Below are 109,260 nucleotides of genomic sequence, written 5' to 3' on the forward strand. Positions count from 1 at the left end.
TTGCGGGACGCGGCGGCGCGGTTGTTCAGGATCAGCGCCCACACCCCGCCGACGATCAGCGCCGCCACCCACGCGAAGCCGGCGTGGAACGGGCTCAGGAGCACCAGGACGGCGAGCACGATCCCACCCGGCAGCAGGGCCTGCCGCCGCCAGGGGAAGGCGAGCGAGTCGATGAACGGCCGGGCGTGCCCGTCCCAGTGCGCGATCAAAGACGCCTCCAGCGTCTCCAGCGGGGTGGTGAACGAACCCGACCACGGCGGCAGCGCGAAGGTCGCCGCCCCCACGCCGTGCGAGGTGGCGAAGTGCGCCCCCACGTCCGCCGGGATGGCCGCCCGGTAGTCCCGGCTGAAGGAGGCGTGCGCCCGCTTGAACCAGCTGTGGCAGGCGGCCACCGAGAGCCGCTGGGTGGCCGGGGAAGCGCCGATGGCCCCCGGGTTGAGCGCCGAGGTGGTCTGGACGGTGAGGTAGTCGAGGGTCTCCTCCAGCGACGCCGAGTCGATGTCGACGGCCTGCTTCGCGGCGTCCAGATCGCCGCCGCTGTCGATGACGGCGTGATGGAAGGCCAGATCGCGGCGGAGCGGCAGCTCCTCGTTGTCGTACTCCCCGACCAGCCGGTCCAGGATGTCGTCGACCGCGTCCTCGATACGGTCCGAGGGCCCGGACTCGCGCGCCATCATCGCCGTGTACTTGTCGAGTACGTTCTGCTGGGCACGGGCCGAGGAGAGCACGGCGTCGAGCTGCGCCCACTGCGGGGACACCGCGGCCAGCCGGGGGAAGTCGGCCGTGGCGGACGGCGCCCGCAGCGAGTCGATCTCCGCCCGCCAGCGGGTCACCTGGGCGGTCTCGGTCGCCTCGTCGGCGAGCAGCGTCTCGCGCCAGGTGGCGAGGGTGTCGCGCAGCAGCTCGCGCCCCGCCGCGCCGAACGCGCCCTGCGAGATCGATTCGAGGATCACCGCGAACTCCCGGCCGAGCGCCGCCGGGTCCTGGACGTTGAGGTAGTGGCGCAGCCAGCGCACCGCGCCGGCGTGCCGGCCCTGGCGGCGCAGCACGAGCGCGAAGAACAGCGAGGTCCGGTCGGGGGAGCGGCGGAACGCCTCCTCCACGGCGCGCTCGCACAGCGACCGGTCGTCCGCCGCCCAGCTGGAGAGCCCGATCAGCGCGGGGGCCAGCCAGTAGCGCGGCGTCTGGATCATGAGCTGCTCGCCCACGTTCCGTACGGTCTCCTCGGAGACCAGTCCGGTGTCGAAGGCCTGGAGCATGCCGACCGCCGAGCGCCTGACCACCTTGTGATGGCCGAACTCGTGGTCCACCTTGTCCTGGATCACCCCGACCCGGGTCTCGGCGCGCTGGATGTTGGCCGTCAGCTCGGCCTGCCGTACGTACGTCATGAAGTCGGCCCGGAGCTGCTGGAGTTCGGTGCGGGTCTCCTGCTGGGCCTGGCCGACGGCCGACACCTGGCCGGAGACCGCCCCCACCTGTTCGCCCAGCCGCACCACCAGGCTGTTCACCCGATCGACCTGGCGCCGCAGGTGGTAGTCCACCTCGGACATGGTTCCTCCGTCGTTGTCTGTGGCTCTGAGGTTCTGCCGGCCGGCGCGCGCGTGGGCTCTACGGACGTACGACCGAGCCGTCGTCCAGGACCGGAAGCACCGTCCCGCCGGCGTAGACCTCGACGTACTCATAGGCACCGGACCGCACCAGCATCCGGGCCGCCGCGAAGGGTTCCGGCATCGGATCGCCCGGCGCGAAGTGGTCGATGATCGTGTGGAAGAGGCTGAGCCGGTGGTCCACGAAGGGCGGCCCCAGCCGGCACACGGCCACGAAGCCCACCGGGACATCGCCGTACGACACGGCGTACTGCTCGCGGATCCAGCCGGACAGCTCCCGCACCGCCGCCTCGTTCAGCCCGGCGTCCAACCGGCGTACGGAGTGCATCAGTTCGCGCGTACGGTCCCGGTAGCGGTCCCGCGAGAGCGCCGGGCGGCCCGTCGGCGACGCGGATACGGCGCCTCCGCCCAGTGCGGCGCCCGGTCCCGCGGCGGGGCGTACCACCCGGCGTGGCCCTTCCATGAATCCCATGGATCCCCCAAGATCCCCGTGTGCCATGCGTCCGTCCGGCACGGTCTGAACCGCGCGGGCTCAGAACAATAGCGACGGCACCTCCATACTGCTAAGCGTCTGGCTGCCGCGACAGCGGATAACCGAAGTACGCCCGTGAAGCGCCCAGTTCACGACCGGCGTGGGCGCGCCACCCCCGTCCGTGCCCTGACAGACTTCTCCCATGGGGACCGTGTTCGTACTTCTGGTGGGGATCAATGACTACGCGGCCTTGCGGCCGGCCGACGGCCCGCCGGGGGCGCCCGGGGCGCCGGCTTCGCTGACCGGCTGCGTCAATGACATCCGGGCCGCGCGGGGCTGGCTGGAGGGGCGGCTCGACGGCCCGCCGCCCCGGATCCTCGAACTGACCGACGGCGAGGCGACGGTGGCCGCCGTCACCGACGCCCTCCGTACGCATCTGGGCCAGGCGGGCCCCGGGGACACCGCGCTGTTCTGGTACGCGGGCCACGGCACCCAGTTCGCCGCCATCGAACGCGCCCATCTGTATATCGAGCCGACCGGCTTCTGCCAGGCCCTGGTCTGCGCCGACGGCATCCTGATCGACAAGGATCTCGGCGCGCTCCTCGACGGTGTCGCCTCGACGGGCGCGCACACCGCCGCCGTCCTCGACTCGTGCTTCTCCGGTGGCGCCACCCGGCTGGGCGACGACCTCGTCAAGCGCTCGCTGCCGCACGACCCGTCATGGCCCGCGTACGGGGACCCCGGACCAGGGGCGGCCGGCCCGCGGGCTAGCGGCCCCCGGTCGAGCGGCCCCCGGGCCCGCGATGTCCCGGCCCCCGCCGAAGGGGCGCGGCATGTGCTGCTGGCGGCGTGCCGCGTCAACGAGCGGTCGTTCGAGGACGGGCACGGCACGGATCGGCATGGGCTGTTCACCCGCGCCCTGCTCGGCGCACTGCGCGACATGGGGCCCGGCGCGACCTACCGGCAGGTGCTGGCCGCGGCCGGTTCCCGGGTGCGGTCCGCGACCGAGCACCAGAACCCGGTGCTGTACCCGGCGGAGCCCGGGGGCATCGCCGACGGGGCGGTCCTCGGGGGCGCGGCGGACCGCCCGCTCAGCCCGCATCTGCTGCTGCACGGCCCGGACGGCTGGCAGGTCGACTGCGGGAGCACGCATGGGCTGTCGAGGGGTCCTGAAGGTACGCCGGGTGGGCGGGGTACGGAGTTCGGCGGTACGGAGTCCAGCGGTAGGGAGCGCGGCGGTACGGAGTTCAGCGTCGTCGGCGCGGATCGCGAGGGGGACGTCGTACACGTACGGGCCGTCGAGCCGCTGCGCGCGCTGGTCACCCCGGTGGGCTGGACCCCGGATCCGGCGCGGATCTATCCCGTCGCGGTGTCCGCGCTTGCCCTGCCGCCGACCACGGTGGTGGTGGACGGCGGCGACCGTACGCTCCTCGACGCCATCGACGCGGCACCGCTTCTGCGCCTCGCGGACGGTGGCTCAGGTCCGGGTTCCGGCCAGGTCTTCAAGGTCGTCGTCCGGGACGACGGACGGGCCCGTGTCCTGCGCAGGGACGGGACCGAGGCGACCGCTCCGCTCCCCGTCCACCGTGTGCCGGACTGCCTGGTCCATCTCACCCGCTGGCACCAGCTGCTGGATCTCGCCAACCCGGCGTCGTCCCTCGCCTCGCTGGTGGATGTCGACGTGTCCGTCTGGAACGGCGAGCGGATTCTGCCGGACGGCCACGGCGAGATCCGCTGCGCGTTCGACAACGGGCGCGAGCCGCTGCTCTCCGTACGGATACACAACCGCTCCCACGACCGCACGCTCTGGTGCGTGCTCCTCGACCTCACCGACAGCTACGCCGGCCATTCGGCCCTCTTTCCCGGCGACTTCATCGGCCCGGGGCGCACCGGTTACGCCCTCGGCAACGCTCCCGTACACCTCTCGCTGCCGGCGTCGCGCAAGGCCGAGCCCGGCGCGTATGCCCGCGACTGGCTCAAACTCATCGTGGCCGAGGGCGAGTTCGGCACCGTTCCGTTCCAGCTCGGGCCGTGGAGCGCGGACGCGCCCCCGGCCGCCCGCGACCCGGAGGAGGACCATGTCCTGCGTTTCACCCGCCCTCCGCACGCGGGCCGTGACGCGGGCCCGGGTCCTGGCGGCGGGAGGGCGCCCGGCCAGTGGTACGCCCTCACGATCCCCCTGCGGACGGTGGTGCCGGAGTGACGCCTGTCCGATGCCGGGGGGTCAGCGCCCGAGGTGTGTGAAGCCGGCCCACGCGGTGAGGTCGTCCGGGCTGAGGGCCCCGGCGCGCAGCGCCAGCGTTCCGGGCATGGCGGGCGGGAGTACGCGCGCGGGGTCGAGCATCCACAGCTGGGCGCGGCGCAGGGCGGCACCGGGGGACAGGCGCTCATCGCGCAGATAGTGGTGGGTCATGAACATGAGCAGTGAGGTCGCGTCGTCCGGCACCGGCCAGAGCGAGCCCACGACCGACCTGGCCCCGGCCACGAGGAAGGCCGTGGCCAGGCTGTAGGCCTCGTTGTGGCCACGTCCCGAGACATGGCTGCGGCAGGCCGCCAGCACGACGAGTTCCAGCTCGCCGCGCCCGGCGCCCGCGGCGGCCTCGGTCAGTTCCTCGGCGGCCAGCTCGCCGCCGTACAAGGAGAGATACGCGCTGTGCCGCCGGTTCGCCGCGACCGTTCCGTGGCAGGCCAGATGGAGTACGCCGCCGGTGTTCGCGGGGTCGCGCAGCCAGGCGGTGACCTCGTCGGGGCCGGCCGGGCCGCGCCCGAGGGAGCGCCCGGCCGGGTAGAAGGCGTGGCGTACCGCGTCGGCCTCCTCGCCCGCGTACCGCAGGTCCCCGGTCGGGTCGCCGACGATCAGGGCGGCGCCCTGGTGCGGGACCGCGGGCCGCTCCGCGACCTCGCAGAACAGCCGCGCGGAGGCGGCGTACGAGATCCCGGCCGCCTCGACGGCGTACCGCCGGCCGCCCGCCGCGAGGGATTCCCAGGCGGCGTGCCAGGGGACCACACCCAGCACGCCCATCGGGACGAGGACGAAGGTGGGCGGGGGTTCGCCGGGCGCCTCGCCCACCCCGAGCCCCTCCAGGAGCGGCTTCATCGCGGCGTACCACGCCCAGCCGCACAGCCGGTCGAGCCGCTTGCGCGGGGTCGACGCGGCCGTCGCGTACGGGGCGCCGCTGCCCGGCACCGGGCCCATGTCACGGGTGGCCGGGGGCGCCGCGTCGTAGGCGCGCACGGGCCCCGCGTCCTCGCGGAGCAGGGGCAGCGGGAGCGAGCCCACCCGCCCGGCCGCGGTGACGACGACGGCCGCGCCGGGGCCGGTCTCGTAGCCGGGGACGAGATAGACCAGATAGTCGGCGCCCACGGCGGTGAGCGCCGCGCCGATCCGGGCGGGCTCCGGCGGTTCGAGGAGCAGGTCACGCGGCTGTCCCGTCCCGTCGGGTCCGGTCAGTACGGCCAGGACGCGCCGGCGCAGCTCGCTGGGGACGGCCTGCGCCGCGTCGGCCGGCGGGCCGGTGTCCACCCCCGGCAGCGGACCGTTGCCCGCCCCCGGTACCGCGTCCGTGCCGCCCGCCGCCCGCCACTCGTCGGCCAGGTCCTGGCGCCCGGCGGCGGCCAGTCGCTCGGGGACGGATCTCGACGTGATCGCGGTGTGCAGAACCAGCCCGCGACAGGAGTCCAGTGCCTGGACCGCCTCGTCGGGGGCGTTGTCCTCCAGACACCACGAGGCCACTTCGAGGGCCGCCTGTGTGGCGTTCGCGGCGACCTCTGCGGCATGCGAGGTGCCGGACTGGAGCAGCGCGGCCCAGGTCCAGCCGCGCAGCGCCTTGAGTCCGGTGCGGCGGCCGGTGCGCCGTTCGTCCCGGCCGGGGGCGGCGCGCAGCCGGTACGCGCGGCCGAGGTTGAGCCCCATCGCCCCGTACAGCCGGTGCTCCGGTCCGCCGGTCCGGTGTGTGGCGCGCTCCAGCCAGTCGATACCGGTGTCGAGCTCACGGGGGTCGCGCCCCTCGGCGGCGACCGCGCAGAGGGAGAGGCCGATGATGCTCGCGTACCGCAGCCAGTCGTCGCTGCCCTCGTCGACGAGCGCGAGCGCCTCTTCCACCAGCGTGAGGGACTCCCGTACGCCCCGCGCGTCACTCCGCGCGCCCGCGCGCACGTTGCGCGCGATGCCGTTGTCGCCGAGCACCCAGGCGCGGTGGTCACGCGGCAGCCTGGCCGCCAGCCGCCGCAGCTCGGCCGTACTCGGCTGACCGGACGGCGGCGGGAGCGGTGGTGAGCCGAGCCTGTCCGCGAGATGGTCGCGCTCCGAGTGGACGTTCACCAGCATCGTCCACACCTCGACGCGCGAGGGGTCCTCGGGGTCCAGCTCCGCGTAGAGCGCCGCCAGCTTCGCGCGGCCCCGGTCGACGCCGGCCAGATCGCCGCTGAGAGCGGCCCGGTGCGCCTGGAGACCCGCCTGCTGGCCTTCCAGGAGCCGGCGCATGTACGGGGTGAAGGTGGGGCTGTCCTTCAGCCGCTGCCAGGCGTCCTCCGCGGCGTCCAGGTCGTCCATGGCGCCGCGCAGTTGGCCGCGCTGGTTCGTGGCGAACAACCGCAGAAGGCTGACACCGTCGAGGTGATCGCGCTCGGTGTCGCCCGACTCCGGTACGGTCCCGGCGCCCGGCCCGCCGGACGCGCCCCCCTCGGACCCGCCCAATGTGGTCCTGGCCTGGTCGAACTCGGCGATGACCTCGTCCAGTCCCGTGCCCGCGCCGGCCAGCTCGTCCTGGAGCCCGACGTAGCCGGCGACCCCGTGCACCCTGCTCTGCCAGGTGGCGTTCTCCGGTCTGCTCGCTCTGGCGGCCTCGAAGAGGGCGGTCTTCCGCTCCTCGCCGATGCGGTCGCCGTGCGGGTCGAGCATCGGCGCCATGTTGAGGAGATGGCCGGCGGCGATCCCGTACTCCTCACTCTCCGGATCCAGGGCGCGCCACTTCTCATAGAGGTGATCGAACGTGTGGGTGAGCCGGTCGGTGCTCGCCACGTCATGGAACGTGGCGCCGTACGTGTCGCTGTCGAAATCGCCGAAGTCGAGGAAGCTCCGGCCGTGGGTGAAGTCCTCCATGAACTCCTCGACCGCTTTCCGGCCCTCTTCGAGCACCCCGTCGGGGTCGTCCTCCACCCGCCCGAACGGTGCCGGCGCCGCCGTGTGGAACCGTGCCAGGGCGAGCAGCATCTTCGCGTGACGCCGCAGCTCCGGGTGGGCGTCCTCGATCGCGAGCACGCGCCGCGCGCAGTCCTCGATGTCCGACAGCCGGGCCGGGTCCTCGTCGACCAGGTAGCGCGTCAACTGGATGGAGGCGAGGAGCATCGCGCCGGGCACCGGGTCACCGTCGCGTGCGGGCAGCCACTCCCGTACGGCCCGCCTGAGCAGGGGGATGGCCAGCTCGCGTGCGGAGTCGTCGTCCTGTGCGGCGGCGTGGTCGTAGAGCAGCCGGCCGAACATGTCAGCGAAGACCGGCGAGAGGCCGTCCTCGGCGCCCGGTTCGGCGAGCAGGGCGTGCAGTTCGGCGACGGCGGGGGCCAGTTGTTCCCGCTCGTGCCAGTTGAAGTGCAGACAGGCGCGGACGAAGACGCTTCTGGCCCGTGCCTGCCAGGCCCACCAGGGCTCTTGCGCGCCGGTCGCGCCCTGCCCGTGTCCCTGTCCCTGTCCCTGTTGCTCTTGCTCTTCCGCTTGCTGTGACTGTGGCCGCGGCTGTGGCTGTCGCCGCTCGCGGGCTTCGGCGAGCGCGCGGACGAATTCGTTCCGGGCCTCCCGCAGTAGCTCACGGTCGCCGGCGGCCCGGCCGCTCGCCAGCAGCCCGGTCGCGAGTCCGTACCGGAGCAGTGGGACGTCGGAGCCGGGTGCCGCCCCGGTGAGGGCGGCCCGGAAGTGCTCCACCGAGGCGCTGAAGTCGCCCTGTTCGAGGGTGAGCTCGCCCAGACACGCGTACAGCTCGGTGGCCTCCTCGGAACCGGCGGCGTGGTCGCCCAGCGCGTCCCGCTGCCGGCCCACGGCCGAGGCGAGGAGGTCCGCGCGGCCGGGGTCGTCCGCCGGGGCGCCGCTGTACCGGGCGGTGGAGATACGGGCCAGCAGGAGGCGGGCCAGTGGCACGTTCCCCGCGGCGAACGGTGAGCTGTCGGGCAGCCCCGCGAGGCCGGCGGTCAGCCGCTCCTCCGCCTGGTCGAGAAGGGCGGGGGCCGGCTCCTGGCCGTACTGGTACAGCAGCACCTGGCCGTGCAGCACCCGCCAGGCGTACCAGATCTCCTCGTCGTCCTCGTCCCGCGCCGCGAACGCGCGCGGCAGCGCGTCGGTGGCGCGGCTCAGGTCGTCGTCCCGGCCCTGCCGCAGATGCAGCTGGAAACTCCACTCCCCGGCCCACGCCCACATGTACGGGCGTTCGGGATCGTCGTCCGGTGTCCGGTCCAGCATCGCCAGCAACTCGTCCCGGGACGCCCGTAGTTCTTCGTCGGACAGTTGGGAGACGTCGGGCAGCTCGTCCTCGGACACGAAGGTGCTCCTATGGTGCGATCTGTGCGATCTGTGTGATCGGCGCGATCTGTGCGAGATACGGCGCGAGTACGGAGTTGAGCCAGCGTTCGCCCTCGGGCGTCGCGAAGTCGATGGGCGGCTCGTCGGTCTCCTCGACGATCTCCGTGAGCCCCCGGTCCAGGCAACGGTCCTGGAAGAGGATCAGCGCGTGCGCGGCGGGCTCGCGCTTCGACGGCCAGACGAACCCCTGGGCCCAGGGGGCGGTCCCGCCCCTGATCCAGTGCCCCCAGTGCCGGGTGTACGCGTACTCGTCGGGCTCGCACTGGACCAGCCACGCGTCCTGCGCGACGGAGGCGAGATCCGCCCCGGACACCAGCGAGACGACGTCCACGTCGGCGGTCAGCCGCAGGAAGGAGAGCCGCTTGCCGCGTACGGAGGCGCGCGGCAGCAGCCGTACCCCGCCGCCCGGATCGAAGGGGACGGACCGCAGCAGCGACTCGCAGACCGCGGCGGGCGCGGTACGCCCGGCGTAGAGAAAGGGGTAGTCGTCGCAGTGCGTCGCGTCGAACCGGCCCCCGTCATAGAGGCAGTCGGACGGTACGGGGTTGAACGCGGTGCCCGGACGTTTGGACGCGTGGACCCGGAAGAGCGGCGTACCGGCGGGCAGCGGCACCTTCGTGGGCGTGCGCGGGAGCGCGGTGGGCGGTCGGCTGTTCGGCACGGAGTTACTCCCCCTCCACCAAGTAGCGTGCGGTACCGACGAGCTGGCCGTCCCGGCCGCTGCCGAGCAGTTCCACGGGGGCGACGCCGAGGTAGCCGTTCGCCGACAGCCACCAGTCGGCCGCTCCCCACGGATCGCGCGCGGAGTCCAGCAGCCCGTTCACCGCCACGACGACCGGCCAGGGGGTGACGGCGTCGCCGAACTGGAAGGACGGGATACGGTCCACGCCCCGCGCACCGGACTCGCCGCGCAGCCGGATCAGACCGTGGGTGCGCGCGTGCGCCTCGGCGGCCCAGTCGTCCAGCATCGGATACGAGAGCAGGCGCTCCCGTACGGGGCCGAGCAGCGGGCCGACCATGGGGTTGTCGTCCAGCAGCAGGAAGGCGAGGTCGGCGGCGCTGAATCCGGCGTACGTCTCCTCCTCCAGCGTCCCGGCGAGGCGGTCCGGATGGCCGGCGACGAGCCGTTCGGCCTCGGCGGGAGGCAGCAGGGCGAGGAGGAAGCGCGCGGTCTCGCCGGCCGCCGCCGTACGGCCGGGGGCCTGGCGCTCCATGGACCGCAGCGAACGCAACGCGGACGACAGTCCGTTCGCGGCCCCCGCCGCGTCACCCGTGCCGGTCGTGGCTCCCGTACTCGATCGCAAGTAGGGGCCGAGCCGGCCCCAGTCGGCGGCCACCGCCGCCAGCACACGATACGGATTCACCCGCGCCCCCTCCCCGTGGTGAGCGCCCCGCTCCACCACGTCCGTCCCGGGGCCTCGGCGGCATGCCCGAAGGATCGCACTGCCGGGCACACCGCTTCAACCGCATCCCCCACCCCCATTCAACCGACCCCGCTGGTCGGTTCCCGGTCGCGAACGGGGCGACTGCTGGAGCGGGGCCGGTTTGTCCACCGTGGGTTCGAGGTGAAGATCGCACTTTTCCCCCCGTACCGTCATGTGGTGTGATGGCGCGCTCGCGCATTCTTCTGCGCCGCGTCAACAGGGGGAGGGACGGCGTGACTTCGCGTCGGATCTGGATCACGGCCGGTATCACGGCTGTCGGTGTCTCGGGGGTACTCGCCTTTCAGGGCATGTCCGGAGGGCTCGGGTTTCCCGGGTCCTCGGACGCGTCCGGCGGCGGCGAGCGCTCGGGGCCGGTGCGTACGGACGTCCGGGCGGCGGAGCTGCGGCCCCAGGACGACGGCCGGGGCGCCACGCTTCCGCGACGGGACACCGATCGGTTCAGCATGCTGGGTGTCACCTGGGACGACCCGAGTGCCCGGGTGTCCGCCAAGGTCGAGGCACGTACCCGCGCCGTGGGCTCCGGCACCTGGTCCCGCTGGCTGGTGCTCGACGGTGACAGCGGCCAGGGCGAGAGCGCTGCCGAGCGCGGTGGGACCGAGCCCGCGTGGGTGGGGCCCTCCGACGGTGTCGAGGTACGTGTCACCAGCGGCGGGAACACCTCGGCGCGACTGCCCGCCGGCCTCAGCCTGGCCATGATCGACACGGACAGCGGCAGCGGCAGCGGCGGTGACAGCGGCAGTGACGGCGGTAAGGACCTGGCGATGGCGCCCGCCGGCTTCGCCGCCGACGATCCCGTCGTCCCGCCGCCGGGCGGGCCTTCGGACGCCCCCGCCTCCACCGACGGGCCCGGCACCGTTCCCACGGACGGTACGGACCCCTCGACCCCGCCGGCCCCGGACGGGACGCCGAACGGGACCCCGAGCGACGACCCCTCGATCACTCCGCCGCCCTCCTCGGAGCCGCCGGTCACCACAGAGCCCTCGACACCCCCGGCGTCCACTCCCACCCCGACCCCGACGGTCAGCATCCCCACCGCGCCGCCGTCGACCGCACCGCGCCCGCTGATCACCTCACGGGCCGGCTGGGGAGCCGACGAGTCGATCAGCCCCGAGGAGCCCGGCTATCTGGCGGACGGCCGGATCAAGGCGGTCACCGTGCACCACACCGCCGAGAGCAACACCTACACCTGCGCCCAGGCCCCGGCCGTGGTGCGCGGCGTGTACGCGTACCACGTGAAGGAACTGGGCTGGAAGGACATCGGCTACAACTTCCTGGTCGACAAGTGCGGCACGGTCTACGAGGGCCGCAAGGGCGGCGTCGACCGGCCCGTGCAGGGCGCGCACGCCTATGGCTTCAACTCCGAGACGACCGGTATCTCCGTCCTCGGCACCTACACCGACGCCGCGCCGTCGCAGGCCGCCATGGTCTCGGTCGCCCGTATCGCCGCCTGGAAGCTGGGCCAGTACGGGGTGGACCCGGCCGGCACCGCCACTCTCACCGCCGGTGACAGCGGACGCGCCTACAGCGGCAAGACCTGGGCCAAGGGCGCGCGGATCTCCTTCCCGGCCATCCACGGACACCGCGACGGCTACAACACGCAGTGCCCCGGTGACGCCTTCTACGGCAAGCTGGCCACCATCCGGTCCTGGGCCGCGGGGCCCGCCGCCGGCCCGGCCGTCACGTCCGTCACCGGCGCGGGCCTCGCGGGAACGACGTACTACACCAAGGCCGCCGTCACCCTGAACTGGTCGACGACCACGCCCTCGGCGCTGATCACCAAGAACGAACTGCTGGTCGACGGCAAGGTGGCCGCGAGCGTGTCCGGCGCCACGACCTCCGCGAAGGTGACGCTCGCGGCCGGCACCCACAAGGTCGCCGTGCGCGCCGTCCATCAGTCGGGTAGGACCGCCACCAGCGCCACGGCGACCGTCGTCGCGGAGACCACGGCCCCGGCCTTCACCACCAAGCCCGCGCTCGCCCTGCGCGCCGGCCTGGTCAACACCACCGCCGTTCCGCTGACCCTGAACTGGAAGGCGTCCGACAGCGCGGCGCTCAAGGAAGTCCGGCTGACCGCGCCGGTCGCCAAGACATACGGCCCGACCACCACGAGCGCGGCGCACACCGCCAAGTCCGGTGCGGCGACGACCTGGTCGATGACCGCGTACGACCAGGCGGGCAACACCGCCGCCGCGTCGGTGGCCGGTACCCCGGTGATCGTCCAGGAGAGCTCGGCGGCCAGGACCGGTTCCTGGACCACCAAGTCGTCGACCAGCTACCTGGGCGGCAAGTCCCTCACCGGCTCGGCCAAGAACGCCTCCCTCAGCTGGACCTTCACCGGCCGCTCGGTGGCATGGGTGGTCTCCCGGGCGTCGACCTCCGGCCAGGCGTACGTCTACCTCGACGGAACGAAGGTGGCGACCGTCGACCTCAAGTCGGCCACCACCAAGTACCGGGACGCGATCTTCACCAAGACCTGGACGTCCAGCGCCAAGCACACGATCAAGATCGTCGTGGTCGGCACCGGCGGCCGTCCCACCATCACGACCGACGGCATCGTCTACCTCAAGTGACACCCGGCATTCCGGCCGGCGCCGCTCGTCGGCCGGGACGCGTTTTTTCCCAAGTCCGGTGAAACATTTCCGCGGGGCCGCCGCGTCAGTGGAGTGGGGGGCGGGCGGGGGAGCCGGGCGCCATGGGGATACGGGGGACCTGGGGGCCATGAGACGCACGGTGTGGACGGGGCGTACGGGCGGTGGCGAGCGGACACGGACCTCCCGGGTCGATGACTTCAGGGAGTTCGCCGGGGCCCGTACGAACCAGCTCTTCCGCTCCGCCTCCCTGCTGACCGGCGGCGACACCCATCTCGCCGAGGATCTGGTGCAGGAGACCCTCGGCCGGATGTACGCGCTGTGGGGGCGCGTCGCCCGGATCGACAACCCGGCCGGGTACGCGCAGACCGTCCTCGTCCGTACCTTCCTCACGCATCAGCGGCGTCGCTCGGCGACCGAACGGCCCTGCGGGGAGATCCCCGAGCCGGCCCAGGTCCCCGGCGACGACGTCGACCTGCGGATCGCGCTGCTCGACGCACTGGGGCGGCTGCCGGCCAAGGACCGCGCGGTGGTGGTGCTCCGGTACTGGGAGGACCGCAGCGTCGAGGAGACCGCCGACGCCATGCATGTCAGCTCCGCCGCCGTACGCACCAGATCGGTGCGGGCGCTCGCGAAGTTACGCGATCAACTGGGCGGCAGATTCGCCGAGTTGGCCAACCGCTGAGCATCCACCCCACGGGGCTCGATTCTGATTCTGTCCGGTACATGAGCAAGGAGTGGGGTTGACCATGCCCTCTGAAAAGCCATTCGAAGAGCCCTTCGAGGACGGATTCGGCGAGGCGCTGCGCCGCACCGGCGAGACATTCGCGCCCACGGACCGGGCCGCCCTGGTGGACGCCGGGCTGACCCGGGGCCGCCGCCGGGTGGCCGGGCGGCGCGCCGCGGTGGTGACCGGCAGCGCGCTCGCGCTGGCCGCCGTGGGGATCGGCGGCGCGTACGGCGGCGGACTGCTGGGCGGCGGACAGGGGGAAGGCCGGCCCGACGAGACATCCGTGGCCGCGCCGGACCCCACGCCCACCGGCCCCGCGCCGAGCACGGACGCGGACCTCGTAGCGATTCTCGCCGGGCTGCTTCCCGCCGGAGAGCTGAAGAACCCGACGACGAACACGTCCGACACCCCGGGCTTCCGGAGCGTGCGCGGAGTCTTCGACGACGGGAAGGGCGACGCCGAGATCTCGGTCGCTCTCACCCGCGCCGACGGCCCCCAAGCGGACCAGCGGGTGGCCTGCCCCGACAAGGTGTTCACCACCTACGACAACTGCGTCGAATCCGAACTGGCCGACGGCGCCCGGCTCATGGTCATCCAGGGCTACGAGTACCCGGACCGCCGCGAGGACACCAAGAACTGGCGGGCCGTCCTGCACACCTCCGACGGCTTCCTGGTCGACGCGAGCGAGTACAACGCCCCGGCACAGAAGGGGGCCGAGATCTCCCGCGCCGATCCGCCGCTGAACCCCGCGGAGTTGAAGGCGCTGGTCATCTCGGACGATTGGCGCGGTCCGCTGAACGAACTGCCCACCGTGCCGGCCTCGCGACCGCCGGCCGGCGGGGGTCCCGAAGCCCCGGCCGACCCGGACGGCGCGGACATCCGTAAGACGCTCTCCTCGCTGCTCCCCGCCGGGCTGCGGGTGAGAGGCGAGGGCGGCCAGGAGGGATTCGCGTATCTGGTGGTGGACGACGGCAAGGGCCGGAGTTACATCCAGATCAATGTGCAGCCCAACATGGGGGACGTCGTGGGCGAACTGTTCCCCGGCGCGACCGAACTGCCGGACGGCACGCTGCTCAAGACCTCGAAGACGGACGGCGAGAAGGGCATCGACGGCATCAAGATGTGGACCGCCGACACCATCCGGCCCGACGGGCTCCGTGTCGTCGTCTCCGCCTTGAACGCGGCCGACCAGAAAAGCCCGGCCACCCGCGAGAACCCCGCGCTCACCATGAAGCAGCTCACGGCGATCGCGACCAGCGAGAAGTGGCTGACGCGGCGCTAGGGCGTGTTGCGAAAGTCCCGCCTGGCCCGCGACGCCCGGCACGCACGCTCGCTGCGTTGTCGGGATCACCCCAGTACGTCCAGTACTGGGGAGACCCTCCGCCTTGCGATCGCACGCACCGGACGCCGCAGGCCCCGCCCTGCGGGCGGACGGCGCTACTTTCGCAACACGCCCTAGACGCCGTGCCCCCGAGGCCGCGGCCCGCGCCGTGCCCTCACTTCGCGTCGGAGTACCGCTCCACCGTCGCCGTCGTGAACGTGAACCGCACCGGCGTCTCCCCGAAGGCGATCCGCCCGGCCAGCTCCCCGGCCGCGCGGATCGCCTCGGCCACTTCCGCGGCCTCCTCCTCCGGGCAGTGCACGATCACCTCGTCGTGCTGGAAGAAGACCAGCTCCGCCCGCATTCCGGCGGTCGCCCGCCGCAGCGCGGCCAGCATCAGCAGGGCCCATTCGGCCGCGCTGCCCTGGACGACGAAGTTACGGGTGAAGCGACCGCGCGCCCGTCCGTTCGACGACGCGTAGCCCGGGGTGAACTCGCCGCCGGACGAGGCCGATCCATCCCCGTCCGTCCCCGGCGCCGGGGATATCTCCTGCGGGATCCCCGCCTCGCCGTCATCCTCCTCGGCCCCGGCCGCCCGCGGACTCGTCCGCCCCAGCCAGGTCCGTACGAGCCTGCCCTCCTCACCGGCCCGCGCCGCGTCGTCCACATACGCCACGGCCAGCGGGAACCTCCGGCGCAGCGCCGCCAGGTTCTTCAGTCCGTCGCCGGACGTCTGGCCGTAGATCGCGCCGAGCAGCGCCAGCTTCGCGTGGGCGCGGTCCCCCGAGAACGCACGGGCGGAGAGCGCAGTGTAGAGATCGCCCTCGTGCCCGGCCACCTCCATCAGCCCCGGGTCCCGGGAGATCGCGGCCAATACCCGCGGCTCCATCTGGTCGGCGTCCGCCACCACCAGCCGCCAGCCCTCGTCGGCGACGACCGCCCGCCGGATGACCTTGGGGATCTGCAGCGCCCCGCCGCCATTGGTCGTCCACCGGCCCGAGACCGTACCGCCCGGCAGATACTCGGGCCTGAACCGGCCGTCCCGTATCCAGTCCTGGAGCCAGCTCCAGCCGTGCGCCGTCCAGATCCGGTACAGCTTCTTGTACTCGATCAGCGGCTCCACCGCCGGATGGCCGATCTCCGCCAGCTCCCAGCGCCGGGTGGACTTCACCTTGATCCCGGCCTGCCCGAAGGCCCGCACCACATCCGCCGGCAGATCCGGCCGCACCCGCCGTCCGAACGCCACCGACACCTCGTCCGCCAGCTCCGCGAGCCGCCGGGGCTCGCCGCCGCCCGCGTACCGCTCACCGAGCAGATCCCCCAGCACCTCACGGTGCACATCCGCGCGCCAGGGCAGCCCCGCGCGGTGCATCTCGGCGGCCACCAGCATCCCCGCCGACTCCGACGCGGTGAGCAGTCGCATCCGCCCGGGATGCTCGGCGGCCGTGTGGCGTCGCTGCTGCTCCACGTACACATCGAGCAGCCCCTCGAACGGCACCTCCACCCCCGCGTGCGGCTCGAACAGCGAGGACTGCGACCCGGGCGCCGCCGACCGGGGCGGCGGGTCGGGCGGCACCGGTGCGTTCCGCAGCCTGGCCCAGGCAGCCGCGGCCGACCGGGCCTCCCCGAGCCGCCCCTCATGGCCGAGCAGCAGCAGCTCGGCCGCCTCGATGTCATAGCACCGCTCGACCCGCACCCCCGCCGCGAGCAGCCGCGGATACACCTCGGCGGTGGAGCGCCACACCCAGCGCTCGACCTCAGGCAGCCGGGACCTGACCGCCGCGACAAGATCGGGCTCCCGCGCCACGGGCCCGGCCGGACGGCCGTCCGCGCCCAGCGGAACGAGCAGCGCGCCGCCGCCGTCCGCCGGGGCGAGAGCCCATCGTTCGGTCATACCGCCGAGTCTCGCAGGAGGGTCTGACAACGACGGGGGATCCGTCCGGCGGGCGAGCCGGGCCCGACGACGGGAGGATCGATTCCGGAACCAGCACGTCCGCACCGTATGGAGGCTGAGATGCAAGCGATCGTTTTCGAGGAGTTCGGCGGCCCGGACGTCCTGCACGTCAAGGAGATCACCGAGCCGCACGCGGGCCCCGGTGAGATCCGGGTGGCCGTGAAGGCCGCGGGCGTCAACCCGATGGACTACAAGATCCGCCACGGATGGATGGAAGGGGCCTTCGCCACCTCGCTGCCCGCCGTACCCGGTCTGGAGATCGCCGGGGTCGTGGACGAGGTCGGCGCCGGGGTCACGGACGTCGCCGTCGGCGATGGCGTGCTGGGGTGGTCCACCACCGGTGCCTACGCGCAGTACGCCCTGGCCGGGACGGCCGTACCCAAACCCGACTCGCTGGGGTGGGCCGAGGCCGCGGCGATCCCGGTCGCCGGGGAGACCGCCGCGCGGGTGCTCGACGAACTGGCCCTGCGCGAGGGCGAGACCCTGCTGCTGCACGGGGCGGCCGGAGCCGTCGGGTCGATGGCGGCCCAGCTCGCGACGGCCCGTGGAGCGATCGTGATCGGCACGGCGTCCCCGGCCAACCACGAGTACGTGCGCTCGCTGGGCGCCATCCCCGTGACCTACGGCGACGGGCTGGTCGAACGCGTCCGCTCGGTCGCGCCGCAGGGCGTGGACGCGGTCTTCGACACGGCGGGCAAGGGCGCGCTGCCCGACTCGATCGAGCTGCGCGGCGGGACGACCGACCGGATCGTCACCATCGCCGACCCGGCCGCCGCCGAACTCGGCGTCGCCTTCTCGTCCGGCGGGTCCGGCAGCTCGACGCCCGAGCGCAAGCGCGCGGGCCTCGCGGAGAACGCCCGTCTGGCGGCGGAGGGGGCGCTGCGGCTGCGGATCGCCGGTACGTTCCCGCTCGCGGAAGCGGCACAGGCGCAGCAGACGAGCGAGGACGGTCACGCGAACGGGAAACTCGTCATCACGCCCTGAGCCGGCACGCCCTGAAACGGCACGCCCTGAAACGGCGGGTGCGACCTCGTATGGGTGATGTGGCATGGCGGCACTCCTCTCGGGCAACATAGGTTGCTTTCGGTGACCTATTGATGTCCGAGAGTAACGATGCTCACTGACAGTGGACTTGTGCACGACGTCTACGACCAGGGTCCGCCCTGGCTGCCCCTCGCGAGGATCCCGCTTCCGCACAGGCCGGAGGCGGCTCCCAAGGCCCGCCGTCACGCCCGTGAGGTCCTCGCGCTGCGCCGGGTGGACAGTGAACTGATCGCCACTGTCGAGCTGGCGGTCAGTGAACTCGTCACCAACGCGGTGCGGCACGGCATCTGCCTCTGCGGCTGCACCCGTGGCACGGTCTCCCTCACCCTGCTGCGAACGGGTGGCCGCCTCCGGGTCGAGGTCGCCGATCCGTCCCGTACGCCCCCGAGGTGGCCCACGGGGATCGAGTCGGTCGACGCGGAGGCGGCGGAGGGGCGGGGGTTGCTGCTGGTCACGGCCCTGGCGGCGGACTGGGGCGATCAGGCGGGCCCTACCCGGGGGAAGGTGGTGTGGTGCGAGTTCGCCCCCGCCGCCCCCGCCACTCGTGCGGCTGCCGGCGCCCCTCGCGCCGCCCCCGCCGCGGGCCCGTCCGCGAAGGAGCGGTAGCCCCCGGCTCAGTCCTCCAACTCGCGGATCACCCGTGCGGGATTGCCCACCGCCAGCACTCCCGCCGGGAGATCCTTCGTCACCACCGACCCCGCGCCGACCACCGTGTTCTCGCCGATCGTCACTCCCGGGCAGACGATCACCCCGCCGCCCAGCCAGACGTTGTCACCGATCGTCACCGGTGACGCCCTCTCCCAGCCCGCGCGGCGCCGTGCCGCGCCGAGTTCATGGGTCGGGGTGAGGAGTTGGACATTCGGCCCTATCTGGACGTCCGATCCGACGGTGATCGGCGCCGCGTCGAGGAAGACCGCGTTGAAGTTGATGAACGTACGGGCGCCGATACTGATGTACGTCCCGTAGTCGCACTGGAAGGGCGGCCGGATGCGGACATCCTCCCCCACCGAACCGAGCAGTTCCGTGAGGATCCCGGTGCGATCGGCCGGCGCGGCGCCGCCGTTCGCGTTGTACGCCGCGCAGAGCGCGAAGCGCCGTTCGGTGTCCGCGCCCAGTTCCTCGTCGTCGGGGACGTACCACTCCCCGGCCAGCATGCGCCGCTTGTTCTCGCCCATGGATGCCCTCCCTGTCATCGGTCGAAGGCGTCCACGGTAGTGCGGCGTACGAAACGGCGATGAGATATCCACAGCCTGTGGACAAGGGTCGGGCAAGGGGTACGGACAGGGACCTGCGACCATCGGAACGCGGCAAGGAGCAGTTCCGAGGAGGCACCCCGCATGATCATGGAACACACCGAGGCCGCGGCATGAGCGACAAGGACACCGCCGGCGCGGCGGCCCGCACGGTCGAGCGCGCCCTCGCGGCCGTACTCTCCGCACGGTCCGTGGACGGTGGTGGCGCCGACGGCATCGACACCGGCGCCTCCCTCCTCGCCGCGGATCCGGCGGCGGACGCGGAACTGCGGCGGCGCGGCGAGCGGTTCGTACGGCTGGCCTGGGAGCGTGGCTGGCAGCCCGCCGATGTCGGGCGCCTCGTACGCCGCGACCTCGACGGCCCGCACCTGCGGATCCTCGCCGAGCTGACGGCGGCGGAGGTACGGCGCTACGAGCGGCTGCCGCCGCGCTGGGCCGCCCAGCTCACGGAACTCGACGAGGAGCGGGAAGCGCGCCCCTACCGGGCCGACCGCTTCTCGTACGCCACCGCCGTACTGGAGTTGTATCTGCTGCTCGTCCGGCTGCCCGCGATCGAACCGGTCGGTCCCGTGCCCGGTACGCCCCTCCATCTGACCGCCCCCGCGGACGGCGAGCCGCGCATGCTCACCCGGATCCGCGCCCTGCTCGCCAAGGCGGAGGCGACCGGATACCCGCAGGAGGCGGAGGCGCTCACCGCCAAGGCGCAGGAGCTGATGGCGCGGCACAGCATCGACGAGGCGCTGCTCGCCGACCGTACCCACCGGGGCGATGTGCCCGGCGCCTGCCGGATCGGGGTGGACGCTCCGTACGAGACGGCGAAGGCGATCCTGCTCGACGCCGTGGCCTCGGCGAACCGCTGCCGCGCCGTCTGGAACAGCGCGTACGGCTTCTCGACGGTCGTCGGCTTCGAGCCGGACCTGGAGGCGGTCGAACTGCTCCATACCTCACTGCTGGTTCAGGGCACGGCCGCGATGACCCGTGCGGAGGCCGCCCAGCGCGCGGCCGGACGCAAGCGGACGAAGACATTCCGGCAGTCGTTCCTGCTGGCGTACGCCCACCGCATCGGCGAACGCCTCGCCCTGGCCACGGAACAGGTGACGGAGAGGGCGACGGCGGAGGGGTTGACCGAAGAACGAGCTGACCGGCCGGACAAGGGCGTTGGCGGGCTGCTGCCCGTACTCGCCGCCCGCGAGGTGGCGGTGGCCGACCGTACGGACCGGATGTTCCCGGAGACGGTGGCCACGCGCGTGCGCGGGGCGACGGACGCCGAGGGCTGGACCCATGGCACCTCCGCGGCGGACGCGGCGCGGGTGCCGGGCGGGCGGGGCCCGGCCGGCGGGCCGGGCGGAACGGACCGGCGTGGCCGTATCCGCCCCGCCCGCTGACCGCGTCATGGCGCGGTCACCATGGCATCACGGCATCACGACGTCGGCGGGTCCGTCGGCAGATCGCTCGGCAGTCCGTCCGGCAGCTTGTTGTCCCCGGCCTTCGTCAAGGTGTCCTTGACGCCCTTGCCCCAGGAGATCACCAGGGTCTTGCCGTCATTCGACTCGATCGTCCCCATCGTGCGGTCGGCGTTGCCGTCGGCGCACTTGAGGGAGAACATCGGCTCGCCCATGTCCTCCACCGCGCCCTGGCAGACATGCTGGTCCGCGACGAGCGCGACCTTGCCGGACTTGACCGACAGCGCGACGGTCTTGCCGTCGCTCAGTCCGGCCCAGGTGCCCTCGACGCCCGCCGCGGCGGCGTCCGCGCCGGAGCCGGAGTCAGCGGTCGAACCGGACCCCTCGCCGCCGGTCCCGCTCGGTGCCGTCGCACCGCCCTTGTTCTTGGCCGAGTCGTCGCCGCTGCCCCCGCCGCAGCCCGTGAGCGCGAGTGCGAAGGCCACGACGAGCCCGGTCGTGGCCGCGCTGGTCCGTACGAGATTCCGCACGTTCAAGTCTCCCTGAGGTCGGTGCCGGGACCGCGCAAAACTACCAGGAGGACTTGCGCACTCCCGGAAGGAATCCGGCGTGCGCCTGCTCCCGCACACGCACCCTGGACAGGCCGAACTTCCTGAGATGGCCGCGTGGCCGGCCGTCCACGCTGTCGCGGTTCCGCACCCGCGTGGCGCTCGCGTCGCGCGGCTGACGTCGCAATTCCTCCTGTGCGGCCTGCCGTTGCCCCTCGGGCGTGCCGGGGTGCCGGATCAACTCCTTCAACTCGGCGCGGCGTTCGGCGTACCGCTCCACGACCTCTTCGCGCCGCTCATTGCGGACGATCTTGCTCTTCTTCGCCATCAGACGTTTACCCCCCGGGCACGGATCCGGGCGACGGCGGCCTCGATGCCGATGGCGTCGACGGTCTTGATCGCCCTGGCGCTGAGGGTGAGCCTGACATGCCTGCCCTCGCTCGGCAGCCAGTAGCGCTTGCGCTGGATGTTGGGGTCGAAGCGGCGCGAGGTGCGCCGGTGCGAGTGGGAGATCCGGTTGCCGAAGCCGGGCTTGGCCCCGGTCAGCTGGCAGTGGGCGGACAAGGTCACACATCCTTCTTTTTGGAAATGGAAACCATTTCCATATACTAACCCCATGGCACGCAACGAACTGCGCCCGATCATCAAGCTCCGCTCCACCGCGGGGACCGGCTACACGTACGTCACGCGCAAGAACCGCCGTAACAACCCGGACCGCCTGACGCTGCGCAAGTACGACCCGCTCCTCCGCCGGCACACCGACTTCCGTGAAGAACGCTGACGACAGAGCGCTCGCGAGAGAACGCAGACCAGAGAACGAAGACGCCGAGAACGAAGAGGCCGACATGAAGCCCGGAATCCACCCCGCGTACCAGCCCGTCGTCTTCCGCGACAAGGCCGCCGACTACGCCTTCCTCACCCGCTCGACCGCGACCGCCGAGAAGACGGTCGTCTGGGAGGACGGCCACACCTACCCCGTCATCGATGTCGAGATCTCCTCGGCGAGCCACCCCTTCTATACGGGTACCGCGCGCGTCCTCGACACCGCCGGCCGCGTGGAGCGCTTCGAGCGCCGCTACGGCCGCCGCCCCGAGGCCCATTGATGGGCGACATCGACAGCAGACTGCCCGTCGCGATCGTCTGCGGGCTGCACTCCACGGGCTCCCCGCGTTCGGATCGCGCGGGGAGTCTTCCTGTCTTCGCGGGGTACCCGAACAACCAGTCGGTCGGGGAAGGGATCCGGAAGGCCCTGAAACGCGTCTCTATGGAGAAGCGGGGTAACCGGGGTCGGGGGCGGCGGCTGTAACCAAAGGAACACCCCGCGTGCACGTGCATTTGCTCATGCATCAGCACATGAAACACAGCTATGATCCGAGAAAGTTGACGACTGCACCTTGCAACTCGGGGAGCGACCTGTGCACCACGTGTACAACGGCATTACGGCCACAGAGCTTCACGGAGTCGTCTGGCAGAAGAGCAGGCACAGCAACTCCCAAGGATCGTGCGTGGAGTTCGCCAAGCTGCCCGGCGGCGAGGTGGCGGTACGCAACTCACGCCACCCCGACGGTCCCGCGCTGGTCTACACGATCGCCGAGATCGAGGCCATGCTGCTGGGCGTCAAGGATGGGGAGTTCGACCATCTGACGGCGGGCGGCTGAGCACGCCCGCCGGTACCAGTACGTAGCAGACGTACCAGACGTACCAGACGTACCAGACGTACCAGTGCCGGTACGTACCGGCGCCGGCCGGTCAGTCGGCCGTCCGTAGCTGGAACAGCGCCCAGACCACCTTGCCGTGCAGCGATCCCGCCAGCGGATGCCAGCCCCAGGTGTCGCTGAACGACTCGACCAGGAACAGCCCCCGGCCCGACTCCGCCGCGCAGTCCTCCTCGGTCTTCCGCGCCTCGGGGCTCGCGTGACTGGGGTCCCGTACCGCGCATACCAGCCGCGACGACCACCGCATCAGGTGCAGCCGTACGGAAGCGTCCTGGGGCTCGCGCGGGGTGTCGGCCGGCAGGGCGTGCCGCAGCGCGTTGGTGACGAGTTCGGAGACGACCAGCGCGACGTCGTCGAAGCGGTCGCTCAGCTCCCACTGGGTCAGGGTGTTCCTGGTGAACTGCCGCGCCCCGCGCACCGCTTCATAGCGGGCGGGCAGTGCGCACGACACCGAACCCGCGGCCGCCGAGGGGTCGATGGGGGGAAGCCCCTGCCTTAACGGCTCAAGCATGGTCGATCCATTCGTCCCCATGCGAAGCACTCCCGGGATTCGCGGCCGTAGCGTTACTGCGGTGGTCCAGCGTCAACATCACGTCAATCACGAACGAGCACGCAGGTGCGCGGGGACCATGGTTCCGAATGCGTACGGCAGATGCAAGGGCAGATGCACGTGCACGCGCCGGACTTCGCCCGTCCCGTGCCGTTTCTGGAGTATTTCTTCCCGTGACCAGTTTTACTCTCTCCGCAAAGCCTTCTTATTTCCGTAATCGAATGAGTACGGGCTGAAGCGTTTTGATGGCAGAATCCGGCACTTGGAGTTCGGGGGTGCTCCGGGGAGATCCACATGTGATGGGGAGGGTTGGAGACGTGACCGCAGCCGAATCGGGCGGTTCCGTGGTGCGGCGCATCCTGCTGGGCTCACAGCTGAGGCGGCTGCGCGAGACGCGCGGCATCACACGTGAGGCCGCCGGCTACTCGATCCGTGCATCCGAGTCCAAGATCAGCCGTATGGAGTTGGGACGGGTGAGCTTCAAGGCCAGAGACATCGAGGACCTGCTGACCCTCTACGGGGTCGCCGACGAGGGCGAGCGCGCTGCCCTTCTCGGCCTTGCCCGGGAGGCCAATGTCGCGGGGTGGTGGCACAGCTTCGGCGATGTGCTGCCCGGCTGGTTCCAGACATATATCGGTCTCGAAGGTGCCGCCTCACTGATCCGTATCTATGAAGTGCAGTTCGTGCACGGTCTGTTGCAGACCGAGGCGTACGCGCACGCCGTCGTCACCCGCGGCCAGCCCGAGGCGCCCCGCGCCGAGGTGGATCGCCGTGTCGCGCTCCGGCTGGAGCGGCAGAAGGTCCTCGTGTCCGAGCGGGCACCGCGCTTTCACGCCATCCTCGACGAGGCGGCGCTGCGCCGCCCGTACGGCGAGCGCTCCGTGATGCAGGGGCAGTTGAGGCATCTGATCGAGATCTCCGAGCAGCCCAACATCACGCTCCAGGTGATGCCCTTCAGCTTCGGCGGCCACGCGGGCGAGAGCGGCGCCTTCACCATGCTGAGCTTCCCCGAGTCCGATCTCTCCGATGTCGTCTTCCTGGAGCAGCTGACCAGTGCGCTGTATCTGGACAAGCGCGAGGAGGTCGCCCAGTACGAACGGGTGATGGGGCGACTACAGAAGGACAGCCCGGGACCCGAGGAGAGCCGAGATGTCCTGCGCGGACTACTCCAACTGATCTGAGACATCAGTACGATGGCGTCATATCAGGAGTTTGCACCTGCAGCACCTGCAGTAAGGGATCGCATGTCCTACTTCACCGACCTGGCCCACCAGTACATCGACGGCGAGTGGCGGACCGGCAGCGGCTCGTGGGACATAATCGACTTCAACCCGTACAACGGCGAGAAGCTCGCGGCCATCACGATCGCCACGGTCCGGGAGATCGACGAGGCGTACCGCGCCGCCGAACGCGCCCAGCGCGACTGGGCCGCGACCAATCCGTACACCCGTCGCCGGGTCTTCGAGCGTGTCCTCAGGCTGGTCGAGGAGCGCACGGACGACATCGTCGAGGCGATCATCGACGAGCTGGGCGGTACGCGGCTCAAGGCGGTGTACGAGGTCACTCTCGCGCAGGAGTTCCTGCGCGAGGCGATCCAGCTGTCGGTGCGGCCCGAGGGCCGGATCCTGCCGTCCCCGGTGGACGGCAAGGAGAACCGCGTCTACCGGTTGCCGGTCGGTGTCATCGGCGTGATCAGCCCCTTCAACTTCCCCTTCCTGGTGACGATCAAGTCGGTGGCGCCCGCGCTGGCGCTCGGCAACGCCGTCGTGATCAAACCCAACCAGAACGCGCCCGTCGTCGGGGGCGGACTCATAGCCAAGCTCTTCGAGGACGCGGAGCTGCCGGCCGGACTGCTCAATGTCGTGGTGACGGACATCGCGGAGGTCGGGGACGCGCTCATCGAGCACCCCGTACCGAAGGTGATCTCGTTCGCCGGCTCGGACCGGGTCGGCCGTCATGTCGGCGCCGTGGCGGGCGGCAACTTCAAACGGGCCATTCTCGAACTGAGCGGCAACAGCGCCCTGGTCGTCCTCGACGATCTCGATGAGGCGGGGCTCGACTACGCGGTGGACGCGGCGGTCGTGAGCCGTTTCGTCTACCAGGGCCAGGTATGTATGGCGGCCAACCGGATCTTCGTGGACCGCGGCGTCGAGAAGCGGTTCACCGAGAAGTTCGTGGCGAAGGTGGCCTCGCTCAGGACCGGTGATCCGCGCGACCCCGAGACCCAGATCGGCCCGGTCATCAACACCTTCCAGGCGGACGCCCTGACGGCGCTGGTGGACCAGGCGCTGACGGAGGGCGCGACCGCGCTCGTCCGTGGGCGTACGCGCGGCAATCTCGTGGAGCCGACGGTGCTGGCGGGCCTGGACGAGAACTCCCCGCTGATGCAGCAGGAGATCTTCGGCCCCGTGGTGCTGCTGATCCCGTTCGACGGGGAGGACGAGGCGGTACGGCTCGCCAACAACACGCCGTACGGGCTGAGCGGGGCCGTGCACACCGCGAACGTGGAGCGTGGCGTCGCCTTCGCCAAGCGGATCGTGACCGGCATGATGCACGTCAACGACTCGACCGTGCAGGACGAGCCGCTGGTGGCCTTCGGCGGCGAGAAGTTCTCGGGGCTCGGCCGGCTCAACGGCGACGCGACGGTGGAGGCGTTCACGACACAGAAGTGGATCTCGGTGCAGCACGGCCGCACCACGTTCCCCTTCTGAGTCCCCAGGGCCGAGTCCCCGGGTCCGAGTCCCCGGGCCGGCCGGTGCCGGTCCGGGCCCCGCGGGGGTGTCCGGCTCAGGCGTCATAACCTGGAGCAATGTCACCGATCCGTCTCCTCGTGCTCTGCGCGGTCCGCCAGCATGGCCGGGCCCACGGCTATCAGGTGCGCAATGACCTGGAGTACTGGGGCGCCCACGAGTGGTCCAACGCCAAGCCCGGCTCGATCTATCACGCGCTCAAGCAGATGGCGAAGCAGGGCCTGCTGCTGGCGCACGAGGTCGCGCCGAGCACGGTGGGCGGGCCGCCGCGTACCGAGTACGAGATGACGGAAGCGGGCCGCGAGGAGTATCTGCGGCTCGTGCGTGAGGCGCTGACCGTCTACGACCAGAAGATGGACGTGCTGTCGGCGGGGATCGGCGCCATCGTCGATCTGCCGCGCGCCGAGGTCGTGGAGCTGCTCAAGGAGCGCGTGGCCGCGATCGAGGCCTGGCGGGCCGCGGTGACCGAGCACTATGTGCCCGAGGACGGCCCGGAACAGCTCGGGCACATCGGCGAGATCATGAACCTGTGGGTGCATTCGGCGGACTCGGGCGCGGAGTGGACGCGGGGTCTGATCAAGCGCATCGAGGGCGGCGCGTACTCCTTCGCGGGTGAGGGCGAGCCCTTTGTGGCGGTGCTCGGCGAGGACGAGGAGAACCCGTACGCGACGGGCGTTCCCCATGACGGAGATCTTCGCTAATCAAGTTTGACCAATCGGGAGGCCGGGGTTACCCTTCCGGCTCGGTAGTCAAGTTTGATTACTGGGTGGGAGGCGAAGACATTGACCGATGTGACCGACGTGATCGATGTGGCCGACGTGATCGTGGTGGCGGGAGCGCGGAAGCGGTACGGCGAGAAGCGGGCCCTCGACGGGTTCGATCTGACCGTGGAACGCGGCACGGTGCACGCCGTGCTCGGGCCGAACGGCGCGGGCAAGACCACGGCCGTACGGATCCTGACCACGCTGCTGTGGCCCGACGAGGGGCTGGTGCGGGTGGCCGGGCTCGATGTGCGGACCCACGCGCGTGAAGTACGGCGAAGGATCGGGCTGCTGGGGCAGCACGCGGCGCTCGACGAGGAGCTGGGCGGCCGGCAGAACCTGGAGATGTTCGGACGGCTCTACCACCTCGGCGCCCGGCGCGCGGGGGAGCGGGCCGACGAACTGCTGGAGCGGTTCGGGCTGGCGGACACCGGGCGCAAGGCCGTCAAGCAGTACAGCGGCGGTATGCGGCGGCGGCTCGATCTGGCCGCGTCCCTGATCACCGACCCGGAGGTGCTCTTCCTGGACGAACCGACGACCGGACTCGATCCGCGCGGCCGGGCGGAGGTGTGGAGCGCGGTGCGCTCGCTGGTCGGCGGCGGTACGACCGTCCTGCTGACGACGCAGTATCTGGAGGAGGCCGACCAACTCGCCGACCGTATCTCGGTGGTGGACAGCGGACGGGTCATCGCGGAGGGCACGGCGGACGAACTCAAGGCGCGGATCGGCGGCGACCGCATCGATGTCGTCCTGCGGGACGCGGACCGGCTCGCGGACGGCGCGCGGGCGCTGGCGCGCACAACGGGTACGTACGCCGTCAGTACGGACGTGGACCGGCGGCTGCTGAGCGCGCCGGTGGCGGACCGGATGGCGGCGCTGACGGAGACCGTAAGGGCCCTGCACGCGGAGGGGATCGAGGCGGAGGACATCGCTCTGCGCCGGCCGACGCTGGACGAGGTCTTCCTCCATCTCACGGGCAAGGACGCCGGCACGGAAGCCGCCGGTGGGGACGGGGACGACGGCGCCCCACAGGACCGGCGCGAGCGGCGCGAGCAGCGGGAGGTGACGGCGTGACGACGGTGAACGCCACGGCATCGGCGTCCACGGGCGCGGACACGACCCCGGAAGGCAGCGGGCTCGGCTGGGCGCTCGCCGACTCCTGGACCATGACCCGGCGCGAACTCGCCCACTGGGCACGGCAGCCGGTCCAGGTCGTGGTCGGGCTGGTCTTCCCGGTGATGCTGCTGCTGATGTTCGGCTATCTCATCGGCGGCGGACGGGAGATCGAGGGGGCGTACGTCGAGTTCCTCGTCCCCGGCATGCTCGCACTGACCATGGCCTTCGGTCTGGAGTCCACGATGCTCGCCGTCACCCAGGACCTGAACAAGGGGGTGGTGGACCGATTCCGTTCGATGCCCATGGCGTCCTCCGCGGTCCTGGTGGGGCGGAGCGTGGCGGACATGCTCCAGTCGGCGGTCAGCCTGATCGTGATGACCGGCGTCGGCTACGCGATCGGCTGGCGCTGGCACGGCGGCGCCGCGGCGTTCCTGGGCGCTCTCGGACTGCTGCTGCTGTTCCGGTTCGCGATGCTCTGGCTCGGGATCCAGCTGGCGATGGTGGCGGGGCGGCCCGAGATGGTGCAGGCGGTGCAGATCCTGGTCTGGCCGATCGGCTTCCTCTCCAACGCGTTCGCGACACCGCAGTCCATGCCGGGCTGGCTGGGCGCGGTCGTCGAGTGGAACCCGATGTCGGCGACGGCGACGGCGGTACGCGATCTGTTCGGCAACCCGGGCGGGCCGGGCGGTTCCTGGGCGGCGGAGCACGCCGGGACGCTGGCGGTCCTCTGGCCGGTGGCGCTGCTCGCGCTCTTCTTCCCGCTGGCGGTACGGCGGTTCGGCAGGCTCAGCCGCTGACCTCGCGGGGCGTCGGTCCCGCCCCCGGAGAACGGTTCCGGGGGCGGGACCTCGCGGCATGAGATCGACTGGACAGGACCTAGTGATGGAACGCCGTCGCCCTCGCCTTGTCCCGGCCCAAGGGGTGCGGCTGGCCGCGCAGTTCCGGAAGTACCCGCTCCAGGTCGGCCACCAGCAGCGCGCCCAGATCGGCCGAGAAGCCATTGCGGCAGACCACCCGCAGGACGGACAGATCCTGGCGGTTGGCGGGGAAGGTGTACGCGGGCACGAGCCAGCCGTGCTCGCGCAGCCGGCGCGAGACGTCGAAGACATCGAAGGACGTCACGCCGGGGGCGGTGGTGAACGCGAACACGGGCAGTTCGTTCCCCCGCGTGAGCAGCCGGAAGTCGCCCATCTCCTCGATCCGTCCGGCCAGTTTCCCGGCGATGTCCCGCGCCGTCTGCTGGACGGCGCGGTAACCGTCCCTGCCGAGCCGCAGGAAGGTGTAGTACTGCGCCACCACCTGCGCGCCCGGCCGGGAGAAGTTCAGCGCGAACGTGGGCATGTCACCCCCCAGGTAGTTGACGCGAAAGACCAGTTCCTCGGGGAGTTCGGCGGGCGAGCGCCACAGCGCCCAGCCGACGCCCGGGTAGACCAGCCCGTACTTGTGCCCGGAGGTGTTGATGGAGGCGACGCGCGGCAGCCGGAAGTCCCAGACCAGGTCCTCGTCGAGGAAGGGCGCCACCATGGCCCCCGACGCCCCGTCGACATGGACGGGGATGTCGAGCCCCGTACGCTCCTGGAGCGCGTCCAGCGCCGCGCACAGCTCGGCGACGGGTTCGTACGAACCGTCGAAGGTGGAGCCCAGGACGGCGACCACCCCGATGGTGTTCTCGTCGCAGAGTTCGGCCGCGGCCAGCGGGTCGAGATGGAAGCGCTCGCCCTCCATGGGCACCTGCCGCGCCTCGACCTCCCAGAAGTTGCAGAACTTGTCCCAGCAGACCTGCACGTTGATGCCCATGACGAGATTGGGCCGGGCCGTCGCCGGATAGCGCGAGGCGTTGCGGGCGGCCCAGCGGCGCTTGAGCGCCAGCCCGGCCAGCATGCAGGCCTCGCTGGACCCCGTCGTCGAGCAGCCGACGGTCGTCGCCGGATCGGGGGCGTTCCAGAGGTCGGCGAGCATCGCCACACAGCGCCGTTCCAGCTCGGCGGTGCGCGGGTACTCATCCTTGTCGATCATGTTCTTGTCCCGGCACTCCGTCATCAGGGTCGTGGCCTGCGGCTCCATCCAGGTGGTGACGAAGGTGGCGAGATTGAGCCGCGAGTTCCCGTCGAGCATCAGCTCGTCGTGGACCAGCTGGTACGCCGTGTCCGGTGGGGTCGGGACATCGGGAAGCCGCTGGGTGGCCGGCGCCGAGGTCATCTCGCTGGTGGGATCGGCCTCCCCGTAGAAGGGGTTGATCGAGAGCCTGAGCATCTCCTCGCGTTCGCTCCGGGGCACTCCGGCCGCCTTGTCCGCGCCTCGGTGCAGTGGCATCGGCGAATCTCCTCGCGTGGGTACGGTTCCCACCGCGAGAATACGGACGAACGGTACGAACCGCCCGTCGGGGCCGGGCCGGTCAGTGGAGAGGTGTGCCGTCCTCGCGAAGCTGCATCTGGGGGCGGCCCGTCACCAGCAGCCAGGCCACCGGCGCGGCGACGCACAGCAGCGGCAGCACATTCAGGTCGGCGACCAGCACCGCCGCGGTGAACAGGCTGAGCCAGCCCTGCCGGGTGATCGCGAGCAGAATGCCGAGCACCCCGCAGACCACCCCCAGGCTGGGCTGTACGGCCGGGACCAGCGCGTGGGCGCAGAGACCGAGCGCGACCCCGACGAAGACGGCGGGGAAGATCCGCCCGCCGCGGAAGCCGCAGGCGGCGGCGGTGAGCAGCGCGGCCATCTTGACCACCGTCATCAGCGCGAACGAGCCGGCCGACCAGCCCTCGGGGTCGGCGGCCAGGGTCTTCACCTCGTGCAGCCCCTTGAACAGCGTCAGCGGCCCGCCGAGCGCCCCCAGCAGACCGAGGACCAGTCCGCCCGCGGTGACCGCCAGGACGGGGTGGCCGAGGCGCCGGAAGAAGGCGTGGACGTACGGGAACGCGTAGACGGCCGCCAGCCCCAGCGCCGCCGCGAGCGGGGTGATCACGAGTGCCACCAGTAGATCGCTCCAGTGGGTGCCGGTGTACGCGGGCAGCGCGAGGTCGAAGGTCGGATGGGCGACCAGGACGGTGATGAGCGCGCCCGCGCCGGCCGCGAGCAGCGGGCCGAACAGCGCGTCCCAGAGCGAGTCGGGGCCCGGCCGCGCGGCGAGCGTCTCGGTGAGGATCAGCGCGGCTGCCACGGGCGTACCGAACAGCGCCCCGATCGTGCCCGCGGCGGCGAGCGAGAGCCAGAGAGCCCCCGGCGTGCTGGGCGCCGCCTTGCGGCCGAGCCAGTAGGCGAGCGCCATATTGACGGCCGTGATCGGATTCTCCGGGCCGAGGCTCACCCCGCCGGCCAGCGCCAGCACCGTGACCACCAGCAGCCCCGGCACCACCCCGGGCGGCATCGGATCGTCGACCAGTCCTGTGGTGGCCGGGTCGGGTCCGGCGTGCCCGTGCACCAGGCGTACGACGATCCCCACCGCGAGCCCGGTGGCCGTGAGCATCACGACGATCCAGAGCGTGGAGTAGCGGCCGATCCCGAGAGCGTCCGGCAGCGTCTCCCAGAGCACGTCCTTCAGCCGGTCCGCGAGCGCGCTCACGCCCAGCAGCACGAGCGCCGAGGCCGCGCCGACCACCAGGGCGGGCACGGCCAGCGGCAGCAGGGTACGGGCCGAGGGGGACGGGGCGGGAGACGGGGCGGCGGGCGGGGAGTCAGGAGGCACGCGCTCACCGTAACCACTCGTCACCTTCCGTAATGGCCCCCACGGCGCGACCGCGCCCGGGAAGGGAACCGGGGCCCTCGGCTTTGGGAGGGTCTGCCCCGGCTGCGTCCGGTGTGGGCCCCCGGCCGGATCCGGAGTGCGTCGGTAAGGGGCCGGGTGGAACCTGGAAGGGCAGGTAGGCGTTGATAGCTTGTGCGCGGCCGACCACGCCGAATTGACGATCGACCGACTAATGACACAGGAGTCCGGAACCCGTGACCACCCTTGCGCTCGGACCCAGCTGGCTGGATCCGGATTATCTGATCGGGACCTTCGGACTGATCGGTGTTCTGGTCATCGTCTTCGCCGAATCCGGCCTGCTCATCGGCTTCTTCCTGCCGGGTGACTCGCTGCTCTTCACCACCGGCCTGCTGGTGACGGCCGGCACCCTCAAGACCCCGCTCTGGCTGGTCTGTCTGCTGATCGTGCTCGCCGCGATCATCGGTGACCAGGTCGGTTATCTCTTCGGCCGGAAGGTGGGTCCCGCGCTGTTCAAGCGCCCGGACTCCAAGTTCTTCAAGCAGGAGAACGTCGAGAAGGCGCACGAGTTCTTCGAGAAGTACGGCCCCAAGTCGCTGGTCCTGGCGCGCTTCGTGCCCGTCGTCCGTACGTTCACGCCGATCATCGCCGGTGTGAGCCAGATGAATTACCGCTCGTTCATCACGTACAACATCGTCGGCGGCACCCTGTGGGGCGCGGGCGTCACGCTGCTGGGAGCCGCGCTCGGCAAGATCGAGTTCGTGACCAAGAACATCGAGATGATCCTGATCGGCATCGTGGTGCTCTCGGTGCTGCCGATCGTGATCGAGTTCCTGCGGGCGCGCTCCAGGTCCAAGAAGGAAGCCGCGCGGCAGCCGGGCGTCGATGACGGTCTGGTCGGTCCGGGTACGGCCGCGACGGACGGGCGCGCCCCGATGACGCCGCCGGGCGCTCCGGGTACGCCGGGCGCCCCGGGTGGCGGTGGCCGCGGCCGGCACGCCAAGCGCTGACTCCACCGGACCCCTCGGAGACCCCCTCCGCGGCGGAGAGACCCCTCAGAAGCCGCGCGTCCGTTTGGCCGCGCGGCGGCTCGACGCCCGGCCCGCTCCCGGCACCGTGAGGAACAGCCGGGCGATCTCCCCACCGAGGTTCACCCCGACCGCGATCGCCAGCGCCAGCGCCACCGCCTGGGAGAGCGAGGTGAGCCCGCTGGCGGGCTCGTTCTGCGCGAAGCCCAGCAGTCCGAAGTAGGTCGCCGAGCCGGGCAGCAGCGGTCCGATCGCCGCCGTGATGTAGGGCAGCGCGGAAGCGAACTGGTAGCGCGAGAAGAGCTGTCCGAACAGCCCCACCAGACCGGCGGCGACCGCCGTCGAGGCCACCGGCGAGATACCGCCCACGTCATGCATCGCCGCGTAGACGATCCAGGCCACACCGCCGTTGAGCGAGACCATCAGCACGGTCGAGCGGTCCTGCTGGAGCAGGATCGCGAAGGCGAAGCTCAGCGTCACCGCCGCCAGGGTCTGGGCCACCGGCCGTACCTCGCTGTGCAGCGCCGCTTCCGGGGTCAGCTGCGCGTGCAGCTGAACGCCCAGATAGAGCACGAGCAGCACACCGACGACGATCGCGATGAAGAAGTACATGACTTCCAGGAGCCGGGCGGCGGCGGTGATGTAATAGCCCGTCAGCCCGTCCTGCACCCCCGCCACCAGCGCCCGCCCCGGCAGCAGCGCGAAGAGACCACCGGTGATCACGGCCGAGGGCCGGCCCTCCCACGACACATGCGGGCCGAGCAGCGTCAGCGCCACCCCCATCGCGGCGGGCGGCATCGCGGCCACCACGAACTGATAGAACTCCGGCAGCCCGCGCCCGGCGCACAGCCACGCCAGCCGGTCGCCGAGCATCGCGCCGAGCGCCGCCGCCGCGAACACCACCACGCCACCACCGACCAGCACGGACGCCGCCCCGGCCAGCAGTCCGCTGGACACGGTCAGCGCCCAGCCGGGGTACGGGTGCCGGTTACGGCGGATCTCCGCGAGCCGGCGGTACGCCTCCTCCAGCGTGACGTCCGTGTCCTCGGTGGTGATGTCGTCGATGAGCGTGTAGACGGCGGACAGCCGGGTGTAGTCGGTGCCCCGTCTGCGTACGGTCCTGCTGGCCGTCACCGGGTCGTCCACCAGCGACGGCTGATGAGAGATGGACAGCAGGGTGAAGGTGACGGTCGGTTCGCAGCGGTCGAGGCCGTACGCGCGGCTGACCGCGAACATGGCGGCCTCGACATCCTCGGCGCCCTCACCGCCGGCCAGCAGCAGCTCACCGATACGCAGTGTCAGGTCGAGCACCCGGGGGACGGCGGGCCCCTGGTCGTCGTGGCGCTGGACCCGCTCCGGTACCGGGCGCTCGCCGGACGGCATCCGCAGCAGGGTGCGCATCCGGTCCTGCCAGGGCGCTTCCTTGCTCAACTGGATCATCGGGACGCCCCGGGCGGGGGTGTACGCGTGGGGCGACGGCCGCCCACCCGTCGGCGTACCGCCCGGCAGATCGAAGGCCGAGCCCTCCGACTCGGTCGGCTGCTCCGCGCGCAGCCCCTCGGGAAGGGCGAACTCCGAGGTCGGGTGGTCGTCCTCGGGAAGCGGCGGCTGCTCCAGTCCGGGCGGCGGAGCGAAGGCGCTGTGCGCCTCGTCCGTCTGAGGCTTCCGGTCCTCCTGACCGCCGGACTCCGCCACCACCCTCTGCTCCCTCGCTCCTGGGGCCGGATCTCGTCCTGTCCGGTCGCCGCGCAGTCACACGTCTGCCCAGTATGGGCATGGACATGGACAGTCACACACGCGGACGAGTCACACACGCGGACGGGCGGCGTACCCCACGCGGGGTACGCCGCCCGTCAACCGCCTGTCATTCGTCCGGCGGCCGGTGCCCGGTCAGCGCCTGGTCAGCGCCAGGTCAGTGCGCGCCGCCCTGGGCCTCAAGTCGCTTGTACGAGGCCTCGATCTCGGCCTCGGCCTCGGCGCGGCCGACCCAGTCGGCGCCCTCGACGGACTTGCCGGGCTCCAGGTCCTTGTAGACCTCGAAGAAGTGCTGGATCTCCAGGCGGTCGAACTCCGAGACGTGATGGATGTCGCGCAGGTGCTCCACCCGGGGGTCGGACGCCGGGACGCACAGCAGCTTGTCGTCGCCGCCGGCTTCGTCCGTCATCCGGAACATGCCGATGGCACGGCACTTGATGAGGCAGCCAGGGAAGGTCGGCTCGTCCAGGATGACCAGCGCGTCCAGCGGGTCGCCGTCCTCGCCGAGGGTGTTCTCGACGAACCCGTAGTCGGCCGGGTAGCTGGTCGAGGTGAAGAGACGACGGTCAAGACGGATCCGACCGGTCTCGTGGTCCACCTCGTACTTGTTCCGCGAACCCTTAGGGATCTCGATGGTGACGTCGAACTCCACGGGTGGCTCCTCCATGATCAACACATTTGTCGGTGGTGCTGCGACTTCACGCAGGAGACCCCCCGTCCGGGAGCGGACAGCGGGCCCACTCCTGGCCGGGGTGCCATGCTCGTGGCAAGGCGCAGTGATTAAGTGTCCCCCACGCAGCAGTGTGATCGCGAAAGGGGCTGGTCAACCGTGGTCGAGCCGAAAGTGTGGCAGCTCACGGCGGGTTCCGTCGTGGTCGGCATGGCGCTCGCCGCCGCGGCGGTGGCCGCGGCCGGCCCCTGGGACTCCGGTCAGCGTAAGGCCGAGCGCGAGTGGGCGGTCGCGCAGAGCCGTACGGGTGGCGCACATCACGACCCGTCCGCCCCCCGTACGCCCGCGCCCGCCCCCAGCGCCGCCGGCGTGCTCTCCGCGCTTTCCGCACCCGGTACCGAGCCCCCGAATGCCGGAGCCGTTTCCGTGGATCTCAGGAAGAAGCTCGGACCGCTCCTCGACGACCCCGCGCTCGGTGAGGCCCGCTCGGCCTCCGTCGTCGACGCCACGACCGGTGAACCGCTGTACGGGAAGGCGGCCGGCACCCCGATGACCCCGGCCTCCACGGTCAAGATCGCGACGGTGGCCGCCGCGCTCTCCGCGCTCGGTCCCGACCACCGCATCGCCACCACGGTGACCTCCACCGCCGACGCCCGGCGGATCACCCTGGTCGGCGGCGGTGACGCCACCCTCGGCAGGGCCGGGCTCAGCGCCCTCGCCGACGACACCGCCCGTGCGCTGCGCGACCGGGGCATCACCAAGGTCGAGCTGCGCTACGACACCTCCCTCTACTCCGGCCGCCGGGAGCACCCGATCGGCCCCAACGACAACATCGCCCCCGTCGTCGCCCTGATGGCCGATCAGGGCCGGCTCGACACATCCCGCAGCGGACCCGCCCCCCGCAGCGGCAATCCGGCGGGCGACGCCGCCCGGGTCTTCGCCGCACTGCTGCGCGAGCGCGGCGTCCGTACCTCCGCGGCGCCCGAGCCCGGCAAGACCCCCAAGGGCTCGAAGACCGTCGCCAGGACCTACTCCCGCCCGCTCTCCGATCTCGTCGAACGCGCGCTGACCGACAGCGACAACGACATCGCCGAGTCCCTGGCCCGGCAGACCGCCCTCGCGGCGGGCGAACCCGCCAGCTTCGAGGGCGCGGGCCGCGCCGTCGGCGCCGAGCTCAAGAAGCTCGGACTGCCGGTCAGCGGCGCGCGCTTCGCCGACGGCAGCGGCCTCAACCGCCAGGACAGGGTCAGCGCCACCCTGCTCACCGCGCTGCTGGCCCGCGCGGCGGACCCCGCACGCCCGGAGCTGCGCCCCGTACTCACGGGACTGCCGGTCGCCGGGTTCAACGGCACCCTCCGGAGCCGGTACGCGGACGCCGGGCCCGCCGCCGGACTCGTCCGCGCCAAGACCGGCACGCTCACCGGCGTGAACGCCCTGGCGGGCACGGTCGTCGACGCCCGGGGCCGGCTGCTGGCCTTCGCCTTCATGGCGGGCGCCACCCCCGCCCCCGACACCGCCCAGAAGGCCCTGGACCGGCTCTCCGCGGCCCTGGTCCCGTAAAGCAGGCGGCCTCCTCCCGTAAAGCAGGCGGCCTCCTCCCATGAACAGGCGGCCTCCTCCCATAAACAGACGGGCTCCTCGCGTGAACAGGCGCCCGCGCGTCGGCCCTCCGCCGGCCCGCTTCGGCCCCTCCCCGACCGTCTCCGGCGCCCCTGAGGGGACCCGTAGGGGAAGAACCGGGCCACCCACACCCCACCGCACCCCGGGCCGAGCACGTACGGTTGACGCATGACGAGCATCGGTGGTGCCCAGATGGTCGACTGGAATCTCGCGGTGGCGACCGCGACCCGCCTCGTGCGGCCGGGACCGGAAGTGACCCGCGACGAGGCGCGAGAGATCGTCGCCGAGCTGCGGCGGCACGCGAAGTCCTCGGAGGAGCACGTCCGCGCGTACACGCGCATGGTTCCCGACGGCCATGAGCCGCCCGACACCCCGGTCCTGGTCGTGGACCGGGCCGGCTGGGTCAAGGCGAACGTGGCCGGATTCCGTGAGCTGCTCAAGCCCCTCCTGTCGAAGATGCAGGAACGCCGCCCCGGCGGTCCCGGCGGCGCCGTGCTCGGCGCGGTCGGCGGCAAGGTGACCGGCGTGGAGCTGGGCATGCTGCTGTCCTTCATGTCGTCCCGTGTCCTCGGCCAGTACGAGACGTTTGCCCCCGCCACCCGCGATCTCCCCGCCGCCGCGAACGGCGGCGGCCGACTGCTGCTCGTGGCCCCCAACATCGTCCACGTCGAACGCGAACTGGACGTCCAGCCGCACGACTTCAGGCTCTGGGTCGCCCTCCACGAGGAGACCCACCGCACCCAGTTCACCGGCGTGCCCTGGCTGCGCGACCACCTCCAGGGCGAGATCCAGTCATTCCTCGACCAGACCGAGGTCGACCCGATGACCCTCGTCGAACGGCTCCGCGAGGCCGCGCAGTCGCTCGCCGGCGGTCGCCCGGAAGGCGAGGACAATGACGACGGCCGCAGCATCGTCGAGCTGGTGCAGACCCCCGGTCAGCGCGAGATCCTCGGCCGGCTCACCGCCGTGATGTCCCTGCTCGAAGGGCACGCCGACTATGTGATGGACGGCGTGGGACCGGCCGTCGTGCCGTCGGTCGCCGAGATCCGCGAGAAGTTCCAGCAGCGCAGGGCCCGGGGCGCGGGCCGCCTCGACCAGGCGCTGCGCAAACTGCTCGGCCTCGACGCCAAACTGCGCCAGTACCGGGACGGGGAGCGGTTCGTACGGGCCGTGGTCGAGGAGACCGGCATGGACGGCTTCAACCGGGTCTGGACCTCGCCGAACACCCTCCCCACGAAGGCTGAGATCGCTAAACCGGCGGACTGGATCGCACGGGTGCACCGCAAGGCGGACTCCTGAGACGGGCGCGGCCCACGGCAGAAGTACGCCTCAGGTATCACCCATCCGAGGGACCGTGGGTGAGGGATAGGCGTGCAATGCTCGGGTAATGGCTCGGTTCTGTCACCATCGACGCACTCTGAGTGACGCTCTCCGTCCTTACTCCGACCGAGGCACCCCCCAAATAACATCACGAAGGGCACCGGATATGGGTCCCCATCCTGCGGTCGCGGCGATACGCCTGGCGGTCCGCCGCGTACTCCACGACGTCCTCACCGACCGGCCGGACAACTTCTCCGCCGTCTCCGTCCCCGCCGGCGAGCCGCCTCTCGTGCTCGTCGCCTGCTCCGGCGGCGCCGACTCCATGGCGCTCGCCTCCGCCCTCGCCTTCGAGGCCCCCAAGCTCTCCGTCCGCGCCGGAGCCGTCACCGTCGACCACGGCCTCCAGGCCGGTTCCGCCCTCCGCGCCGCCGAAGTCGTCACCCGACTCCGCGCCATGCGCCTGGATCCCGTCGAATCCGTCGCCGTGACCGTCGGCCGGGAGGGCGGGCCTGAGGCCGCCGCGCGCGACGCCCGCTACGCCGCACTCGACGCCGCCGCGGAGCGCCACCGCGCCGCCGCCGTCCTGCTCGGCCACACCCGCGACGACCAGGCCGAGACCGTGCTGCTCGGGCTCGCCCGCGGCTCAGGCACCCGCTCGCTGTCCGGGATGGCCGCCGTCTCGGGGGCGGCCGGCCGCTACCGGCGCCCCTTCCTCCAGCTCGACCGGCAGACCGCGCGCAAGGCCTGTCTGGTCCAGTCGATCCCCGTCTGGGACGACCCGCACAACACCGACCCCGCGTACACCCGTTCACGACTGCGCCACGAAGGGCTGCCGGCCCTGGAGAAGGCGCTCGGCAAGGGCGTCGTCGAGGCCCTTGCCCGTACGGCACAGCTCTCCCGCGACGACGCCGACGCCCTGGACACCTGGGCCGCCACCGTCGAGGAGTCCGTACGGGACGATTCCGGGCAATTGCAGTGCGCCAAGCTGTACGTCCTCCCGGCCGCCGTCCGCCGTCGCGTGCTGCGCCGGGCGGTCATCGCCGCGGGCGCCCCCGCGGGTTCGCTGTTCGCCCGTCACATCGAAGAGGTCGACCGCCTGATCACCGGCTGGCGCGGCCAGGGAGCCATCAACCTGCCCGGCCGCGTGGAGGCCCGGAGGCAGGGTGGCAGACTGGTCATCCGGCAGGGCTGAAGCGCTGATGCACTTACGGCTGTGTCTCCCGGGCCGCCAGTGCCTTGGCCCCGGACCCATGGCCGACGACGAAAGTGATGCGGGTGGACGACAAGGACATGGGCAGCGACCTCCAGTCGGTGCTCATTACCAAGGAAGAGATCGACGCGAAGCTGGCCGAACTGGCCGCGAAGATCGACGCGGAGTACGCGGGCAAGGACCTGCTTCTCGTCGGAGTCCTCAAGGGCGCCGTGATGGTCATGGCGGACCTGGCGCGGGCGCTGTCCACCCCCGTGACGATGGACTGGATGGCCGTCTCCTCGTACGGGGCGGGCACGCAGTCCTCCGGTGTGGTCCGGATCCTCAAGGATCTGGACACCGACATCAAGGGCAAGCACGTACTGATCGTCGAGGACATCATCGACTCGGGTCTGACCCTGTCGTGGCTGCTCTCCAACCTCGGTTCGAGGGAGCCGGCCTCGCTCGAAGTCTGCACCCTGCTCCGTAAGCCGGATGCCGCAAAGGTCGCGATCGACGTCAAATGGATCGGCTTTGACATTCCCAATGAGTTTGTCGTGGGATATGGCCTGGATTACTCGGAAAAGTACCGCAACATGCCTTTCGTCGGGACGCTCGCTCCACATGTGTACGGCGGTTAGAGCGCACCTCGGCGCACCTGAGCGCTCCGAAGAGCGGCGAAGTTCCAGGGAAAGGCTTCGCCGCGGCCGGGAACCCCAGACCCCCTCGCGCCGTTGGAGCATGGGAAGACGGGTTTGCCAGCCGTCCCGTGCGGTCGCGGGCCACAATGCTGGGGTACCGTCCGAAGAACAGTCTTTTCTCACAGCAGCATTTACCTACGGGCAGGAGGGACGGGGCGACTTCGCTCCGTATGGATGGACGTGAAGCGATACTTCCGTGGGCCGGTCATGTGGATCGTGCTGGCCGTCCTCGCCGTGGTCGTGTTGATGCAGGTCGTCGGCTCGTCGGGCGGCTACAAGACAGTGGACACCGGTCAGGTCGTCCAGGCGATCGACAAGAACCAGGCCGAGCAGGTCAGACTGACCACCGGCGACGAACAGATCATCAAGGTCGACCTCAAAAACGGCCAGAAGATCAACGGCAGCGACAAGATCCAGGCGAGCTATATCGGCAGCCAGGGCGCGACGCTGGCCAAGACGCTCCAGACCAAGTTCCAGAACGGCGACATCAGCAAGGGCTATACGGTCTCGCCGTCGAAGCAGAGCCCGTTCGTCTCGGTGCTGCTCTCGCTGCTTCCCTTTGTCCTGATCGTCGTGGTCTTCCTGTTCCTGATGAATCAGATGCAGGGCGGCGGCTCCCGTGTCATGCAGTTCGGGAAGTCCAAGGCCAAGCTGATCACCAAGGACACCCCGAAGACGACCTTCGCCGATGTGGCCGGGTCCGACGAGGCGGTCGAGGAGCTCCACGAGATCAAGGAGTTCCTCCAGGAGCCGGCGAAGTTCCAGGCCGTCGGCGCCAAGATCCCGAAGGGCGTGCTGCTCTACGGCCCGCCCGGTACGGGCAAGACGCTGCTCGCCCGCGCGGTCGCGGGCGAGGCCGGGGTGCCGTTCTACTCGATCTCCGGTTCCGACTTCGTCGAGATGTTCGTCGGTGTCGGCGCCTCGCGTGTGCGTGACCTCTTCGAGCAGGCCAAGGCGAACGCCCCGGCGATCGTCTTCGTTGACGAGATCGACGCCGTCGGCCGGCACCGCGGTGCGGGTCTCGGCGGTGGCCACGACGAGCGCGAGCAGACGCTGAACCAGCTGCTCGTGGAGATGGACGGCTTCGACGTGAAGGGCGGCGTCATCCTGATCGCCGCCACGAACCGGCCCGACATCCTCGACCCGGCGCTGCTGCGCCCGGGCCGCTTCGACCGGCAGATCGCCGTCGACCGCCCGGACATGCAGGGCCGGCTGGAGATCCTGAAGGTCCACCAGAAGGGCAAGCCGGTCGCCCCGGACGTCGATCTGGGCGCTGTCGCCCGTCGTACGCCCGGCTTCACCGGCGCGGATCTGGCGAACGTGCTGAACGAAGCGGCGCTCCTGACGGCGCGCAGCGACAAGAAGCTGGTCGACAACCACTCCCTGGACGAGGCGATCGACCGCGTCGTGGCGGGCCCGCAGAAGCGGACCCGGATCATGTCCGAGAAGGAAAAGAAGATCACCGCGTACCACGAGGGCGGTCACGCCTTGGTCGCCGCGGCGTCTCCGAACTCCGACCCGGTGCACAAGATCACGATCCTGTCGCGCGGCCGGGCCCTGGGCTACACCATGGTCCTGCCCGACGAGGACAAGTACTCGACCACGCGCAACGAGATGCTGGACCAGCTCGCCTACATGATGGGCGGGCGCGCGGCCGAGGAACTGGTCTTCCACGACCCGACGACGGGCGCGGCCAACGACATCGAGAAGGCCACGGCCACGGCTCGGGCGATGGTCACGCAGTACGGCATGACCGAGCGGCTCGGCGCGATCAAGTTCGGCGGCGACAACACCGAACCGTTCCTCGGCCGGGAGATGGCGCATCAGCGCGATTACTCGGAAGAGGTCGCGGCGCTGGTCGACGAAGAGGTCAAGAAGCTCATCGAGACCGCGCACAACGAGGCGTGGGAGATTCTCGTCGAGAACCGCGACGTCCTCGACAATCTGGTCCTGGCGCTCCTGGAGAAGGAGACGCTGAACAAGGAACAGATCGCCGAGATCTTCTCGACCATCGTGAAGCGCCCGTCCCGTCCGGCGTGGACCGGCTCCTCGCGTCGTACCCCCTCGACGCGTCCGCCGGTGCTCTCGCCCAAGGAACTGGCGCTGACCAATGGCGCCTCCGGTTCGAACGGCGGGATGCCCGCGGTGACGAGCGGCGAGACGCCCAACGAGGCGGTCCCCGAGGAGCGCCCCGAGAGCTGATCCCGGCGCCTCACCTGGCCCGGAATGGATGCCGCGCCCCCCAGGTTTTAGCCTGTGGGGGCGCGGCATTCGTTTGCCCGCCCACAGAACGGCACAGGAACGAGGCACACATGACCGACCCGGTGATGCTGGACGGGGAGAACCCCATCCGCGAATTCGATGAGAAGCGGGCCGAGAATGCGGTGCGCGAGCTGCTGATCGCGGTGGGGGAGGACCCGGACCGGGAGGGCCTACGGGCGACTCCCGGCCGGGTGGCGCGGGCGTACAGGGAGATATTCGCAGGGCTCTGGCAGACGCCCGAAGAGGTGCTGACCACGACGTTCGATCTCGGCCACGATGAAATGATCATGGTGAAGGACATCGAAGTCACCAGTACCTGTGAGCATCATCTGGTCCCGTTCGTCGGGGTGGCCCATGTCGGCTATATCCCGTCGCCCGACGGGAAGATCACCGGGCTCTCGAAGCTCGCCAGACTGGTGGATGTCTTCGCCCGGCGGCCTCAGGTCCAGGAGCGGCTGACGACGCAGATCGCCGAGTCCGTGATGCGGATCCTTGAGCCGCGAGGGGTGATCGTGGTCATCGAGTGTGAGCACATGTGCATGACCATGCGAGGCGTACGGAAGCCGGGTGCGAAGACGATCACGTCGGCGGTGCGCGGGCAGCTGCGGGACTCGACCACGCGCGCCGAGGCGATGAGTCTGATACTGGCGCGATAGGGCCGATTGTCAGTGGTGCCCGATAGCGTCCTTGATCGACGGAAATCTACGCTGATCAAGGGGGCGCGATGGGGTACGGACTGCCGAGCAAGCAGACGGTGAACGCGGTCGGCGGGCGGGAGCAGGCGCGGAACGTACGGGTCGGAGCCAGACTCTGGGCCCTGGACGGGACACGCACGGTCCAGACGACCGTGACCGGGGTGGTGGCCGTCAAGGCTCGGCAGGTAGTCGAGGTCACCACCGAACACTCGACCTTCACCACCGCGCCGGATCAGTTGCTGAGAAGTCCCGACGGCTGGGTCCACGCCAGAGACGCCGGCGGAACGGTGCTCGCCTGGACGCATGCCCGGAAGCTCCGCCGTGAGCGACTCACGATCCGGCCGGGCTACGACCTCGGCTATGTGATCGGTGCGACGTGCTCGGACGGCACGGTCGGCACGAACTACGTGTCGTTGGTGGTCAACGACGAAGCGTTCGCGACGAAGTTCGCGGAGTGCCTGACCGACGCGGTCGGCCTGACCGCCCGGCTCGAACCTGTCACGCGCCCCTCCGGCTATCTGAAGCGCGAGGTGCCGGGGTTCCGCGTCCGCGCGGTGTCCTCATATCTGGCGGACTTGATGCGGCAGTACGTGGGCGGCGACGCCCATCACATGCGGCAGCAGTTCCCTCGCGTGGTGCTGCGCGACAGGAGGATGTTCGAGGGCTTTCTCGACGGCTACGCGGACGGAGACGGGTTTCGGCTCAAGCGCTGGCCCGCACGAGTCCTGGTCAGTGCGAACGTGCCCTTTCTCGCGACGCTCGCACGGATCGTCGGAGCGAGGTTCACACCTCGGGCCGATGGGACGGCGGCGCGTCTCGTCGTCGCCGACAGCTGGCCGTCACGCGGCACCTTCAGACCTGAGCAGCACCGTCTGGAACTCGTCGAGTCGACGTGGAGCGAGGTGCGCTGCGTACGGGTACGGATCGCCGGGGACAAGCCGTTCACGCTGTACACGTTCACGCTGGAACCGTGCGCCAGGTTTCTGGTGAACGGGCATCTGGCCCGGCAGCCCTGGTGACCGCTGAGCGGAGCCGTCGGGGGCGTGTCCGTTCAGGCGGTGGGGCCCGCCGGGGCTGTGCCGTTCTTGTCGTGGTCTTCCGGGAGTTTGCAGACCCGCTCCAGGAAGAACGCCGCGACGATCACCGCGATGCCCGCCAGCACGGAGAAGGCCGCGTAGATCGCCTGGTCGCGGCGGGCGGGGATGTCGAGGGAGCCGAGCAGGAAGACGCCCGTGCCGCCGTACATGCCGGAGACGAGGGCCGCGACCAGGGCGCTGGCCTGGCCGAAGACGACCGCGCGGGCAGCCATCAGTGGGTTCACGCCCTGCGCGCCGGGGCGGCGTTCCCGCTGGGCCTTCAGCCGCGCGCGCAGTGAGAGGGCCGTCGCTGCCAGGACCACGGCGATCACCGCGAGCACGATCGGCGCCGCGAGGGGGACGCTCGGCAGCGTGCCGAAGGAGTCCCACAGGCGGGCGGCGCCCCAGGAGAGCACGCCCGCCACCACGAACAGGCCGGCGAGGACGCCGATCCGCAACTGCTTCACCGAGAAAGCCCTTCGCCTCGCTGTACCGATCCTCGCCGTACCGACCCGCTGAGCCTAACCACTACTCGGGCAGGCGGAGTTCCAGATCGGTCCGGGTCTGGACACCGCCGCGGTCGACGTCCGCCAGCAGATCGGCGACCGGGCCACGGCCGGGGACCTGTGCTTCCGGCTCCACGTCGTGCCAGGGGGCGAGGACGAAGGCGCGCTCGTGGGCCCTGGGGTGGGGAAGGGTGAGCAGCGGGTCGTCCGAGACGACGTCCGCGTACGCCACGATGTCCACATCGATGGTGCGCGCCCCCCAGCGCTCCTCGCGGACCCGGTCGAAGGCCTCCTCGATGGCCTGGCCGCGCTCCAGCAGTGACGACGGCGGCAGCGTTGTCTTGATCACGACGACCGCGTTGAAGTAGGACGGCTGGGAGCCGGGCTCGACGCCCCAGGGCTCGGTCTCGTACACCGGCGAGACCGCCTTGACCCGCAGTCCCGGGGTGTCCTCCAGGGCGTCGATGGCGCCCTGGATCGTCTCCAGGCGGTTGCCGAGATTGGAGCCGAGGGAGACCACGGCGCGTTTCGGATTGGACAGCGTGGTGTCGGCGGCGTCGACCTGGGCGACCACGGAGGCGGGCACCGGCTGTACGGTCGGGTCGCCCTGGGGACCGTTGGCGGAAAACACACTCATACTCGGCTCCGGGTGATGGTGATGGTCACATCGTCGAAGGGGACGGTGATCGGGGCGTCCGGTTTGTGTACGACCACCTCGACCTCCTGGACGCCGTCGTGTTTCAGGCACTGCTGGGCGATCCGTTCCGCCAGCGTCTCGATCAGGTCGACCGGCTCTCCCTGAACGACCTCCACGACCTCTTCGGCCACGATGCCGTAGTGCACGGTCTTCGCCAGGTCGTCGTCGGCAGCCGCGGGGCGGGTGTCGAGGCCGAGCATCAGGTCCACGATGAAGGTCTGGCCCTCCTCGCGCTCCCGGGGGAAGACGCCATGATGCCCGCGGGCCTTGAGGCCGCGCAGCGCGACACGATCCACGCGAATCACTCCTGCTGTCGTTGGTCGTCGGGGCACCCGGCCGGGTGCGGGCGGCTGGGTCCCCACATTTGAATCTACCCGCGGGCACGGACAGTGCTCTCGTGCGGGGGTGAGGGACAGGTGTGGGGTTTGCCCGGTGGCCGCCCCTGCCCGGACCCGCCGACCGGTCCGCAGGAGCTGCCTACCCACTCACGCGGGTGTCTCGTCGTCCGTTTCCTCATCGGTCTCGGCCAGAACCGGTGAGCCATGATGTGACCAGATTTTCCACCCTTCGGGTGTGCGGCGGAAGACGTTGGTGGCGACGACCAGCTGGCCGACGAGCGGTCCGAGCTCTCCGCTCTCCTCGGCCGGGCCGCCGCTGAGGATGTTCTCCGTGCAGGTCACCAGCGCCGTGTCGGCGCAGACCGACACCACGACATCGGTCAGGAAGAACTGGATGTACTCGGTGTTCGCCATGATCAGCGCGTACGAGCGGAGCACCTCTCCGCGGCCGGTGAGCACGGGCCAGCCCGGGTGGACGCAGGAGATCCCGTCGTCGTCGCCGTCCAGCCAGAGCGCGGACAGCGCGTCGAAGTCGCCGCGCTCCATGGCCTCGTAGAACGTGGTGTTGGCCACCTCGACCTGTTCGTTGTCCGTACGCGCGGTCACTGGGCTCCCTCGACGGCGCGGGCCACCCGTACCGCGTCGGCGGTGGCCCGTACCTCGTGGACGCGGACCGCCCAGGCGCCCTGGTGGGCGGCGATCGCGGAGACGGCGGCGCTGGCCGCGTCGCGCTCGCGGGCGGGCGGCGGGGAGCCCTCGCCGTCGGCGAGGACATGTCCGAGGAAGCGTTTACGGGAGGCCGCGACCAGAAGCGGCCGGCCCAGGGCGCGCAGCTCGGTGAGGTGGGCGAGGAGCGCGAGGTCGTGCTCGGCCCGTTTGGCGAAGCCGAGGCCGGGATCGATGACGAGCCGTTCGGGGGCGACGCCTCCGGCCACCACCGCGTCCATCCGGGCGCGCAGTTCTGCGACGACCTCCGCGACGACGTCCGTATAGGTGGCGCGGCTGTTCATCCGCTCGCTGAAGCCGCGCCAGTGCATCACCACGAAGGGCACCCCCGCGGCGGCGACCGCGGGCACCATGGCGGGGTCCGCGAGTCCGCCGCTGACGTCGTTGACCAGCGCGGCGCCGGCCGCGACGGCCTGCTCGGCGACGGAGGCGCGCATGGTGTCGACGGAGACGGTGACGCCTTCGGCCGCCAGGCCCCGTACGACGGGGATCACGCGCCTGAGCTCCTCGTCCTCGTCGACGCGGGTGGCGCCGGGCCTGGTCGACTCACCGCCGACGTCCACCAGGTCCGCGCCCTCGGCGACAAGATCGAGGCCGTGCTTGACGGCGGCGGTGGTGTCGAAGTAGCGGCCTCCGTCGGAGAAGGAGTCGGGCGTCACATTGATGACGCCCATCACCGCACAGCGGTCCCACTCCGGCAGCCCCTCGACTGTGCCCCGTCCGCGCAACGTACTCATACGCCCACCCTAGACGAGTAAGTCCGAAGTCCCGTCTGCCCGGGAACGCCTGGCACGCACGCTCGCCGCGTTGCCGAAATGCTCTAGTAGCTCCGCTGCGAGGGCACTCCGGCGCCTTGCGATCGCACACGCCAGACGCCCCCGGGCCCGCCCTCCGGGCGGACGACGCCACTTCGGACTTACTCGTCCAGGGGTCCGCACGAGGGCGGGCGGCCCGGCCGGATCCGTGCGACGGGCGCGGGGCACGTCCTTGGGCGGGCCGGATACACCCTCAGGCGGTACGGACCTCGTGGTCGGGCGGGCCCGCGATGTCGTGGGCGCAGGGGCGGGGGTGCCGGTCGCGGGCGAGGCGGCGCAGGGGGCGGGGCAGCGAGAGGGTGACGAAGCCTTCGGCCCGCATCGCGGCGAGGCCGATCCTGGGCAGTTCGCCGGTGCTGCGGAAAACCACGAAGCGAGGCTCCCAGCGCGGCTGGAACTTGGCGTTGAAGCGGTACAGCGACTCGATCTGGAACCAGCGGGAGAGAAAGACCAGCAGCCTCCGCCAGCCGCGCAGGACCGGTCCCGCGCCCAGCCGTTCGCCGCGCGCGAGCGCCGAGCGGAACATCGCGAAGTTGAGGGAGACCCGTTCCACCCCGAGCGCGGGGGCGGCGTGCAGGGCGGCGACGATCAGCAGTTCGTTCATGCCGGGGTCGGCGGAGCGGTCGCGGCGCATCAGGTCGAGGGACATCCCGTCCGTACCCCACGGGACGAAGTGGAGTACGGCCTTCAGGTCGCCGTACGGGCCGGTCGTGTCCTCGCCCGGCCTGTGGGCCGTGGCGATCACGGATTCGCCGTCCGCGGGGTCGCCGATCCGGCCGAGGGCCATGGAGAAGCCGCGTTCCGTGTCGGTGCCGCGCCAGTCGGCGGCGGCGCCGCGGATCCTGGCCAGCTCGCCGTCGGAGAGATCACGGACGCGCCGTACCCGCGTTTCGTAGCCGGCGCGCTCGATGCGCCTCACCATCTGGCGTACGTTCCGCATGGCGCGTCCGTGCAGGGAGAAATCCGGCACGTCCACCACCGCCTCGTCGCCCAGCTCCAGCGCGTCGAGTCCGGTCTCGCGGGTCCAGACCTCGCCGCCCGTCTCGCCGCAGCCCATGACGGCGGGGGTCCAGGAGTGGGCCTTGGCCTCGTCCATGAAGCGTTCGATGGCGCCGGGCCAGGCCTCGACGTCGCCGATCGGGTCGCCGCTGGCGAGCATCACCCCGGAGACGACGCGGTAGCAGACGGCGGCCTTGCCGCTGGGGGAGAAGACCACGCCCTTGTCGCGGCGCAGGGCGAAGTGGCCGAGGGAGTCACGGCCGCCGTGCTGGGCGAGCAGGGCGCGCAGCCGCCGCTCGTCGTCCTCGGTGAGGCGGGCGGCGGGGTGTTCGGGCCGGAAGGCGAGATAGCCGGTGGTGAGGGCGGTGAGCAGGCCGAGCGCGCCGAGGGAGTCGCCGACGGTGCCGCTCACGACGCCGCTGTAGTCGATGGGTCCGTCGAGGCCGAACAGGCCGTACAGCACATGTTCGAGCCGTTCGGCGAGGCTGGGGTTGCCGATGGTCCGGTGCGGATGGACGCTCACGATGATCAGCCCGAGGCCGATGGAGCCCGCGCCCATGAGGAAGAAGTTGGCGAGCGCCTTCCAGCGGCTGCGCGGGTCGGGCAGGGCGGCGAACTCCCGGCGGTGGCGCAGCAGCAGGGCGAGCAGTGCCAGCGGGAGCAGGGTGCCGACGAGCGAGTGCCGGTAGCCGAACTGGGCCACGGCGCCCACCGGCAGCAGGACGACGGCGGCTCGCCAGGCGCGGCGTTTACGGCGTTTCAGACCGTGCGCGAGCAGCAGCAGGAGTACGCCGGCGCTGATGGAGAGCGCGGCGGAGAGGGGGCCGAGCGCCCCCGGCAGCACCTCGGCGAAGGCGTGCATCCGGCTGTGGCGGAAGCGGGGGAAGACGCCGGTGGCGATATCCATCAGCCCGACGAGGGTGCAGGCGGTGCCGACCAGCGCGGGGACGGATTCGGGGCGCGGGCCGCGGAACAGACGGCGGGTCCAGCGGAACAGACGTCGGGTCCGCCGGAACAGACGGCGTGTCAGTGGCTTGGGAGGTATGCCCGTGTTGTGCTGTGACCGACCCGGAACCGATCCTGATTTATCCGCATCCAGAGTCACAGACATCGCTTCCCGTGGTTCCGCGAGAGAGTGTGGTGCCCGTCTCCGCCTCTTCTTCGCGGGCCGGACATTTTGCGACCTCTAGGACGGGGCTTTCGGGGGTCGGGTTCCTCAGCGTTTCGGAAAATCTCACAGGAGAAAGCTCGGTCGATATGGGTCTTACCAGCCGCAAAGTCCTGATCTTGGCCGTCCTGCTGGCTGTTGGGCTGTTCGTTGTGACCATCTGGCTCTGGCCGCGCCTGTCGCGCGGTACACCCCGTGTGGTGCTCGGCCGGATCGGACTGCTGTTCGCCACGCAGGTGGCGGTGTTCGTGGCGGTCGGTCTCGTCGCCAACAACTCCTTCCTCTTCTACGGTTCGTGGTCCGACCTGTTCGGGCGCAAGCAGGACCTGGGGTCGTTCGTCGACCACTCGGCCGGCGGCACTCACGTGACGGTGATGGACACACAGCGGACGCCCACCCCCGGCGGTTCGGTGCCCTCGGTGGCCGGCCAGGTCCAGAGGATCGTCGTCAGCGGCCCGAAATCCGGGATCGACAGCACCGCGTACGTCTATCTGCCACCGGAGTACTTCCGGCCGGGATTCGTGCACCGGACCTTCCCGGTCGCCGTGGTGCTCACCGGCTACCCGGGGATGGCGGAGAATCTGATCAAGGGGCTGAACTATCCGAAGACCGCCTGGCAGCTGGCCAAGGACGGCAAGATGCAGCCGATGGTGCTGGTGATGCTGCGGCCCACCGTGGCGCCGCCGAGGGACACCGAGTGCGTGGACATCCCGCGCGGGCCGCAGACGGAGACGTTCTTCGCCAAGGATCTGCCGCTGGCGGTGTCCCGGACGTACCGGGTCGGGCGCGAGCCGAAGAGCTGGGGAATCATCGGCAACTCCACCGGCGGCTACTGCGCGCTGAAGATCGCCATGCACCATCCGGAGCGGTACTCCGTGGGCGTCGGGCTGTCGGCGTACTACAAGGCGCCCGTCGACCCGACGACCGGTGATCTCTTCCGGGGCGACAAGCAGCTGCGGAACCGCTCCGATCTGCTGTGGAGCCTGGACAACCGGCCGCAGGGCCCGGTGTCCCTCCTGGTCACCTCGTCCAAGAAGGGCGAGGGAAATCTCAGGGCCACGCGGACGTTCATCAGCAAGGTCAAGGCGCCCTCGCATGTGTCGTCGATCATCCTCGACAGCGGCGGGCACAACTTCAACACCTGGCGCCGGGAGATCCCGCCGGCCCTGGAGTGGATGAGCGGGCGGCTCTATTCGAACTGAGCGCCCTGACGCCCTGCCGTCGTCGTGACGGCGGCCCTCAGACGGCGGCCCTCAGACGGAGGCGACCTTGCTGACCGTCTCCAGCTCCACCTCCGTACGGGGGATGGCCTGCGCGTCCGCGTCGATCGACCGGCGCAGCGCCTCGTGCAGCCTGGCCGGTGTGAGGACCCCGAGGAAGCGTCCCGTCGCCTCCTCGTCGATCACCGCGATCCACCCCGCGTCGTGCTGGAGCATCGTGGCGAACGCCTGCTTCAGGGAGGCGCCGACCGGCAGCCACGCCTCCATCCGGCGCGCGTGCTCCCGTACGGTCCCGGAGGCGCCGGTCTGCTCGCTGGAGATCCAGCCGTGCAGATTGTCGGCCGAGTCCAGGACGACGGCCCAGCGCGCGCCCTCCTTGGCGAGCTTCGCCGCGGCGCGCCCCAGCGGGTCGTCGAGATGGACGACGGGCGGCTGTTCGAGGTCGCCCTCCTCGATGGAGGTCACGGAGAGCCGCTTCAGACCCCGGTCCGCGCCGACGAAATCGGCGACATACGGGGTGGCGGGGGTGCCGAGCACGGCGGCGGGGGCGTCGAACTGTTCGATCCTGCCCTGTCCGTAGACGGCGATACGGTCACCGAGCCGGACCGCTTCCTCGATGTCGTGCGTGACAAACAGCACAGTTTTCCGGACCGCCGCCTGGAGCTTGAGGAACTCGCTCTGCAGATGGTCGCGTACGACGGGGTCGACCGCGCCGAACGGTTCGTCCATCAGCAGGACGGGCGGGTCGGCCGCCAGGGCGCGGGCCACGCCGACGCGCTGGCGCTGGCCGCCGGAGAGCTGCTCGGGGTAGCGGTCGCCGTAGACGGACGGGTCGAGACCGACCAGATCGAGGAGTTCGGCGGCGCGCTCACGGCCCTTGCCTCGCTGCCAGCCCAGCAGATGCGGGACGGTCGCGGTGTTCTCCAGGACCGTCTTGTGCGGGAAGAGACCGACCTGCTGGATCACATAGCCGATACGGCGCCTGAGCTGCACCGGGTCGATGGCGGATATGTCGTCCCCGTCGAGGAATATCCGTCCCTCGGTCGGCTCGATGAGACGGTTGACCATTTTCATCGTGGTGGTCTTGCCACAGCCGGAAGGCCCGACGAGCGTGACTAGTTCGCCCTGGGGGACCTCGAAGGAGAGGTCGTCGACAGCGGTCGTACCGTCCGGGTACCGCTTGGTGACGTGCTCGAATCGGATCATGGTTCCCCATTGTGCGGCGTGTTGTGTGAAGGCCATGTTGCTGGAATGTGGCGGGCTTCCGCGAATGTCAGTGGTCGGGGTTAGGGTCGCCAGGGCATAGAGCCAGACATACGTTCGGGAAGACGGGGGAGGCGGGGATGGATGAGTACGCAAGGGTGCCTGGCGGCGAACGACTGGATCTGCGGGGAATTTCTCCGCTCCCGTAGCCAGGAGCTGATCGACGCCACGGTCCAGCATGTGTGGATCACCGCGGTCTCGGTCGTCATAGGGCTGCTGGTGGCATTTCCGCTGGCCCTGCTGGCGCGGAGCAGGCCGTCATTCGCCGGGCCGGTGCTGGGGCTGACGACACTGCTCTACACGATTCCGTCGCTGGCGATGTTCTCGCTGCTGCTGCCGCTCTTCGGGCTCTCCGCCGGTCTGGTGATCACCGGCCTGGTGCTCTATTCACTGACGATTCTCGTGCGGAACATCATCGCGGGGCTCGAATCGGTGCCGGAAGAGGCACGGGAGGCGGCTCGCGGGATGGGGTACGGACCGGGGCGGCTGCTCTGGGAGGTCGAGCTGCCCCTGGCGCTGCCCGCGCTGATGGCCGGCCTGCGGATAGCGACGGTGTCGACGGTCGCGCTGACCACGGTCGGGTCGATCGTCGGCCGGGGCGGGCTCGGCAATCTCATCGAGGACGCGCTGCCGAGCTTCTTCAAGGCGCAGGTGCTGACGGCCTCGGTGCTGTGTGTGCTGCTCGCGGTCGTCGCCGATCTGCTGCTGCTCGGAGTGCAGCGGCTGCTGACGCCCTGGACGCGCATACGTCCGGCGCGTACGTCAGGCCGTAGAGCCGCGCGGACCGCGCCGGCCGATGCCGTGAAGGCGGTGGGCTGACCATGGGAGTTCTGGGAGACGCGTTCGGCTGGCTGACGACCGGTGCCAACTGGTCCGGCGACAGCGGGGTGTGGCGGCGGCTTGAGGAGCACATATTCGTCAGCGGGGTCGCGCTCGCCCTGGCGTGTGTCATCGCCCTGCCCATAGCGCTCCATCTGGGGCATATCGGCAAGGGCGGCGCACTCGCGATCAATATCTCCAATGTGGGCCGCGCGGTACCGGTGTTCGCCGTGCTCGCCCTGTTCATGGTCTCGCCGCTGCGCAACTCGGGCTCGGTGCCGACGATCATCGCGCTGGTGCTCTTCGCCGTGCCGCCGCTGCTCACCAACGCCTACGTCGGGATGCGGGAGGTGGACAGCGCGGTCGTGGAGGCCGCCCGGGGGATGGGCATGTCCGGGCGCCAGCTCTTCGTACGGGTCGAGCTGCCCCTCGCGTACCCGCTGATCATGACCGGGCTCCGCTCGGCCTCCGTACAGGTGGTGGCCACCGCCACCATCGCGGCGATGGTGGGACAGGGCGGCCTCGGCCGCATCATCACCGCCGGCTTCAACACGTACAACACCCCGCAGGTGGTCGCGGGCGCGCTGCTCGTCGCGCTGCTCGCGCTGCTCGTCGAAGGCGTGCTGGTGGCGCTGGACCGGGTCATCGACCCGGCGCCCTCGCTCGCCGCCCGGCCCTCCCGCACGACCGTGTGACGACCGACCTTATGGCTTCTTGGAGATGGTGAACCTCATGAGCAAGACCTCGCGCCTCGCGGGTGCCGTACTGGGAGTGGTGGCCCTGACCACCTCGCTCGCCGCGTGCGGCGGCGACAGCCTGGAGAAGGACAAGAGCGGCGCCGCCGACTCCGGTTCCGGCTCCGGCTCGGGGGAGAAGGGCTCGCTCGTCATCGGCGCGGCGGCCTTCACGGAGTCCAAGGTGCTGGCGGAGCTGTACGCCCAGATCCTGGGCGACGCCGGCTACTCCACGTCCGTCACCACGGTGAAGAACCGTGAGCTGTACGAACCGTCCCTGGAGAAGGGCGAGATCGACGTGGTGCCCGAATACGCCGCGACGATCACGGAATTCCTCAACGCCAAAGTGAACGGCGCCAAGGCGGCCCAGGCGAAGCCGCTCGCCTCCAGCGACTCCGCCGCGACGGTCGCCGAGCTGAAGAAGCTCGCCGAGCCGCGTGGACTGAAGGTGCTGCCCCCCGGTCAGGCGGTCGATCAGAATGCCTTCGCGGTGACCAAGGAATTCGCCGAGAAGAACAAGCTGAAGACGCTTTCCGATCTTGGAAAGTCGAAGATCAAGGTGAAGATCGCGGCGGGCGACGAGTGCGAGGTACGGCCCTTCTGCGCACCGGGTCTGAAGAAGACGTACGGCATCGATGTGACGGGCATCGACCCCAAGGGCGTCGGCACCCCGCAGTCCAAGCAGGCCGTCAAGGACGGGGTTGACCAGCTGGTCCTGAGCACCACCACCGACGGCACGCTCGACAGCTTCGGACTCGTTGTGCTTGAGGACGACAAGAAGCTCCAGAACGCCGACAACGTACTGCCGGTGGTCAATGCGAAGGACGCCGGTTCGGCGGAGATAGCCGATGTGCTGGGCAAGCTGACCGACGCGCTGACCACGGACGATCTGGCGAAGTTGAACCTCAAGGTCGATGCCGAGCGTGCCAAGCCGGAGGATGTCGCCAAGGAGTACCTGGAGTCCAAAGGTCTGGTCAAGAAGTAGCGGCCGGACGGCGTCCGCGCGGTAACCGGCGCCAGGCAAAACGGAGTTCTGTAGAGGAAACAGGAGTGGATGGGGAGGAAGGCCGGCAACGGGCCGGGAAAGATTGTCCGACCGGCCCCCCATTCGCTCTCCACGCACGGTAAATTTCAGGCCATGCCACGTGGACGCCACCGCCATTCCCCACCCCTCCACAAGCTTCTGCCGCCGACGGCGGTCGCCGGAGCCGCGGTTCTCTGTGCCGCGGGCGCCTGGTTGCTCGCGGAGCCCGTGGTGCTCCGCGGTCTGGTCGCGGTGACGGCCGCCGCGGCGGTCACCGGCGCGGTCTTCATGCGGGGCTGGGACCGCGCCGCCGGTCGCCGGGTCGCCGAGCTGACGCGCGCGCGGGAGAGCGACGGCTGGAAGGCCGAGGAGCGCATAGCCGAACTGGAAGCCGACGTCGAGGAGTCGCGCGAGCTGCGCCTCAAGCTGGAGGCCAAGCTGCGCTCCAAGCGGATCGAGCTGGCCGGGCTGCGCGGTGAGCACGCCGCGCTGCTGCGCCGGTACGCCACCGCGGAGACCGAGCGCGCCACCGCGCTGGAGGGGCGGCGTCAGCTCGCCCTGGAGGCGGCGGCCGTACCCAAGGCGCTGCCCGCCGCGGGCAGCACGCCCACCAAGGCGGCGTTCGTCAGCGCCGCCCGTGCCCTGGACGAACTGCCGCGCAACGCCGCGGTCCAGCAGGCCAGGCGTACGGTCGAGGCGGCCCGTACACGCGATCTCGCGGAGCGGGCCACGGAGGCGGGGGAGTCGCGGGGGAAGCACGCGGCGGGCGCCGGGGCCGAGCAGCACCACCGCCCGTCGTCCGCCCTCCCCGCCACGCGCGTGTCCACGGCGTCCGCGATCGTCCCGTACGCCCCGCAGGACCGTCCCGCGCGGCGGCCCGAGGGCGGCTTCGACTTCTTCGGTGCGCAGCCCGCCGGGCAGAACGCGCGCGGCGGGCTCAAGAAGGCGGACGCGGAGGACACCGAGGGGTCCGCACCGGCCGCCGAACTGGCGCGCGTCGAGCGCGAGGACCTCGCGGACGTGGTGGGCGAGGAGGCTCTCGCCGAGCGGCGCAGGGCCGAGGAGCGCGGTATCGGGCAGGTCATCGATCTGACCGTGCACGACGAGACCGAGCCGCTCGAACTGGAAGACCTGCGCGACGCGATCAGCGGCTAGTGCTGTGGCCGGCAAACTTTTCCGGCCACAGCACCAGCGGCTTCGAACGGCCGCCCGGAACGCGTTACTTGTCGATGTCCCCGACGACGAAGAACAGCGAGCCCAGGATCGCCACCATGTCGGCGACCTGCGTCCCGGGCAGCAACTCGGTCAGCGCCTGGATGTTGTTGAACGAGGCGGAGCGCAGCTTCAGCCGGTACGGCGTCTTCTCGCCCTTGGACACCAGGTAGTAGCCGTTGATACCGAGAGGGTTCTCGGTCCACGCGTACGTATGTCCCTCGGGCGCCTTCAGCACCTTGGGCAGCCGCTGATTGATCGGCCCGGGTGGCAGCTCCGCGATCCGGTCCAGACAGGCGTCCGCCAGGGCCAGCGCGTTGTGCGTCTGCTCCAGCAGGCATTCGAACCGCGCCAGACAGTCGCCCTCCTCGCGGGTCACGACCCTGAGCGTGTCGCGCAGTTCGCCGTACGCGAGATACGGCTCGTCGCGGCGCAGATCGAAGTCGACCCCGGAGGCGCGGGCGATCGGCCCGGACACCCCGTACGCGTGGACCGTCTCCCGCGACAGCACCCCGACCCCGCGGGTACGACCCCGGAAGATCTCGTTGCCGAGGACCAGCCGGTCGTACACGTCCATCCGCGAGCGCACCGACGCGATCGCGGACCTGGCGCGCCCCTGCCAGCCCGCGGGAAGGTCCTCCTTGAGGCCGCCGACCCGGTTGAACATGTAGTGCATCCGGCCGCCGGAGATCTCCTCCATCACACCCTGGAGCTCCTCGCGCTCCCGGAACGCGTAGAACACCGGGGTGATACCGCCCAGTTCGAGGGGGTATGAGCCGAGGAACATCAGATGGTTGAGCACCCGGTTCAGCTCGGCGAGCAGCGTTCTGGTCCATACGGCGCGCTCGGGCACCTCCATGCCGAGCATCCGCTCGACGGCCATCACCACACCCAGCTCGTTGGAGAACGCCGAGAGCCAGTCGTGGCGGTTGGCGAGGACCAGGACCTGCCGGTAGTCGCGCGCCTCGAAGAGCTTCTCCGCGCCCCGGTGCATATAGCCGATGACCGGCTCCGCCTGCCGGATCACCTCGCCGTCGAGCACGAGCCGGAGCCGGAGCACCCCGTGGGTGGAGGGGTGCTGCGGGCCAATATTGAGCACCATGTCCGTGCTCTCGGCCGCGCCGCCGATTCCGACCGTCGTCCGGGTGGTCTCCGTCATGGGCGACAGTCTCTCAGAGCGCCGGTGGTGCCTCAGATGATGCCTCCGATCGTCTCGCCGATCGCCTCTCCGCCCGTGCCTCCGCCTGTGCCTCTGCTCGTGCCTCTGCTCGTGCCTCTGCTCGTGCTTCCGAGGCCGACGGGCTGGATGAGCCAGCCGAAGTCCCCGAGGCCGCCCCTGGCCGTCAGCTCCGCCGCCTCCCCGGCCGCCGCGAGCGCCCGCACGTAGGCCGCCGGATCCGTGGTGGCGAGGGACAGCGGCGGCCGTCGGCCGCTCACCCCCAGCCGGTGCAGGGCCTCGCGCTGGTCAAGCAGTTCCGCGCCGGGCAGGGCGCAGGCGTCCAGCGCCACATGGGCCGTGAGATCGCGGGCGCCGTCCGGTACGGGGGGCACCTCCCGGCCCGCCCGGAAGCCCGTCAGCGTGCCGAAGGGCGGCCGGGCGTCCCGTACATGCGCGTAGTCGACCGCGACCGCGAGCCCCCGCTCCAGGGTGGCGACGGCCGCCGCCCACGCCTCGTCGCGCGGCCGGCCGATCTCCGCGCGGGTGCCGGGACCGGCCGGCGGCCACCAGCGGGCGAGCCATTCGGCGTCGGGCCCCTCGACCGGGGCGCCCGGTTCCTCGGAGCCGTCGGGCCGGACGAGGACGTACCGTGCGACCCCGTCGGGGCCGGTCTCGGCGATGTCGACGGGGACGTTGTCGAGCCACTCGTTCGCGAAGAGCAGCCCGCTGACCCCGGGCGGGGGCTCCGTGCACCACTCGATACGGGGATCCAGGCCCGCGGGGCGCGGGGCGCGCTCGACGGCGTACGGCCGGACCGCGAGCCCGTCCGGGACCGCGGCCAGGACTCCGGAAAGCAACTCGCCGCGGCCCGCGCCGACGTCGACGAGCGCCACCTCGTCCCTGTCCAGCCGCTCGGCGGTCCTGGCCAGCAGCCGCGCGACCGCGGCGGCGAAGAGCGGCGAGGCGTGGACCGACGTACGGAAGTGCCCGGCCGGTCCCTCGGGGCGCAGATAGAAGCCGTCCGGGCCGTACAGCGCGCGTTCGGCGGCCGTACGCCACCGGAGCGGTCCGGTGCCGCGCCCGCCGTCCGTCGCGCCTCGCGCCGTACCCGGAGCCCCGGGCGACTTACACGTCTCATCCGTCACGGCGTCAAGTCTCCACCTTGGGGAGTACGATTCCGCCGATTGGATCGGCCCTCCGGCTGACCCCTCCCCTTGTCCGCCTCACTACGCTGGGTTACGTGCAGCGCTTCTACGACTTTCTCCGCGGACACCCGACGGGCGTCGACAGCTTCTGGGCTGTCCTGCTCTTCGGGCTGTCCCTGTTGTGGGTGGTCCAGGAGAACCAGGGCGTCGCCACGAGGCTGGCGGCCATCCTGCTGGTCCTGCTGCTGAGCCTGTCCGTCGCGGTGCGCCGCCGCGCGCCGGAGAAGGTGCTGCTGCTCGTGTTGGGCCTTGGCCTCTTCCAGCTCGCGCTGGGCGTGCGGCCCAACCCGGCCGACTTCGCGATGCTGGTGATCATCTACACCGTCGTCGCGCAGGGCGGGCCGCGCTGGGCCTCGCTGCTCGCGCTGATCGGTGGACTGCTCGCCACCCCCGTGGCGCAGGTGCGCTGGCCCGACGCGACCGCCGACGGTGTCCTGGGCCTGGTCGTCGCCACCATCGTCATCAGCGTGCCGTTCGTCCTCGCCTGGGTGCTCGGCGACTCCGTCCGTACCCGCCGGGCCTATCTCGACCAGCTGGAGGAGCGCGCCACCCGGCTGGAGAAGGAGCGCGAGGCGCAGGCCAAGGTGGCGGTCGCCGCGGAGCGGGCCAGGATCGCCCGTGAGCTGCACGATGTCGTCGCGCACAACGTCTCGGTGATGGTGGTCCAGGCCGACGGCGCCGCCTATGTGCTGGACGCCGCACCCGACCAGGCCAAACAGGCCCTGGAGACCATTTCGAGCACCGGCAGACAGGCGCTCGCCGAGATGCGCAGACTGCTGGGCGTGCTGCGTACTGGTGACGCCAAGGAGAGCGGCGAGTATGTGCCGCAGCCCGATGTCGGACAGATCGAGGAACTGATCGAGAACGTCCGGGGCGCCGGGCTGACCGTGGACTTCCGGATCGAGGGCACCCCGCGACCGCTGCCCAGCGGCGTGGAGCTGACCGCGTACCGCATCGTGCAGGAAGCCCTCACCAACAGCCGCAAGCACGGCGGACCCGATGTGGGCGCCAGCGTGCGTCTGGTCTACTTCGACGACGGGCTCGGGCTGCTCGTCGAGGACGACGGGCGGGGCGCGGCCCACGAGCTGTACGAGGACGGCGGGGCCGACGGGCGCGGTCATGGGCTCATCGGCATGCGGGAGCGGGTCGGCATGGTCGGCGGCACACTGGACGCCGGGCCGCGCCCCGGCGGCGGCTTCCGGATCAGCGCGCTGCTGCCGTTGAAACCCGCGCACTGAGACAGCGCCGACTTCCTCCTGGCCGACTTCCTCCTACCGGACAAGGACCCCGCAGATGTCGATCCGCGTCATGCTCGTCGACGACCAGGTGCTGCTGCGCACCGGATTCCGTATGGTGCTGGCCGCGCAGCCCGACATGGAGGTCGTCGCGGAGGCCGGGGACGGCGCGGAGGCGATCGAGAATCTCCGCGCCACCGCCGTGGACGTCGTCCTGATGGACGTCCGTATGCCCCGGCTGGACGGTGTCGAGGCCACCCGCCGGATCTGTGCGGAGCCCAACGCTCCGAAAGTGCTCATCCTGACCACCTTCGACCTGGACGAGTACGCGTTCTCCGGGCTCAAGGCCGGGGCGAGCGGCTTCATGCTGAAGGATGTGCCGCCCGGCGAGCTGCTCAACGCGATCCGCTCGGTGCACAGCGGTGACGCGGTCGTCGCCCCGTCCACCACCCGGCGGCTGCTGGACCGCTTCGCCCCGATGCTGCCCAGTCCGGGCAAGCCGCGGCACAAGGAGCTGGACCGGCTGACCGACCGCGAGCGCGAGGTCATGCTGCTGGTCGCGCAGGGGCTGTCGAACGGGGAGATCGCCGGCCGGCTGGTGCTCTCCGACGCGACCGTGAAGACGCATGTCGGCCGGATCCTCACCAAGCTCGGACTGCGCGACCGCGTGCAGGTGGTCGTCCTCGCCTATGAGACGGGACTGGTGCGGGCCGGCGGCGGGGGAGGCTGAGCCGGTGCTTCTGTGGATCAACGGCCCCTTCGGGGGCGGCAAGACCCGGACCGCGACCGGCTGACCGTCCCTCAGGTCGCCGAGAAGGGCGTGCCGTCAGCGCAGCACCCCCTCCAGGAAGTCGCTCCCGAGCCGGGCCACCACGGCGACATCCAGCTGATGCAGCACATAGCGCCCGCGCCGCTGGGTCGTCAGCAGCCCCGCCTTCCGCAGCACCGCCAGATGCCGGGAGACCTCGGGCGCGGTGATCCCGTACGTATCGGCCAGCTCGCTCGTCGAGTACGAGCCGCGGGCCAGGCTCCGGCACAGCCGCATCCGCATGGGGTGGGCGACCGCTTCCAGGCGCAGCTTGACCGTGTCGACGGAGGTGGCGTCCGTCAGCTCCCGCGTGGAGACCGGGTACTGCACGACCGGCCGCCAGCCGGGCGTGTGCAGCGCCACCAGATGGGGCCAGCCGAAGGCGGTGGGCAGGAACGTCAGCCCCCGGCCCGTCGCGGCCGTACGGCCATGGGCCAGCTTGTCCATCACGATCCTGGTACGAGGCCCGTCCTCCTCCAGCGTGATGGCGGGGGAGACCGCGGCGACGGCCTCCGCGAGGCCCTTGCGGCGCAGCACCTCGGTCTTGTGCCGGGCGTCGGCGGCGAGCTGGACCCGGACGCGCCGCCAGGTGTCCGCGAAGAACGCCTCCTCGCAGTCTTCGAGCAGCCGCCGTATCCAGGCCCTGACCCCGGGTGGATCGGCCAGCATCTGCCGTACGAACGCGGCCTGGTGTGGACCGCGGGCCGCCGTCAGCTCCAGCACGCGCCGCCGTACGTCCGCGTCGACGAGCGGCGAGGGCAGACCCTCGCCGTACTGGCTGGCGCAGGAGATCTCCAGCGCCGCCGCCACATACGTCTCGTCGTCCACGAGATCGAGGTCGTCCAGCTCCTCCGCGAGCGTCTCCCGGGGTACGGCGGGCAGCAGGATGTCGGCGCGGGCCGACCGCCACAGGAAGTCCGCTTCGTGCAGCCGGTCGGCCAGCTCGGGCTTGAGCGCGGCGCTGGTGGTGGTGAGCCAGCCGTGCAGCCCGGCGTGGTGGGCGGGCTCGGCGAGCGCGTGCAGGGCGGCACCCAGCTCCGCCAGCGGGGACGGGCCGAAGACGATCCGCTCCCGGGGCAGTCCGGTGATGTCGATGAACACGCTCATGAAGCCATGGTGCACGCCGCCACTGACAACGGGTCCGTCGATTGACTGCCCGCGTCAAATGGGGCGATCGCGGGTGGGGCGACCGCGGGGGCGGCAGGTCCGGAGGGGCACCCCTCCGGACCTGCCCTCAGATCTGCCCTCAGACCTGCCCTCCGGACCCGCCCTCCGGACCAGTCAGCCCCTCAGGGCCGTGCCTCCAGCACCCGGGTCACGAACTCCTCGACCGCCGCCCGTACCTCCTCCGCCGTCCACTCCAGCCCCGGCTCCCCCACCGTGACCTCCGTGTAGGAGAGACCGCGGAGGGCGGCGGGCGGCGGCGACCAGACCCGGAACAGCGCCGTCTTCGTCTCCTCCGCCTGCCGTACCGCCGCCTCGTTCAGCACATCCGGTGTGTACGGCAGCCACACCTGGAACTGATGGGTGTGCGGCGGCTCCGGGTGTACGCGGAACCACGGGACGGCGGACGCCGCCAGGCCCTCCGCCAGCGCCGCGGCCACCACGCGCGCGTGCGCCACGTACGAGGGCAGCTTGGGCAGTTCGCGCTCCAGGCCCAGGAGGGCCGTCAGCGCCGCCGGGTACTGCTCGAAGACCTGGCCCCCATAGCGGTGCCGCCAGACCCGCGCCTCCTCCACCAGCTCCGGGGGACCGGCGAGCACCGCACCTGACAGCCCGCCGAGCGACTTGTAGAAGGACACGTACACGCTGTCCGCGAGCCCCGCGATCTCGGCGAGCGGACGCCCGAAGTGCGAGGCGCACTCCCACAGCCGCGCGCCGTCGACGTGCACCACCGCGTCCCGCTCCCGCGCCGCGGCCACGGTCGCCACCAGCTCGTCCCAGGACGGCAGGACGAACCCGGCGTCACGCAGCGGCAGTTCCAGCATCAGCGTGCCGAAGGGCTCGGCCAGGTCATGGATCTCCTCGGCGGTCGGCAGCCGCGGCTCCTTGGTCGGATGGACCGTACGCACCCCGCTGACCACTGACAGCGCACCGGCCTCGTGGACCTCGGGGTGGGCGAGCGGATGCAGCGCCACCGTGCTGTTGCCCGTACGCCCCGCCCAGCAGCGCAGCGCCACCTGCTGCGCCATCGTGCCCGTCGGGAAGAAGGCCGCGGCCGGGTGTCCGAGCAGCGCGGCCACCCGCCGCTCCAGCTCCGCGACGATCCCGTCGCCGTACAGGTCCGGATGCTCGTCCATGTCGTACACGGACCCCGCGTCCGCGGCCAGGGCGGTCAGCCGTTCGCCCATCGGCCGGTCCATCGGCGCCCGGAGCATCACCCGCTCCGACGCCCGCCACGCGGCCAGCCGGCGCCGACGCGCGGTCTGTGCGGTCTGCTCGCTGTCCGGCGGCCCGGCCTCCTGGACCCGGTCGGCCCGATCCGCCCGGTCGGCCCGATCGCCTCCACCGGCCTGCTCAGTTGTCTCTCCCATGAACCGATCATCGCCCACGCGCGGCGCCCTGCCCACAGCCTGTGGACAGTCAAGTGACGGGGCGCGAGGCTGGCGTAGCATGGCGAGAAATCGTCCGGTACCCACCGCGGACTGGAACGGAAGGCCCCACCGCGTGAACCCAACAGCACAGGAACCCTTCGATCCCCGGGACCGCCCCGCGCGGCTCACGGTCGGTGTCGTCGGAGCGGGCCGGGTCGGCCCGGCCCTGGCCGCGTCCCTCCAGCTCGCCGGCCACCGTCCGGTCGCCGTCTCGGGCGTATCGGACGCCTCCGTGCGGAGGGCCGCCGCGCTGCTGCCCGACATCCCGATCGTCACCCCCGCCGAAGTCCTCGCCCGCGCCGATCTGGTGCTGCTGACCGTTCCCGACGACGCTCTGCCCGGACTGGTCGACGGGCTCGCGGAGACCGGTGCCGTACGGCCGGGACAGCTCCTCGTGCACACCTCGGGGCGGTACGGCGCCAAGGTGCTCGACCCGGCCCTGCGCGCCGGCGCCCTGCCGCTGGCGCTCCACCCCGCGATGACCTTCACCGGCAGCTCCGTGGATGTCCAGCGGCTGGCCGGCTGCTCCTTCGGCGTCACCGCTCCCGAGGAGCTGCGACTGGCGGCCGAGGCGCTGGTCATCGAGATGGGCGGCGAGCCCGAGTGGATCGCGGAGGAGTCGCGTCCGCTCTACCACGCGGCTCTCGCGCTGGGCGCGAACCACCTGGTCACGCTGGTCGCCCAGTCGATGGAGCTGCTGCGCACCGCCGGGGTCGAGGCGCCCGACCGGATGCTCGGCCCGCTGCTTGGCGCCGCGCTGGACAACGCGCTGCGCTCCGGGGACGCCGCGCTCACCGGGCCCGTCGCGCGCGGGGACGCGGGTACGGTCGCCGCGCATGTCGCGGAGTTGCGCGCGCACGCGCCGGGCGCCGTGGCGGGGTATCTCGCGATGGCCCGTACGACCGCGGACCGGGCGCTGGCACATGGCCTGCTCAAGCCCGAGCTGGCGGAGGATCTTCTCGATGTCCTCGCCGGCGGCGACGCCCTCGGGGACGGCCGCGGGGACGGCGCCGGGGGCACCCGATGACCACGCGCACGCATCTCGACGCGCATCCTGAAGAGGACCGCCAAGAGGACCGCGAAGAGCGCCGTGACGCGGACCGCGAAGAGCGCCGTGACGCGGACCGCGAAGACCACCGCGCACGCGCATCCTGGAGACGTGGAGACCATCCGATGAGCCTCGAACTCGCCCTCACGCGCGCGGACCTCGACCGCCTCCTGGAGAGGCGCGCGGCCCCCGGCCGTATCGCGGTGGTGATGACCATGGGCGCGCTCCACGACGGGCACGCGAGCCTCGTACGGGCCGCCCGCGCCCATGCCGGACCCGACGGGTTCGTCGTGGTCACCGTCTTCGTCAACCCGCTCCAGTTCGGCGCCGGCGAGGACCTGGAGCGCTATCCCCGTACGCTCGAAGCCGATCTGAAGACCGCGGCGGAGGCGGGCGCCGACGCCGTCTTCGCGCCGTCCGCCGAAGAGGTCTACCCCGGCGGCGCCCCCCAGGTCACGATCACCGCGGGCCCCATGGGCGCGCGCCTGGAAGGCGCCTCGCGCCCCGGGCACTTCGACGGCATGCTGACCGTCGTCGCCAAACTGCTCCATCTCACCCGGGCCGACACCGCCTTCTTCGGCCAGAAGGACGCCCAGCAGCTCGCCCTGGTCCGCCGGATGGCCCGCGACCTGAACTTCCCGGCCGAGATCGTCGGTGTACCGACGGTCCGGGCCGACGACGGTCTCGCGCTCTCCAGCCGTAACCGCTATCTGTCCGTCCCCGAGCGCCGTACCGCCCTCGCGCTCTCCGGGGCCCTGTTCGCCGCCCGCGACCGGCTCGGCGCCCAGCAGGCCCTGCGCGCCCGCGCCGAGTACGCGCCGACGCCCGGCGCGCGGGCCGCCGCGCTCTCCGCCCTCGGCGAGGCCCGGCTCGCGGCCGACGCCCACGCGGTGGCCGCCGCGGGCAGCGCCGGCGAGGACTGGAACGGGGCGGACGGCGTACGGGCGGCGGCCCGCGCCGTCCTCGACCAGGCGGCCAGGACCGTACCGCCGCTGACCCTCGACTACCTCGCCCTCGTCGACCCCGCCGACTTCACCGAGGTCCCCGACGACCACACCGGCGAGGCCGTCCTCGCCGTCGCCGCGCGCGTCGGTGCCACGCGGCTGATCGACAACATCCCGCTGACCTTCGGAGCCTCCCAGTGACCGGAACCGGTATACGGCTTGCCGCCCCCGCGCCCGGCTGGGCCATCGACGCCGATGTCGTCGTGGTCGGCTCCGGCGTCGCCGGTCTCACCGCGGCCCTGCGCTGCACCGCCGCCGGACTCCGTACGGTCGTCGTCACCAAGGCCCGGCTCGACGACGGCTCCACGCGCTGGGCGCAGGGCGGTATCGCCGCGGCGCTCGGCGAGGGCGACACCCCAGAACAGCATCTGGCGGACACCCTCGTCGCGGGCGCGGGGCTGTGCGACGAAGAGGCGGTCCGCGCCCTCGTCACCGAGGGCCCGGCGGCCGTACGGCGGCTGATCGGCACCGGCGCGCACTTCGACACCTCCGCCACCGGCGAGCTCCAGCTCACCCGCGAGGGCGGCCACCACCGCCGCCGTATCGCCCACGCGGGCGGCGACGCGACCGGCGCCGAGATCTCCCGCGCCCTGGTGGAAGCGGTACGCGACGCGGCGCTCCGTACGGTCGAGAACGCGCTGGTCCTCGACCTGCTGACGGATGAGCACGGCCGTACGTCGGGCGTCACCCTCCATGTGATGGGCGAGGGCCAGCACGACGGCGTCGGCGCCGTGAACGCCCCCGCGGTGATCCTGGCCACCGGCGGCATGGGCCAGGTCTTCTCGGCGACGACCAACCCCGCGGTGTCCACAGGCGACGGCGTGGCGCTGGCGCTGCGGGCGGGCGCGGAGGTCTCCGACCTGGAGTTCGTCCAGTTCCACCCGACGGTGCTCTTCCTCGGCACCGGCGCGGAGGGCCAGCAGCCGCTGGTCTCCGAGGCGGTACGGGGCGAGGGCGCCCATCTCGTGGACGCCGACGGTGTCCGGTTCATGCTCGGACAGCACGAACTGGCTGAGCTGGCCCCGCGCGACATCGTCGCCAAGGCGATCACGCGCAGGATGCGGGAGCAGGGCGCCGCGCACATGTATCTGGACGCCAGGCACTTCGGCGCCGCGATGTGGGAGACCCGCTTCCCCACCATCCTGGCGGCCTGCCGGGCGCACGGCATCGACCCGGTCACGGAGCCCGTCCCGGTGGCGCCCGCCGCCCACTACGCGTCGGGCGGAGTCCGTACGGATCTGCGCGGGCGGACGACCGTACCGGGGCTGTACGCGTGCGGCGAGGTCGCCTGCACGGGCGTCCACGGCGCGAACCGGCTGGCCTCCAACTCCCTCCTGGAGGGGCTGGTCTTCGCGGAACGGATAGCGGCGGACATCGCGGCGGACAGCACCGCCAGTACGGCCGGTACGGGGGACCTCCCCGCCGATCCCGCCGCCCCTCCCGTCGAACCGGCGGACACCACCGTCCCGCTGCCGCTGATCGTCCCCGAGGCCCGCACCGCGATCCAGCGGATCATGTCCCAGGGCGCGGGCGTACTCAGATCCGCCGACAGCCTGGGCGCCGCCGCCGCCGCCCTTGAGGCCGTGTACGAGCAGGCTCAGAACCACGAAGGCCCCGGGAAGGCCGCCGTCCCCGGCGTCGAATCCTGGGAGACGTCGAATCTGCTCTGTGTGGCCCGGGTCCTGGTCGCCGCGGCCCTGGAGCGCGAGGAGACCCGCGGCTGCCACTGGCGCGAGGACCGCCCGGAGCGCGACGACGCCGACTGGGCCCGCCATCTCGTCATCAGCCTGACGCCCGACCGCCGGCCGGTACTGCGCCGTACCGCGACGGCCGCGTTCCCGCCCGTGAACCCCGGTCCCGTGGCCACCGCCGCACCCGGCCCCGCAACCCCACCCCCCGCCGACGCCCCCAGGGAGCCGTAACCGTGAGCACGCCCGAAGACAGTCCGCGCCCCGAGCCCGTGGACGTACCGCTCATCCAGATCGGCGCCCCGGCCGCGGCGCCGGCCCCGCCGGGCGGCTGCGGCGACGGCTGCGGCTGCTCCGCGGGCGAGGACGGCTACGGACCCGACGACCTGGAGTGCGGCCTCGACCCCGCCCTCGCCCAACTGCTCGCCGACGCGGGCCTGGACCCCGTCCAGGTGGAGGACATCGCGCATGTCGCCGTCGCGGAGGACCTCGACCACGGCGTGGACGTGACGACCGTCGCCACCGTCCCCGAGGACGCCGTCGCCACCGGCGACTTCACCGCGCGCGAGGGCGGTACGGTCGCGGGCCTGCACATCGCCGAGGCCGTGCTCTCCCTGGTCTGCACGGAGGAGTTCGCGGTCGAGCGCCATGCCGCCGACGGCGACCGCGTCGAGGCCGGCCAGAAGCTGCTGAGCGTCACCACCCGCACCCGTGATCTGCTCACCGCCGAGCGCAGCGCGCTCAACCTGCTGTGCCGACTCTCCGGCATCGCGACCGCCACGCGCGCGTGGGCCGACGTACTCGAAGGCACCGGCGCCAAGGTCCGCGACACCCGTAAGACCACTCCCGGGCTGCGCGCCCTGGAGAAGTACGCGGTGCGCTGCGGCGGCGGGGTCAACCACCGGATGTCGCTCTCCGACGCGGCCCTGGTGAAGGACAACCACGTCGTCGCGGCGGGCGGGGTCGCGGAGGCGTTCAAGGCCGTACGGGACCGGTTCCCCGACGTACCGATCGAGGTCGAGGTCGACACCCTCCACCAGGTCCGCGAAGTCCTGGACGCGGGCGCCGATCTGATTCTGCTGGACAACTTCACCCCGGCCGAGACGGCGGAGGCCGTGGGGATCGTCGCGGGCCGCGCGGTCCTGGAGTCCTCGGGCCGGCTCGTCCTCGGCAACGCGCGCGCCTACGCGGAGACGGGCGTCGACTTCCTCGCGGTCGGGGCGCTCACCCACTCCTCCCCGATCCTCGACATCGGCCTCGACCTGCGAGAGGCCGGCGCCTGATGCTGCTCACCATCGACGTCGGCAACACCCATACCGTCCTCGGTCTGTTCGACGGCGACGAGATCGTCGAGCACTGGCGCATCTCCACCGACGCGCGCCGCACCGCCGACGAACTCGCCGTGCTCCTCCAGGGACTGATGGGGACGCACCCGCTGCTCGGCGACGAACTGGGCGACGGCATCGAGGGGATCGCGATCTGCTCGACGGTCCCCTCCGTCCTGCACGAACTGCGCGAGGTGACCCGCCGCTACTACGGCGACGTCCCCGCCGTCCTCGTGGAGCCCGGCATCAAGACGGGCGTGCCGATCCTGATGGACAACCCCAAGGAGGTCGGCGCGGACCGCATCATCAACGCGGTCGCGGCGGTCGAGCTGTACGGCGGCCCGGCGATCGTCGTCGACTTCGGTACGGCGACGACCTTCGACGCGGTCAGCGTGCGCGGTGAGTACGCGGGCGGCGTGATCGCCCCCGGCATCGAGATCTCGGTCGAGGCGCTCGGCGTCAAGGGCGCCCAGCTCCGCAAGATCGAGCTGGCCCGGCCGCGCAGCGTGATCGGCAAGAACACCGTCGAGGCGATGCAGGCGGGCATCCTGTACGGCTTCGCCGGCCAGGTCGACGGGGTGGTGGCGCGGATGGCGCGCGAGCTGTCCGAGGACCCCGAGGAGGTCACGGTGATCGCGACCGGCGGCCTGGCCCCCATGGTGCTCGGCGAGGCGTCCGTGATCGACGAGCACGAGCCCTGGCTCACCCTGATCGGCCTGCGCCTGGTGTACGAGCGGAACGTCTCGCGTATGTGAGCGCGCGGGGGGCCACCGTGCGGAGCGGCGAGGGGGACGGGCGGTGGCGCGGGCCTCCCTCCTGGTGCGGGCGCCTCCCTCGTGACGCGGGCGGTGGCGCGCCTCCCTCGTTCGACGGTCCCTCGTTCGTCCGTCCCTCGTTCGGCGGGCGGGCCGCGCCAGAAGAGGGGCGTTAAGCGGATTTTGTCCCTTTGGCGCGTAGTGTCGCCGCATGCCCACGCCATACGGATCACGCGGCGGCATGGCCTTCGGTGCGGACGAGCTGAGTGTGCTCCGACGTGCCCTCGCCGTTGCCCTCCACCCCGCCCCGCTCCCGAACGAGGACGTCCGGGCCTGCCTGGCCCTCGCCGAGTCCGTGGACGAGGCGGTGCGCGAGGCCGGGCGTCTGCGGGCCTTTCTCCAGGCCGACCTCGCAAGGTACCGGCAAGCGCTTCCCGGGTCCCTCACGGGCTATCTGGAGCTGCTCCAGGACGCACTGGCGGCCGGTTACCACCCCAGGCCCGACGACCTCGCGGCGCTGCGCGCCCTGCGCGGCAACCCGGTCGCGGCGGCCCTGCTCGACCGCTGCCGACGCCTCGCGGACCGCTCGGTGCGCGCCCATCTGACCGGCGTCCCCGCCGCCACCGCCCCCGCTCCCCGCACCCGCCTGCTCGCGCTGCCCGGTGGACGCGCCGCCGATGAACCGGCCCAGGAGCCCCGCGAACCCCACAAGCCCCATAAACCCCGCGAGCCTCGCCGGCCCGAGCACCCCGAGCGCCCCGAGAAGGACCGGCCGATGCCCAAGCCGTCCGAGGTCTTCCCGCCACGCCGCCGACCCGCGCCCCCGCCGGAGGAGCGCGCCGCCGGATAGCTACTCTGGACGGCATGGACTACGTATCCGCGCTCCTGCCTCCCGTGGTGATGGCCGCCTTCTTCATCGGCCTGGTCGTGACGATCGTCAAGAGCCAGGGCGGTCCCAACAAGTCCAAGGAGGACGCCGCCGTCGACGCGGCGATGGCCCGCGCGGAGGCCGCCCAGGAGCAGGGCCGTACCCCGGATCCGCACAGCGCCTGAGGTACCCGCGCTCAATCTCGCGCTCAACATATGACCAGGACGTACGACTGATTCCAGTCGTACGTCCTTTTTGTTACGTCAATAACCGGCCATTCGGACATCTCGCACTATGGTGACGCTGTGCCCCGACAATTGGGAGACCTGGAAGACGCCGTCATGACACGCGTCTGGCAATGGAACCGTCCGGTCACCGTCCGGGAAGTCCTCGAAGACCTTCAGCAGGAGCGGTCCATCGCCTACACCACCGTCATGACCGTAATGGACAATCTCCATCAGAAGGGCTGGGTGCGCAGGGAAGTCGACGGCCGCGCCTATCGATATACGGCGGTCTCCACCCGCGCCGCCTACGCGGCGGCCCTGATGAACGAAGCCTGGTCGAAGAGTGACAACCCCGCCGCCGCCCTTGTCGCCTTCTTCGGCATGATGTCGCCCGAGCAGCGCCGGTCGCTGGAGGACGCGGTCGCCCTGGTACGCCGGGACACTTCCGAAGAAGCCCGTACGGAAGCGATCAGTACGGAAACGGAAGCGGTCAGTAACGAAGGCGCCGGTGTACAAGACCGGGAAGAAGCCGAAGGACCGGAAGAGCCCGACGGGTCCGAAGAGCCGGACGAGGGCGCCGACACCGGGCGCGAGTCGGGGCGATAGCGTCCAGTCATGCCGTCAGCCGTTCCGCTTCCCAATGCCGAAGCAAATGCCCTCACCGTCAGACGGGCCAGGACCAGGGATGTACCGGCGGTCCGCCGTCTCGTGGACCCTTACGTGAGCGAAGGCATCCTGCTCGACAAAGCGCCGGTGACGCTTTACGAGGACATCCAGGAGTTCTGGGTCGCGGAACGCGACGAGGACGCGACTGTCATCGGCTGTGGTGCCTTGCATGTGATGTGGGAAGACCTCGCCGAAGTGCGCACACTCGCGGTGGATCCCTCGGTCAGGGGCACCGGCGCCGGGCATCAACTGCTGGACAAGCTGCTGGAGACCGCCCGCTGGCTCGGAGTGCGGCGCGTATTCTGTCTCACCTTCGAAGTCGAGTTCTTCGCGAAGCGCGGCTTCGTGGAGATCGGTGAGACGCCGGTCGACGGAGATGTGTACAGAGAGCTGCTGCGTTCCTATGACGAGGGTGTTGCCGAGTTCCTCGGTCTCGAACGGGTGAAGCCGAACACCTTGGGCAACAGCCGGATGCTTCTGCACCTGTGATCGCCGGGAAGACACCAGACCCTATGTCCGAATCGCGCACGTTTCCCGTGTTCTCGCTGGACTGAACCTCTGCCGGGGGTTTGTGTTTTCCTGAGAAAAGCGGTTTCCTTTCCGCGTACTGCATTTTCGATGAAAGGGAATCCGGTGGCACAGAAGGTTCAGGTCCTTCTTGTCGATGACCTCGACGGCGGCGAGGCGGACGAGACGGTGACGTTCGCTCTGGACGGCAAGACCTACGAGATTGACCTCACGACCGCCAATGCGGACAAGCTGCGGGGTCTCCTCGATCCGTACACCAAGGGTGGCCGGCGTACCGGTGGTCGCGCCGCGGGCAGCCGTGGTAAGGGCCGTGTCGCCGCGGGTGGTAACAAGGACACCGCGGAAATCCGCAAGTGGGCGAAGGAGAACGGCTACAGCGTCAACGACCGCGGCCGTGTTCCCGCTGAGATCCGTGAAGCCTACGAGAAGGCCAACGGCTGAGTTCTCGTACGAAGAGTATTTCCGCGCAGCAAACGGGCCCGGTGGCACTCAGTCGCCGCCGCGTCCACGAGTCGTACGAGATCGGGGGCACCCCCACCGCTGCCCCCGTCACCGCCGCCGTACCCGAACGGTGCGAGCGCCGGCAGTGCCGGCTCCACCTTCCGTCCGGGCTCGGGGGGCCGCAGCCAGACAGCGGTCCCCTGCGCGGCGGCATCGATGGCACACGGCCACCGGGGCGGTGCGGGGGCCGGCATCCGTCCGTCCGCGCCGAGCGCGGTCAGGCCCAGGGCGATCCCGCCCCACTCCAGCCAGTCGAGCAGCCCCGGCACCTCGTCGGCGCTCCCGGCGGCCACCAGGAACGCCATCCGTTCCCCGTACAGCGCCACCGGCCCTGTCGCACCGGTCCGCCGCAGCACGGCGTCCCCCGCGTCCGCGGGCAGTTCCAGTACGTCGAAGCGGAGCCCGGTGAGCAGCTGGACCGGCGGCCCCGCGACGGTCGCCCAGCCCAGCCCTTTCTCGTACCACCGCGCGACCGACCAGCGGTCGTGCGTGTGGTCGTGCCACTGCGCGCGCTCCCCTTCGAGCGGGGCGCGGGGGAGCGGGACGGTGAAGGACATACCCGGGGCAACTCCCCAACCCCGCCCGGAGTTACGCTGGGTCCGTATTCGATTGCGGAGAGTGTCCAACTCGGGGGCGTGCGAGCGTGTTCCGGAGCGCAAGGGTGTTCGCCCGTAGCGGAGGGAACCGGGGTGCGCCGCATGGAGTGTCACTGCTTGCGGGTAAGACATTCCTAGTGGGAAGGGGCGACACGCGGTTACCGGGCGTCTCACGTTCGCCATCGGCGTACTGATGGTGGGGGTATATGCCTGGCCTGCGGGAACATCGTCTCGCACCATCGGGTTGGAGCTGTTGTCCGGCGTTCGGGGCTGGGAGCCTGGGACAGGTAGTCGGCAGTTGGAATGAGCGGTCCCCGCTTGCGGGACTAAGCTGCGGAAGGACAGGGAGGGGACCGACCCCTTTACTGCCTGACCGCTCTGAGGAGCGATTAACGATGTTCGAGAGGTTCACCGACCGCGCGCGGCGGGTTGTCGTCCTGGCTCAGGAAGAAGCCCGGATGCTCAACCACAACTACATCGGCACCGAGCACATCCTCCTGGGCCTTATCCATGAGGGTGAGGGTGTCGCCGCTAAGGCCCTGGAGAGCCTCGGGATTTCGCTCGAGGCGGTCCGCCAGCAGGTGGAGGAGATCATCGGCCAGGGCCAGCAGGCCCCGTCCGGCCACATCCCCTTCACGCCCCGTGCCAAGAAGGTCCTGGAGCTGTCGCTCCGCGAGGCTCTTCAGCTGGGCCACAACTACATCGGCACCGAGCACATCCTGCTCGGCCTGATCCGCGAGGGCGAGGGCGTCGCCGCCCAGGTCCTCGTGAAGCTGGGCGCCGATCTCAACCGGGTGCGGCAGCAGGTCATCCAGCTGCTCTCCGGATATCAGGGCAAGGAGGCCGCCACCGCGGGCGGTCCTGCCGAGGGCACGCCCTCCACGTCCCTGGTCCTCGACCAGTTCGGCCGGAATCTCACCCAGGCCGCCCGAGAATCCAAGCTCGACCCGGTCATCGGGCGCGAGAAGGAGATCGAGCGGGTCATGCAGGTGCTGTCCCGCCGTACGAAGAACAACCCCGTGCTCATCGGCGAGCCCGGCGTCGGCAAGACGGCGGTCGTCGAGGGGCTGGCCCAGGCCATCGTCAAGGGCGAGGTGCCCGAGACCCTCAAGGACAAGCACCTCTACACCCTCGACCTCGGCGCACTCGTCGCCGGTTCGCGTTACCGCGGTGACTTCGAGGAGCGCCTGAAGAAGGTCCTGAAGGAGATCCGCACCCGCGGGGACATCATCCTGTTCATCGACGAGCTCCACACCCTGGTGGGTGCGGGCGCCGCCGAGGGCGCGATCGACGCGGCGAGCATCCTCAAGCCGATGCTGGCCCGCGGCGAGCTGCAGACCATCGGTGCGACGACGCTCGACGAGTACCGCAAGCACCTGGAGAAGGACGCGGCCCTGGAGCGCCGCTTCCAGCCCATCCAGGTCGCGGAGCCGTCGCTGCCGCACACGATCGAGATCCTCAAGGGCCTGCGCGACCGTTACGAGGCGCACCACCGCGTGTCCATCACGGACTCCGCCCTGGTCGCCGCCGCGACGCTCGCCGACCGCTATATCTCGGACCGCTTCCTGCCGGACAAGGCGATCGACCTGATCGACGAGGCCGGCTCCCGGATGCGTATCCGCCGGATGACCGCTCCGCCGGACCTCCGCGAGTTCGACGAGAAGATCGCGGGCGTCCGCCGCGACAAGGAGTCGGCCATCGACTCCCAGGACTTCGAGAAGGCGGCGTCTCTCCGTGACAAGGAGAAGCAGCTGCTGGCGGCGAAGACCAAGCGGGAGAAGGAGTGGAAGGCCGGCGACATGGACGTCGTCGCCGAGGTGGACGAGGAGCTGATCGCCGAGGTGCTGGCGACGGCCACGGGCATCCCGGTCTTCAAGCTCACCGAGGAGGAGTCCTCGCGGCTGCTCCGCATGGAGGACGAGCTCCACAAGCGCGTCATCGGCCAGAAGGACGCCATCAAGGCGCTCTCGCAGGCGATCCGCCGTACGCGAGCGGGTCTGAAGGACCCCAAGCGCCCCGGTGGCTCGTTCATCTTCGCCGGTCCGTCCGGTGTCGGTAAGACGGAGCTGTCCAAGACGCTCGCCGAGTTCCTGTTCGGCGACGAGGACGCGCTGATCGCTCTCGACATGTCGGAGTTCAGCGAGAAGCACACCGTCTCGCGTCTCTTCGGCTCTCCCCCCGGCTACGTGGGGTACGAGGAGGGCGGCCAGCTCACCGAGAAGGTGCGCAGGAAGCCGTTCTCCGTCGTCCTCTTCGACGAGGTCGAGAAGGCCCACCCCGATATCTTCAACTCCCTGCTGCAGATCCTGGAGGACGGTCGGCTGACCGACTCCCAGGGCCGGGTCGTGGACTTCAAGAACACGGTCATCATCATGACGACCAACCTCGGGACCCGGGACATCTCCAAGGGGTTCAACCTGGGCTTCGCCGCCCAGGGCGACACCAAGACCAACTACGAGCGGATGAAGAACAAGGTCAACGAAGAGCTGAAGCAGCACTTCCGGCCCGAGTTCCTCAACCGCGTCGACGACACGGTGGTCTTCCACCAGCTCACCGAGGAAGACATCATCCAGATCGTCGACCTCATGGTGGACAAGGTGGACGAGCGGCTGAAGGACCGGGACATGGGCCTTGAGCTGAGCGCGAACGCCAAGTCGCTGCTGGCCAAGAAGGGTTACGACCCCGTCCTGGGCGCCCGGCCGCTGCGCCGGACGATCCAGCGCGAGATCGAGGACGTCCTCTCCGAGAAGATCCTCTTCGGTGAGCTGCGCCCCGGTCACATCGTGGTCGTGGACACCGAGGGCGAGGGTGAGGCGAAGAAGTTCACCTTCCGCGGCGAGGAGAAGTCGCCTCTGCCGGACGTCCCTCCGATCGAGCAGGCGGCCGGCGGCGGCCCGAACCTGACGAAGGACGTGTGAGGCTCACGCCCCAGGGCTGAGTGACTGAAGGGGCTGCCCCGGACTGTGTTTTCCACGGTCCGGGGCAGCCCCATTTCCCCGTAGGCCCGTCTCAGTCGTGCACAGTCAGTTGGTCGACGAGGAGCTGGTCGTCGACGATGGTGTGCGGTGCGGAGACCAAGTGGGGCGAGATCTTGACTCGCAGGCCGTGCAGGGGAGGCAGATCAATCTCCCAGCCCTCTGGCATGTTGGTGACGATGTCGAGCTGTGAGAGCGAGGGCCACTCGGGGAGCGAGGAGAAGTCGATCGACTTCTCACACTGGATGATGAGGCTCTTCACCTGGGGGTGCCCGGTGGGCAGTTGTTGTGCGAGTGGCGAATCTCTGTAGATGAGCCGCAGCGACGACAGTTTCGGCATCCGGTGGATGGGGGCGAGATCCGCGTGCGTCAGTCGGCCCACCTCCATCTGGAGCTCTTCGATCCCTGACTCCCGCAGGCCCGAGAGGTCTTTCAGGGCTGAACAGCCAGATAACGTCAGCCTGTTCAGCTGCGGCAGTTCACGGAGGAACGACAGCTCGTCCAGCGTTTTGTTGGAGAGGACGAGCAGCCTCTTGAGGCCAAAGCCCTTAAGAAATGAGCCGAGTTGTGCTCCGTTGTAACTGCCGAGAACCATGAGCGAGTGAATGGCGGGCAGTTCGTGAAGATGCCGCAATTGGTCGGCATCGGTCACGGTGAGCGTCGTGCCCGCGAAGGGCATGCGGGCCAGTACCTCCCGCGCGTACTCCCCCGCCGGGAATCGGCTCCAGCTCGTCGCGAACTGTAACCGCACCAAAGCGCTTTCGTGCGACGCGTACCGGCGCGCGAGGGGAATGGCCTCCGGGCCGCCGATTTCGCAGATGAGACGGGCGACGCGTTGGGCCGTCATCGAATCGACATCGGCCGATCCGGGGAGGAAGGGCAGTACGTAGGGTCCCAATGAGGCGAGTGTTTCCGTCGGCGCCATCGGGTGGGGCGGAACAATGGCGCGGACATGCGCGGCGACCTCTTCACCGACCGTCTCGTCCACCACGACGGCGTTGAGGAAACAACGGGCCGCGAGTACGTACAGCGCCTCGCGCCGCGCGCGGTCGGAGGCGGCGTCCTCCCCGGCGGCGAGCAGGCCGCTGATCAGTCTCCGGATCTCGTGGGGGCGGCAGTGGCCGACCGCCAGCAGAATCGTGTCGTGCCACCGCTCGTCATGGGCGTTCTGGAGCAGCTCCAGGAGCGACCCGTCCTCGATGAACGCGCGGGCCGCCAGATAGTCCTGGAAGGTGCGGTGGATGAACTGGACTTCTCCGTCGCCGCGTTCCTGGAGGAGACCGCTGCGGTTCAGTAAGTGCGTGAGTACGGTCGTCGCCGTGCCCTGCGCGCTCACCTGCGGCAGCCGTCGCATCGCCACCTCGATCTGGCGCTCGGCGTCCTGGTACGAGAGCTGTGCCCGACCCGCCCGTACCAGCCAGACCGCGACGGACTGCAACAGCTCCTGGTGTTCCTCCAGGCCCATCGTGATGCCTTCGGGGCGCCGGATCTCGCGCCGGCTGTCCCGGCTGCCGAGGAGCATGGCCAGCGTGGAGCGGTACAGCTCCCAGCGGGTGTCCGGCAACAGGCCGCGTCTGCGGCGGTGCAGGGCGCAGATGACCGCGCAGAGCAGCGGGGTCTGGGCGAGGGCGAGCAGGGCCGCGTTCTGCCGGAAGCGTGTCAGTAACTCCGCTTCCAGCGCGCGCAGTTCGGCCTGTTCCTCGGCGGCGAGCGCCTGGTCGGCGTAGCCGTCGCACTCCCGTCGGGCCGCTCGGTGCCAGGCCGAGACGAAGGCCTGGATGTCCTCGTCGCGCATGGGCAGGAGGTGCAGCTCCGCGAAGCCCTGGGACCGCAGCCAGCCCTGCTCGACGGCGAGCGGCCGTACGGTGGTGAGACAACGGGTCCCGGGATAGAGATCCAGCAGCTCGGTGAGCCACGTACGGGCCTTCTCGCGCTCGGCGGGCGGCACTTCATCGATGCCGTCGACCAGCAGGAAGGCCCGGCCGGATGCGAGTACCCGGTCGGCCCAGCCGCCCGGTGCCCCGCCCACCGGGATCTGGGCCGCGGTGTGAAGCTGGTCGAGGTCCGCGAGGTCGGTACCGCGGGCGTGCAGCGCCCGCAGCGGGACGACGAACGGCACCAGCCCGTTGAGATCAGCCAGTTCGGCGTCGAGCGTGCCACACGCCGCGTGGGAGGCGAGCCACCAGACGAGGGTGGTCTTGCCCGCGCCCGCCTCGCCGCGCAGTAGCGTACGGGGCCGGTCCGCCAGCAAATCGTCGATCCGGCGGGGCTGGGCGGGCCCGGATCCGAAAGGGACCTCGGGGTCGGGGAGGAGCCCGTCCCGCTGACCCGCCTCCAGGCTCAGATACGCCGTGTCCAGGTCCCAGCTCGTCTCGTGCGTGCCCAGTTCGTCGATCCCGAAAACGCGGGTCTTGCGGTACCGGGCCCGGAGCGCCCGCGCGTACCGCTCCTCGAAGCGCTGGTCGCCCGGGTGGAAGTCGGTCACCTGCTCGGACCGGAACGAGTCCAGAAGGACCTCGGTGGCCAGGATCCGGTCCATCGGTATGCCTTCGACCCGCAGCTGTCCGCGCCCCTTCGGGACCCGCGTGACGATGCCGAGCAGCACCGGGCCCGCGAAGACCGGCGATCCGGAGAGGCCCTGGAGCGGAGTCGTACCGTCGTGGCGCTCCTCGGCCGCCGGGTGATCCAGCTCACAGACGAGGACGGAGCGGAGCGAGCCGGCCGAAGGCAGTACGGCCGCGCGGTACTGGTCCAGCTCCAGGGCGCCGTCGTCCCCGTACCGCTGGATGTCGGGGAATCCGACGATCTGGCAGTGCGGGAGCGGCGCGGTGGTGGCGAGCGCGCCGATACGGAGCCGGCCGAGCGGGGCGGCCCGTTCCGCGTCGATGAGGTCGTGGTCGGTGAAGAGGAGCGCCGTATCGAGGGACTCGTCGCGCCACTGGACTTCGGAGGCGACCTGCCCCGCCCGGCCGGGGTGGGCGATCATCGGCCTGTTGTCGCCGCCGACCACATGCGCGCAGGTCAGCACCAGTCGCGGGGTGAGCAGCACGCCCGTGCCCTGCGTCTCTCCCTGTACGGCGACGACACGGGCGGCGATCACCGTGCTCCGCGGCCGAATCCGGCCGTACTGCCCGGATTCTCGTTGCCGACCTTCCACGGCGCGCCGGTGCGGGCGTCCCGGGGTGTCAGGGTGAACGCGACCCTGTGGGTGCGGCCCGTGTCGAGGGTGGCGTCCGCGCCCGCTTCCACCACCCAGGCCTTGACCTTGGCGCCGGCCTTGGCCTCCTTGCGCAGCTCCAGCGTGAATTCCATCTGTATGTCGCCCACCTCGAAGGCCAGGGGCCGGTCCGTGGCGCGGGTGGCGGCGTCCAGGAGCTGGTCGCGTACGGACTCGATGGCGTCGGCGAGTTCGATGCCGTCGATGTCGTGGCCGTCGGACGGGGCGGTCATGGTGGTGTCCCCCTTGGGGCGGGATTCCCGCGGTACGAGGCAGTGGGTACCTGCCGGTCATCGGTCGGGGCAACCGGGACTTTGGTCCTGAATCGGAAGGCATTCCTACCCGGTGGCCGTGACAAGCAGCACAGGCGTTTTTGACCCTACTAGCCCTGATAGTCGCGGCGCCGGGCATTCACGGGGACGTTCGGCCTTGCCGGGGGCGGGTCATTCGGCGGGATGGCGACGGCCGGGCCGGACACCGGGGCCGGATGCCGGTTCTCTGGCGTTTCACGTGCGATTAAACAGGTTTAAATCAGCCCATAGTGCACGATCGTGCCGTGCCGATCCTGGTCGTCAAGAGGCGGACTGCCGCAGGGATCGCTACGACGCGATGCCGTAGATGGGGTGTTTTGGGATGAGGTGGGGGCCGGGTTACCAAGGTGAGGCCAGCCCGGCTCTCGTGTGCCGGGTCCCTTGATGCCCGGAGGTTTACCCGTATGTCGCAGCGCAAGCTGTCCCGTCTGTCCCGACCGTCCGTCCTTCGTACCCGTGCCGGCGTTCTGGCTGCCGGACTCGGAGTGTCGTTGGCGGCCGGAACCGGGGCCGCGTTCGCCGCGACCGGCGGTGGCGCGGCCACCGGCGCCCCGGCCACCACCTCGAATGTCTCGGCCGCCTCGGCCGTCAAGCAGCAGGCCGCCGTTCAGGCCGCCGCCGCCTCCAAGGCCGACGACGCCAAGGCCAAGGCCGCGAAGGCCAAGGCGAACGCCAAGAAGGCCCCCTCCTGGACCGACCCGGTCAAGCGCTACAAGCTCAGCGCCAGCTTCGGTATCGGCGGCGGCATGTGGGCGAGCAAGCACTCCGGTCAGGACTTCGCGGTGCCGACCGGCACGCCGGTCCACGCCGTGCACAGCGGCACCGTCGTCAAGGCCGGCCCGAACGGCGCCGGTGACGGTCCCGCGTACGGCAACGCCATCGTGATCAAGCACAAGAACGGTACGTACTCGCAGTACGCGCACCTGTCCCAGATCAAGGTGTACGTGGGTCAGCACGTCAAGACCGACAAGCTGATAGGGCTCTCCGGCAACACCGGAAACTCCAGCGGCCCGCACCTGCACTTCGAGATCCGTACGACCCCGAACTACGGCTCGGCCGTCAACCCGGTCCCGTTCCTGCGCTCGGTGGGCGTCAAGGTGTGACCCGCGTCATGGTGTGACCCGATGGGCCTGGCTCATCAGCTCGATGGAGACCTCAAGGATGGCTTCGCGCTTCTCCTCGGGGTCTCCTTCGATGTCCTTGAGGGCGAAGGTGCCCGCGTGCATCGTGAAGAGCGCGCTGACGCAGCGCACCCGGTTCTTCAGGGACGCGTCCGGGTCCTGGATCAGATCGAGCATGTCGATCATCCGTTCCTTGAACGTATGGCCGATGCTCAGCTCGCGGACGGCCGCCTGGTTCTCCTGCATGAAGCGGAAGAGCGGGGCGGCGCTCTTCAGCGCCTCGCTGTAGCGCCGCAGGATCTCCTGCTTGGTCTCCAGGGTGTGCGGCTGTGTACGGCCCCAGGCGATCAGGTCGTCGAGCGGGCGCGACAGATCCTCGAAGAGGCTGATCAGGATGTCTTCCTTGGTCTTGAAGTGGTAGTACAGCGCCGCCTTCGTGACATCCAGCCGCTCGGCGATCTCCCGTAGCGACGTCTTCTCGTACCCCTGCTCGGCGAAGAGCTCCAGCGCGATGTCCTGGATGCGCTGGCGGGTGTTCCCCCGCCGAGGGTGCTGTGTGCTGCCCATGGGTGCTCTCCCCAGAAAATAACTTACTTGACGCCCGGCAAGTGGAGGTCTACTTTACCTCAGTGTAGTCAGCTTGCCGGGCGGCAAGTAAGTGTCAGGGGAGTACAGGGGAGTGGGGACGATGAGTCCGACCGGGAAGCAGACCGAGCAGCCGGAGATACCGGAGACACCAGAGACCGCGGAGAAACCCGGGCGGCAGCCGCGCAGCGTGCGCGTGGTGCTGCTCGCGCTCATGATCGCGATGCTGCTCGCGATGCTGGACAACATGATCGTCGGCACCGCGATGCCGACCATTGTCGGTGAGCTGGGGGGCCTCGCACATCTGTCCTGGGTGGTCACCGCGTACACCCTGGCGACCGCCGCCTCCACGCCGATCTGGGGCAAGCTCGGCGACATCTACGGCCGCAAGGGCGTCTTCCTCACCTCGATCGTGGTCTTCCTGATCGGCTCCGCGCTCAGCGGCATGGCCCAGGACATGGGCCAGCTGATCGGCTTCCGGGCCGTCCAGGGCCTGGGCGCCGGCGGTCTGATGGTCGGCGTCATGGCGATCATCGGCGACCTGATCCCGCCCCGGGAGCGGGGCAAGTACCAGGGCATGATGGCCGGCGTCATGGCGCTCGCGATGATCGGCGGACCGCTGGTCGGCGGCACCATCACCGACCACCTCGGCTGGCGCTGGAGCTTCTACATCAACCTCCCGCTCGGCGCGCTGGCGCTCGTGATGATCACGGCCGTCCTGCATCTGCCCGTCAAGGACCGGACGACGAAGGCCAAGGTCGACTATCTCGGTGCCGCGCTGCTGACCATCGGCATCACGGCGATCGTGCTGGTCACCACCTGGGGCGGTACGGAGTACGCCTGGAGCTCCGCGATGATCATGGAGCTGATCGCCGTCGGCGTCGCCTCCCTCATCGGCTTCGTCTTCGTGCAGACCAGGGTCCCCGAGCCGATCATGCCGCTGCACATCTTCCGCAACCGCAACTTCTCGCTGATGTCCGTGATCGGGTTCCTGACCGGCTTCGTGATGTTCGGCGCGGTGCTCTTCCTCCCGCTCTACCAGCAGGCCGTACAGGGCGCCTCGGCCACCAACTCCGGTCTGCTCCTGCTGCCGATGCTGCTGTCGATGATGCTCGTCTCGCTGATCGCGGGCCGGGTCACCACCAGCAGCGGCAAGTACAAGATCTTCCCGATCCTGGGCGGCGGCCTGATGGTCGTCGGCCTGTTCCTGCTGGCGCAGATGGACACCGGCACCTCGCGGCTGACCTCCGGCCTCTACATGGCTGTCCTCGGCGCGGGCATGGGCTTCCTGATGCAGATCACCATGCTCGTCGCGCAGAACAGCGTCGAGATGAAGGACATGGGCGTCGGCTCGTCCACCACCACCCTCTTCCGTACGCTCGGCGGCTCCTTCGGCGCCGCCATCATGGGCGCCCTGTTCACCAGCCGGGTACAGGACGAGATGGCCGCCCGCGCCGGCGCGGGCGGGGCGGGCGTCACCGAGCAGTCGACCCAGCTGGACGCGGCGAGCCTGGCGAAGCTGCCTGACATGGTGCGCGAGGCGTACCAGCACGCGGTGTCGACCGGTACGAACGCGGCGTTCACGCTGGGCGCGGCCGTCGCGGTGATCGGCTTCGTCGCGGCGTTCTTCGTCAAGGAGGTGCCGCTGCGCGGCGGCGAGAAGAAGCCGGCCGACGCGGCGGACCAGCCCGCGACACCGGCACCGGCGGCGGACGGGAAGGTCACGCAGTCCGCCTGAGCCTCCGGCGTACGACACTCCGCACGGCCCCTGGCGCGCATCGGCGCCGGGGGCCGTTGTCAGTGGTGCGTGTCAGCATCGAAGTGTGGACAGTCGCCCGCCGTGGCGGGGCGGGCGCCGCCCGCTACGACACCGCACTTTCGAGGGAGCGTCCCATGATCAAGGGTCTTGCCATTTCCACCGTCTGGGTCCTGGACCAGGACCGCGCGAAGGAGTTCTACACTGAGAAGCTGGGCCTGGAGCTGCGTATGGACATGACGCTCGGCGAGGGAGGGATGCGCTGGGTGACGGTCGGCGCGAAGGGCCAGCCCGAGGTGGTGCTGACCCTCATGGTCCCGGGCGCCCCGGCGATGGACGAGGAGTCCGCAGAGGCGGTCAGAACGCTCGTCGCGAAGGGCGTGCTGGGCGCGGGGGCGCTGGCCACGGACGACATCCATGGGGACTACGAGAAGCTCAAGGCGCGCGGGGTGGAGTTCATCCAGCCGCCGCAGGAGCGTCCGTACGGTACGGAGGCGATCCTGCGGGACGACTCCGGCAACTGGTTCTCGTTCACGCAGCAGCGCGAGGACCTCGACCTCGACAAGGAATGGGCCTGAGGGGGGCCGGTCGGGTTCGGCCCGGCGGCTCCGGTCGGGTTCAGCCCGGCAGTTTCAGTATCGGGAAGCTGCCCGTTGTCGTCGGGGCGTGTTCCGGCAGCCAGAGGACCGCGATCGCGCCGCCCGCGCCGTCCAGGCCCTCGATGCCCTCGGGCGTGGCGTTCCGGAAGGTCAGCCGGGCCCCGAGGACCCGGGCCTGGCCGGCCGCGATGGTCAGGCCCAGCCCGTGACCGTGGCCCGCGCGGTCTGTCGCCCCCGTACGGAAGCGGCTCGGGCCCTCCCGCAGCAGGGCCTCGGGGAAGCCGGGGCCGTGGTCCCGCACGCGTACCACCCGGCCCTCGACCGTCACCTCGACGGGTGTGCCGCCGTGCTTGGCGGCGTTGGCCAGCAGATTGCCCAGGATGCGTTCCAGCCGGCGCGGATCGGTGCTGACCCAGGACTCGTGCACGACCTTGATCCTGATCTCGGGGTTCAGCACCCCCACCCGCCGCTCGACGAACTCGCCGAGAGCGATCTCCTGGAGTTCGGCGCGCTCCGAGGCGCTGTCGAGCCTCGCCACCTCAAGGACGTCCTCGACCAGCGTCCGCATGGCCTGCGCCCGGTCCCGTACCAGCTCCGTGGGGCGGCCGGGCGGCAGCAGCTCGGCGGCCGTCATCAGCCCGGTCACCGGCGTACGCAGCTCATGGGCGATATCCGCGGTGACCCGGCGCTCCGCCTCGATGCGCTCGTTCAGCGCGTCGGTCAGCGCGTCCACCGCACGGGCCAGCTCATCCGTCTCGTCCCGTACGACACCGCCGACGGCGTCCCCGACGCGTACCTCCGTATTGCCCTGCGCGACCCGCCCCGCCGCCGCGGCGGCCTTGCGCAGCCGCCGTGAGAGCTGCCCGCCGATCAGCACACCCAGGGCGCACCCCCCGAAGACCACCGAGACCGAACCGATGATCAGCGACCGGTCCAGATCCTTCATGATCGTCGCGGAGCGGTCGGCGAACTTGCTGTGCAGGGAGAGCACCGTGCCATTGCTCAGCGGGACGGCGGCCCAGACGTCGGGCACACCGCTCTCGGTCTCCTCCACATAGGTCGCGCGCCGGCCCTGCTTCATCTTCGCGTGCAGGTCTCGCGGAAGCGCCGGGTCATTGAGCTTCGTGCCGAGCCTCGGCTCCTTCGTGGAGTCGTACATCCGCTGCGCGAAGAGCAGTCGCTCCATCTGCACCTCGCGCGAGTTGTCGAGCATCGAGACCCGCGCCGAGTTGTGCACCACCAGACTCAGCGCCACCGCGACGAGCGCGCCGACCGCCGCGATCGCGATGCTGATCTTCCACCGGACTCCGGTGCGCAGGGCGGGTCGCTTCATGCCTTGAGCTTGTAACCGAAGCCGCGGACCGTGTCGATCCGGTCCTGACCGATCTTGGTGCGCAGCCGCTGGACATGGACGTCCACCACCCGGGTGTCACCGCCCCAGCCGTAGTCCCAGACCCGCTCAAGCAGCTTGTCGCGGGAGAGCACGGTACCGGGAGCGGACGAGAACTCCAGCAGCAGCCGCATCTCCGTCGGCGTCAGCGCCACCGGCGCGCCGCCCCTGCGTACCTCCATGCCCTCCGTGTCGATCACCAGATCGCCGAAGGACAGCACCCCGTGCTCATCGGGCTCGCCCGGTCCGCCCGATTCTCCGGCGGGCCCGCCCGCGTGCCCGAAGCGGCGCAGTACGGCGCGGATCCTGGCGACCAGCACCGCGCCGTCGAAGGGCTTGGTCACATAGTCGTCGGCGCCCGCCTCCAGCCCGAGCACCACATCGATCGAGTCGGCGCGCGCGGACAGCATGATCACGGGCACGGTCGACTCGTCACGGATACGCCGGCACAGGCTGACCCCGTCCAGACCGGGCACCATCACATCGAGCAGGGCGATATCGGGACGGTCCGCGCGGAACGCGTCGAGGCCGGAGAGTCCGTCCGGCCTGGCGGTGACCACGAAGCCACTGCGCTCCAGCGCCAGCTGGGTGGCTTCGCGAATGACATCGTCGTCCTCGACGAACAGGACATGGTTCTCGGCCATCCCGTGATTCCCGGCTCTCAGTTCTGGCTCGTCGGCGAGGGGGCGGTAACGGCACCGTCGCCGTTGCCCACCGCTCGGCTGTAGTCGTTGCGCACCCGGTAGCGCTCGCTGAACTTGGTGTCGGACCAGCTGTACGTCACGACGTCCTCCCCGGACGGGAAGGACAGCGGATCGCCGTTCGCGTACACCTGCTGGGTGACGACCAGTTCACCGCGGTCGATCGTGGCGTAGACGGCGGGCTCCTCCGCCGAGAAGACGTTCTGGTACTCCTCGTTGCGCTCGCGGTACACATACGTCCCGACGCCCACCGAGTCACCGCACGTCATCACGTTGATCACCAGATCGGGCGCGGTACCGCCGGTCAGATTCCCGTACGAGGTGTCGACCGGGTACGCGTCCTCGCCGCACGGTTTGAGATCCGCCTTGACCCGCGTGCTGACCGCCGGGTCCTTCCGGAGCAGCGCCACCGCGTTGACGGTCTTGGCGGGGGCCGCCGCGGTCACCCTGGGGGTGGGCGCGCCCCGCTCCACGGGCGAGGTCACGGCCGCGCCCTCGTCCCTGGTCCCCGTACCGCCGGTCGAACAGCCGGACATGAGCAGGCCGACAGCGGCGAGCACGGACAGCCCCGCACCCACCGCGAAGGATCTGCCCCCCGGCCGTCCCGGGTCTTTCAGGCCGCGCACCTCTCCCGCCCCCGCTCCTCATGACCGCCCCGGCCGCCGCGTGTGCCACGGGCGCCCCGGCCGTCACCACTGTCGCTCCCGCCGCTCCTGCCACGACGGAGATCCGACCGCTCCGGCGCGTGGACATCGAGGTCCTGGCCCGCCAGGTCCTGGCCGGCCAGTTCCCGGCTCTCCAGCTCCTGACGGAGCCGGGCCAGCGCGCGGTGCAGTGTGCTCTTTACGGTACCCGCCGACATACCGAGCGCGGCAGCCGTCTCCTCGGTGCTCATCTGCTCCCAGTGGCGCAGCACCACCACGCTGCGCTGCTTGGGCGCGAGCACCCCCAGGATGTCCATCAGCAGCGCCCGGTCGGCGCGCTGCTCGGTGCCGTCATCGATGCTCGCGTCGGGCAGCTGCTCGGTGGGGACCTCTTCGAGCTTGCGGGCGCGCCACCACTCCGTACGGGTGTTGATCATGACGCGACGCAGATAGGCGTCGGCGAGCGACTTGTCGGCGATGCCGTCCCAGCGCCCGAACGTACGGGCCAGCGCGGTCTGGAGCAGGTCCTGCGCGTCGACGGGATCGGGCACGAGGCGCCGGGCGCTCCGCAGCAGGGCCTCCTGCCGCGTACGTACGTATTCCTCGAATCCGAGCACCTCGCCCTGCGCCATGCCGACCGCCTCCGACCCCGTGATCATCCATACCGTTCGTCTACGGCACCGAAATTACGGAGCGGTTGTCACGGGGCTGTGCGGGACAGCCGTCGGCGGACGCACGGCTGTCCATCGGTTGTGTAACGGCCGGTGGTGCGACGGCCGCTCGCGCGACGGCCGCCGGGCCGGCTCCGGTGGCGCGTCGCGCGAGTGGCGAGGCGGCGATATGGCCTGGTCAGCGAGGTTCCGCCCGGCTCTGCGGCAGCCGGTAGACCCCGTTCTCCATCGGCTCGACCAGCCCGTCGGCGACCAGTCCGTCCAGCGCCCTGGCCCGCTGCACCGGCTCGTCCCAGACCGCGTCCAGAACCACCTGCGGTACCGGACCGACCGCCTCGCGCAGTACGGCGAGCAGCTTGCCGCGCACCTGGCGGTCCGTGCCCGCGTACGTCTGGCCGCGCCGCGCGGGACCCTCGTACTGCGGCTTCCCGGCCAGCCGCCAGGCGCACCGGTCGGCGATCGGGCAGCGTACGCAACCCTCGTTCTTCGCCGTGCAGATCAGCGCGCCCAGCTCCATGGAGGACGCCGCCCAGCGCGCGGCGGTCGGCGCGTCCTCGGGCAGCAGCGCGCGGGCCAGCTTGCGTTCGGCGGCGGTGGTCGCGTTCGGCGGGTACTGCACACCGGCCACGGCGCGCGCGAAGACACGGCGCACATTCGTGTCGAGCACCGCGTGCCGCTGCCCGTACGCGAACGAGGCCACCGCCGCGGCCGTGTACTCGCCGATCCCGGGCAGCGAGAGCAACTGCGCGTGCTCGCGCGGTACGTCGCCTCCGTGCCGCTCCGTTATCGCCTGCGCGGCGCCGTGCAGACGCAGCGCACGGCGCGGATAGCCCAGCCTGCCCCAGGCGCGGACCGCCTCGCCGGGGGCCTCGGCGGCCAGATCGGCGGGGCGGGGCCAGCGGCTGAGCCACTGCTCGTACACCGGGAGCACCCGGTTCACCGGGGTCTGCTGGAGCATGAACTCGCTGATCATCACCCCCCAGGCGCCCGCTTCTGGGCGGCGCCAGGGCAGATCGCGCGCGTTCGAGTCGAACCACGCGATGACGGGGGTGTGGAGGGCGGCCGGATCGACGGCGGTCGGAGAGGACGCGGAGTGCGCGGAGGTAGCAGTCATGACAGCACCGATCCTGGCATGTCCCGGGCCGTGGAGGGTGCGGCAGGCGCGGGCGGGGCCGAGGTGTCACGCGCCCGGTCCCGCGCGCGCCCCGCGTCCGCCCCGCCGGCGCCCCCGCGTTCGCCCCCGCCCGCCGGGTCTGTCACACCCGCTCGGTCACGCCCGCTGGGTCACAACCGCTCGGTCAGGCCCGCTCGGTCACGCCCGCGTGATCGGCCGTGTGCGTCCGCCCGGGCCCGGCGAGCAGACGGGCCAGACCCGACCCGCTCGTCCGCATCGTCATGACCAGCGTGCCGACGGGCCGGGCCGCCGCCAGGACCACGAACGTCGCCACCACGCCGCCGAACACCAGCCCCACCGCCACGTCGTGCGGATAGTGGACCCCGACGAAGACCCGGGAGAACGCCATCAGCAGCGCCATCGGAACGGTCAGATAGGCGAGTACGGGACGGGCGACGGCCAGCGCGATCGCCGCCGCTCCGGCGATCGTGGCGTGGTTGCTCGGGAAGGACCAGTCGCCCACCGGCGGACAGGGGATGAGTGAGGCCCCGGCTCCGGCGACCGCCCGGCACGGCCTCTCCTCGGTGAGCACCGACTTGGTCAGCTCACTGCACACATACGCGACGGCGGTGGCGAGCGGAGCGAGGACCGCCACGGCCACGGCGCGTGAGCCGGCCGGCCGCGCGTACCACCAGACCGCTATGAAGAGCACGCCGAACAACAGCAGTCCGGCCTCGGTCCATAGCTCTGCCAGGTGTTGGAACCAGGAGGGGGTCGTGCGGGCGAAGTCGGTGATGTCGCGATAGAGATCGCTCGTTGCGCTGCTGTTCATGGGAAGAACGTACAGAGATCATCGGGAGTTCCCCACGCGCGTTGGCCGGGGTGTACCTCTGACGAAAGGCGGGTTCCGGCACAGGAGAGGGCAGGTCAGCGGCGCCCGTGCCGTGATGATGATCCGTAAAACTTGCGAGACCGGCGGCATGGGGGGCGGGAGTTGGCTCCGATCTCTCGTACAGTTTGCGCCGTGGGATCTTTGCGCAATCCGGTCGGGCCGCTTCCCTCCACCATCTACTGGCGACGGAGGGCAGTAGCGGCGACGCTGATCGCGCTGCTCGCGTTGCTCGTCGTATGGGTCGTCACCTCACGTGGGGGTGACGGCAAGAACAGCGGCGACACGTCGGACGGCGCCAATCCCGCGACGTCCATCACCCCGGGCCCCTCCGGTTCCGGACCGGCGATCAGTGAACAGCCGGGCGGCCGGGACGAGTCGGGCTCGACCGACGGGACCGGCGGCGGTCAGGGCGGTACGGACGGCGGCGCCGACGACGGCAAGAACGGTGACACCGGCGGCGCGGGCGGGGCCGGTTCCGGCGGCACGGACGGCGCGACGGACACCGGCGGCGCGAGTGGCGGCGGTACGACGGGCGGCGACGGCGGAAGCACCAGCTCCGGCCGGCAGGTACCGGCCGGCTCCGGACTGCCCAACTGCCCCCCGAGCGCCGTCACCCTGCGGCTCACCACGACGAAGGTCGCCTACGCGCCGGGCGAGAAGCCCGCGTTCCGGCTGATCGCCACCAACACCTCGGACACCACCTGCAAGGCCGACTTCGGGCCGAAGGCCGTGGTGCTGACGATCACCAACGCGGACGACGACGAGGTCTGGTCGTCCAAGGACTGCCCGAAGACCGGCGGGGTGCTCTACGAGGTCCCGGCGGGCGGGACGATCACCCGCACGATCGAGTGGGACCGCAGGCAGAGCGCGCCGCAGTGCGCCACGCCGCCCGCGGGCGCGGTGGGCCCCGGCACCTACCTGGTGGAGGCCAAGACCTCGGCCGCCTCGGTGAAGCAGGGCCAGGCCTCGATCCGCCTGGAGAAGGACTAGGTCCTGGCAGGGCCAAGGAGTTCACGCGCGGTACATAACGGCGGCGCCCCGACCCGGGTGAGGGTCGGGGCGCCGCCGTCATCCGCGTACACCGCCATGGGCGCCGCTATACGTACCGCTCCAGGATCGAGGACTCCGCCAGCCGCGACAGCCCCTCGCGTACGCTGCGGGCCCGCGCCTCGCCGACGCCGTCGACCGTCTGCAGATCGTCGACGCTCGCCGCCAGCAGCTTCTGGAGCCCGCCGAAGTGCTCGACAAGCCGCTCGATGATGGCGCCCGGCAGCCGCGGCACCTTGGCCAGCAGCCGGTAACCGCGCGGCGAGACCGCGGAGTCGAGGGTCTCGGGCGCGCCGCTGTAGCCCAGCGCCCTTGCCACGATGGGCAGTTCAAGCAGCTCGGGATGGGTCAGCGAGTCCAGCTCGCCGAGCGCCTCGTCGACCGTACGGGAGCGCTTCGCGGTCGGCTCGGGAACGTAGTCCCGCGCCACCAGATCCCGTTCCGGCTCCACGCCCGCGATCAACTCGTCCAGCTGGAGGGAGAGAAGCCGGCCGTCGGTGCCCAGCTCGACCACGTACTCGGCGATCTCCGTGGCGATCCTGCGCACCATCTCAAGACGCTGGGCGACGGCCGTCACGTCCCGGACCGTCACCAGGTCCTCGATCTCCAGCGCGGAGAGCGTGCCCGCGACCTCGTCGAGACGGAGCTTGTACCGCTCCAGGGTCGCCAGCGCCTGGTTCGCCCGCGACAGGATCGCCGCCGACTCCTCCAGGACCCGGCGCTCCCCGTTCACATACAGCGCGATCAGCCGCATCGACTGCGATACGGAGACGACCGGGAAACCGCACTGCTTGGACACACGGTCCGCCGTGCGGTGCCGCGTGCCCGTCTCCTCCGTGGGGATGGACGACTCCGGGACCAGCTGGACGCCGGCCCGCAGGATCTTGGTGATGTCCTTGTCCAGGATGAGCGCGCCGTCGAGTTTGCACAGCTCGCGCAGGCGGGTCGCGGTGAACTCCACGTCCAGCACGAAACCGCCCGTGCACATCGACTCGACGGTCTTGTCCATGCCCAGGACGATCAGACCTCCGGTGTTACCACGCAGGATCCGCTCCAGGCCGTCGCGCAGCGCCATGCCCGGCGCGACCGCGCTCAGGGAGGCGCGCATCAGCGCTTCGTTGCCGGAGCCCGCGCCGGACTTTCCGGGCGCTGATGCCCGGTCGTTGGCTGCCACTGCACTCCTCCGGCTCGTACGGATGGGCGAGACCAGGGCAAAGTCTACCGGCGAGCGTTGTCTTCCCGTGGGGCGTCCGCACGACCGCGGCGCGGCAGCACCCTGAGAGCATCACCCATGTCGGCGACTTCCGTGACCTTCATACCGGCCGGGATCTTCCCCGGATCGGTGGGAACAAGCGCCTGTGTGAAGCCGAGACGGTGGGCCTCGGCCAGCCGGCGCTGGACGCCCGTAACCCGTCTGACCTCGCCCGCGAGCCCGACCTCACCGATCGCGACCAGGTTCTTCGGCAGGGGGGTATCGCTGGCCGCGGACGCCAGCGCCAGGGCGATCGCGAGGTCGGCGGCGGGCTCCGTGAGCTTCACCCCTCCGACCGTCGCGCTGTAGATGTCGCGCTTGCCGAGCGCGCTGATCCGGCCGCGCTGCTCCAGCACGGCGAGCATCATCGAGACCCGGGAGGTCTCCAGACCGGAGGTGGTGCGCCGGGGCGAGGGGATCTGGGAGTCGACGGTCAGCGCCTGCACCTCGGCGACGAGCGGCCGGCGTCCCTCCAGGGTGACGGTCAGGCAGGTGCCGGGCACGGGCTCGTCGCGCCGGGTGAGGAACAGCCCGGACGGGTCGGCGAGGCCGGTGATCCCCTCGTCGTGCAGCTCGAAACAGCCGACCTCGTCGGTCGTCCCGTAGCGGTTCTTGATCCCACGGACGAGGCGCAGCCTGGCGTGCCGGTCGCCCTCGAACGACAGCACGACATCCACAAGGTGTTCGAGCAGCCGCGGCCCCGCGATCGCGCCGTCCTTGGTGACATGACCCACCAGGAGCGTGGACATGGCGCGCTCCTTGGAGGCCCGGATGAGCGCGCCCGCGACCTCACGGACCTGGGCCATGCCGCCCGGCGCGCCCTCGATCTCGGGCGAGGCCACGGTCTGCACGGAGTCGAGGATCAGCAGCGACGGCTTGACCGCGTCGAGATGACCGAGGACGGCGGAGAGATCCGTCTCCGCGGCCAGATACAGATGGTCGTCGATGGCCTTGATCCGGTCGGCGCGCAGCCGCACCTGGCTGGTGGACTCCTCGCCCGTCACATAGAGCGTGCGGTGCTCGTCACTGGCCGACTTCGCCGCGACATCGAGCAGCAGCGTCGACTTGCCCACGCCCGGCTCGCCCGCGACCAGCACGACGGCGCCCGGCACCAGCCCGCCGCCGAGCACCCGGTCCAGCTCGTCCACGCCGGTGGAGCGCGCGGTGGCCGTACGGGCGTCGACCTGGCCGATCGGCAGCGCGGCGGTGGAGACCCGGCCCGCCGCCGTGGTCCGCACCGCGGGCGCGCCGTACTCCTCGACCGTGCCCCACGCCTGGCATTCGGGGCAGCGGCCGAGCCATTTGGCGGTCGTCCAACCGCACTCGGTGCAGCGGTAGGAAGGCCTGTCCTTGGCGGTTTTCGTACGGGCAGCCATGGCGTCACCGTATAGGGACGCACCGACAACGCCGACCAGGGAGAGGGACCGGCCCCGGAGCGCGAGGGGAGAAGGTGGGACGAGGAGGCGCGAAACCCATCGGAAGGAGCGAGTCCTGTCCCCTTTTGAGGGATACCTTCACCCGTAAGGATTAATTGTGCTCAAGAGGTGTGAAGGGTGTGGGTCTCTCTGTCTAACGTCGCCGGGTGATGAGCAGCAGCCCCGACACCTCCACGCACACCACCGGCGCACACCGCGCGCCCCGTCGTGCGCCCCAACCGGTGCCGCGCCGCCAGGCCGCGCGTTACGAGCGGTATCTCGACGGTCTGTTCACCTACTGCCTCTCCGTGCTGTGCGACCACGACGTGGCGACGGAGGTGCTCGGCGAGGTGCTGTCCATCTCCGAGCGACAGCACGGCCGTTGCCCCTCGGGTGACGGGGAGCGCAAGGCGTGGCTGTACGCGCTCGCCCGCTGGTCCTGTCTGCGCAGACTCACCGAGCAGCGCCGCAGCAGGCTGGGGGCGCACTCGGCCCAGCGCGAGCCGGAGCCCGCGCCGACGGAGGCGCTCGCGCCGGAGGCCGCCGAGCGCCGACGACGTGAACTCGCCCTGCTGGCCTGGCCGGAGGCCGCGGGTACGACCCCCGAGCAGCGCGAGATCCTGGAGCTGGCCGTACGCCACCAGCTGGGTCCGACCGAGGTCGCCGCCGTGCTGTCCATGGAACCGGCGGCGGCCCGTGAGCTGCTCGCCTCCGCCGCCTGCGAGGCGGAACGCACCCGCGCCGCGCTCGCCGTCGTCGACACCGGCGACTGCCCGTCCGTCGCCCGGCTCACCGGCGACCATCAGGTGCTGCTCTCCGCCGCCCTCCGGCGCGAACTGGTCCGGCATGTCGACGACTGCCCGCGCTGCCGGCGCGCCGCCGAGCGCGCCGAGGCGGCCGGACCGTGGCCCGGGTCGCGTCTCTGCCCCCTCCTGAAACCCTCGGACGGCGCACACGCACGGTCCGCCCCGGCCACCGCCCCGCCGGCCGTGCTGCCCCTCGTCGTGGCCCCCAAGGAGGCCACGTACGCGGCGATGGAGCGGGCCCCCCGGGCGCGGGCGGCGGCGCCGCGCTTCGGCCGCAACGGCTTCCCCATGGACCCCAAGGACCGCGCCGCCCGCCGTGAACGGCTGCGGGCGCGGGCCGTGACCACGACCGTCGTGGCGACGGTCGTCGCCGCTCCCGTACTCGCCCTCTGGGCGGCGTACCGCGGCGCGGCGGAGACGGGGGACGGCCGCGAAGGCTCCTCGGTCAGCGCGGACGCCACCGAGGGCCCGCTCCCGGCGGACGACGAGCCGCGCGAGCACTACGAGAACGCGGGCAGCGCCCGGGACGGATCGGGCGCCGGTCATGGCCACGGCCACGGCGGGGAGGGCACCGCGCCCGGCGTCTCGGTCGAGGTCATCAGCGACGGCCAGCCCGTACCGCCGCCCCTCCCGGGGCAGCCGACCGTCGGCAGGCTCTCGGTGGAGGCGCGGCCCCACGGCGACACGACGATGGTCACGCTCAGGGCGTCGGGCGGCGCCCCGGTGTCCTGGACGGCGGGGACCAAGGCGCCCTGGCTCCGGCTGAGCCGCCACTACGGCACGCTCGCGCCCGGTGAATCCTTCACCGTCCAGGTCTTCGTGGACCACCGGCGCGAACCGTCGGGACCCTGGAGCGCGCGGGTGGCGATCTATCCGGCGGGATCCGTGGTGAAGATCTACGGCTACGGCTCCAGACCGCCGTCCTCGGGACACGCGGGCCGGCCGGGGTATCCCGCACACCCGGGACACCCCGCGCACCCCGGGCATCCGGGGCACCCCGCGGAGCCCGGCCCCGGCGGGCCGACACGGCCCGGTCCTTCCGACCCGGGTTCGTCCCACCCTCCGGACCCGGGTCCGGGTTCGAGTCCGGGGTCCCCGGATCCGACCGGTCCGTCCGATCCCGGTACGGGTGGGCCTCTCCCCGGCGGTCCGGGGCCGTCCGACCCGCCCACCGACCCCTCGGCCACGGACCCCTCAGCCACGGACTCCTCGGCCCCGGGCTCGGGTTCCTCGGAAATGAGCACCCCGGGAGGAGGCTAGGGAGGCAAAGGCCCTGGCCAGGGCCTGGCTAGGGCCTGTCCGAGTGCCGCGGCGGGTCCGCCGGATGCGGCGCCACCAGCGGAAGCTCGCTCGCCAGGCGCAGCTCGCACAGCTCGGCCAGCCGGTCGTACCCCTCCTTGCCCATCAGCTCGGTCAGCTCGGGCCGGTACGTCTTGTACACCGGTTCGCCCGCGCCGTGTGCCGAGGTCGCCGAGGTGCACCACCAGTGCAGATCGTGGCCGCCCGGCCCCCAGCCGCGCCGGTCGTACTCACCGATGGACACCTGGAGCACGCGCGTGTCGTCGGGCCGTTCGATCCAGTCGTACGTCCGCCTGACCGGCAGCTGCCAGCAGACGTCCGGCTTCGTCTCCAGCGGCTCGCGCCCCTCGCGCAGGGCCAGGATGTGCAGCGAGCACCCGGCGCCGCCCGCGAAGCCCGGGCGGTTCTGGAAGATGCAGGAGCCCTCCCAGCGGCGGGTCTGACGCTCGCCGTCGTCGTCCGTCTGTGTCCAGCCGGTGGTCGTGCCCTCCTTGTGGAACTGCCAGAGATCCGGCGTGAGGCGAGCCACATGACCGGCGACGCGCTTCTCGTCGTCCTCGTCGGAGAAGTGCGCGCCCAGCGTGCAGCAGCCGTCGTCGGCGCGGCCCGCCTGGATGCCCTGGCAGCCGCTGCCGAACACACAGCTCCACCGTGAGGTGAGCCAGGTCAGATCGCAGCGGAAGACCTGCTCGTCGTCGGCGGGATCGGGGAATTCGGCCCAGGCGCGGGCGAAGTCCAGCCCCTTCTCGTCCGGGACATCCTGTTCATCACGGATGTTCCCCGTGCTCCGGGGCGTGTCCCCCGTGCTCCGGGGCGCGCGCGAGGAGGTACTGATCGCCTCCTCCTGCTGGTACTGCTTCTTCGGGCCCTTGGCTTTGCCCGGCTTCGCCTTTTTCGTCTTTGGCACAGGTCCAGCGTATGCGCGCGGTCGCAGTAGCGTTCCGTTCATGAGACTCGGAGTCCTCGACGTCGGTTCGAACACGGTTCATCTGCTCGCGGTGGACGCCCACCGCGGCGCCCGCCCGCTGCCCGCGCATTCCTACAAGGCGGAGCTGCGGCTCGCCGAACTGCTCGACGAGGACGGCGCGATCGGGCCCGACGGTGTCGACCGGCTCGTCTCGACGATCGCCGACGCGCTCCAGGCCGCCGAGGACAAGGGTTGCGAGGACGTCCTGCCCTTCGCGACCTCCGCCGTGCGCGAGGCCAGCAACGCCGAGCAGGTCCTCGGGCGCGTCAAGAGCGAGACCGGCATCGACCTGGAGGTCCTCACGGGCGAGGAGGAGGCCCGGCTCACCTTCCTCGCCGCCCGCCGCTGGTTCGGCTGGTCGGCCGGGAAACTGCTCGTCCTGGACATCGGCGGCGGCTCGCTGGAGATCGCGTACGGAATCGACGAGGAGCCGGACGCCGCCGTCTCCCTGCCCCTGGGCGCGGGCCGGCTGACCGCGGGCTGGCTGCCCGGCGATCCCCCCGACCCCATCGACGTGAAGGCGCTGCGCCGGCATGTACGGGCGCGGATCGCCCGTACGGTCGGGGAGTTCTCGCGGTTCGGCAGCCCGGACCATGTCGTGGCGACGTCCAAGACCTTCCGGCAGCTGGCCAGGATCGCCGGGGCCGCGCGCTCCGCCGAGGGGCTGTACGTACAGCGCGAACTGAGCCGTACGTCACTGGAGGAGTGGGTGCCCAAGCTGGCCACGATGACCACGCTCCAGCGCGCCGAGCTCCCCGGTGTCGCCGACGGCCGCTCGTCCCAGCTGCTGGCGGGAGCGCTGGTCGCGGAGGGCGCGATGGACCTGTTCGGGGTCGAGAGCGTGGAGATCTGCCCCTGGGCGCTGCGCGAGGGCATCATCCTGCGGCGGCTCGATCAACTCCCGACCACGTAGAGGGTGCCCGTACGCTGTCTCCGTGGCAGAACCTGTGGTGCGCATCCCGGATGTGAAGGTCGCGCTCTCGACGGCTTCGGTCTATCCGGAGTCCACGGCGACGGCCTTCGAGATCGCCGCACGTCTGGGGTACGACGGTGTCGAGGTCATGGTCTGGACCGATCCCGTCAGCCAGGACATCGAGGCGCTGCGCCGGCTCTCCGACTATCACGAGGTGCCCGTACTCGCGGTACACGCGCCCTGTCTGCTCATCACCCAGCGCGTGTGGTCCACGGATCCCTGGGTGAAGCTCCAGCGGGCGCGCGCGGCGGCCGAGACGCTCGGCGCCTCCACCGTGGTCGTGCATCCGCCGTTCCGCTGGCAGCGGCAGTACGCGCGTGACTTCGTCACCGGCATATGGCGGATGGCTGAGGAGACGGACGTACGGTTCGCCGTCGAGAACATGTACCCGTGGCGCTACCGCGACCGGGAGATGCTCGCCTACGCGCCCGACTGGGACGTGACCAAGTACGACTACCGGCACTTCACCGTCGATCTCTCGCACACCGCGACCGCCCGTACGGACGCCATGGCCATGATCGGCCGGATGGGCGACCGGCTGGGGCATATCCATCTCGCGGACGGCAACGGGTCGGCCAAGGACGAACATCTGGTGCCTGGACGGGGTACGCAGCCGTGCGCCGAGCTGCTGACCGGGCTGGCGGGCAACGGATTCGACGGGCAGGTCGTGATCGAGGTGAACACGCGGCGCGCGATGTCGGCCGCGGAGCGCGAAGCCGATCTTGCGGAGGCGCTGGCGTTCGCCCGACTGCATCTGGCCGCGCCGTACTCCCCGTCCGCGCCGTGCTCCCCGTCCTCCTCGCCCGCGCCGTCCTCCTCGCCCGCGCCGTCCTCCTCGTCCGCGTCGGACCCTTCCACCGCGCCGTCCTCGGGGACGCGGGCGGAGCAGTCCCCGGCGACGCGATCGCCCCGTACCGGCTCCTCCGGAGCGCGCCCGTCATGAACGGCACGGCTCCGCGCCGCCGTGGCCGCCCCGCCCGCAAGGCGGCCGAGACCGGCCCCAGCGCCCAGCAGAAGATCCTCGACGCCGCCCGCACGGAGTTCGCCGAGCGCGGGTACGACAAGACCTCGATCCGGGGCATCGCCAAGGCGGCGGGGGTCGACCCGGCACTCGTCCACCACTACTTCGGTACGAAGGACGAGGTCTTCGCGGCGGCCATCGAGGTCTCGTTCGAACCGGCCCTGGTGCTGCCCACGCTGCTGGCCGACGGCACGGACGGCATCGGGGAGCGGCTCGCCCGCTTCTTCATCGGCGTCTGGGAGAACCCGGTGACCCGGGCCCCGCTGCTGGCGATCATCCGCTCCGCGCTGACGCACGAGGCGGCGGCGAAGGTGCTGCGTACGTTCGTCCTGCGGCGGCTGCTGGAGCGGATCGCGGAGGAACTCGACGTACCGGATCCCACGTTCCGCGCCGAGCTGGCCGCTTCGCACATGATCGGGATCGCGCTGCTCCGCTATGTGATCAAGGCGGAGCCGCTGGCGTCGGCGGACATCGAGGAGATCATCACGATGGTGGCGCCCACGCTTCAGCGCTATCTGACCGAGGCCTGAGGAGCGAGGCCCGGCGACCGAGGCCCGGCGACCGAGGCCCGAGGAACCAGTCCCGACGACCGAGGCCCGACCGAAAGCTGAACAGCGGTTCCGCATGCCGGACGCACTGTCCAGATCTTGGATCCGGGGCGTACGCTCGAAGAAGTCATTTCTGCTGAAGGAGCGAGCGACGATGCCCGAGCTGAGGTCCCGCACTGTCACCCACGGCCGCAATATGGCGGGCGCACGCGCCCTTATGCGGGCATCGGGCGTAGCGAGCGAGGACATCGGCAAGCCGATTGTCGCAGTGGCCAACTCCTTCACCGAGTTCGTGCCCGGCCACACCCACCTCGCGCCGGTCGGCCGGATCGTCTCCGAAGCGATCAAGGCCGCGGGCGCCGTGCCGCGCGAGTTCAACACCATCGCCGTCGACGACGGCATCGCGATGGGCCACGGCGGAATGCTCTACTCCCTCCCGTCCCGCGATCTGATCGCCGACTCCGTCGAGTACATGGTCGAGGCGCACTGCGCGGACGCGCTGATTTGCATCTCCAACTGCGACAAGATCACCCCGGGCATGCTGATGGCCGCGATGCGCCTCAACATCCCCACGGTCTTCGTCTCCGGCGGACCCATGGAGGCCGGCCAGGCGACGCTGGTGGACGGCACGGTCCGCAAGCTCGACCTGATCAACGCGATCTCGGACGCGGTCAACGAGAACGTCTCGGACGAGGACATCCTCCGTATCGAGGAGAACGCCTGCCCGACCTGCGGTTCCTGTTCCGGCATGTTCACCGCCAACTCGATGAACTGTCTGACCGAGGCCATCGGCCTCTCCCTGCCGGGCAACGGCTCGGTGCTGGCCACGCACACGGCGCGCAGGGCGCTGTACGAGAACGCCGGCCGCACGGTCGTCGAGATCACCAAGCGCCACTACGAGCAGGACGACGAGTCGGTCCTGCCGCGCTCCATCGCCACCCGGGCGGCCTTCGACAACGCCATGGCCCTCGACATCGCCATGGGCGGCTCCACCAACACCATCCTCCATCTGCTCGCCGCCGCCCAGGAGGCCGAGCTGGACTACGACCTCGCCGACATCGACGCGGTCTCGCGCCGGGTGCCCTGTCTGGCCAAGGTCGCGCCCAACGTGGCCCCCGGCGGTACGTACTACATGGAGGACATCCACCGGGCCGGCGGCATCCCCGCCATCCTGGGCGAGCTGTACCGCGGCGGTCTGCTCAACGAGGACGTGCACACCGTCCACTCGCCGAGCATCAAGGACTGGCTGGAGACCTGGGACGTCCGCGGCGGCTCACCGTCCGACGAGGCGGTCGAGCTGTGGCACGCGGCGCCCGGCTGCGTCCGCTCCGCCGAGGCCTTCTCGCAGTCCGAGCGCTGGGACACGCTCGACACCGACGCCGCGGGTGGCTGTGTCCGGGACGTGGCCCACGCGTACTCGAAGGACGGCGGCCTGGCGGTGCTGAAGGGCAACCTCGCCGTCGACGGCTGTGTGGTGAAGACGGCCGGTGTCGACGAGTCGATCTGGACGTTCGAGGGCCCCGCCGTCGTCTGCGAATCGCAGGAGGACGCCGTGGAGAAGATCCTCCGCAAGGAGATCGCCGAGGGCGATGTCATCGTCATCCGCTACGAGGGCCCGCGCGGTGGCCCCGGTATGCAGGAGATGCTCTACCCGACCTCGTATCTGAAGGGCCGGGGCCTCGGCAAGTCCTGCGCGCTGATCACGGACGGCCGCTTCTCCGGCGGCACGTCGGGCCTCTCGATCGGCCACGCCTCCCCGGAGGCGGCCTCGGGCGGCACGATCGCGCTGGTCCACGACGGCGACCGGATCCGGATCGACATCCCGAACCGTACGATCGAGCTCCTCGTCGCGGACGACGAACTGGCCACCCGCCGTGCGGCGCTGAACGGCGTGTACGCCCCCGCTTCCCGCGACCGCAAGGTCTCGGTGGCGCTGCGCGCGTACGCGGCGATGGCGACGAGCGCGGACAAGGGCGCGGTCCGGGACGTCTCGCGCCTGGGCTGACCGCTCCCGGTCGTAACGTACGTAACTCTACGCAGCCGTGCTACGGAGACGGCCGTGCGCCCCCGCGGGCGTTGAGCCGGGCGGCCTGGCGCGTCAGGTGGTCGCGCTCGGCGAGGTTCGGTGCCTTCTGGGCGGCCTCGGCGTACAGCCGTGCCGCCCTCGCCGGGTCGCCGTCGCGTTCGTGGAGATACGCCGCCACCGCGGTGTGGCGGGGCAGTGAGTCGTCCAGCGCCGCGAGCGCGGCCAGGCCGGCGCGCGGTCCGTCCGCCTCGCCGACGGCCACCGCGCGGTTGAGCCGGACGACCGGGCTGTCGGTCAGACGCGCGAGTTCGTCGTACCACTCGACGATCTGCACCCAGTCGGTCTCCTCGGCGGTGGGCGCGTCGGCGTGGAGCGCCGCGATGGCGGCCTGGGCCTGGAACTCCCCCAGCCGGTCGCGGGCGAGCGCCGCCTGAAGGATCTCGATGCCCTCGGCGATCGATGTGGTGTCCCACCGGCCGCGGTCCTGCTCGGCGAGCGGCACCAGGCCCCCGTCGGGCGCGGTCCGTGCCGCGCGCCGGGCGTGGTGGAGCAGCATGAGGGCGAGCAGCCCCGCCACCTCGGGGTGGTCGATCGTGGCCGCGAGCTGCCGGGTGAGCCGGATGGCCTCGGTGGCGAGGTCGACGTCACCGGAGTAGCCCTCGTTGAACACCAGGTAGAGGACGCGCAGCACGGTGGAGACATCGCCCGGCCGGTCGAACCGTATGCCGGAGACGGTGCGCTTCGCCCGGCTGATGCGCTGCGCCATGGTCGCCTCGGGCACCAGGTAGGCCCGGGCGATCTGGCGGGTGGTCAGTCCGCCGACAGCGCGCAGCGTGAGCGCGACGGCGGACGAAGGCGTCAGCGACGGGTGGGCGCACAGGAAGTAGAGCTGGAGCGTGTCGTCCACGGCGGGCGCGGGTCCTGGCGCCGGCTGCTCGTCCACGAGGTCCTCACGGCGGCGGCGGGCGGTGTCCGCGCGGGTCGCGTCGAGGAAGCGGCGCCAGGCCACGGTGACCAGCCAGCCCTTCGGGTCCCGTGGCAGGCCGGCCGGCCAGACGCGGATCGCCTCGATCAGCGCGTCCTGTACGGCGTCCTCGGCCGCCGCGAAGTCGGCTCCGCGGCGGACGAGGATCCCGAGCACGCCCGGCGTGAGGCTCCGGAGCAGGGCCTCGTTCATCCCGAGATCACTCCGTGATGGTGGGCGGCGCGGTCAGGAACGGACGCAACTCAAGCCACTCGTGGATCGGCTTCCCGCCCGCGCCGGGGGCGGCGGACAGTTCCCCGGCCAGCTCGACGGCGCGCTCGTAGCTGTCGACGTCGATCACCATCCAGCCGGCGATGAGGTCCTTGGTCTCGGCGAACGGGCCGTCGGTGACCGGCGGGCGCCCCTCGCCGTCGTAGCGGACGAACGTCCCCTCGGGGGCGAGCGCCTGACCCTCGACGAACTCGCCGGTTCCCTCCAGCCGGTCGGCGAAGTCCTGCATGTACTGCATATGGGCCGAGATCTCCTGCGGAGTCCACCGGTCCATGGGCACGTCGTTCACCGGGGCCGGAGCGCCCCGGTAGTGCTTGAGCAGCAAGTACTTGGCCATGGTGGTCCTCCTCGGTGCTGGTGCGATCCATTGTGGTCGCGTTCACCTCGGGGACGGAGCCGGGCCCGGGTTCTCGACATCGCCGCCAGAGAATTCTTCCGAGGAGCGTAAGGACCGTGCGGAGCGTCGGGAGGCGCCTACCACCGGTCCGGTTGCCGGCTGTCGACCGCGAAGACGGACCCGTCGGGCGCGGTGGCGAAGACGGTGCCGGGCTCGGTGACGGGCGCGGGCAGCGCGGGCGCGAGCGTATGGGGCCCGTCGTCCATCCGTGGCTTGGTCTGCCCGAGCAGTACGCCGCGCTCGGCGTCCACGGCGAGCAGCCGCCCGTCGCCCGCGCTGAGATAGACGCGGTTCCCGGCGGCGGTGGGCCGTGACGCCCGGGTGACCGACGTCTCCAGCCGCCAGCGCAGACCGACGCTCTCGCCTCCGCCCGATCCGCCCGATCCGCCCGCTCCGTCCGACCGGCCCGATCGGCCCGCTCCGCCGGATCCGGCGGTGTCGACGGCGAGCAGTGAACCCGTGTACCCCACGACATAGACCGTGTCACCGGCCACGGTGGCCTGTGCCTGGTCGACCGGCGTGGCCAGCGGGACGCGCCGTACGGTACGGGTCGACGCGTCGATCCGTACGACCTCGTTCGTATAGCCGTCCGCGTCCTCGGAGAGCAGGAACAGCGCGTCGCCCGAGGCGCCCGCCGGGATCAGGCTTCCCGTCAGCCGCTTCTCCCAGCGCACGGCGCCGTCGGCCGGATCGATGGAGCTCACTACGGTGGCCCCGCCGTCGGACGACGGAGTCGCGGCGAACAGCGGACCGCCGCCGTCCGAGCTGCCGGTGCCGGTGTCGGAGCCGCTGCCGGAGCCGCTGCCACCGTCGGTGCCGTTCGCCGCCGTCCAGGCGGTGCCGGTCCCACCGCGCTGCCGGCTCCAGCGCTCGTCGCCGGTCGCGCTGTCCAGGGACCGTACCCGTCCGTCGTAGGACACGAGCAGCACCGTGTCACCGACATGACGGACATCCGCGTACGAGGAGAGAGGGGTGGACCAGCGCGTGGCGCCCGAGCCCGGATCGAGCGCCTCCAGCCGGGCCCCGCCGGGGCTGACGACATGCAGCAGCCCGCCCGAGAGAACCGGCGCCGCGCCCGCGTCGGCCGCCGCGCCGGTCTTGTCGCCCTTGATGGACCAGTCGAGGTGACCGTCCGCGGGATCGAGCCTGGCCGCCTTGATGCCGGGAGCCGTGCAGTAGACGGCCGCCTCGGCGGCCGAGCAGACGGGTATGAGATTCTCGCCGCCGCTGTTCGGCAGCTTGATGTGCCAGGGCCGAAACGTCCCGTCGGGCCCGTTCGCGGCCGGCCGCGCGGGGTCGTCGGCAGCGTCGTCCATCAAGGCGCGTGCGCCGACGAAACCGGCCGCCGCCACGGCTGCCAGCACCACACCGATCGCAGCCCAGCGCCTGGTCCGCCGACGGGGGCGGGCCGCGGGCGGGCCGCTTTCCGCCGCGGCACCGTGAGGCTCCGTGTCGGCCGTACTCTCCGTACTCTCCGCGCCCTCCGGGGGCCTGATCCGGAGCTGCCGTGTCCGGGACCCGGCGGGACGGGCATGGGTGGCGGGGTCCGGATCCGCGTTCTCGGCGCGGTCGGGAACGCGCTGCGCCGGTACGAGCGGACTCGCCCGGAGCCCACTCGCCCCGGACGACGGCACCCGCGCCCCGCGCCGCCCGTCCGCGCCCGGTGCCGACGACGGCCGCAGCGTGGCCATCATCTCGTCCGGGGTCGGCCGGTCGGCCGGCTCCTTCGCCAGACAGCGGGTGATCAGCGGCAGCAGCTGCTCCGGGACCCCCGCCAAGTCCGGCTCGTTGTGCACGACTTGGTACGCGACGATGTACGGGCTGTCGGAGTCGAAAGGCCCGCGCCCGGTCGCCGCGTGGACCAGGACCGCGCCCATGGCGAACACATCGGCGGCGGGCCCGACTTCACGCGGTCGCTGGAACTGCTCGGGTGCCATGAACGGCGGCGTGCCGATGAGCTTGCCCGTCTCGGTCCGCAGATCACTGTCCGTCGGGCGTGAGATACCGAAGTCGATGACCTTGGGACCGTCCGACGCCAACAGGACATTGCTGGGCTTGAGATCGCGGTGCACCACCCCGGCCCGGTGGATGTCCCGCAACCCCTCGGCCAGCCCCGCGCCGAGCCTGGCCAATTCCCCGGCGTCCAGCGGACCGTTCCGCTTCACCCGCTCGGAGAGGGTCGGGCCATCGATGAACAGGGTGGCCATCCAAGGCCGTTCGGCCTCCGGATCGGCGTCCACGACGGGCGCGGTGAAGGCGCCGCTCACCCGGCGGGCAGCGGCGACCTCCTGTCGGAACCGGGCTCTGAACTCGGGATCCGACGCATGGTTGGTGTGGATGACTTTGACGGCGAGACGCAGCCCGGAAGCGGAGGTGGCCAGATGGACCACGCCCATTCCGCCCGATCCCAGGGCTGCTTCGAGCAGGTAGCGACCGGCGTAATCCGGACGCTCCGCTTCCGGGGCCGACCCGGTGTTGCGCAGTGGTGGCATCGCCCACCCCCGTGTATTCGTGCGCAAGCGCGACGCACGGAGCCTAGTCGATGATGCGTGCTATCAAGCCATGGGTTGCTAGCCTGCGCGGCGCAGAGATACGCACCTTCGAAGGGGGAGGACCGAATGACGGTCGAAGAGGTTGAGAGCGGTGTGGGGAATGCCGGGGGCAATGCCGTGGTGAGCGCCGGGGAGGCATCGGCCGAGCCCCTCGCCGAGGCGGCGGTGGCCGTGGGGACGATGGCGGCGAAGCGGTACGCGGTCCATCCGGACTACCGCGTGAACGTCCGCAGCGGCCCCGGCACGAACTACCGGCTCGTCAAGGTGCTCCCGTACGGCGCGAGCGTCCCGATCAACTGCCAGAAGCCGGGGGAGTCGGTGGCCGGCCCGTACGGGACGACGAACCTGTGGGACAACATCGCCAACGGACAGTTCGTCTCGGACGCGTATGTCTACACGGGCAGCGACGGCTATGTCGCGGAGCGCTGCGCCTGACCGGGCGTGCCGGGGCTGACGGGGCGGGGCTGACGGGGCGTGACCGGGCGGGACTGACGGGGGCTGACCGGGCCAGGTGACGCGCACCGGGGATAATCGCCGCGTGAGCGAGCACCCCGTACACCCCGTACACCCCGGTCAGCCGGTCCGGCCCGGACAGTCCGTACGCCCCGAGCACCACGGTCACGGCGGCCCCGAGCCCGAGGCCATCCGTTTCTTCGGTACGACCTGGGTCGGCCACGACGGCGGCTACGCACTGCGCCGCGTCGTGGTCGCCGCGGGCTCCCTCGTCACCACCGTCGCCGCCTGCCTCGTGCTGCGTTTCGCGTACGAGGGCCTGGAGATCGCGGACGTGGGCGCGTTCGTCGGAGTGCTCGTCATCGCGGTCTTCTCGGTGTGCGGCGCCATCGCGTTCCGCAGGACCTGGGACGGTTTCCAGCGCCGCCCGGCCGATCCGGCCCGCGAGGAGGCGTTGCGCAGCGTCAAGACGATCGGTTTCATCGGCTCACTGGTCGCGTACTTCCTGCGCTCCCTCGTCGAGGCGCCGGGCGAGGGGCTGCGCCGAGGGGAGTACGAGACGGCCGTCGTCCAGTACGAGCGCCGACGCACCACCCGCACCGGAAACCCGGCCGCCCGCCGCGACGGCAAGGGCAAGAAGCCCAAGCGCACCTAGGGCCTGCTGCCCGGCCGAACAAGCCCGGGCAGCCAACCCCCGGGCGCGCCCGGGGGCCGCCAGGATGGGCGCATGACCGAACGCGAACGCGCCCTCTCCTTCGACGCCGTGGCCGATCAGTACGACGCGGCACGCCCCGGCTATCCGCCCGCCCTCTTCGACGCCATCGAGGAACTGACCGGCCGCCCGCTCCAGGGCTCCCGCGTCATCGACGTGGGCGCCGGCACCGGTATCGCCACGCGCCTGCTGCGCGCACGCGGCGCCCTGGTCACCGCCGTCGAGCCAGGACCGGAGATGGCGGCCCGGCTGCACCGCGCCGCCCCCGGCGTTCCGCTCGTCCGCGGCCTCGGCGACGCGCTGCCCCTCGCCGACGGCTGCGCCGACCTCATCACCTACGCCCAGTCCTGGCACTGGACCGACCCGGCCCGCTCCGTGCCAGAAGCCCTGCGGGTCCTGCGACCCGGTGGCGCGCTCGCCCTCTGGTGGAACATCTCGGACAGCGAGGTGCCCTGGATCGCGGCCCAGGCCGAACGGATCCGCCGCTGGGCCGGCGACGTACACCACGGCGCCCACAGCGCCACCGGTCGCGCGCGGAATCTGCCGGCCGCCATGGACCGCGCGGAGCGCCGTATCGCCTGGACCCGGCGCGTCCCCCTCGACACCCACCTCGCCAATCTCGGCAGCCACTCCGTCTTCCGTATGCACGGCGGACAGGCCGCGGCCGGCTTCCTCGCGGACGAGCGGGCAGAGCTGCTCGGGCTCTTCCCGGACGGGACCGTCGAGGAGGCATATGCCGTCGAGCTGACGGTCTCCGTCCGCGCTTGACGAGCGCATCGGCCGTGCTCATTATTCATCACATGATGAATTTTACTGAGGGCGCCATTCGCGCCCGCGGTCTCACCGTCCGACGAGGCGACCGCACGGTCCTGCGTGGTCTCGACTTCGCCGTGCCGCCGGGCCGGATCACCGGTCTGCTCGGCCCGTCCGGCTGCGGCAAGTCGACCCTGATGCGCGCCATCGTCGGCACCCAGGCCAAGGTCACCGGCGCCCTCGACGTCCTCGGCCTGCCCGCGGGCGACGGGGCGCTGCGCGCCAGGATCGGCTATGTCACCCAGGCGCCCTCCGTCTACGACGATCTGACGGTGCGTCAGAATCTCGACTACTTCGCCGCCGTGCTCGATCCGGGACGGTCCCGCCGTGACGCCCGCCGCGAAGCGGTCGGCCGGGCCATCGGGGACGTCGACCTCGCCTCCCACGCCGACTCACTCGCGGGCAGGCTCTCCGGCGGCCAGCGCAGCCGGGTCTCCCTCGCCGTCGCCCTGCTCGGCACCCCCGAACTGCTCGTCCTCGACGAACCGACCGTCGGGCTCGACCCCGTACTGCGCCGCGATCTGTGGGACCTCTTCCACCGCATCGCCACCGGGCGCGGCGCGACGATCCTCGTCTCCTCCCACGTCATGGACGAGGCCGAACGCTGCCACCGCCTCCTCCTCATGCGCGACGGCGAGATCCTCGCCGACGACACCCCGGACGCCCTGCGCGCCCGTACCCACGCGGAGACCGTGGAAGCGGCCTTCCTCCACCTGGTCGACGAGGCCAACGCACTCCAGGAGAGCGCCCGATGACCAACACGACCCCCGCGACCCCCGGTGATACGACGCCCGCGACCCCCGGTACGAAGGCGACCTCGGCCACCACGCGTCCATCACGCACCACCGCGGCCCCGATATCCGCCGCCCGCACCCTCGCCACCGCCGCCCGCGTGCTGCGCCAGCTGAGCCACGACCCCCGCTCGATCGCGCTGATGATCCTCGTCCCGTGCGTGATGCTCTTCCTGCTCCGCTACGTGTTCGACGGCAGCCCCCGCACCTTCGACGCCATCGGCGCCTCGCTGCTCGGCATCTTCCCGCTGATCACGATGTTCCTGGTGACCTCGATCGCCACCCTGCGCGAGCGCACCTCGGGCACCCTGGAACGGCTGCTCGCCATGCCCCTGGGCAAGGCCGACCTGATCGCCGGGTACGCCCTGGCCTTCGGCCTGCTCGCCATCGTCCAGTCCGTCCTCGCCACCGGCCTCGCGGTGTGGGCCCTCGGCCTGGAAGTGGTGGGATCCGCCTGGCTGCTCCTACTGGTCGCACTCCTGGACGCCCTGCTCGGCACGGCACTCGGCCTCTTCGTCTCCGCCTTCGCCGCGTCCGAGTTCCAGGCCGTGCAGTTCATGCCCGCGGTGATCTTTCCGCAGCTCCTCCTCTGCGGCCTCTTCACCCCGCGCCCGAACATGCAGCCCGTCCTGGAGGAGATCTCCAACGTCCTGCCGATGTCCTACGCCGTCGACGGCATGAACGAGGTCCTGCGCCATACGGACATCACCGGCGACTTCGTCCGCGACGCCGTGATCGTCGCCGGCTGCGCCGCGCTCGTACTCGCTCTGGGCGCGGCGACCCTGCGCCGCCGGACGGCGTAACCGAACCGACGAGGGCCGGTCACCGCCGACCCTCCGCGCCGTACCGCTCCTCGGACACGTCCCGCGCGCCTCCCCGCCCCGGTGCGAGGATGGATCAGGAAGGACAGCAAGAAGGAAAACAGCACACATCCCCACCGGCGAGGTGACCCCGCAATGCCCCAGACAGTCGCAGTCCTCGGTACCGGAAAGATTGGCGAGGCCCTGCTCAGCGGCATGATCCGGGCAGGCTGGCGAGCCGCCGACCTGCTGGCCACCACCCGCCGCGCCGACCGGGCGGAGGAGCTGCGCGACCGGTACGGCGTCGAGACCGTCACCAACGCGGACGCCGCCAAGCGCGCCGACATCCTCATCCTCGCCGTCAAGCCGCAGGACATGGGCAAGCTGCTCGACGAACTCACCCCGCATGTCACCACCGACCGTCTGATCATCAGCGCCGCCGCCGGTATCACCACCGCGTTCATCGAGGAGCGCCTGACCGCGGGCACCCCCGTCGTACGCGTCATGCCCAACACCCCCGTGCTGGTGGACGAGGGCATGTCCGTCATCTCCGCGGGCAGCCATGCCCTCGCCGTCCATCTCGCCCACGCCGAAGAGATCTTCGGCGGCGTCGGCAAGACGCTCCGTGTCCCCGAGTCCCAGCAGGACGCGGCCACCGCCCTCTCCGGCTCGGGCCCGGCGTACTTCTACTTCCTTGTCGAGGCGATGACCGACGCCGGCATCCTCCTCGGCCTGCCCCGCGCCCAGGCCCATGAACTGATCGTCCAGGCCGCCATCGGCGCCGCCGTGATGCTGCGCGACAGCGGCGAACACCCCGTGAAGCTCCGCGAGGCCGTGACCTCCCCGGCGGGCACCACCATCAGCGCCATCCGGGAGCTGGAGAACCACGGTGTACGGGCCGCCCTGATCGCCGCGATCGAGGCGGCCCGCGACCGCAGCCGCGCCCTGGCCACCGGGAACGGCTGACACCCGGCGGGACGCGGCCACTCAGCAGGTGTCATCTCACTCGGCGGGCAGCAGCCCGATGGCCCGATAGGCGGCGTCGACCACCGGGCGGGCCATCGCCCTGGCCCGCCCCGCTCCGTCCTTGAGTACTCCGTCCACATAACCGGGATCCGCGGCCAGCTCCGCGTGCCGCTCGCGCAGCGGACGCAGCAGCTCGACCACCGCCTCCGCCGTGTCCTTCTTGAGCGCGCCGTACGAGTCGTACTCTCCGGCCAGCTCGTCCGGGCTTCCGTTACCGCACGCCGCGAGGATCTCCAGCAGATTGGCCACCCCCGGCTTGGCCTCCGGGTCGTATTCGACCTCCTGCCCGCTGTCGGTGACGGCGCGCATGATCTTCTTCCGGGCCGTATCGGCGTCGTCCAGGAGATAGACGATCCCGGCGCCGGACTCGTGCGACTTGCCCATCTTCGACGTCGGATCCTGGAGATCCATGACCCGCGCGGCCACCGGCGGCCGGGTGGCCTTCGGCACGGTGAACGTATGCCCGTACCGCTGGTTGAACCGCACCGCGAGATCCCGGGTCAGCTCCACATGCTGCGTCTGGTCATCACCGACCGGCACCTCGTCCGTGCTGTAGGCCAGGATGTCCGCGGCCATCAGCGCCGGATACGACAGTAGCGAGAACCGCACACTCTCCCCGGACGCCAGCGCCCGTGCGCTCTTCTCCTTGTACTGGATCATGCGCCGCAGCTCCCCGTCGGTGGCGGTGCACTCCAGCAGATACGAGAGCCGCGCGTGCTCGTCCACATGGCTCTGTACGAACACGACGCACAGGGCGGGATCCAGCCCGGCCGCCAGCAGCAGCGTGGCGGCCTGCCGGCTGAGTCTGCGCACACGGGCGGGATCGTGTTCGACGGTCAGCGCGTGCAGATCCACCACGCTGAACAGCGCGTCGGCCCGGTGCTGATCAACCTCGACCCATCCGCGTACGGCCCCGAGGTAGTTGCCGAGCGTCAGATGCCCCGTCGGCTTGACCCCGCTGAAGATCCGCGTCATCTCTCTCATCACCCTCCGGATCGGAGCCGCCGCCTCCAGCGGCCGGCTTCCCGAGGGGAGCAACGCGAACGGCCGCCGAAGCGGCGGCCGTTGAGTGCACACGTGTGTGGGCGGCCGCCGTCAGACGGCCCACCACTGAAGGTCGCACGTGTGCGTTGTCATGGCCCTCAGAGTAGCGGCCGACCCCTCAAGTTGACAGGCCAAACACAGATCCGTAATGTTCTCCGAGCTGTCCGACGTGAGCACCGGTCCAGGCCGGTCCCCGGACAGTCATTCCGCAGGACCCACTACAAGCGAGCGACCACTGGTGTCGCATTGTTTTGCGTGAGCTTTTGCGAATGAGGAATCCGCGTTCGATAGGGATGCGGCCCCGATTAGCGTCGGAGCAGCAGATTCCGCTAAAGTCTCACCCGTCGGAACGGCCCAACGGCCGGGATGACAGCCCACTCTGACTGGGAATCAGGCCCGAAAGGATCTGATAGAGTCGGAATCGCTGGAAAGGGAAACGCGAAAGCGAGGAACTGGAAGGCGGCCCCGCTCCGACGGGGAATCGGACACGAAAGAGTCTGATAGAGTCGGAAACGCAAGAC

The 109,260-nt window shown here is 71.0% G+C and carries 99 protein-coding genes (1 of these 99 cut by a window edge); 56 read left to right on the top strand and 43 right to left on the bottom strand.

The window, feature by feature from the left end; translation table 11 throughout:
- On the bottom strand, nucleotides 1-1,550 hold the 5' portion of the coding sequence (locus AB0M67_RS29515) for a hypothetical protein (RefSeq protein WP_365750364.1). Its footprint begins 229 nt before the window's first position; 1,550 of the gene's 1,779 nt are visible here — the first part of the coding sequence; the start codon lies at nucleotides 1,548-1,550; the stop codon falls past the left edge of the window.
- A 58-nt stretch (nucleotides 1,551-1,608) separates the two neighbouring features.
- The gene (locus AB0M67_RS29520; protein WP_365750366.1) at nucleotides 1,609-2,079 is read right to left on the bottom strand and encodes a hypothetical protein; all 471 of its coding nucleotides are present in this window, start codon (nucleotides 2,077-2,079) and stop codon (nucleotides 1,609-1,611) included.
- A gap of 202 nt (nucleotides 2,080-2,281) precedes the next feature.
- On the opposite strand from AB0M67_RS29520, the gene AB0M67_RS29525 reads away from it, so the two are divergent.
- The gene (locus AB0M67_RS29525) at nucleotides 2,282-4,282 is read left to right on the top strand and encodes a caspase family protein (protein WP_365750368.1); all 2,001 of its coding nucleotides are present in this window, start codon (nucleotides 2,282-2,284) and stop codon (nucleotides 4,280-4,282) included.
- Between the two features lie 21 nt (nucleotides 4,283-4,303).
- Here AB0M67_RS29525 and AB0M67_RS29530 read toward each other — a convergent pair whose 3' ends face one another.
- Genes AB0M67_RS29530 through AB0M67_RS29540 form a run of 3 tightly spaced genes read right to left on the bottom strand, consistent with a single transcriptional unit; the run spans nucleotide 4,304 to nucleotide 10,011 of the window.
- Entirely contained in the window at nucleotides 4,304-8,605 is a 4,302-nt protein-coding gene (locus tag AB0M67_RS29530; RefSeq protein ID WP_365750370.1) for a CHAT domain-containing protein, read from the bottom strand.
- Nucleotides 8,606-8,615: 10 nt separating this feature from the next.
- Nucleotides 8,616-9,308: an RES family NAD+ phosphorylase gene (locus AB0M67_RS29535; RefSeq protein WP_365750372.1), complete on the bottom strand. Its 693-nt coding sequence runs from the start codon at nucleotides 9,306-9,308 to the stop codon at nucleotides 8,616-8,618.
- A gap of 4 nt (nucleotides 9,309-9,312) precedes the next feature.
- Nucleotides 9,313-10,011, bottom strand: coding sequence for a hypothetical protein (locus AB0M67_RS29540; protein WP_365750374.1), 699 nt, complete (start codon nucleotides 10,009-10,011; stop codon nucleotides 9,313-9,315).
- Nucleotides 10,012-10,379: 368 nt separating this feature from the next.
- On the opposite strand from AB0M67_RS29540, the gene AB0M67_RS29545 reads away from it, so the two are divergent.
- The 3 genes from AB0M67_RS29545 (at nucleotide 10,380) to AB0M67_RS29555 (ending at nucleotide 14,692) form a co-directional block, all read left to right on the top strand.
- Nucleotides 10,380-12,662: an N-acetylmuramoyl-L-alanine amidase gene (locus AB0M67_RS29545; RefSeq protein WP_365750515.1), complete on the top strand. Its 2,283-nt coding sequence runs from the start codon at nucleotides 10,380-10,382 to the stop codon at nucleotides 12,660-12,662.
- Nucleotides 12,663-12,810: 148 nt separating this feature from the next.
- Nucleotides 12,811-13,365, top strand: a complete 555-nt coding sequence (locus tag AB0M67_RS29550; protein ID WP_365750376.1) for a SigE family RNA polymerase sigma factor — start codon at nucleotides 12,811-12,813, stop codon at nucleotides 13,363-13,365.
- A gap of 64 nt (nucleotides 13,366-13,429) precedes the next feature.
- Nucleotides 13,430-14,692, top strand: coding sequence for a hypothetical protein (locus tag AB0M67_RS29555; RefSeq protein ID WP_365750377.1), 1,263 nt, complete (start codon nucleotides 13,430-13,432; stop codon nucleotides 14,690-14,692).
- Between the two features lie 214 nt (nucleotides 14,693-14,906).
- Here AB0M67_RS29555 and AB0M67_RS29560 read toward each other — a convergent pair whose 3' ends face one another.
- Complete coding sequence (locus tag AB0M67_RS29560) at nucleotides 14,907-16,625, bottom strand: bifunctional 3'-5' exonuclease/DNA polymerase (protein ID WP_365750379.1); 1,719 nt, start codon at nucleotides 16,623-16,625, stop codon at nucleotides 14,907-14,909.
- 120 nt (nucleotides 16,626-16,745) lie between these two features.
- Between AB0M67_RS29560 and AB0M67_RS29565 the strand changes: the two genes are divergently transcribed.
- Both AB0M67_RS29565 and AB0M67_RS29570 read left to right on the top strand, forming a co-directional pair.
- Nucleotides 16,746-17,669 carry an NADP-dependent oxidoreductase gene (locus AB0M67_RS29565; RefSeq protein WP_365750381.1) on the top strand — a complete coding sequence of 308 codons (924 nt, stop codon included), beginning with the start codon at nucleotides 16,746-16,748 and terminating at the stop codon, nucleotides 17,667-17,669.
- A gap of 129 nt (nucleotides 17,670-17,798) precedes the next feature.
- Nucleotides 17,799-18,335 (top strand): ATP-binding protein, encoded by a 537-nt coding sequence (locus AB0M67_RS29570; protein WP_365750383.1) that lies wholly within the window; start codon nucleotides 17,799-17,801, stop codon nucleotides 18,333-18,335.
- A gap of 8 nt (nucleotides 18,336-18,343) precedes the next feature.
- Here AB0M67_RS29570 and AB0M67_RS29575 read toward each other — a convergent pair whose 3' ends face one another.
- A complete protein-coding gene (locus tag AB0M67_RS29575) occupies nucleotides 18,344-18,904 on the bottom strand; it encodes a sugar O-acetyltransferase (RefSeq protein ID WP_365750385.1) in 561 nt (186 codons plus the stop codon).
- Nucleotides 18,905-19,095: 191 nt separating this feature from the next.
- On the opposite strand from AB0M67_RS29575, the gene AB0M67_RS29580 reads away from it, so the two are divergent.
- Nucleotides 19,096-20,367: a DUF2786 domain-containing protein gene (locus tag AB0M67_RS29580; protein WP_365750387.1), complete on the top strand. Its 1,272-nt coding sequence runs from the start codon at nucleotides 19,096-19,098 to the stop codon at nucleotides 20,365-20,367.
- 35 nt (nucleotides 20,368-20,402) lie between these two features.
- Here the strand turns inward: AB0M67_RS29580 and AB0M67_RS29585 are convergent, their stop codons facing one another.
- From AB0M67_RS29585 to rpmB, 3 genes are read right to left on the bottom strand one after another with little or no spacing between them, the layout of a single operon-like run.
- Complete coding sequence (locus AB0M67_RS29585; RefSeq protein ID WP_365750389.1) at nucleotides 20,403-20,915, bottom strand: hypothetical protein; 513 nt, start codon at nucleotides 20,913-20,915, stop codon at nucleotides 20,403-20,405.
- A gap of 40 nt (nucleotides 20,916-20,955) precedes the next feature.
- Nucleotides 20,956-21,261 (bottom strand): 30S ribosomal protein S14, encoded by a 306-nt coding sequence (gene rpsN, locus AB0M67_RS29590; RefSeq protein WP_365750391.1) that lies wholly within the window; start codon nucleotides 21,259-21,261, stop codon nucleotides 20,956-20,958.
- Nucleotides 21,261-21,497: a 50S ribosomal protein L28 gene (gene rpmB / locus AB0M67_RS29595; protein WP_365750517.1), complete on the bottom strand. Its 237-nt coding sequence runs from the start codon at nucleotides 21,495-21,497 to the stop codon at nucleotides 21,261-21,263. The genes rpsN and rpmB overlap by 1 nt, the downstream gene beginning before the upstream one ends.
- Before the next feature lie 52 nt (nucleotides 21,498-21,549).
- On the opposite strand from rpmB, the gene rpmG reads away from it, so the two are divergent.
- The 3 genes from rpmG to AB0M67_RS29610 all read left to right on the top strand — a co-directional run bounded on the left by rpmG (nucleotide 21,550) and on the right by AB0M67_RS29610 (nucleotide 22,591).
- Nucleotides 21,550-21,714 (top strand): 50S ribosomal protein L33, encoded by a 165-nt coding sequence (rpmG, locus tag AB0M67_RS29600; protein ID WP_365750393.1) that lies wholly within the window; start codon nucleotides 21,550-21,552, stop codon nucleotides 21,712-21,714.
- Nucleotides 21,715-21,778: 64 nt separating this feature from the next.
- Entirely contained in the window at nucleotides 21,779-22,036 is a 258-nt protein-coding gene (locus AB0M67_RS29605; RefSeq protein WP_365750395.1) for a type B 50S ribosomal protein L31, read from the top strand.
- 312 nt (nucleotides 22,037-22,348) lie between these two features.
- Nucleotides 22,349-22,591 carry a DUF397 domain-containing protein gene (locus AB0M67_RS29610; RefSeq protein ID WP_030354490.1) on the top strand — a complete coding sequence of 81 codons (243 nt, stop codon included), beginning with the start codon at nucleotides 22,349-22,351 and terminating at the stop codon, nucleotides 22,589-22,591.
- Between the two features lie 91 nt (nucleotides 22,592-22,682).
- Here AB0M67_RS29610 and AB0M67_RS29615 read toward each other — a convergent pair whose 3' ends face one another.
- Complete coding sequence (locus tag AB0M67_RS29615; RefSeq protein WP_351393169.1) at nucleotides 22,683-23,180, bottom strand: ATP-binding protein; 498 nt, start codon at nucleotides 23,178-23,180, stop codon at nucleotides 22,683-22,685.
- A gap of 317 nt (nucleotides 23,181-23,497) precedes the next feature.
- Here AB0M67_RS29615 and AB0M67_RS29620 point away from each other — a divergent pair, with 317 nt between their 5' ends.
- From AB0M67_RS29620 to AB0M67_RS29640, 5 genes are all read left to right on the top strand, one after another.
- On the top strand, nucleotides 23,498-24,379 hold the full coding sequence (locus AB0M67_RS29620; RefSeq protein WP_365750397.1) for a helix-turn-helix transcriptional regulator: 882 nt from the start codon (nucleotides 23,498-23,500) through the stop codon (nucleotides 24,377-24,379).
- A 63-nt stretch (nucleotides 24,380-24,442) separates the two neighbouring features.
- Nucleotides 24,443-25,909, top strand: a complete 1,467-nt coding sequence (locus tag AB0M67_RS29625; RefSeq protein WP_365750399.1) for an aldehyde dehydrogenase family protein — start codon at nucleotides 24,443-24,445, stop codon at nucleotides 25,907-25,909.
- Nucleotides 25,910-26,007: 98 nt separating this feature from the next.
- Entirely contained in the window at nucleotides 26,008-26,649 is a 642-nt protein-coding gene (locus AB0M67_RS29630; protein ID WP_365750401.1) for a PadR family transcriptional regulator, read from the top strand.
- Nucleotides 26,650-26,757: 108 nt separating this feature from the next.
- Nucleotides 26,758-27,783: an ATP-binding cassette domain-containing protein gene (locus AB0M67_RS29635; protein ID WP_365750519.1), complete on the top strand. Its 1,026-nt coding sequence runs from the start codon at nucleotides 26,758-26,760 to the stop codon at nucleotides 27,781-27,783.
- A 92-nt stretch (nucleotides 27,784-27,875) separates the two neighbouring features.
- Complete coding sequence (locus AB0M67_RS29640; RefSeq protein ID WP_365750521.1) at nucleotides 27,876-28,622, top strand: ABC transporter permease; 747 nt, start codon at nucleotides 27,876-27,878, stop codon at nucleotides 28,620-28,622.
- 79 nt (nucleotides 28,623-28,701) lie between these two features.
- On the opposite strand, the gene AB0M67_RS29645 is transcribed toward AB0M67_RS29640, so the two are convergent.
- Nucleotides 28,702-30,138, bottom strand: coding sequence for a glutamate decarboxylase (locus AB0M67_RS29645; RefSeq protein ID WP_365750403.1), 1,437 nt, complete (start codon nucleotides 30,136-30,138; stop codon nucleotides 28,702-28,704).
- 82 nt (nucleotides 30,139-30,220) lie between these two features.
- Nucleotides 30,221-31,507 (bottom strand): ion channel protein, encoded by a 1,287-nt coding sequence (locus tag AB0M67_RS29650; RefSeq protein WP_365750405.1) that lies wholly within the window; start codon nucleotides 31,505-31,507, stop codon nucleotides 30,221-30,223.
- A gap of 254 nt (nucleotides 31,508-31,761) precedes the next feature.
- On the opposite strand from AB0M67_RS29650, the gene AB0M67_RS29655 reads away from it, so the two are divergent.
- Entirely contained in the window at nucleotides 31,762-32,535 is a 774-nt protein-coding gene (locus AB0M67_RS29655; protein WP_365750407.1) for a VTT domain-containing protein, read from the top strand.
- Nucleotides 32,536-32,580: 45 nt separating this feature from the next.
- Here AB0M67_RS29655 and AB0M67_RS29660 read toward each other — a convergent pair whose 3' ends face one another.
- Entirely contained in the window at nucleotides 32,581-34,248 is a 1,668-nt protein-coding gene (locus tag AB0M67_RS29660; protein WP_365750523.1) for a threonine/serine exporter family protein, read from the bottom strand.
- A gap of 217 nt (nucleotides 34,249-34,465) precedes the next feature.
- Entirely contained in the window at nucleotides 34,466-34,960 is a 495-nt protein-coding gene (locus AB0M67_RS29665) for an inorganic diphosphatase (protein ID WP_003968257.1), read from the bottom strand.
- A 228-nt stretch (nucleotides 34,961-35,188) separates the two neighbouring features.
- On the opposite strand from AB0M67_RS29665, the gene dacB reads away from it, so the two are divergent.
- The 7 genes from dacB (at nucleotide 35,189) to AB0M67_RS29700 (ending at nucleotide 43,784) form a co-directional block, all read left to right on the top strand.
- The gene (gene dacB, locus AB0M67_RS29670; protein WP_365750525.1) at nucleotides 35,189-36,538 is read left to right on the top strand and encodes a D-alanyl-D-alanine carboxypeptidase/D-alanyl-D-alanine-endopeptidase; all 1,350 of its coding nucleotides are present in this window, start codon (nucleotides 35,189-35,191) and stop codon (nucleotides 36,536-36,538) included.
- A 228-nt stretch (nucleotides 36,539-36,766) separates the two neighbouring features.
- Entirely contained in the window at nucleotides 36,767-37,897 is a 1,131-nt protein-coding gene (locus tag AB0M67_RS29675) for a zinc-dependent metalloprotease (RefSeq protein WP_365750409.1), read from the top strand.
- Nucleotides 37,898-38,084: 187 nt separating this feature from the next.
- Nucleotides 38,085-39,110 (top strand): tRNA lysidine(34) synthetase TilS, encoded by a 1,026-nt coding sequence (gene tilS, locus AB0M67_RS29680; RefSeq protein WP_365750410.1) that lies wholly within the window; start codon nucleotides 38,085-38,087, stop codon nucleotides 39,108-39,110.
- 77 nt (nucleotides 39,111-39,187) lie between these two features.
- Complete coding sequence (gene hpt, locus AB0M67_RS29685) at nucleotides 39,188-39,748, top strand: hypoxanthine phosphoribosyltransferase (RefSeq protein ID WP_365750411.1); 561 nt, start codon at nucleotides 39,188-39,190, stop codon at nucleotides 39,746-39,748.
- Between the two features lie 234 nt (nucleotides 39,749-39,982).
- Nucleotides 39,983-42,010: an ATP-dependent zinc metalloprotease FtsH gene (gene ftsH / locus AB0M67_RS29690; RefSeq protein WP_365750413.1), complete on the top strand. Its 2,028-nt coding sequence runs from the start codon at nucleotides 39,983-39,985 to the stop codon at nucleotides 42,008-42,010.
- Nucleotides 42,011-42,120: 110 nt separating this feature from the next.
- Nucleotides 42,121-42,726, top strand: a complete 606-nt coding sequence (gene folE, locus AB0M67_RS29695) for a GTP cyclohydrolase I FolE (protein WP_365750415.1) — start codon at nucleotides 42,121-42,123, stop codon at nucleotides 42,724-42,726.
- A gap of 68 nt (nucleotides 42,727-42,794) precedes the next feature.
- Complete coding sequence (locus AB0M67_RS29700; RefSeq protein ID WP_365750417.1) at nucleotides 42,795-43,784, top strand: hypothetical protein; 990 nt, start codon at nucleotides 42,795-42,797, stop codon at nucleotides 43,782-43,784.
- A 32-nt stretch (nucleotides 43,785-43,816) separates the two neighbouring features.
- Here the strand turns inward: AB0M67_RS29700 and AB0M67_RS29705 are convergent, their stop codons facing one another.
- The 6 genes from AB0M67_RS29705 to AB0M67_RS29730 all read right to left on the bottom strand — a co-directional run bounded on the left by AB0M67_RS29705 (nucleotide 43,817) and on the right by AB0M67_RS29730 (nucleotide 49,033).
- Nucleotides 43,817-44,308 (bottom strand): DUF3180 domain-containing protein, encoded by a 492-nt coding sequence (locus tag AB0M67_RS29705; protein ID WP_365750419.1) that lies wholly within the window; start codon nucleotides 44,306-44,308, stop codon nucleotides 43,817-43,819.
- 61 nt (nucleotides 44,309-44,369) lie between these two features.
- Nucleotides 44,370-44,984, bottom strand: coding sequence for a 2-amino-4-hydroxy-6-hydroxymethyldihydropteridine diphosphokinase (folK, locus tag AB0M67_RS29710; protein ID WP_365750421.1), 615 nt, complete (start codon nucleotides 44,982-44,984; stop codon nucleotides 44,370-44,372).
- Nucleotides 44,981-45,340, bottom strand: a complete 360-nt coding sequence (folB, locus tag AB0M67_RS29715) for a dihydroneopterin aldolase (protein WP_030354471.1) — start codon at nucleotides 45,338-45,340, stop codon at nucleotides 44,981-44,983. The genes folK and folB overlap by 4 nt, the downstream gene beginning before the upstream one ends.
- 189 nt (nucleotides 45,341-45,529) lie before the next feature.
- Complete coding sequence (locus AB0M67_RS29720; RefSeq protein ID WP_365750423.1) at nucleotides 45,530-45,988, bottom strand: nuclear transport factor 2 family protein; 459 nt, start codon at nucleotides 45,986-45,988, stop codon at nucleotides 45,530-45,532.
- Nucleotides 45,985-46,845 carry a dihydropteroate synthase gene (folP, locus tag AB0M67_RS29725; RefSeq protein ID WP_365750425.1) on the bottom strand — a complete coding sequence of 287 codons (861 nt, stop codon included), beginning with the start codon at nucleotides 46,843-46,845 and terminating at the stop codon, nucleotides 45,985-45,987. The genes AB0M67_RS29720 and folP overlap by 4 nt, the downstream gene beginning before the upstream one ends.
- Before the next feature lie 271 nt (nucleotides 46,846-47,116).
- Nucleotides 47,117-49,033, bottom strand: coding sequence for a phosphatidylglycerol lysyltransferase domain-containing protein (locus AB0M67_RS29730; RefSeq protein WP_365750427.1), 1,917 nt, complete (start codon nucleotides 49,031-49,033; stop codon nucleotides 47,117-47,119).
- A 146-nt stretch (nucleotides 49,034-49,179) separates the two neighbouring features.
- Here AB0M67_RS29730 and AB0M67_RS29735 point away from each other — a divergent pair, with 146 nt between their 5' ends.
- Nucleotides 49,180-50,292, top strand: coding sequence for an alpha/beta hydrolase-fold protein (locus tag AB0M67_RS29735; protein WP_365750429.1), 1,113 nt, complete (start codon nucleotides 49,180-49,182; stop codon nucleotides 50,290-50,292).
- A gap of 51 nt (nucleotides 50,293-50,343) precedes the next feature.
- Here AB0M67_RS29735 and AB0M67_RS29740 read toward each other — a convergent pair whose 3' ends face one another.
- The gene (locus AB0M67_RS29740; RefSeq protein ID WP_365750431.1) at nucleotides 50,344-51,516 is read right to left on the bottom strand and encodes a betaine/proline/choline family ABC transporter ATP-binding protein; all 1,173 of its coding nucleotides are present in this window, start codon (nucleotides 51,514-51,516) and stop codon (nucleotides 50,344-50,346) included.
- Nucleotides 51,517-51,657: 141 nt separating this feature from the next.
- Here AB0M67_RS29740 and AB0M67_RS29745 point away from each other — a divergent pair, with 141 nt between their 5' ends.
- The 4 genes from AB0M67_RS29745 to AB0M67_RS29760 all read left to right on the top strand — a co-directional run bounded on the left by AB0M67_RS29745 (nucleotide 51,658) and on the right by AB0M67_RS29760 (nucleotide 55,305).
- Complete coding sequence (locus AB0M67_RS29745; RefSeq protein ID WP_365750432.1) at nucleotides 51,658-52,392, top strand: ABC transporter permease; 735 nt, start codon at nucleotides 51,658-51,660, stop codon at nucleotides 52,390-52,392.
- A 2-nt stretch (nucleotides 52,393-52,394) separates the two neighbouring features.
- Nucleotides 52,395-53,087 (top strand): ABC transporter permease, encoded by a 693-nt coding sequence (locus AB0M67_RS29750; RefSeq protein ID WP_365750434.1) that lies wholly within the window; start codon nucleotides 52,395-52,397, stop codon nucleotides 53,085-53,087.
- 37 nt (nucleotides 53,088-53,124) lie between these two features.
- Complete coding sequence (locus AB0M67_RS29755; protein WP_365750436.1) at nucleotides 53,125-54,111, top strand: ABC transporter substrate-binding protein; 987 nt, start codon at nucleotides 53,125-53,127, stop codon at nucleotides 54,109-54,111.
- 153 nt (nucleotides 54,112-54,264) lie between these two features.
- On the top strand, nucleotides 54,265-55,305 hold the full coding sequence (locus AB0M67_RS29760; RefSeq protein WP_365750438.1) for a hypothetical protein: 1,041 nt from the start codon (nucleotides 54,265-54,267) through the stop codon (nucleotides 55,303-55,305).
- Nucleotides 55,306-55,369: 64 nt separating this feature from the next.
- On the opposite strand, the gene AB0M67_RS29765 is transcribed toward AB0M67_RS29760, so the two are convergent.
- Both AB0M67_RS29765 and AB0M67_RS29770 read right to left on the bottom strand, forming a co-directional pair.
- Entirely contained in the window at nucleotides 55,370-56,521 is a 1,152-nt protein-coding gene (locus AB0M67_RS29765) for an NADH-quinone oxidoreductase subunit D (protein ID WP_365750440.1), read from the bottom strand.
- A 32-nt stretch (nucleotides 56,522-56,553) separates the two neighbouring features.
- Nucleotides 56,554-57,555, bottom strand: a complete 1,002-nt coding sequence (locus AB0M67_RS29770) for an SAM-dependent methyltransferase (RefSeq protein ID WP_365750526.1) — start codon at nucleotides 57,553-57,555, stop codon at nucleotides 56,554-56,556.
- Nucleotides 57,556-57,761: 206 nt separating this feature from the next.
- Here AB0M67_RS29770 and AB0M67_RS29775 point away from each other — a divergent pair, with 206 nt between their 5' ends.
- Nucleotides 57,762-58,964 (top strand): sensor histidine kinase, encoded by a 1,203-nt coding sequence (locus AB0M67_RS29775; RefSeq protein ID WP_365750442.1) that lies wholly within the window; start codon nucleotides 57,762-57,764, stop codon nucleotides 58,962-58,964.
- Nucleotides 58,965-59,019: 55 nt separating this feature from the next.
- Nucleotides 59,020-59,691, top strand: coding sequence for a response regulator transcription factor (locus AB0M67_RS29780; RefSeq protein ID WP_365750444.1), 672 nt, complete (start codon nucleotides 59,020-59,022; stop codon nucleotides 59,689-59,691).
- 96 nt (nucleotides 59,692-59,787) lie between these two features.
- On the opposite strand, the gene AB0M67_RS29785 is transcribed toward AB0M67_RS29780, so the two are convergent.
- Both AB0M67_RS29785 and AB0M67_RS29790 read right to left on the bottom strand, forming a co-directional pair.
- Nucleotides 59,788-60,876: a DUF5937 family protein gene (locus tag AB0M67_RS29785; protein WP_365750446.1), complete on the bottom strand. Its 1,089-nt coding sequence runs from the start codon at nucleotides 60,874-60,876 to the stop codon at nucleotides 59,788-59,790.
- 182 nt (nucleotides 60,877-61,058) lie between these two features.
- Nucleotides 61,059-62,303 (bottom strand): beta-eliminating lyase-related protein, encoded by a 1,245-nt coding sequence (locus AB0M67_RS29790; RefSeq protein ID WP_365750448.1) that lies wholly within the window; start codon nucleotides 62,301-62,303, stop codon nucleotides 61,059-61,061.
- 133 nt (nucleotides 62,304-62,436) lie between these two features.
- Between AB0M67_RS29790 and AB0M67_RS29795 the strand changes: the two genes are divergently transcribed.
- From AB0M67_RS29795 to AB0M67_RS29840, 10 genes are all read left to right on the top strand, one after another.
- Nucleotides 62,437-63,390 carry a DUF2520 domain-containing protein gene (locus AB0M67_RS29795; protein ID WP_365750450.1) on the top strand — a complete coding sequence of 318 codons (954 nt, stop codon included), beginning with the start codon at nucleotides 62,437-62,439 and terminating at the stop codon, nucleotides 63,388-63,390.
- A gap of 146 nt (nucleotides 63,391-63,536) precedes the next feature.
- A complete protein-coding gene (gene panC / locus AB0M67_RS29800) occupies nucleotides 63,537-64,556 on the top strand; it encodes a pantoate--beta-alanine ligase (protein ID WP_365750452.1) in 1,020 nt (339 codons plus the stop codon).
- The gene (locus tag AB0M67_RS29805) at nucleotides 64,553-66,337 is read left to right on the top strand and encodes an L-aspartate oxidase (RefSeq protein WP_365750454.1); all 1,785 of its coding nucleotides are present in this window, start codon (nucleotides 64,553-64,555) and stop codon (nucleotides 66,335-66,337) included. Before panC ends, AB0M67_RS29805 begins: the two co-directional genes overlap by 4 nt.
- A 2-nt stretch (nucleotides 66,338-66,339) precedes the next feature.
- Nucleotides 66,340-67,386 carry a carboxylating nicotinate-nucleotide diphosphorylase gene (gene nadC / locus AB0M67_RS29810; protein ID WP_365750456.1) on the top strand — a complete coding sequence of 349 codons (1,047 nt, stop codon included), beginning with the start codon at nucleotides 66,340-66,342 and terminating at the stop codon, nucleotides 67,384-67,386.
- Complete coding sequence (locus AB0M67_RS29815; RefSeq protein ID WP_365750458.1) at nucleotides 67,386-68,183, top strand: type III pantothenate kinase; 798 nt, start codon at nucleotides 67,386-67,388, stop codon at nucleotides 68,181-68,183. Before nadC ends, AB0M67_RS29815 begins: the two co-directional genes overlap by 1 nt.
- 241 nt (nucleotides 68,184-68,424) lie before the next feature.
- Entirely contained in the window at nucleotides 68,425-69,033 is a 609-nt protein-coding gene (locus AB0M67_RS29820) for a hypothetical protein (protein WP_365750528.1), read from the top strand.
- A 14-nt stretch (nucleotides 69,034-69,047) separates the two neighbouring features.
- On the top strand, nucleotides 69,048-69,236 hold the full coding sequence (locus AB0M67_RS29825; protein ID WP_351393071.1) for a hypothetical protein: 189 nt from the start codon (nucleotides 69,048-69,050) through the stop codon (nucleotides 69,234-69,236).
- Between the two features lie 120 nt (nucleotides 69,237-69,356).
- Complete coding sequence (locus AB0M67_RS29830) at nucleotides 69,357-69,881, top strand: BlaI/MecI/CopY family transcriptional regulator (RefSeq protein ID WP_365750461.1); 525 nt, start codon at nucleotides 69,357-69,359, stop codon at nucleotides 69,879-69,881.
- A 9-nt stretch (nucleotides 69,882-69,890) separates the two neighbouring features.
- Nucleotides 69,891-70,430 (top strand): amino-acid N-acetyltransferase, encoded by a 540-nt coding sequence (locus AB0M67_RS29835; protein WP_365750463.1) that lies wholly within the window; start codon nucleotides 69,891-69,893, stop codon nucleotides 70,428-70,430.
- A 144-nt stretch (nucleotides 70,431-70,574) separates the two neighbouring features.
- Nucleotides 70,575-70,910, top strand: coding sequence for an Lsr2 family protein (locus AB0M67_RS29840; RefSeq protein ID WP_030354444.1), 336 nt, complete (start codon nucleotides 70,575-70,577; stop codon nucleotides 70,908-70,910).
- Here AB0M67_RS29840 and AB0M67_RS29845 read toward each other — a convergent pair.
- Nucleotides 70,889-71,527 (bottom strand): SCO3374 family protein, encoded by a 639-nt coding sequence (locus AB0M67_RS29845; protein WP_365750465.1) that lies wholly within the window; start codon nucleotides 71,525-71,527, stop codon nucleotides 70,889-70,891. The genes AB0M67_RS29840 and AB0M67_RS29845 overlap by 22 nt on opposite strands.
- Nucleotides 71,528-71,961: 434 nt before the next feature.
- On the opposite strand from AB0M67_RS29845, the gene AB0M67_RS29850 reads away from it, so the two are divergent.
- Complete coding sequence (locus tag AB0M67_RS29850; protein WP_249952897.1) at nucleotides 71,962-74,484, top strand: ATP-dependent Clp protease ATP-binding subunit; 2,523 nt, start codon at nucleotides 71,962-71,964, stop codon at nucleotides 74,482-74,484.
- A 91-nt stretch (nucleotides 74,485-74,575) separates the two neighbouring features.
- On the opposite strand, the gene AB0M67_RS29855 is transcribed toward AB0M67_RS29850, so the two are convergent.
- Both AB0M67_RS29855 and AB0M67_RS29860 read right to left on the bottom strand, forming a co-directional pair.
- Nucleotides 74,576-77,641 (bottom strand): NACHT domain-containing protein, encoded by a 3,066-nt coding sequence (locus tag AB0M67_RS29855; protein WP_365750467.1) that lies wholly within the window; start codon nucleotides 77,639-77,641, stop codon nucleotides 74,576-74,578.
- Complete coding sequence (locus AB0M67_RS29860; RefSeq protein WP_365750469.1) at nucleotides 77,638-77,991, bottom strand: trypco2 family protein; 354 nt, start codon at nucleotides 77,989-77,991, stop codon at nucleotides 77,638-77,640. The genes AB0M67_RS29855 and AB0M67_RS29860 overlap by 4 nt, the downstream gene beginning before the upstream one ends.
- A gap of 482 nt (nucleotides 77,992-78,473) precedes the next feature.
- Between AB0M67_RS29860 and AB0M67_RS29865 the strand changes: the two genes are divergently transcribed.
- Complete coding sequence (locus AB0M67_RS29865) at nucleotides 78,474-79,172, top strand: M23 family metallopeptidase (protein WP_365750471.1); 699 nt, start codon at nucleotides 78,474-78,476, stop codon at nucleotides 79,170-79,172.
- A 6-nt stretch (nucleotides 79,173-79,178) separates the two neighbouring features.
- Here the strand turns inward: AB0M67_RS29865 and AB0M67_RS29870 are convergent, their stop codons facing one another.
- Nucleotides 79,179-79,757, bottom strand: coding sequence for a helix-turn-helix domain-containing protein (locus AB0M67_RS29870; protein WP_365750473.1), 579 nt, complete (start codon nucleotides 79,755-79,757; stop codon nucleotides 79,179-79,181).
- Between the two features lie 121 nt (nucleotides 79,758-79,878).
- Here AB0M67_RS29870 and AB0M67_RS29875 point away from each other — a divergent pair, with 121 nt between their 5' ends.
- Together AB0M67_RS29875 and AB0M67_RS29880 are read left to right on the top strand one after the other, a co-directional pair.
- Entirely contained in the window at nucleotides 79,879-81,513 is a 1,635-nt protein-coding gene (locus AB0M67_RS29875; RefSeq protein WP_365750475.1) for an MDR family MFS transporter, read from the top strand.
- Between the two features lie 155 nt (nucleotides 81,514-81,668).
- Nucleotides 81,669-82,109, top strand: a complete 441-nt coding sequence (locus AB0M67_RS29880; protein ID WP_365750477.1) for a VOC family protein — start codon at nucleotides 81,669-81,671, stop codon at nucleotides 82,107-82,109.
- 40 nt (nucleotides 82,110-82,149) lie between these two features.
- On the opposite strand, the gene cseC is transcribed toward AB0M67_RS29880, so the two are convergent.
- From cseC to AB0M67_RS29910, 6 genes are all read right to left on the bottom strand, one after another.
- Nucleotides 82,150-83,463 carry a two-component system sensor histidine kinase CseC gene (cseC, locus tag AB0M67_RS29885; protein ID WP_365750479.1) on the bottom strand — a complete coding sequence of 438 codons (1,314 nt, stop codon included), beginning with the start codon at nucleotides 83,461-83,463 and terminating at the stop codon, nucleotides 82,150-82,152.
- A complete protein-coding gene (gene cseB / locus AB0M67_RS29890; protein ID WP_365750481.1) occupies nucleotides 83,460-84,164 on the bottom strand; it encodes a two-component system response regulator CseB in 705 nt (234 codons plus the stop codon). Before cseB ends, cseC begins: the two co-directional genes overlap by 4 nt.
- Before the next feature lie 17 nt (nucleotides 84,165-84,181).
- The gene (locus tag AB0M67_RS29895) at nucleotides 84,182-84,847 is read right to left on the bottom strand and encodes a hypothetical protein (protein WP_365750483.1); all 666 of its coding nucleotides are present in this window, start codon (nucleotides 84,845-84,847) and stop codon (nucleotides 84,182-84,184) included.
- Nucleotides 84,835-85,497 carry a SigE family RNA polymerase sigma factor gene (locus tag AB0M67_RS29900; protein ID WP_365750530.1) on the bottom strand — a complete coding sequence of 221 codons (663 nt, stop codon included), beginning with the start codon at nucleotides 85,495-85,497 and terminating at the stop codon, nucleotides 84,835-84,837. The genes AB0M67_RS29895 and AB0M67_RS29900 overlap by 13 nt, the downstream gene beginning before the upstream one ends.
- A 217-nt stretch (nucleotides 85,498-85,714) precedes the next feature.
- Entirely contained in the window at nucleotides 85,715-86,650 is a 936-nt protein-coding gene (locus AB0M67_RS29905; protein WP_365750485.1) for an A/G-specific adenine glycosylase, read from the bottom strand.
- Between the two features lie 184 nt (nucleotides 86,651-86,834).
- Complete coding sequence (locus AB0M67_RS29910) at nucleotides 86,835-87,482, bottom strand: phosphatase PAP2 family protein (protein WP_365750487.1); 648 nt, start codon at nucleotides 87,480-87,482, stop codon at nucleotides 86,835-86,837.
- Nucleotides 87,483-87,674: 192 nt separating this feature from the next.
- Between AB0M67_RS29910 and AB0M67_RS29915 the strand changes: the two genes are divergently transcribed.
- A complete protein-coding gene (locus tag AB0M67_RS29915) occupies nucleotides 87,675-88,532 on the top strand; it encodes a hypothetical protein (protein ID WP_365750489.1) in 858 nt (285 codons plus the stop codon).
- A gap of 106 nt (nucleotides 88,533-88,638) precedes the next feature.
- On the opposite strand, the gene disA is transcribed toward AB0M67_RS29915, so the two are convergent.
- Both disA and radA read right to left on the bottom strand, forming a co-directional pair.
- Entirely contained in the window at nucleotides 88,639-89,763 is a 1,125-nt protein-coding gene (gene disA / locus AB0M67_RS29920) for a DNA integrity scanning diadenylate cyclase DisA (protein ID WP_030354428.1), read from the bottom strand.
- A gap of 44 nt (nucleotides 89,764-89,807) precedes the next feature.
- Complete coding sequence (radA, locus tag AB0M67_RS29925; RefSeq protein ID WP_365750491.1) at nucleotides 89,808-91,217, bottom strand: DNA repair protein RadA; 1,410 nt, start codon at nucleotides 91,215-91,217, stop codon at nucleotides 89,808-89,810.
- Nucleotides 91,218-91,426: 209 nt separating this feature from the next.
- Between radA and AB0M67_RS29930 the strand changes: the two genes are divergently transcribed.
- Entirely contained in the window at nucleotides 91,427-93,322 is a 1,896-nt protein-coding gene (locus AB0M67_RS29930; RefSeq protein WP_365750493.1) for a sigma-70 family RNA polymerase sigma factor, read from the top strand.
- Between the two features lie 28 nt (nucleotides 93,323-93,350).
- Here AB0M67_RS29930 and AB0M67_RS29935 read toward each other — a convergent pair whose 3' ends face one another.
- Nucleotides 93,351-94,268 (bottom strand): hypothetical protein, encoded by a 918-nt coding sequence (locus AB0M67_RS29935; protein WP_365750495.1) that lies wholly within the window; start codon nucleotides 94,266-94,268, stop codon nucleotides 93,351-93,353.
- Between the two features lie 40 nt (nucleotides 94,269-94,308).
- Here AB0M67_RS29935 and AB0M67_RS29940 point away from each other — a divergent pair, with 40 nt between their 5' ends.
- From AB0M67_RS29940 to ilvD, 4 genes are all read left to right on the top strand, one after another.
- The gene (locus AB0M67_RS29940) at nucleotides 94,309-95,241 is read left to right on the top strand and encodes a Ppx/GppA phosphatase family protein (protein ID WP_365750497.1); all 933 of its coding nucleotides are present in this window, start codon (nucleotides 94,309-94,311) and stop codon (nucleotides 95,239-95,241) included.
- 22 nt (nucleotides 95,242-95,263) lie between these two features.
- Nucleotides 95,264-96,244, top strand: coding sequence for a sugar phosphate isomerase/epimerase (locus AB0M67_RS29945; RefSeq protein WP_365750499.1), 981 nt, complete (start codon nucleotides 95,264-95,266; stop codon nucleotides 96,242-96,244).
- Nucleotides 96,241-96,852, top strand: coding sequence for a TetR family transcriptional regulator (locus AB0M67_RS29950; RefSeq protein WP_365750501.1), 612 nt, complete (start codon nucleotides 96,241-96,243; stop codon nucleotides 96,850-96,852). Before AB0M67_RS29945 ends, AB0M67_RS29950 begins: the two co-directional genes overlap by 4 nt.
- Nucleotides 96,853-97,024: 172 nt before the next feature.
- Nucleotides 97,025-98,875 carry a dihydroxy-acid dehydratase gene (gene ilvD / locus AB0M67_RS29955; protein ID WP_365750502.1) on the top strand — a complete coding sequence of 617 codons (1,851 nt, stop codon included), beginning with the start codon at nucleotides 97,025-97,027 and terminating at the stop codon, nucleotides 98,873-98,875.
- Between the two features lie 40 nt (nucleotides 98,876-98,915).
- On the opposite strand, the gene AB0M67_RS29960 is transcribed toward ilvD, so the two are convergent.
- The 3 genes from AB0M67_RS29960 to AB0M67_RS29970 form a co-directional block, all read right to left on the bottom strand.
- Nucleotides 98,916-100,073 carry a DUF6596 domain-containing protein gene (locus AB0M67_RS29960; protein ID WP_365750504.1) on the bottom strand — a complete coding sequence of 386 codons (1,158 nt, stop codon included), beginning with the start codon at nucleotides 100,071-100,073 and terminating at the stop codon, nucleotides 98,916-98,918.
- A gap of 7 nt (nucleotides 100,074-100,080) precedes the next feature.
- The gene (locus tag AB0M67_RS29965; protein WP_365750506.1) at nucleotides 100,081-100,488 is read right to left on the bottom strand and encodes a YciI family protein; all 408 of its coding nucleotides are present in this window, start codon (nucleotides 100,486-100,488) and stop codon (nucleotides 100,081-100,083) included.
- 137 nt (nucleotides 100,489-100,625) lie between these two features.
- On the bottom strand, nucleotides 100,626-103,040 hold the full coding sequence (locus tag AB0M67_RS29970) for a PQQ-binding-like beta-propeller repeat protein (RefSeq protein ID WP_365750508.1): 2,415 nt from the start codon (nucleotides 103,038-103,040) through the stop codon (nucleotides 100,626-100,628).
- 240 nt (nucleotides 103,041-103,280) lie between these two features.
- On the opposite strand from AB0M67_RS29970, the gene AB0M67_RS29975 reads away from it, so the two are divergent.
- From AB0M67_RS29975 to proC, 6 genes are all read left to right on the top strand, one after another.
- Nucleotides 103,281-103,535 (top strand): peptidase, encoded by a 255-nt coding sequence (locus tag AB0M67_RS29975; RefSeq protein WP_365750532.1) that lies wholly within the window; start codon nucleotides 103,281-103,283, stop codon nucleotides 103,533-103,535.
- 208 nt (nucleotides 103,536-103,743) lie between these two features.
- Nucleotides 103,744-104,208 (top strand): hypothetical protein, encoded by a 465-nt coding sequence (locus tag AB0M67_RS29980; RefSeq protein ID WP_365750534.1) that lies wholly within the window; start codon nucleotides 103,744-103,746, stop codon nucleotides 104,206-104,208.
- Between the two features lie 72 nt (nucleotides 104,209-104,280).
- The gene (locus AB0M67_RS29985) at nucleotides 104,281-105,033 is read left to right on the top strand and encodes a class I SAM-dependent methyltransferase (protein WP_365750510.1); all 753 of its coding nucleotides are present in this window, start codon (nucleotides 104,281-104,283) and stop codon (nucleotides 105,031-105,033) included.
- A gap of 32 nt (nucleotides 105,034-105,065) precedes the next feature.
- Nucleotides 105,066-105,833 (top strand): ABC transporter ATP-binding protein, encoded by a 768-nt coding sequence (locus AB0M67_RS29990; protein WP_365750512.1) that lies wholly within the window; start codon nucleotides 105,066-105,068, stop codon nucleotides 105,831-105,833.
- A gap of 101 nt (nucleotides 105,834-105,934) precedes the next feature.
- Nucleotides 105,935-106,672, top strand: coding sequence for an ABC transporter permease (locus AB0M67_RS29995; RefSeq protein WP_365750536.1), 738 nt, complete (start codon nucleotides 105,935-105,937; stop codon nucleotides 106,670-106,672).
- 153 nt (nucleotides 106,673-106,825) lie between these two features.
- On the top strand, nucleotides 106,826-107,635 hold the full coding sequence (gene proC, locus AB0M67_RS30000) for a pyrroline-5-carboxylate reductase (protein ID WP_365750514.1): 810 nt from the start codon (nucleotides 106,826-106,828) through the stop codon (nucleotides 107,633-107,635).
- Nucleotides 107,636-107,671: 36 nt separating this feature from the next.
- Here the strand turns inward: proC and trpS are convergent, their stop codons facing one another.
- The gene (trpS, locus tag AB0M67_RS30005; protein WP_365750538.1) at nucleotides 107,672-108,670 is read right to left on the bottom strand and encodes a tryptophan--tRNA ligase; all 999 of its coding nucleotides are present in this window, start codon (nucleotides 108,668-108,670) and stop codon (nucleotides 107,672-107,674) included.
- Between the last annotated feature and the right edge of the window lie 590 nt (nucleotides 108,671-109,260).

It is taken from the genome of Streptomyces sp. NPDC051662, assembly GCF_040681655.1.
Classification (GTDB): Bacteria; Actinomycetota; Actinomycetes; order Streptomycetales; family Streptomycetaceae; genus Streptomyces.

What these genes read in the sequence shown, in the direction of transcription:
- AB0M67_RS29850 (WP_249952897.1), top strand. Translation starts at nt 71,962, where the DNA reads ATGTTCGAGAGGTTCACCGACCGCGCGCGGCGGGTTGTCGTCCTGGCT.
- AB0M67_RS29545 (WP_365750515.1), top strand. Translation starts at nt 10,380, where the DNA reads ATGTCCGGAGGGCTCGGGTTTCCCGGGTCCTCGGACGCGTCCGGCGGC.
- AB0M67_RS29735 (WP_365750429.1), top strand. Translation starts at nt 49,180, where the DNA reads ATGGGTCTTACCAGCCGCAAAGTCCTGATCTTGGCCGTCCTGCTGGCT.
- AB0M67_RS29780 (WP_365750444.1), top strand. Translation starts at nt 59,020, where the DNA reads ATGTCGATCCGCGTCATGCTCGTCGACGACCAGGTGCTGCTGCGCACC.
- radA (WP_365750491.1), bottom strand. Translation starts at nt 91,217, where the DNA reads ATGGCTGCCCGTACGAAAACCGCCAAGGACAGGCCTTCCTACCGCTGC.
- proC (WP_365750514.1), top strand. Translation starts at nt 106,826, where the DNA reads ATGCCCCAGACAGTCGCAGTCCTCGGTACCGGAAAGATTGGCGAGGCC.
- AB0M67_RS29675 (WP_365750409.1), top strand. Translation starts at nt 36,767, where the DNA reads ATGACGAGCATCGGTGGTGCCCAGATGGTCGACTGGAATCTCGCGGTG.
- folE (WP_365750415.1), top strand. Translation starts at nt 42,121, where the DNA reads ATGACCGACCCGGTGATGCTGGACGGGGAGAACCCCATCCGCGAATTC.
- AB0M67_RS29930 (WP_365750493.1), top strand. Translation starts at nt 91,427, where the DNA reads ATGAGCAGCAGCCCCGACACCTCCACGCACACCACCGGCGCACACCGC.
- AB0M67_RS29520 (WP_365750366.1), bottom strand. Translation starts at nt 2,079, where the DNA reads ATGGGATTCATGGAAGGGCCACGCCGGGTGGTACGCCCCGCCGCGGGA.
- AB0M67_RS29785 (WP_365750446.1), bottom strand. Translation starts at nt 60,876, where the DNA reads ATGAGCGTGTTCATCGACATCACCGGACTGCCCCGGGAGCGGATCGTC.
- AB0M67_RS29835 (WP_365750463.1), top strand. Translation starts at nt 69,891, where the DNA reads ATGCCGTCAGCCGTTCCGCTTCCCAATGCCGAAGCAAATGCCCTCACC.
- panC (WP_365750452.1), top strand. Translation starts at nt 63,537, where the DNA reads ATGAGCCTCGAACTCGCCCTCACGCGCGCGGACCTCGACCGCCTCCTG.
- AB0M67_RS29645 (WP_365750403.1), bottom strand. Translation starts at nt 30,138, where the DNA reads ATGCCACTGCACCGAGGCGCGGACAAGGCGGCCGGAGTGCCCCGGAGC.
- ftsH (WP_365750413.1), top strand. Translation starts at nt 39,983, where the DNA reads ATGGACGTGAAGCGATACTTCCGTGGGCCGGTCATGTGGATCGTGCTG.
- cseC (WP_365750479.1), bottom strand. Translation starts at nt 83,463, where the DNA reads ATGAAGCGACCCGCCCTGCGCACCGGAGTCCGGTGGAAGATCAGCATC.
- trpS (WP_365750538.1), bottom strand. Translation starts at nt 108,670, where the DNA reads ATGACGCGGATCTTCAGCGGGGTCAAGCCGACGGGGCATCTGACGCTC.
- folK (WP_365750421.1), bottom strand. Translation starts at nt 44,984, where the DNA reads ATGAGTGTGTTTTCCGCCAACGGTCCCCAGGGCGACCCGACCGTACAG.
- AB0M67_RS29845 (WP_365750465.1), bottom strand. Translation starts at nt 71,527, where the DNA reads ATGTCCTTCACCGTCCCGCTCCCCCGCGCCCCGCTCGAAGGGGAGCGC.
- AB0M67_RS29870 (WP_365750473.1), bottom strand. Translation starts at nt 79,757, where the DNA reads ATGGGCAGCACACAGCACCCTCGGCGGGGGAACACCCGCCAGCGCATC.
- rpmG (WP_365750393.1), top strand. Translation starts at nt 21,550, where the DNA reads ATGGCACGCAACGAACTGCGCCCGATCATCAAGCTCCGCTCCACCGCG.
- AB0M67_RS29960 (WP_365750504.1), bottom strand. Translation starts at nt 100,073, where the DNA reads ATGAACGAGGCCCTGCTCCGGAGCCTCACGCCGGGCGTGCTCGGGATC.
- AB0M67_RS29865 (WP_365750471.1), top strand. Translation starts at nt 78,474, where the DNA reads ATGTCGCAGCGCAAGCTGTCCCGTCTGTCCCGACCGTCCGTCCTTCGT.
- AB0M67_RS29990 (WP_365750512.1), top strand. Translation starts at nt 105,066, where the DNA reads ATGATGAATTTTACTGAGGGCGCCATTCGCGCCCGCGGTCTCACCGTC.
- AB0M67_RS29605 (WP_365750395.1), top strand. Translation starts at nt 21,779, where the DNA reads ATGAAGCCCGGAATCCACCCCGCGTACCAGCCCGTCGTCTTCCGCGAC.
- rpsN (WP_365750391.1), bottom strand. Translation starts at nt 21,261, where the DNA reads ATGGCGAAGAAGAGCAAGATCGTCCGCAATGAGCGGCGCGAAGAGGTC.
- AB0M67_RS29905 (WP_365750485.1), bottom strand. Translation starts at nt 86,650, where the DNA reads ATGACTGCTACCTCCGCGCACTCCGCGTCCTCTCCGACCGCCGTCGAT.
- AB0M67_RS29620 (WP_365750397.1), top strand. Translation starts at nt 23,498, where the DNA reads ATGGGGAGGGTTGGAGACGTGACCGCAGCCGAATCGGGCGGTTCCGTG.
- AB0M67_RS29760 (WP_365750438.1), top strand. Translation starts at nt 54,265, where the DNA reads ATGCCACGTGGACGCCACCGCCATTCCCCACCCCTCCACAAGCTTCTG.
- AB0M67_RS29580 (WP_365750387.1), top strand. Translation starts at nt 19,096, where the DNA reads ATGAGCGACAAGGACACCGCCGGCGCGGCGGCCCGCACGGTCGAGCGC.
- AB0M67_RS29525 (WP_365750368.1), top strand. Translation starts at nt 2,282, where the DNA reads ATGGGGACCGTGTTCGTACTTCTGGTGGGGATCAATGACTACGCGGCC.
- AB0M67_RS29625 (WP_365750399.1), top strand. Translation starts at nt 24,443, where the DNA reads ATGTCCTACTTCACCGACCTGGCCCACCAGTACATCGACGGCGAGTGG.
- AB0M67_RS29965 (WP_365750506.1), bottom strand. Translation starts at nt 100,488, where the DNA reads ATGGCCAAGTACTTGCTGCTCAAGCACTACCGGGGCGCTCCGGCCCCG.
- AB0M67_RS29730 (WP_365750427.1), bottom strand. Translation starts at nt 49,033, where the DNA reads ATGTCTGTGACTCTGGATGCGGATAAATCAGGATCGGTTCCGGGTCGG.
- AB0M67_RS29860 (WP_365750469.1), bottom strand. Translation starts at nt 77,991, where the DNA reads ATGACCGCCCCGTCCGACGGCCACGACATCGACGGCATCGAACTCGCC.
- dacB (WP_365750525.1), top strand. Translation starts at nt 35,189, where the DNA reads ATGGCGCTCGCCGCCGCGGCGGTGGCCGCGGCCGGCCCCTGGGACTCC.
- AB0M67_RS29755 (WP_365750436.1), top strand. Translation starts at nt 53,125, where the DNA reads ATGAGCAAGACCTCGCGCCTCGCGGGTGCCGTACTGGGAGTGGTGGCC.
- AB0M67_RS29555 (WP_365750377.1), top strand. Translation starts at nt 13,430, where the DNA reads ATGCCCTCTGAAAAGCCATTCGAAGAGCCCTTCGAGGACGGATTCGGC.
- AB0M67_RS29745 (WP_365750432.1), top strand. Translation starts at nt 51,658, where the DNA reads ATGAGTACGCAAGGGTGCCTGGCGGCGAACGACTGGATCTGCGGGGAA.
- AB0M67_RS29750 (WP_365750434.1), top strand. Translation starts at nt 52,395, where the DNA reads ATGGGAGTTCTGGGAGACGCGTTCGGCTGGCTGACGACCGGTGCCAAC.
- hpt (WP_365750411.1), top strand. Translation starts at nt 39,188, where the DNA reads ATGCGGGTGGACGACAAGGACATGGGCAGCGACCTCCAGTCGGTGCTC.
- AB0M67_RS29700 (WP_365750417.1), top strand. Translation starts at nt 42,795, where the DNA reads ATGGGGTACGGACTGCCGAGCAAGCAGACGGTGAACGCGGTCGGCGGG.
- AB0M67_RS29975 (WP_365750532.1), top strand. Translation starts at nt 103,281, where the DNA reads ATGGCGGCGAAGCGGTACGCGGTCCATCCGGACTACCGCGTGAACGTC.
- tilS (WP_365750410.1), top strand. Translation starts at nt 38,085, where the DNA reads ATGGGTCCCCATCCTGCGGTCGCGGCGATACGCCTGGCGGTCCGCCGC.
- AB0M67_RS29910 (WP_365750487.1), bottom strand. Translation starts at nt 87,482, where the DNA reads ATGAACAGCAGCGCAACGAGCGATCTCTATCGCGACATCACCGACTTC.
- AB0M67_RS29630 (WP_365750401.1), top strand. Translation starts at nt 26,008, where the DNA reads ATGTCACCGATCCGTCTCCTCGTGCTCTGCGCGGTCCGCCAGCATGGC.
- AB0M67_RS29765 (WP_365750440.1), bottom strand. Translation starts at nt 56,521, where the DNA reads ATGACGGAGACCACCCGGACGACGGTCGGAATCGGCGGCGCGGCCGAG.
- AB0M67_RS29550 (WP_365750376.1), top strand. Translation starts at nt 12,811, where the DNA reads ATGAGACGCACGGTGTGGACGGGGCGTACGGGCGGTGGCGAGCGGACA.
- AB0M67_RS29565 (WP_365750381.1), top strand. Translation starts at nt 16,746, where the DNA reads ATGCAAGCGATCGTTTTCGAGGAGTTCGGCGGCCCGGACGTCCTGCAC.
- AB0M67_RS29575 (WP_365750385.1), bottom strand. Translation starts at nt 18,904, where the DNA reads ATGGGCGAGAACAAGCGGCGCATGCTGGCCGGGGAGTGGTACGTCCCC.
- AB0M67_RS29570 (WP_365750383.1), top strand. Translation starts at nt 17,799, where the DNA reads ATGCTCACTGACAGTGGACTTGTGCACGACGTCTACGACCAGGGTCCG.
- AB0M67_RS29640 (WP_365750521.1), top strand. Translation starts at nt 27,876, where the DNA reads ATGACCCGGCGCGAACTCGCCCACTGGGCACGGCAGCCGGTCCAGGTC.
- AB0M67_RS29880 (WP_365750477.1), top strand. Translation starts at nt 81,669, where the DNA reads ATGATCAAGGGTCTTGCCATTTCCACCGTCTGGGTCCTGGACCAGGAC.
- AB0M67_RS29900 (WP_365750530.1), bottom strand. Translation starts at nt 85,497, where the DNA reads ATGGCGCAGGGCGAGGTGCTCGGATTCGAGGAATACGTACGTACGCGG.
- cseB (WP_365750481.1), bottom strand. Translation starts at nt 84,164, where the DNA reads ATGGCCGAGAACCATGTCCTGTTCGTCGAGGACGACGATGTCATTCGC.
- AB0M67_RS29940 (WP_365750497.1), top strand. Translation starts at nt 94,309, where the DNA reads ATGAGACTCGGAGTCCTCGACGTCGGTTCGAACACGGTTCATCTGCTC.
- ilvD (WP_365750502.1), top strand. Translation starts at nt 97,025, where the DNA reads ATGCCCGAGCTGAGGTCCCGCACTGTCACCCACGGCCGCAATATGGCG.
- AB0M67_RS29970 (WP_365750508.1), bottom strand. Translation starts at nt 103,040, where the DNA reads ATGCCACCACTGCGCAACACCGGGTCGGCCCCGGAAGCGGAGCGTCCG.
- AB0M67_RS29875 (WP_365750475.1), top strand. Translation starts at nt 79,879, where the DNA reads ATGAGTCCGACCGGGAAGCAGACCGAGCAGCCGGAGATACCGGAGACA.
- AB0M67_RS29740 (WP_365750431.1), bottom strand. Translation starts at nt 51,516, where the DNA reads ATGATCCGATTCGAGCACGTCACCAAGCGGTACCCGGACGGTACGACC.
- AB0M67_RS29560 (WP_365750379.1), bottom strand. Translation starts at nt 16,625, where the DNA reads ATGACCGAACGATGGGCTCTCGCCCCGGCGGACGGCGGCGGCGCGCTG.
- AB0M67_RS29825 (WP_351393071.1), top strand. Translation starts at nt 69,048, where the DNA reads ATGGACTACGTATCCGCGCTCCTGCCTCCCGTGGTGATGGCCGCCTTC.
- folP (WP_365750425.1), bottom strand. Translation starts at nt 46,845, where the DNA reads ATGAGTACGTTGCGCGGACGGGGCACAGTCGAGGGGCTGCCGGAGTGG.
- AB0M67_RS29615 (WP_351393169.1), bottom strand. Translation starts at nt 23,180, where the DNA reads ATGGGGACGAATGGATCGACCATGCTTGAGCCGTTAAGGCAGGGGCTT.
- AB0M67_RS29985 (WP_365750510.1), top strand. Translation starts at nt 104,281, where the DNA reads ATGACCGAACGCGAACGCGCCCTCTCCTTCGACGCCGTGGCCGATCAG.
- AB0M67_RS29815 (WP_365750458.1), top strand. Translation starts at nt 67,386, where the DNA reads ATGCTGCTCACCATCGACGTCGGCAACACCCATACCGTCCTCGGTCTG.
- AB0M67_RS29790 (WP_365750448.1), bottom strand. Translation starts at nt 62,303, where the DNA reads ATGGGAGAGACAACTGAGCAGGCCGGTGGAGGCGATCGGGCCGACCGG.
- AB0M67_RS29950 (WP_365750501.1), top strand. Translation starts at nt 96,241, where the DNA reads ATGAACGGCACGGCTCCGCGCCGCCGTGGCCGCCCCGCCCGCAAGGCG.
- AB0M67_RS29820 (WP_365750528.1), top strand. Translation starts at nt 68,425, where the DNA reads ATGGCCTTCGGTGCGGACGAGCTGAGTGTGCTCCGACGTGCCCTCGCC.